This window comes from Bacillus sp. MAG717A (assembly GCF_036884855.1).
In the GTDB taxonomy this organism is placed as follows: domain Bacteria; phylum Bacillota; class Bacilli; order Bacillales; family Bacillaceae; genus Bacillus; species Bacillus safensis.
This window is the reverse complement of sequence record NZ_CP145733.1, coordinates 917,835-1,033,177: the sequence shown is the minus strand read 5'-3', so window position 1 is coordinate 1,033,177 and position 115,343 is coordinate 917,835. Positions and strand designations below refer to the sequence as shown.

Here is a 115,343-nt window from a genome sequence, read left to right as displayed (position 1 = left end):
AGTACCTCTTGTCTTTTTTGGATCGGTCAATGGCTTTTTTGGCGGCACGACATTTGGGGCATACTCTGCGGCCAACAGCTTTTTAGATGGACTCGCGCACGCTCTCACCTTTCAAGAAGGAAGAAGAGCAATCTCTTTGAACTTCAGTATGTGGGATAATCTCGGTTTGTCTAAGGGGCATACCGGAGCAGCTCTCACCGTTCGCAAGGGATTTCAATTGATTGGAAAGAAGCAAGGTCTCCATTCATTATGTCTAGGTGTTCGGCTGAATGAAGCGCATCTATTTATCGGACTGGACGGAGCAAACCCAGACATCGCCGGGTATCTTCAGCCAGCTCCAATACCGGTCTTTGAAAAAAAGCTTTTTTACACTGTTCAGCCTGGCAAAGAAGTGCATGTTGAAGAGATCACGAGCGTCGCAGCAGGCAAATGGGACATTCAGCAAGTACAGGAAATACCGAAAAAGAAAGATGGCTCTATTGATCATGAAGCCCTCAAATTGAATCATGACAAAAATGCACAAAGCCTTGAAAAACAATTGCCAGAAACGAAGACAGAGCAGGTTCTTGCCGCCATCTGGGAGGATATTTTAGATGTAGATCGCGTGTACAAAGAGGATCAATTCTTCGACCTTGGCGGACATTCACTAAAGGCGACTCAAACCATTTCTCGGATCAATCATGAATTTTCAATGAAGGCACCTTTAAAAATATTATTTGAAAGCAAACATCTGGCACATCTGGCGCAAATGATTGATGACATCAAAGGGGCGCCAGCCGTTCAGGAAGCTAAAATTCCAAAGCTTGAAAAGCAAACAAGCTATGAGCTGTCACATGCCCAGAAGCGCATTTGGTTCTTATCCACGTTAGAAAAGAGCCATCATTACAATATATTAGGTGCTTGGAAGCTGACAGGACCATTACACATTCAAGCATTAACAAAAGCGATTGGCCTTTTAACAAATCGGCATGAAGCGCTTCGGGCAACATTTGAATCACTTGGCGGCAAGCCGGTCCAACTCATTCGAGAAGACCTTCCGCCATCTGTGACAGTGGCAAATTTCTCGTTATTTAATGAAAAAACAAGAGCGAGAAGACTGAAGCAGCTCATTCAGCAAGAGGCAGAACGCGTCTATGATTTAAAAAGAGGCCCTCTTGCGCAGTGGACGATAGTAGATATGGGCAAGGAGGAGTATTATCTTCTTTGCGCGCAGCATCACATCATTTCAGATGCATGGTCACTCAGCCTGCTTATTCAGGAATTAGAAGTGGTATATGACGCGCTGCTTGCAGATGAAACGCCGCAGCTCCCAGCCTTAGAAATCGAATGGACAGATTATGTACATTGGGAAAATGAACAATTAAAGCATCATCAAGCAGACAAAACCTATTGGCTCAGTACGTTACAAGGTGAACTTCCAGTGCTGGATCTGCCGTTTGACCGCCCTCGTCCGCCGGTTCAAACATTTAACGGTGCTACAGAGCAAATCGTATTGGATGAACCGCTTATCCGCCGCTTGCAGGCTTTGTCTAAGCAGCAGGGCACGACACTGTTCATGACGATGCTGTCTGCGTACTACGTCCTGCTTCACAAGCTGTCCGGACAGACAGATATCATTGTTGGATCGCCTATTGCAGGCCGAGATGCCAAGCAATCAGAGCAGCTCGTTGGGATGTTTGTGAATACACTTGCGCTGAGACAGGACGTCTCAACAGCAGAGACGTTCGCCGATCTCTTGGAAAATGTGAAAGAGATGACGTTAAAAGCGTTTGAGCATCAGCATTATCCATTTGATAAGCTTGTCGATGACCTTTCGTTAGATCGAGATTTAAGCCGGTCACCTATTTTTCAGGCAGCCATGGGGTATGTCACCGATTCGCTTGATGTAAGCCTTAAAGGGCTGACAAGTGAACATGTGATGGTCCATCATACAGTATCTAAATTTGATCTCACCCTGCATCTATTTGAACAGGAAGAGCAGCTCTCGATTCATGTGGAATACAATACGGATTTATTTGATCAAGAGACCATCCATCGTTATATGAACTATTATCTCCATGTGCTAGACGGCATGACGGCTCAGCCTGAGCGTACATTTGCTGATTATTGCTTAATGGACAAAGCGGAACAGGCGGCCATGATTATAGGAAAAAATCAAACGGAAACGCCTTATCCAAAGCGTACGCTTCAAGAATTGTTTGAAGAACAGGTGAAGCGTGATCCGCATCGTATTGCCTTGTCCTATATGGATGAGCATATGACGTATGAAGCCTTAGATAAGAAGGCGACAAAGCTTGCTGCTTACTTGCAGTCAAAAGGAATTGGACCAGGCTCCCTTGTCCCGATGCTTTTTGATCGCTCCTTTGACATGATTGTTTCGGTACTAGGAATCATCAAATCTGGTGCTGCATATGTTCCGATGTCACCTGAATATCCTGATGCACGCATCCGTCTCATCGTTCGTGATACGCAAAGCGATGTGATCATCACCCAGTCTCATTTTGCAGACCGTCTAGTAGACTTTACATGTACAAAGATCGTCATGGACAAGCCAATACCAGAAACAAATGCAGTGTATCAAAGAGAATCATCGATCATAGGTGAAGACCAGATAGCCTATGTTAATTACACATCAGGCTCAACAGGTACACCAAAAGGCGTAATGCTTCCTCATGCAGGAGTTGTCCGCTTGGTTAGAGAAACAAATTATATAGAGCTCGGTCCAGATGACAAAATGCTTCAGCTCTCAAACTATGCTTTTGATGCCTTTACATTTGAATTATGGGGAATGCTGCTGAATGGCGGTCAGCTGATTCTGCTCCCAAAATATGCAGCACTGAATATGGACGAATTAACACAGTTCATCAAAACACATCAAGTAACAGCCAACTGTCTGCCAACCGCTTTATTTAATCGATTGGTGGAGCATGATCCAAAAAGTGTGGCAGGCTACCGCACATTACTCGTTGGCGGGGAAGCCATGTCTAGTGAGCATGCACGAAAGGCACTGCCGCATATGGAAGGTGTGCTCATCAATGCTTACGGTCCAACAGAAAACACGACCTTAGCCACAACACATCAAGTCACACACGTGCCAGCAGGCGCAAAATCAGTTCCAATTGGTGTGCCGGTGTCGAACTCAACTGTTGTCATACTGGACGATGCGCTCAACCCAGTACCAGCAGGCGTCAAAGGAGAACTTTATATCGGTGGAACTGGCCTTGCTAAAGGCTACCTTCATGATCCAGAGCGGACAAAGGAGCGGTTTATTGACAATCCTTTTCCTGAACTAAAGGGAAACAAGCTGTATCGTTCAGGCGACCTTGGTACATGGCGGTCAGATGGCACCATTGAATACCTCGGCCGAAAAGATCATCTAGTGAAAATTAGAGGCTACCGAATTGAATGCGGGGAAATTGAGACAGCACTGCTCAAGCATCCACAAGTCAAAGAATGTACAGTCATCGCCAAAACGTATGGCAGCTCAAAACGACTGGCAGCCTACCTAGTGACAAACGGAGAAAATCCTGTTCCTGGCTGGAAAGCCTTTTTGCAGGAAAGCCTGCCAGGCTATATGATTCCAAGTTACTTTGTCGTACTGGATGAAATGCCGGTGACAACGAACGGGAAGGTTGATCAAAAAGCACTGCCAGAGCCAACAGAAACAATCTCACTTTCCCATGATGACGACAAACCGGTCACCGAGACGGAGGAGCGGATTGTCGCAGCTTTCAAGGAGGTGCTTGGTGTGAAGCAAGTAGGTATGCATGACTCTTTCTTTGATCTGGGCGGCGATTCCATCATGAGTATTCAGGCTGTCGCCAAATTAAAAGAAAAAGGTGTTCGTGTTGATCCAAAATGGATTTTTATGCACCCTGCGCCTGCGCAATTAGCCGCACATTTGGACGCAGTACCTGAAGCCGCTGAGAACGTCGAAAGGTCTCCGAAGGACTATGTGATCGAGTTGAAAAAAGGCGATTCAGCCGAACCAAGAATATTCTTTGCACCGCCTGCTGGTGGAACGGTGATGGGCTATATTGATGTTGCTAAGCTCATGACACATCAAGGTGCTGTGTACGCCTTGCAGTCTCCTGGCCTATATGAGGATGAAGAGCCGCAATTTCTCCATTACACGGAGCTTGTGACCCTTTTTATTGAAGCTATTGAAAAGTACTACCGTCCGGGCATTGACTATCTTGCAGGGCATTCAATGGGCGGGCATCTTGCCTACGGAATGAATCAGCGGCTCTCTCATGCAGGAAAAGCACCGAAAGGACTCATCATTTTAGATACGGTGCCAGTGCTAAGAGATGAGGCAGATCAGGCACTTCATGCCGATATGAACGAAGAAGAAGTGAAAATGCTCGCACTTGTCCTTGGAATGGGGAATCTGGTCGGCATTCAGCCAGAAGCTTTACAAGGATTGAGCTTCCAGGAAGTGAAGCAGAAAATACTCAAAGAGGCAGAAAAGGATGAAGTTGTTCATCAATTCATGAATGATCAATATTTAGATAAATATTTGCAAATGCAAACGCATAATACGATCATGTCACAAGCCATTGAATTAGAAAAAGAACCATTCCCTGTGCCATTTTATATTGTCCAAAGTAGTGATCATGCAAGCGATTTCCAGAAGAAGTTCGCAGACTGGGAGGCTTATACGAAAGGATCGTGCTCGTATTACCACATCAAAGGCGACCATGTCACCATGATGAAAAGACCGCAGGCAGATGAACTGGCACGGATTCTTCAAACGATTATAAAGGGGTAAAGACGTATGAATCAGTTATTTAAAACCTTTGAAAAAAAATCAGATCTCATTCAGCTTATATGTTTTCCTTTTGCCGGCGGATATTCCGCCTCATACCGTCCACTCTTTGAACAGCTAAAAGACATGGCCGAAGTCACAGCAGCAGAGCCTCCAGGGCACGGCACCAATCTCATGCCGCTTGAATCAAGCATTGACAGGCTGGCAGAGTTGTATAAAGAAGGGCTCACGAACAAATTGAACCGTCCATTTATTCTGTTCGGACATTCAATGGGCGGACTTGTGGTATACAGACTAACTCAGCTGCTAGAAAAAGAAGGGGCTTATCCCGCAGCAGTGGTGATCTCAGCCATTCAGCCCCCGCAAACAAAACGGCAGATGCTGACGCATTTATCCAATGAAGAATTTGTACAGCATATTGCCGAAATGGGAGGGATTCCAAAGGAATTATTAGAGAACAAACCAATGATGGATTACTTTACACCATCATTGCGTGCAGACTATCGGGCGCTGGAAACCTTTCAGCACACAGATCAATCGATCATCGACACACCTGTTTATTTATTCAATGGAAAGCAAGATGAGAAATGCATGAAGGATGCAAGCGGCTGGCTAAAATGGGCAAAAACCATCGAACGCACCGATTTCGATGGAGGCCACATGTACATCAACACACATCCCGAGCCATTTGCAGAGCAGATGAGACATGTGATTGAGCTTGCAGCCAGGCAACAATTGATCAAGAATTAAGAAAAAACGACCCATCAATAGGGTCGTTTTTTACTGAGGAATAATACTTGAAAACGCTGATATAGCTAATGAAAATAAGAATAATAAAACGAATGGGATGTAAAATTTATAACTTCTATTTTCTTGATCTTTTAAGTGAGAATAGCACCACACACTAAATGCGACTATAACGAAAATGTTGATGTTCCATAAAAATGGAAGTGTAATCGTGCGTTCAGCATTAGATACCTTTAATAGGTATAAAATAATAACAATCAAGTTGCCTAATAAAATGTAATAGTAAGCTAATATCCCTTTTTTAAAAATATTTTTATAGGAATCTTTTATTCCGAAAATAATAAAACTTAAAAAAATGACTAATGAAAAAAATAAAACTTCAATCATTGGCTTGAATATTTCTCCAATCACAGCAAGTGAAATACCTATCCACTTACTAACTTCAATTACATCTTGATTCCCATCAATTTGTAGCTCTAGTAGATTTTTATTTATTTCATCCATTTTTAATATAGAAAGGATGAAAGCTATTATACCAGAAAGCATACATACTAATAAAATGTGTTTTTTCATAATAGCACCCTTTAACAATATCAAATTTTTATAAAATAAAATTCAATCATCGAAGCAATAAATAATAAGAAAACACCGGTTATAAGCTGACTAGCATAGATTTTTCCTTTTGTTTTAAATGAAATTTTGTTTTTAGATATGATATATCCTATAATCTGTCTTGATATATCAAAAGAGACAAAATAAAAAAGAAACAAACCGAAAATTTCAATCGGAGCGTGGAAAATAATATAGTATAATGCTATATCAATTCCATATATATATGTATACGATATAAAAAATGCACCTAAGAAAAAACCATTTAGAAAAATAATAATGCTAGATAACAAACCTAAACTAACAATGCCAGATATTAATATTAGGAGTGACACAAAAAGGTTATTAAAAAAAATTTCTAGATAGCTATGAATCTCAATGTTGTTTTTCAAATCTATACTATCTATAAATGTTGAAGCAAAAATACTTAAACTAAAACCTCCTAAAAATATGATAAAAACTGAAAAATTTTTAAGATAATTTTTCAAAAAATTTCTTTTCGAGTTGATCTTCATGAAAAGTCACTCCTGAAGATTTTTTTTCTGAGTGAATGATACTACCATTATCAATAAAAAGGATTTCATCACATAAGTCTGCAGCAAATTGAATGATATGTGTGGAGAGCAAAATGATTTTGTTGGCATCTCTGAAACTTCTTAAATGTTTTTTCATGTCAGCCATGTTTGTAGGATCTAGACCTGTAAATGGCTCATCTAATAAAATAATGTTTGGATGATGTAATATTGTTAAAATAAAAGACATTCTTTGTCTCATACCTCTTGAAAGAGAAGAGGAACGGCGGTGAATTTGTTCTTCTAATCCATATTTGCTCAATAAATCCTTGATTTGTTCATTTTCTAAAGGTTGTTCTACAAGCATAGATTGATATTTTACAAGTTCAAAACAGGTTAAGTTCTCAAATAGAGTTGGATCGTCTTCCATATATCCGACAGAAGAAAAATTTTGCTTACTATGATTTATTAATATTTGACCTTCATCAGGGTTTATCAATCCAGCTACCATTTCTAAAATAGTCGTTTTTCCAGCACCATTTTTACCTAATAGTCCGATAATTCTACCCTCTTGGAAATGCATCTCAGGGATCATAACTTTAAAGTTAGACTCTTTGTACTCTTTTATTAGACCATGAATTGATAACATACAATCCCTCACTCAAATAATGTTTTAAATGATTTATAATTTTTGTTGATTGTTCTATCCCACAATTTAATCATTAAAAATAAAATGATGAATGAACAAGCAGCCATAACAGAATTTGTTAAAATAAAATATACTGTGCTATATGAGGAAATCACGGATAAAGCTAGAATGAAACCATAACAAATATTTAAAGTCAATTTACTAAGAGAACTTGGAACTTGATAAACAAATTCCCAATTAAAATAAGGAAATACAACAGTAGAACCGACAGTACAAATACCGACGAGAATGCAAGTGTTTATTAAAGTAATCATCACGTAAAAAGGCTGATCTAGTTTTAATACAAAGCTTGAAAAAATGATATATAAAATACAAAAAAACAAGTGTAATATAATAGATAAAATAATCTTGTTTTTAATTTTATTTTTCACTAAGTTAGGTAGATTCTGTTTTAAAGGAAGAATGGGGCCATCAATATCAAAAGAGACATATGGTTGTATTGCGTTCGATATAATAATCATTGGAAAAATCACACTAAAAATAAATAAAAAATCATTTTCTATATTCAATGTTTCAAGTTGATTTGTATTAACACCATAAAGAATTAGACCAAATAACCCCCCAGATATTGTTAATATAAATAATAATACTGACCATTGAATAGGAGGATTTCTCATGAGAAGTGTAATTTCATAAAACAAAATATGATTAAACTCTCTAGATGTTCTTTTTCGTTTTTCTTTTAATTCTTTTTGGGAATTAAAAATTGGTACATTACGAACATTTTTCTTCCAATTCATCAATAACAATAAGCTAATAAATGTGAAGGTTAAAATAAAATATATTGAATAACTAGATAAAGAATTTGTTAATAAATTGAATCTAAATACAGTGAAAACCCACAGTGCAATAAGGCCAGTAGTTATATAACCAATACTCGATGAAATTGAGAAAAACTTTGGGTTAGAAAGTAGCAACAAGACATGTAATCTAAGTAAGTAACCTAAAATAAAAGACGAGGCTGCCAAAGCAGCGATTGTAAAAGCTCCCTCATACCCATTTATAATTAAATTTGCTAAGTAAGACCCTAAAATGAAGAATAATACACCCACAATAGTACTGAAAAACTTACTCATATCTTTGCCGAAGATATATTGATCTAGATGAACTTTTAAAATAGCCATCTGTTTTTTATCAGTAGAGAAAAGTATTCTCATCAAACTTTTATCAATATTAACTGTAAACATAAATATAAACAGCGATAAATAGATTATTGTTAAATCCTTAACGAAAAAAGGAGTTAATATACCTAGTAATAGCGGTGTTATTATGTATAAGAAAGCAAAAAACACAAAAATGAGAGCATTATTTCGTTGGTGTCTTCTTAGATCATTGATTAACAACATTTTTGTATATGTTAAATATTTATGCATTTACAACACTTCCATTTTAAAGGTGTATAGAGAAGGCTGTTACACCTTCTCTATTAAATCTTTTTTAGAAAGAAATAGCGTATTTCACTCCGTATTTTCTAGCATAACTAATGACCAGAGAAGCAATAGCACCAAGTCCAAAAGTACCTAAGACAGCAGCAACAGCACCCACTGTACCTGCTGCATTTAGAATTGCACTAACAGAAGTTATAGCCCAGCCAGGTATTTGAGGATAGTTTGCTACTAGATTTGCAAAAGGTGTAACTGGTTCAAGAGTCAATAAAATCATAGTTGTTAAAGTTAGAGTGAAAATAAGACTCAAGCCTACAAGTGCAAAAAATCTATTTTTTAAACTCAAATCCCTAATTAACACCTCCTCTCTTGCTTATATACCCATATTATACAAAAAAAGGATATTAAATAAATGGGTTTTTGATAAAATGTGAGGAAAGATAATGAATTTACTAGAGAATTATTAGCATATAAATCGTTTTTTTAATTGATAATGACATTTCTTCAGTAACTAGCTATGAAATACAAGGTGAAAACACTAAATATATTTATTGAAATTTAATTCGGACGAAAAAAGAAGCTTTTTAGGATAATACAAGACAAGCAACAATTGATCAGACATTAAAAAAGAAAGCGGCTCTCTTTAAAGAGGCCGCTTTTTCTTATGAATTCGGTTTCTTTACCACATTCCCGCCAATCACCCCGCCAATGACCAGCACCCCTCCGAGGAAATGATACCAATCAATCGTTTCGTGTAAAATGAGAACCCCGGCGGCGACCGTGATAAACGCGGATAAATTGTTAAAGATGCTGACCTTTGCCGCTTCTAGATGCGAGAGTGCATAGTTTGATAAATACGCCGTGAGAAGCGATGAAAGAATACCTAAAAAGAGCATCGACCATACAAAGGACGCTTCTGTAAATGGGCTGAAAAACTCCGGCAATGAGCCATTGATCGAATGCCGGATAAGCGCAGCGGCATTGAAAAAGACAAAGCCAAAGAAGGTCATCACAAAGGTGAGTTCGATCACATGGAATCGTTTTGTAATCACTCTAGCAAACACACTATATGCACTGGATGACAAGGCTGAAAGTAAAATCAGCACATAGCCGATGAAGTGAGAATGCTGGACATCAATTCCCTTCATGACAAAGAGAAGCATCACCCCGCACACAGAAAGAAGGGTAAACAGCACTTGTATCCATGTCGCACGTTCCTTTAAAAACCAGGCTGCCAGCAGCATCGTTAAAATGGGAATCGTTGCTTGAATGATGCCAGCCTCTGAAGAAGATGTATACATCAATCCCCACACTTGAAAAGCAAAGAACAAAACAGGATAAAGCAAGGAAAACGGTACGATATAAATGAGATCACGCCATTGAATGGATATGCGATTCTTCTTTCGTAGAAACGGATACAGCAATAGAGCGGCTGCAAAGGAAACTGTAAAGCGGTGTGCCAATAAATCTATTGGATTTGCAGATTCTAATGCTATTTTGACAAACAAAAAGGAAAAACCAATGATAGAGGCGTATGCGATCGCGGCAGCATACGCTTTTTGTTTTGAAATATTCATAACGTGACTCCTTACATGAGCATGCATGCTTCAAATGAATTGACCGGTTCTGTTCTTCTATCGTAATCGGATCATCTAACGTGTACAATAAGAGAACATGATATCTGTACCGGTACAAGGAGGAAAAGGCGTGAGGAAATATGATCAGCTTGTCTTGAGTTTAAAAGAAAAAATGGATTCAGGGGAGTACAGCGCTGGAATGAAAATTCCCTCCATTCGCCACTTAGCGGCTCAATATGCAGTGAGTAAAAGCACTGTCATCAAAGCGCTAGACACATTGGAGCGTGAACATCTGCTGTATTCTGTAGAAAGAAGCGGCTATTATGTCGTGAAAACGAAGCAATCAGCAGGTAAGCAGGACGGCACATGGATTGATTTTGCTTCCTCTGCACCTGATCCCGTTGTGTTTCCGTATGTCGATTTTCAGCACTGCATCAACCAAGCGATCGATTTGTATCAAAACGACTTATTTATTTACGGCACAGCCAACGGTTTACCATCTCTGCTGCCAGTCATTTCAAAGCGATTAATGGATTATCAAGTGTTTGCTCAACCAGAACAGATCGTCATGACCTCTGGTATTCAGCTCGCGTTATCCATTTTAAGCACTATCCCTTTTCCGAATGGAAAACAAACCATACTAGTCGAACAGCCGGGTTATCACTTATATCTCCAATATTTAGAGAAAAATCAATTGCCTGTGCTCGGGATTCAGCGGACGGAAAAAGGGATCGATCTGATCGAATTAGAGCGTATCTTTCGAGAAGAGGAGATTCGTTTTTTCTATACGATGCCACGATTTCAAAACCCGCTTGGAACGAGTTTATCAAAGCGAGAAAAAAGAGCGATAGCAGCCCTTGCAGAGAAATATGATGTCTACATTGTTGAGGATGATTATTTAGCAGATTTAGAATTTGATACAAAAAGAGACCCTATTTATTCATATGATCAGGCAGGAAAGGTTATTTATTTGAAAAGTTTTTCGAAAATCATCTTTCCAGGGCTGCGAACAGGAGCGGTCGTCTTACCTGAAGAACTGATTACTCCTTTTAGCGAACACAAACGGCTCATTGATATCGATAGCTCCATGTTGTCTCAGGCAGCTTTAGAAATATATTTAAAAAGCGGGATGTTTGAGCGGCATAGAGACAGAATGCGGGCGAGCTATCGAAACCGCTCCAAGCAGCTCGTGGCAAGTTTAAAAAATGATCAGAGCGCTTATCAGCTGGGAGAACAGGAGCCAGCTACCCATACACATATACGTGTCGACCGGTCGATTCCAATGAACCAGCTCATTCAGCAGCTGAAAAAGGCATCTATTTCCATTCAACCAATTGACCGCCATTACTTGCAGACTTTTCAAAAGGACCCGATTCTTCAGCTCAACATCTGGCAGGTGAAAGAAGAGCAGATCACACGCGGAGTCGATCTATTAAAGACGGTATTTCAGCAAATCACGCGTTATTAAAGGCGGGACAGTACATCACTGCAAGTGAGTCTCTCAACGCTATCAGCCGCAGCAGACTTTCGTGTGCATACCGCCATTTGGTAGGTAGGATCAATTGAATATGTTTGAACAAAGCAAGGCGTTTCATGATCGGGTAATGTCAACGCAGCCTGTCCATTCTCTGAAAGACGGGCTGTAAAGGACGAAAGACCATAGGATAATCCTTTTCCAGTCAGTTTGATAAAAGCCTCCTTCATTGACCATAGATGAAAGAAATAGGCTTCCTGCCGCCCTGCCGGCTGTGAGAGTAAATCCTGATACTCATCCGCTGAAAAAAATCGCTTGGCAATCGCCAGATCAATAGGTTTGATTTCCTCAATATCAATGCCAACAGGTGCATCATCTACTGCGCAAACGACCCAATCGCCAGAATGAGATAGATTAAAATGAAAAGAAGGGAGCTGCCGGACGACAGGCTTGCCATTGCCCTCAGTTTCAAAAAGGATCTGATCCATAGGCAGATCGTACATATCATGAATCGTTTGACGAACCAGCACCTCACCTAACAAGGTTCTTCTGGCATCGATCAAAAAACGAAAGCGATCAGCCGCTGCACGCTTTTCAGATGACACAAAGAGCTTCAAACGTTCTATTTGTTGTTGTGCATTGATTTCATCTAAGTGTTGTAATTGGATAGCAAATATCTTCATAACGAACCTCTAATTTTTTACATTCATTGTACCATTGGAGAGTGACGTGCAAAAGGGTCCATTAATGTAAAAAAGACAGCGAGCCTCGCTGCTTTTATGACTGTTTCATAATGTGTACACCATTCGGATCAATTGTCTCCATTTTATCAATATCCGTCATGACCACGTCAAGCAGGGAAAGGCGTTCTCCTCTTTGCCAGTGAATGAGCTGATTCAAAGGTGATAGCAGCTGATCGACTTTAGGCGTCTGCGACAAATCAGCAGCAGCAATTGTCACAGTATGCAGCGCATCGCTTCCAGTTTCAATGACATCTGTACGCCGCTGTAATTCAAGCCTTAAACGAAGAGGTGTCGAAAGAAACGTTCTCCGTTCCCCTTCTTGGACAGGCCAGTTTAATTCTTTAGCTTGTGCAAGCAGCTGATCATATTCTTCGTTTGAGACAAGAAAGCCGATGTGATCAAACAAGACTTTTTTACTATATCCGAATGTGATATTGATCTGACCTTTTCTCATTTCGATGATTCGAAAGGTCGGCTGCTTATATCTAAAATCATCCCATGTGAGCGGGGGATGAAAGGAACCATCCTTTGTGAAACGTCCTTTTACCTCAAAGCCCAGCGAACGATACGCTTGTTCTGTCTCTTCAACAAATGGTGTCCAGTAATGATAGTGGAAAAGCTGCATGAGATCTCCAACTCCTATGTGTGAATATTCTGTTTTTTTATTTTAACACAAGAAAAGCCATTCTGATTATAGAATGGCTTGTTCTCATCTAGTAAGGGTTTGAACAGGTTTCTCTGCTGTTTTTGTAATGAGCAGCTGCAGGAGTCGTGTCGATTGCGGCAAGGAAAAACGAAGGACAAGACCTGTGAAGATCGCAGTCAAAATCGTTCCAATGCCAATCGGTCCGCCGAGCATCCATGCAAATAAAAGCACTGTTAACTCAATGCCATTTCGAACCCACTGTACGTTCAGTCCCGTTTTCGCTGAGATGAGCAGCATTAATGAATCCCTTGGCCCAGCGCCAAGATTGGCTGAGACATAAATGCCAACACCGTATCCAGAAACTACAACACCCGTAATAAATACATATAAAGCCGGTAAATACCCATGTGGTGCAGGTAATATCGCATTAAAGAAATCAATAAACACACCAATCAGCACCATATTCAGTAAAGCGCCGATCTTTGGAAATGATTTCGTGAAAATAGAAGTCAGTGTCACAATAAGTGCACCGATGATAATGGACCATTGCCCAATTGTGAGTCCAAAATGCTGAAACAGTCCGTAGTGGAAAGCGTCCCAAGGACCAATCCCAAGGATCTTCCCTTTCACTGTCAGCGATAGTCCAAAAGCTAGTACGATCAATCCAACAAAATAAAAAAACCAACGTAAAAGATGTTCCCGCTTCAAAAGCATTCCCTTCTTTCTTAAACACTCGATTTCCATCGTAACATACTCTCACACCCCTTTAAATGGCTTTGCTCAATTGTAATCGCTTACTTTTAAAAAGATGAAAAAAGGCTGTCCTCACCACGTGAGAACAGCCTTTTTTCATCATACTGGATTCAAAATCCGGTTTAAGAATTGTTTTGTCCGTTCTTCCTTTGGTCGTTTGAAGATTTCTTCCGGAGGACCTTGTTCGACGATGACGCCGCCATCAATAAAAATCACTTCGTCTGCTACTTCTTGGGCAAACTTGATTTCATGTGTGACAACCGCCATGGTCCAGCCTTCCTTCGCTAGATCCTTCATGACCTTTAAAACTTCCCCGACAAGCTCAGGGTCAAGCGCAGAGGTAGGTTCATCAAAAAGCATAAGCTCTGGCTGAATGGCAAGTGCACGGGCAATCCCGACACGCTGCTTTTGACCGCCTGAGAGCTGAAATGGATACAGGTCTTTTTTATCCTCAAGACCGACCTTTTGCAAGAGCTGAATGGCTTCTTTTCGAACCATTTCCTTTGGACGGCGCTGCACCTGGACAGGACCTTCCATTACATTTTCAAGCACTGTACGGTGAGGAAACAGGTGATAATCCTGAAACACCATTCCTGATTTACGGCGTAGCTTCAGCAGATCAGCTGATTTATTTTTTTTCGAAAAATCAATCGAGAAATCATCGAAGGTAAAGGAGCCGCCATTTGGTATTTCAAGTGCATTTAAACAGCGAAGCATCGTTGTTTTCCCAGAACCAGATGGACCGAGAATGGCCACAACCTGCCCTTTGTTGATCGAAAAATCAATCGACTTTAAAATCTCATTTTCACCAAAGGATTTCTTGAGACCTTTGACTGTTAGCATGTCGTTCCCTCCTTACCTTGCGACATATCGATCAAGTCGTTTTTCAATTTGATGCTGAACGAGCGATAGAATGAAGCAGAATACCCAATAGATGAGGGCTGCTTCCATATAAATAAACAAGATCTGATCCAAGTTCGCCGCAGCAATTTCCTGTGATTTACGGAACATCTCTGCCACGAGAATTTGGGAGGCAAGGGATGTATCCTTCACCAAACTAATGAATGAATTAGACAGCGGTGGAATCGATACACGCACAGCCTGCGGTAAAATCACGCGGACGAGCGTTTTGCGATGTGTCATTCCGATTGAATAACCAGCTTCCCATTGTCCTTTTGGAACAGACAGGACAGATGCACGGATAATTTCCGACGCATACGCACCTACGTTTAAGGAAAAAGCAATAATGGCACTTGGATATGGATCCAGTGTGATATTAAATGTCGGAAAGAAATAGAAAATAATAAACAATTGCACAAAAAGCGGCGTTCCGCGAACGGCCGACACATAGATGGAGAAAATCCATCTGAGGGCTTTAATTTTAGACATTCTCGCAAGAGCTGTCACAAGCGCGATAAAAATACCAATAATAAAGGCAATGATGGCGAGGGGAATTGTATAATAAATCCCCTGCATCACCATTGGCCAAAAAGATTGCTGAAGAAGATCCCAAGGAATGACGACTCCTAGGATGTTATTTTGTAACATCTTCACCAAACCATTTCTTAGAAATCTTAGCGAGTGTACCGTCTTTTTTCATTTCTTTTAATGCGCCATTCACTTTGTCAACGACTTCGCCGCTGCCTTTTCTGAATGCGAAATAAGTTTCTTGAGGATCTCCTGTTTCAAATGCAACTTTTAGGTTTTTGTTACCGCTTGTTTTCAAGTAATTCAATACAGCCAATTTGTCATTAAACGTCAGATCAGCACGTCCTTGCTGAATCAATTGAATGGATTGCGCAAGACCTTCGACGCCTTCGATCTTAGCACCAGCATCTGTTGCTAGTTTGTTGTAGTTACTTGTTAACGATTGTGCTGCTTTTTTACCTTTAACATCAGATAGTTTCTTGATGTCGTTGTTATCTGATTTTGTCACAACAATAGCTTGAGATGTTGTGTATTTATCAGAGAAATCGTATTGATTTTCACGGCCAGTTTTCCCAACTTGGTTCGCTACCACATCAAAACGTTTTGCATTCAGTCCAGCAAACATACTGTCCCATTGTGTTTCTTTGAATTCAGGTTTTAAGTCAAGGCGTTTTGCTACTTCAGTAATGACTTCTACATCGTAGCCAGTTAATTTATCTGTCTTTTTGTCATGGAAAGTGAAAGGAGCATAAGTACCCTCAGTTCCAATGGTTAATACACCTTTATCCTGAATGGATTTCCAAAGGTCTCCTGATTCCTTAGACCCAGATTGTTTATTCGCGTTGTCGCTTGCACCAGATCCACATGCCGTGATCAATGCAACACAAGCGCCTAAAATAATGGCAAAGAACATTTTTTTCATTTTATTCCCCACTTTTCTTGTTGGTATTTACAACATATGATCTTACAGAGAAGCAACCTAAAAGTAAAGCATTTGAAACTAGCTTGAGCGAATCTCACCAACTTTATGCCCGCAACCCATTTCTTTCAAACCTAAAAAGTCATTCAGTTTATTTGTGCGAACATTACTAAAATAAAGACTTTGAGACAGTGACCATAGGAGGAAGCATATTTATTATAAAAGATGTATAATTAGTAGGTTGTTTTGAAAATGGAATGAATCACATGGAGACATGTTTTGATAACAGAGCATCTTAGAAGAAGGAGGGCATCATTGTGGATGTTGGACAAAATCAGCCTGATCAATTGAAAAGGGCGATGACCTCCCGCCATTTATTTATGATTTCACTTGGCGGTGTCATTGGGACAGGCTTTTTCTTAGGAACGGGCTATACGATTGGACAAGCAGGGCCAGTCGGAGCCGTTCTTTCATATATTGTGGGCGGATTGATCATGTATTTAACCATGCTGTGTCTTGGGGAGCTGTCGGTTGCACTTCCTGTGTCGGGGTCGTTTCATACGTATGCGACGAAATTTGTCAGCCCGGCAGCGGGTTTTGCTGTCGGCTGGATTTATTGGCTCGGCTGGGCGGCAACGGTCGCCCTTGAGTTCTTATCAGCAGGACAGCTGATGAGGCGCTGGCTGCCGCAAGTAGATGTGTGGATTTGGTGTCTCATATTCGGACTCTGTCTTTTCTTATTAAATGCCCGGTCAGCAAAAGCGTTCGGGGAGTCGGAATTTTTCTTTTCTACCATTAAGATTATTGCCATTTTACTCTTTATTGGCGTAGGCGGAGCGGCGATGTTTGGGTTTATTGATACAACGAGCGGTGAACCCGCCCCTTACTTCAGCCATTTTGTGAATGATGGGCTGTTTCCAAATGGCCTGCTGGCCGTTGTGGTCACGATGATTACGGTGAATTTTTCGTTTCAGGGAACAGAGCTGATCGGTATTGCGGCAGGAGAAAGTGAAAACCCCGAGAAAACCGTTCCCCGTTCGATTCATCAAACCGTATGGCGTACACTTGTCTTTTTCGTCTTATCTATTTTCGTCTTAGCCGGTATGGTGCCTTGGAAGGAAGCCAGTGTGCTGCAAAGCCCATTTGTTACTGTGTTTGAGAGAACGGGCATTCCTTTTGCGGCAGACATCATGAACTTTGTCATTATCATTGCTTTATTATCTGTTGCGAACTCTGGCTTGTATGCATCGACGAGAATGCTGTATTCCTTATCGAAGGAAGGAATGGCAGGAAAAGCATTTAGACGCGTCAATCAGCGCGGCATACCGATGAATGCCTTACTGCTCACCTTCCTGTTTACAGGGATTTCGCTGTTATCTGGTTTTTTTGCAGAGAAAACGGTATTTGCCTGGATCGTGTCCATTGCCGGAATGAGTGCCCAGACAGGCTGGATCACGATTACATTATCACAGCTTCTTTTCCGTAGAAAATATTTGAAAGCAGGCGGAGAGCTGGAAAACTTAAAATTTAAAACGCCTCTTTATCCGGTGCTGCCAATCATTGCGATCACACTGAATACCATCGTGTTGGTCAGCCTTGCCTTTGATCAAGAGCAGCGCATCGGGCTATATGTCGGCGTACCGCTCATGATCATTGGATATGTTGTCTATCATCGCTATGTGAAAAAGCATCAGGCACAAAGTGAGCCGCTGAAGCTGCAAATCCATGGAGATGACGAGATCCGGTTTTAAAATCAAAAAACATTAAATTTAAGATATTTAAAAACACCTCTGATATCAATCTGAAGGTGTTTTTTTTGAAGTGATTCTGGAACTTCTCATATCAATAGAAGTACTATTTAACTGAGCTGTAGTTCTCAACTAACAACAAAAGTTAGTTCATATCCTGCTGTTTAAAATCTTGTTGTTCAAAATGTTGGAGCTTATTCTGATATCCTACGTTATTATTACCCCAAAGCTTCTCGTAATCCCATCCTGTTAGCGCTTTCAAAACACTTCTTGTTTCATCATCAGCCTGTTCCATTGAACCATTATTCTTTAACCTATTAATTTCATTAATCATAATGGAATGCGTTTTCTTAGATAATTTAAATTTAAATGAAATAACTAAACTAATCCCGACTAGCCCTACAGTTCCGAAAAACAGAATACCTACAATCCCATTTATTGCTGTCGTAGACTGTGTCGTCGCACTTGCAACGAATCCACTTTCCTGTAAAATAACTCCCACCAAGAATGTGGCTAAAGCTGTAGTACTCTTGCGTGTAAAAGTCATAATACCTGCAAATATTCCTTCTCTTCTTTTACGAGTGACCATTTCATCTACATCAGGAATGAAAGTGTAAATATTCCATGGTATATAATATAATCCACTCTTTCCGATGCCTAAGATAACAGAGAAAGCATACAGCGCTATAATCATATAAGCTGGTTGTGTGAAGTATAAAAATATATAACCACTGATACATGTAATAATAGCAGTATAAGATATTTTCAAAGATGGCGCAGGACCTATTTTAATCACGAGCCAACCAAACAATATGGTACATACCATTTGAAGTAATGAACCAATAGATAATAAATCGGCTGCAAGCACTGCATCTTTATTTAAAGAAAAAACAACAAAGTAGACAAAGACTGCGTTTAAAATATCCATGGCAGTAAACGAACAAATATACATCGTGAGGTGCTGACGGAAACTTCTAATTCTAAAAGTAGATGTTAAGTCAATGATGACTTTTTTTATGGATTCTATAGCAGGTGCTTTTTCTACACCATCAGGTTCTATCATGTCTTCTTCTATTTTACGTTCCCATGTCGTTCTATGTGTAATTAATAATGCAGCCATAAAAATAAAGGTGAAGATAATTCCATTGTAAAGAAAAACTTGAGGTGAATCTTTTCCGAATATTTCGAATAATCTGCCTGGAATAAAGGTAGCTAAAAATGTTCCTAGTCCTGAATAGATTAATCTTATTGTTGAGAGCTTGGTCCGTGCATTAAAATCATTCGTCATTTCAGCTCCAAGTGTTTCAAATGGAATTAATACCATTGCTGCAAGGAATTCTAACAAAATATAAACCGTTAAATAGTACCAGTAATTCATATCAGAAATCCAAAGAAGAGAATAAATAACCATCAAAGGGCTTCCAACTAGTAAAAAGAACCTGCGTCTTCCAAATTTTTTCCCAAGTTTTGTACGACCAAAATTGTCAGTAATATGGCCCATAATTGGGCTTGCTATCGCATCAATAATACGAGCAATTGCAATAATAGATCCTGCTTCAACAGGGGTAAGACCACAGTATGTAATGAAAAAATATAACATCCATGCGCCTATGATAGCGAATGCTCCCCCTCCAAATAAATCCATTGTTCCATAACCAATATAATTTTTGAGTGTTAGTTTCCTGTTCTCAGTCTGCATTCTTATTTCTCCTTTCCAAGCCTACTTATAAATTTAAAAAACATATAAAATAAAGATGTATGACAAGGAAAAAAATAATAATATTAAACACCTGAATACGCCATAAAACCTCCATCAACAGGAATTGTCACGCCGGTAACAAATGCTGACATATGATCATCAACAAGCCATAATAGGGTACCAAGAAGATCTTCCGGCGTACCAAACCTTCTCATTGGTGTGTTCGAAATAATCTTATGAGACCTCTCTGTATAATCTCCTTCTTCAGTTAGGAGAAGGTTTTTATTTTGTGAGGTTAAAAAGAAGCCCGGTGCAATGGCATTTACTCTAATTCCTGCCTCGGCCATATGAACAGCTAACCATTTGGTGAAATTTTCAATTGCTGCTTTTGCCGCGCTATAAGCAGGCACTTTGGTCATTGGAGAAGGGGCACTCATAGATGACATGTTGATGACAACTGCTCCCTTTCGATGAACCATATTTTTAGTGAAAATTTGTGTAGGAATGAAAGTCCCCATAAAATTTAAATCAAATACATTTTGTACACTATCTGTACTTAAATGAAAAAAAGTATTTACCTTAGGATTAGTAAGGTCGTCTGTTTGAAATATTTCATTGGTTGTATTTGCACTGGAGTGGTTACCACCAGCTCCATTGATCAATATTGTACAATTGCCTAATTCCTCTGTTACAATCTTCTCGGCTTGTTCAACACTCTCTTTATTCAGAACATCACATTTAATCGCAATCGCTTTCCCGCCCATAAGGTTAATTTCTTCGGCTACCTTTTCACCCTTTTCGACTGTTCTATTTAAAATGGCCACAGACACGCCATGTCTAGCAAGTTCCTTTGCCATGGCGCTGCAAAGTACGCCACTTCCTCCTGTTATGACAGCTACTTTACCAGCTAAATTTTTATTTTCTTGTATGTTTACCATGTAGCTTCCTCCTTTGCTTCTTTTCATACAGAATGTTTATTTTGTAAAGCATCCCAAGCTCCCCACAAATACATAATTCCAAGTGCTCTATCATAAAGACCATATCCAGGCCTGCATTGTTCATCCCATATGTGTCTTCCATGATCGGGTCTACAATAACCTTTGAATCCGCTTTCATAATAAGCGTGTATAATAGCTGAAACATCTACTGATCCATCTTTTGATCGATGCGATGTTTCAACAAAGTCCCCGTTATCATATACACGTACATTTCTTATATGAGTAAATGGGATTCTATCAATAAATTCGTGAATCATAGAAACTAAATCATTTTCTAAGTTTGCTCCTAAAGATCCTGTACAGAGCGTTATACAATGATGTGGGCTATTATTTAGTTGTAAAATTTTTCTGATGTTTTTTTGGTTAGTTACTATTCGCGGTAGACCAAAGACAGGCCAAGGTGGATCGTCAGGATGAATAGCCATTTTAATATCATGAAGTTCTGCAATTGGAATAACCTGATCTAAAAAATATTTCAAGTTGTCCCATAAATCATCGTCTGTTACATTTCTGTAGGCTTCAAAAAGGTGGTGGAGGTGATTTAACCGCTCTGGTTCCCAGCCTGGCATGGTTAAACTGGAGTTCTCACTAATTTTATTTACTAAGTCTTTCGGATCAATATCTTTAATTCGACTATGTTCATAAAATAGAGCTGTAGAGCCATCAGGAAGTGTTTTATTTAAGTCTGTACGGATCCAATCAAATACAGGCATAAAGTTATAACATATGACTTTAACACCGACCTTTGCTAGCTTCTGAATTGTTTTCTTATAATTTTCTATGTATCGATCTCTAGTTGGAAGTCCGAGCTTAATGTCTTCATGAACATTCACGCTTTCAACCACTTCAATATGAAGGTTATGTTTATCAGCTAATTTTTTCATTTCTACAATTCTTTCTAGTGGCCACTCTTCTCCTGCGGGCACATCATGCAGTGCCCAAACAATTCCTTCCACTCCTGGAATCTGCTTTATTTGTTCCAGTGTGATTGTGTCGTTTCCTTCGCCAAACCATCTAAATGTCATCCTCATCTACCATCACCCCTAAAATATAAGTAACAACCTATTTTTATTTAAAATAATTTGGATATTCTTTCTTCAATAATTCTTTATCAACAAGTGCAATTTTCAAATGCTCTTCCATGATTGTTTCAGCTTTATCAGCATCTTGATCTTGTATAGCTTTGAAGATATTTACATGTTGAGAAAAAATATTATCCCAATTATAATCTGTTACTAGCCTTAACATGCGACTCCTATTAAAGTGTACATTCATCTGTTGAATAACTAACCATGTTTTTTCTTTTTTACACCGTTTGAAAATAGTTCTATGAAACTCCTCATCTAATTCAAACATTTTTTTATAATCTTTTTTCTTAACGCAAATTTTTTGCATACTTAAATTCATATCTAAATCATTAATCAACTCTTCAGAAAATTCCTGACAGGCTAGTCTAATCACTGCCTTCTCGAGATGTTCTCGCATAAACCGTGCTTCCTCCACAAGGTTCAAATCAATTAAAGAAACAAATGTACCTCGTTGAGGGTAGATACTTAATAATCCTTCTTGAGATAATTTTAAAAAGCTTTCTCTTACAGGAGTTCGACTAACATTAAATTGAATGGATATTTCTTTTTCAGAAATATTTGTCCCAGGTGGAAGCTTCAGGCTTAATATTTGATCTTTTAGCATATTGTAAACTTGTTCCCTCGTAGAGAGGTTTTGGTTTTTAAAATCAATATTCATTATTTTAATCTCCTTTCTCTAACATACTACCATACAAGTGCATTAGAATGGTAGACACTAATTTAATTTTTCTGAATATTTATCCTGTGAGCATTTATATAACTCTTGATGAATCTAAACCATGATCAATCATAAAAGTGAGGGATATTAAAAAGAAAATTCAAAAAACTATACAAAATTCAAAAAGATTGAGTTATAATGTTTTTGATCTACCATACTAGTATAACTAGAATATTAATAGAACGAACGGTACTCTGATCTATCAGTTAGGTGAATCATTCAGTTTTTTGAAAGCGCTATCTCATTATTAGAAGTGAAAATTTATCTTCTTGCAGAAGGGAAAGATTGATATGACCAACATCGCAATTATAGGAACTGGATCTATTGCAACTGCCCATATCGAGGCTTATCTTGCAATGCCTGAAATCAGTAAAATTGTAGCTTTAGCTGATATTTATCCTGAAAAAGCAATGTCTGCAGCAACAAAATATAACTTAGAAGCACGAGTTGTCGCTAACTACCAAGAGTTATTGAATGATCCTACGATTGATGCCGTTTCCATTTGTACACCTCCTTATATGCACGCAACCATTGCCGTCGATTTTCTTAAAGCAGGCAAACATGTCTTAGTAGAAAAACCTATGGCTTCTTCTCTAAAAGAATGTGACGAAATGATAAAAGCATCTATTGAAAGCCAAAAGCTTTTATCCGTTGTTGCTCAAAACAGGTTTATGACGCCCATTATGAGATTAAAACATGTCCTTGATCAAAACCTCATTGGAAAAATCGCTCATACTCAAGTTGATTCTTTTTGGTGGCGTGGTCATAGTTACTATGATTTATGGTGGCGCGGTACATGGGAAAAAGAAGGTGGAGGTTGTACACTTAATCATGCTGTCCATCATATTGATATGTTGCAATGGATGTTAGGATTGCCGACTGACATTTTTGCAGCAACTAGTAATACCTTGCATGATAATGCAGAGGTTGAAGACCTTTCTATTGCGGTACTTCGCTATGGAAATGGCAGCTTAGCACAAGTAACCAGTTCTGTTGTTCATCATGGAGAAGAACAACAATTGATTTTTCAAGGTGAAAAAGCTAGAGTATCTGTCCCGTGGAAAGTAAATGCTCAAATAGCTAAAGAAAATGGGTTTCCTCAAGAGAAAAATGATGAGGATTTAGAAAATCGTATTCAGGAAGCTTTTAATCAGTATCCGGAATTGCTATTTGAAGGGCATAAAGGACAAATAAATAATTTTTTAATGGCTATCAAGGGTAACCAGAAGCTTTTAATTGATGGAACAGAAGGAAGAAATACACTAGAACTTATTACAGCCATCTATAAATCTGCAAACCTAGGTGTTCATGTGAAGCTTCCTCTTTTAGCAGACGATCCTTTTTACACACGTGAAGGCATGCTCGCGAACGTTAAGCATTTTTATGAAAAACAAAGCAGTGTAGAAAATTTTTCAGACGATACGATAACCGTTGGAGGAAATTACGAGAAACTATGAGTCTAACGTTATTAAATTATAAACTGGAAGCTAGCTAGAGGAGGAACAATCATGCAGAAAAGTGATGGAATGAATTATGCTCCTAAGGGAAAAAGTGCCCCTGTCGTTACAGAAGGACAATTCGTAATGGCAGCTATAGGTCTTGATCATGGACACATCTATGCAATGTGCAATGGATTAACTGAGGCTGGGGCTACATTAAAATGGGTGTATGATCATGATCAGAAAAAAGTACAAGAATTTTGTAAGGCTTATCCGGAGGTACAGGCAGCCAAAAGTGAGAAAGAAATTCTCGAAGATCCAGATGTAAGGCTCGTGGCAGGCGCAGCCATTACATCTAAACGCTGTGATTTAGGGCTGCGTGTTTTAGATCATGGTAAGCATTACTTTACGGATAAATCACCTTTTACAACGTTGGAACAATTGGAGCTTGCTCGTAAAAAAACAGCTGAAACGGGGCTTAAATGGGCTGTTTATTATAGTGAACGTTTGCACGTGGAAAGTGCCGTATTTGCTGGTCAATTGATTGAACAAGGAGCCATTGGAAAAGTGGTACAAGTTCTTGGAACTGGCCCACATCGTAGTAATGTAGAAAGCAGACCAAGCTGGTTTTTTGAAAAGGAGTATTATGGAGGTATTCTATGTGATATTGGTAGTCACCAAATTGAACAATTCCTTTACTATTCTGGCGCAAAAGATGCAAAAGTTGTACATAGTAAAGTGGGCAATTACAAACATCATCAGTATCCAGAATTGGAAGACTTCGGCGATGCTACTTTAATTGCGGATAATGGAGCTACAAACTACTTTAGAGTAGACTGGCTGACTCCTGATGGCCTTAGCACTTGGGGGGATGGGCGCACATTCATTCTTGGAACAGACGGGTATATTGAAATTCGTAAATACGTAGACATAGCAAGGGATAAAATAGGAGACCATTTATACTTAGTAAATCAACAGACAGAGCAACATTTTTCTCTAAATGGAGAAGTAGGATTCCCTTACTTTGGTGAACTTATTTTAGATTGTTTAAACGATACTGAAAATGCTATGACTCAAGAGCATACTTTTAAAGCCGCAGAACTATGTTTAATTGCACAACGAGACGCAATCTATGTAAATACGGAGTTTGAATTAAGTAAGATTTAAAAAAGTGAGGTGTTATTTTTGTTAATAACACCTTATTTCATTTAATTGAGATTTTCTAAACATAAGTATAGAGGTGACTATATTGTCTACATTCCTAAGCGAAGATATGATGCTTAATCACGAAAGTTCAAAAGTTCTTTATCATGATTACGCGAAAAATATGCCAATCTATGACTTTCATACGCATTTAATGGCTGATGACATTGCTGCTAACAAAAAATATGAAAATATGACTGATATTTGGCTGAATGGAGACCACTATAAATGGAGGGCTATGCGGTGGTTAGGTGTAGAAGAAAGATTGATCACGGGGAATGCAAGTGACAAGGAAAAATTCTTAGCTTGGGCCCAAACGGTTCCATATACAATAGGAAACCCTCTTTATCATTGGTCACATTTAGAATTAAGTCGTTATTTCAATATAAATGAGTTGTTCTCAGAAAAAAATGCACATAAAGTTTGGGATATCTGTAATGAGAGATTAAATGAAAGTAACATGTCCACAAATGGAATTTTAGAAAAATTTAATGTAAAAGTTGTATGTACGACTGATGATCCAATCGATACTTTAGAAATTCATCAAATCATACGTAAAGATGTAGGAATTACTACTAGGGTCCTACCTACATTTAGACCGGATCAAGCTTTAAATATTGAACAATCAAATTTTGTGAATTATATAGAAAAATTAGGTGAGTCAATCAACGGCGTTGTTTTAACATATGAAAACTTTATCGCTTCATTACATTCACGAATTGATTATTTTCACGCGAATGGATGCAGAATTTCTGATCATGGTTTTGAAATATTTCCTTTTTCACCAGCTACTGAACAAGAAGTGTCTTCTATATTTGTACGTGCGCTGCAAGGAAAAACACTATCCCAAGAGGATATAAATAAATTTAAAACAAACACTCTTCTTCACCTGAGTAAAAAATATCATTCTCTTCATTGGACCATGCAATTACACATAGGTGCTTTAAGGAATAATAACACACGAATGTTCAAGTTAACGGGAAAAGATAGTGGGTACGACTCTATGTCTGACTTCCACCTAGCAAGACATTTAAATGGTTTTTTGAATGAATTGGACAAAGATAACCTTTTACCTAAAACCATTATCTATAATTTAAATCCCGTTCATAATGCGATTGTGGCCTCTACTATAGGGAATTTTCAATCTTCTGATGCCAGAGCAAAAATTCAATTTGGATCCGGGTGGTGGTTTAATGATCAAAAAGACGGCATGCTAGATCAAATGAAAACATTATCTAATATAGGTTTGCTTAGCACTTTCGTAGGTATGCTTACAGACTCAAGGAGCTTTTTATCGTTCCCTCGTCATGAATATTTCAGAAGAATTTTATGCAATTTATTTGGGACTTGGATAGAAAATGGGGAGCTTCCAAGGGATTACGAATTTATAGGGAAAATAGTCAAAGATATTTGTTATCACAATGCCGTGAATTATTTTAATATTGAAATAAATGAGACAGTACCAATGAAAACGAATGAATCATGCAGTAAGATATAAAATTTCTATATGAAGGATGATTATCAATAAAGTGAAAAACTGGACATGATGTACTCATGTCCAGTTTTTTATTAATGAACGCCTTTCATCGCTTTCTTAATCACTGGTGTCAGTAATAGCATCACAACGCATAAAACGATGGCCAGCAATCCGATGATACCGAAATAGACGGTTTCTGGCACTTTATCAAACAGTTTGACTACTTGCGCATTGATCGCCTGTGCCATCGCATTTGAAAGGAACCAAAGGCTCATCGTTTGCGCTGAGAAGGCAGCAGGTGCGAGCTTTGTTGTCGCTGACAGTCCAACTGGTGATAGGCAGAGCTCTCCGATCACGACGAGGAAGAAGCTCAGAACGAGCCATAATGGGCTCACAAGTGTGTTCGGACCGGACATGTATGCAGGAATGATCATGATGATGAAGGATAACCCTGCAAACAGAAGGCCGAGTGAGAATTTAATCGGGGTAGACGGCTGTTTCTTCCCAAGTCTGACCCATAACCAAGCAAAGACTGGAGACAGCAGCACAATAAAGATTGGGTTCAATGATTGGAACCATGAAGACGCTAGTGTCATCCCAAGGAAATTCAAGTTTGTTCGTTGATCTGCATATGTCGCTAAAATGTTTGAGCCTTGTTCTTGAATCGCCCAGAACATCACGGCAGCAAGGAACAATGGAATATAAGCGAGAACCCTGGATTGCTCCACTGCACTCGTCTTTTTACTGAAATACATGACAATGAAATAAACAATCGGAATGAGTACACCAAGGGCACTGACAAACCAAGTGAATAGATTAATTGTGAGCGCGCCTGTTTGAATGCCAATGACAGCAAAAACTGCGAGCAAAATCACAACCAATGATCCGTAAATTTTGAAGTTCTTACGTTCGGCAGCTGATAATGGATTTGTCACATAAGTGCCGGCAAGACCAAGGTTCGGTTTTTTTGTGACTACAAATGTAATGAGTCCAACAAGCATCCCAACGGCAGCGAGTGAGAACCCGAGGTGGAAATTCACTTTTTGACCGAGTGTTCCGACAATTAATGGGGAGATAAAGCCACCCATGTTGATCCCCATGTAGAAAATACTAAATCCAGAGTCCCTACGTGGATCTGTTTTTGTATACAGGTCACCAACAATGTTTGAAACGTTTGGCTTAAGAAGACCTGTCCCAATAATAATCAGTCCCATACTAATAAAGAGCGCTGTTGCTCCGCTTGGCAAAGCCAAAATCACGTGGCCAAGCATAATGAAAACTCCGCCATAAAACACCGTACTGGACGAACCAAATACCCGGTCGGCGAGCCATCCGCCAATAACTCCTGACATATAGACAAGCGCACCGTAGACAGACATGATCGAATTGGCTGTCGTCTGGTCAAAGCCTAGACCGCCTTTTGTCACCTCTGTGTACATATAATAAATAAGCAGTGCGCGCATGCCATAATAGGAGAAACGCTCCCAAAATTCAGTGAAAAACAGTGTGTAAAGTCCTTTTGGATGTCCAAAAAACCCTTTTTGAGGAACACTTTTAACAATTTTATCATGGTCAATTGTAGACATGGCATAGATCCTTTCTTAAAAAAAGAGATATGAGAAAAATGATATTCTTGTATAGTTCTTGTGTCAATATAAAACTATTCTAAAACAGGAAAATGTTAGTTCAATAGGCTTAAAGACTCAAAAAGATGGAAAATTCATTGAAGTGAAAATTATCGGAAAGTTATTCCGGAAGAATTTATTTAAAATTTGAAGTAATGTACAAGCAAACCTTTAACACATGCATAGGATGACGAGAGAACATGTGTGAAAAGGAGTGATTTAGGTTGGGGGAATTGAATGAAGCTGATCTAAAAAAACCTGTTGTCAATGTACTAGATTTTGGCGTGATTGCTGACGGGAAAACGGATTGCACAGCCAAGCTCAATGAATGTTTAGAATGGACAAAAGCACAAGGGTATTCCCATGTCTGGCTGCCGAGCGGCACATATTTAATAGATGCGGTGTATAGAGGTGATTCATTTTTTCCTTTCCGAGGTGCAGGTATACGGGTGCCAAGTCATATATGCATTGAGATGGCGTCAGACGCTGTGATAAAGGTAAAACCAAATGATTCATGGGGGTATGCAGCCTTTTATATAGGAAAGGTTCAGAATGTGACCATCCGAGGCGGACGTATTGAAGGGGATCGTCATGAGCATGTATACAAGCCGCTCCCCTCTGAACGAAAAACCCATGAATGGGGCTTTGGGGTGTGCATTGAAGGTGCCTCCCATGTCGAGGTGAATCATGTCCACATAAAAAATTGTACGGGAGACGGCATTATTGTCAGTCCCCATGGTTTACTGACAGAGGGTGAACCATACTCGCCTGCTGCATCTATTGATATTTCTGGCTGCACCATCACAGATTCGAGACGCAACAATATTTCGATTACAGGCTGTGATGGGGTCATTGTGGAGGACTGTCTCTTGGAAAGAGCAGGAGTAAATGGGGTCGAGCCAAGAATGGGCATTGATATTGAAGGCTATGGAGAAAATGCCGTTAATATGGAAGAACCGCTGAATATTCAGATTCGAAACAACATCGTCAGAGGAGGTGCTGCGAGCTCCATCTATAACTTTAACGGTTATGGTGTGATCATTGAAGGCAATCATACAGATAGCAGTATCTCCTACGGCTTCTCCACCGAAACGATCATTGCCAACAATTTGATTCGTGCAGTAGGAGGAGGTGTTACAAAAGCAGGGATTACGAGCTTAGGTGTCTCACTTGGTCAAACGGAAAACAATGTGATTATTATTGGCAATATGATTGAGGGGTTTGAAAAAGGGATTGACGTGAGGGGAGACAGCGTACACATTACGGGTAATAAAATTAGTCTTTTTGAAGATGCGGCTGTGTCCGTTTATATGGCGAATCGTATTCTAATAGAAGGAAACCATATTGAATCAGGAACGAATACCGGAAAAAGGAGCGCCTCGCTGCGTATCTATCAATCGGATAGTGTCGTCTTTTCAAACAATACGGTCTATTCTGTTATCGATGCGGCCGTGGTGAGAGGAACGAATATCCTCATCCAGCACAATCAATTCAAAGAATTCAGCAGAGGAATCTGGGTGCAGGAAGGGGAAGCGGGGATCAACGGCAACCACTTTATTCAAGAAGGACACCCGGAGCTAGATTCTTCCTATACGATCAGTGTCACCGGAAATGCAAAGGCTTTCATCTGGCAGAATCGCTTTAAAAACTATCAAAACTACGCTGTATACAGCAGCACGACAGGGGCATTAGAAATTAAAGACAATTCCTTTGAAGAAACATCCTTATATGTGGTGATGTATATTAAAAATGGTTCACCACAAATTGGAGATAACCGCTTCTATTTGAATCGATCGATCGGACAGCCGACAGCGATCTTTATTGACCAGGCTTCGTCAGCTCGTGTGCTACGCAATAACATCATCAATCTATCTCCTCAAAAAGCGATTGCCGTCCGCACCGCAAATTCCACTCATTCTGTCATCGCTCACAACATGCTGGAACGCAGTCAATTGTTGACACATACCACAGACCGGCTCATCGGAAATATTGAGATTGATACACCGTCATGAGCGTTTGAAATCCCTTATTTTGGAGGTTCAGAAGGCGGTTGACAATCCTGTAAAAAGGGCATATAGTAATAATTATTTTTCATTTTTCGCAACATTTGCCCTTTTTTTATTAATAAAACCGATTAATTCAATCAGAAAAATGTATCTTCTAAGGACTTCAGTTTGATACATGTAGGATATAGAAAGGATGAAGAACAAGTGTCACAGCCGAAAAGGGAGCTCAAGCTAGGCGTATTCATCGCAGGAACTGGACATCACGTTGCCTCTTGGAGACATCCGAATGCAGTACCAGACGCAGCCATGAACCTAGATTATTTTAAACAATTAGCGAAAAAGGCAGAGGAAGGAAAGCTGGATTTGCTCTTTTTAGCTGACAGTTTATCCATTAATCAAACCTCTCATCCGAACGTATTAACGAGATTTGAACCGCTTACGCTGCTTTCATCGATTGCTGAGTCTACTTCAACCATTGGTTTAGCAGCAACAGCATCCACTACATACAGTGAGCCTTTCCATATTGCAAGACAGTTTGCCTCCCTTGATCATTTATCAGGCGGAAGAGCGGCATGGAATGTGGTCACATCTTCTATTGAAGAAACAGCGAAAAATTTTAGCGGAGAAGAGCATTTAGCACACCATAAACGTTATGAGCGGGCAGAGGAGTTCGTCGAAGTCGTCAAAGGTCTCTGGGATTCTTGGGAGGAAGACGCCCTTGTCAGAAACAAGGAAACAGGAGAATTCTTCGAATCTAGTAAGCTTCATGAGCTCCAGCATAAAGGTGAGTTCTTCTCAGTCAGGGGGCCTCTCAACGTATCACGCACGCCGCAAGGGCAGCCCGTGATCATTCAAGCAGGATCTTCCGAAGATGGTCAAAAGCTTGCAGCAAAAACAGCAGAGCTCATTTTCACTGCACAAAACGATCTCGAAAAAGCGAAGGAATTTTATCAAAGCTTGAAGGGGAAAGTAGAGGCTGCTGGCCGTGCTAGAGAGGACGTCAGCATCATGCCGGGTATCTTCCCGATCATTGCTGAGACAGAGGAAGAAGCCCGAGCGAAATATGAAGAATTACAGGAGCTGATTGTTCCTGAGATTGGACTGAGCATTCTGCAAAATTACTTAGGCGGGATTGATCTGTCTCAGTATCCGTTAGACGGACCGCTTCCAGAGATTGACCCGAGCACGTCAAATGCGGTAAAAAGCCGTTTTGATCTCGTGATGAATATGGCGAGAAAGGATAACCTGACCATTCGCCAGCTCTATCAATCAGTTGCCGGCTCACGCGGTCATAATATTTTCATTGGAACGCCGGAGCAGCTGGCAGATGTCATGGAAACATGGCTGGTTGAAGAAGCAGCAGACGGCTTTAATGTGATGCCGCCGCTCTTGCCAGAAGGGCTGGATGTGTTTGTAGACCGCGTCGTCCCAATCCTTCAGGAACGAGGCTTATTCAAAACCGATTACACAGGACAAACCTTACGAGAAAATCTCGGACTAACAGAGCCAAAAAATCGCTACACGACATAAGGTGAGGTGACTAACGTTGGGATACACGTTTCGTCTGGCAACAGAGGCAGATATAGAGGCGCTGCTTGAACTAACAACAAGAGCCTATGAGCCAATTCGTGAGCTCGGCATTCAGTTCCAAGCAGCACATGCCGATTTCGCTCTCGTTCAGAATAATGTACAAAAGAATCTTTGCTATGTGATGGAAGAGAACGGAGAGCTTCTATCCACCTTATCACTCCGTATGCCTTGGGGAGAGCAGCCAGGACCGTTCGGCGTCCCTCACATCTGGTGGTTTGCCTCAGAACCAGCCGCCAAAAAAGGGACAGGCTCTGCCTTGCTGGAATGGGTTGAAACCGAAGTGCTAAGGGATACACTAAAGGTACCGTACGTGTCACTCGGTACAGCTGATAAGCACCCGTGGCTCGTAGAAATGTATGAGCGCAAAGGCTATGTCAGAGCAGGAGAAAAGGATTTAGGCAAAGGTCATATCACGGTTTATTTAAAAAAACAATTAAGATCAGATATCACACAACCATAAGACGAAAGAAGGGTTTCGAACATGAAACACAAAAAGTGGCTAGTCGTTCTTTTTGCAGCAATGCTGGCAGTTTTAGCAGCTTGCGGCGGTAACAATCAAAGTGAAGGCAAAGACGAAAAAGTATTAAAAGTAGGCGCTACTGGACAAAGCTATCCATTTGCTTATAAAGACAATGGCAAGCTTGTCGGATTCGATGTTGAAGTAACAGAAGCCATTGCGAAAAAGCTTGGCTACAAACTAGACTGGCAGCTGAGTGAATTCAGCGGACTAATGGGACAGCTGACATCTGGTAAGCTCGATACGGTGTCAAACCAAGTTGCCATTACAGACGAGCGTAAACAAACATTTAACTTTACTGATACGTACGCATACGCAGGAACACAAATCATCGTGAAAAAAGACAACAACGACATCAAAGGTCTTGATGATTTAAAAGGAAAAACAGTGGCGGCGGTTCTTGGCTCTAACCATGCTAAAAACTTAGAGAGCAAAGACCCAGATAAGAAAATCAAGATTAAAACATATGAAACGCAAGACGGCGTATTAAATGAAGTGGCAAATGGCCGCGTAGATGCTTATGTCAATGGACGCAGTGTATTACTTGCTCAAATTAAAAAAACAGGTCTGCCTCTGAAAATCGTAGGCAACCCAATTGTGTATGAAGAAGTAGGCTACCCATTTGCGAAAGATAAAAAGCATGACAAACTAAGAGAAGAATTTAACAAAGCCATCAAAGAATTAAGAGAAGACGGGACACTTAAGAAATTGTCTGAGAAATATTTCAAAGACGATGTCACAGTGCCAATTAAAAAATAACAGCAGCGGCGGTGAAGAGCAGACATGAACAAAATTGATTGGCAGTATATGGTGACGGTTTTTCCGACACTGCTTCAATACTTGCCGATAACGATCTTCATGGCGATTGTCTCCATGGTATTTGCCATTATCATTGGTGTGGTATTCGCTCTTATTACGAAAAACCGGATACCTGTTTTATACCAATTTGCCAAGCTGTATATTTCTTTCTTCAGAGCGGTTCCAACCTTGGTTCAGCTCTTTCTCATTTATTTTGGTCTCCCGCAGCTATTCCCTGCGATGACCTCAATGGATGCTTTAACAGCGGTCATTATCGGATTAAGTATTAAAAACTCAGCATACTTAGCAGAAATTTTCAGAGCGGCTCTGAACTCAGTGGATGAAGGGCAGCTTGAGGCATGCTTATCTGTCGGCATGACAAGATGGCAGTCTTACGTCAGAATTATTTTCCCGCAGGCCATCAGAAATGCGATTCCAGCGACGGGGAATACCTTTATTGGTCTTTTAAAAGAAACATCTCTTGCCTTTACGATTGGCGTGGCAGAAATGTTTGCACAAGGGAAGATGATTGCATCGGCGAACTATAAATACTTTGAAACCTATTTAGCCGTAGGGATTGTGTATTGGGTGCTGACGATTATTTATAGCTTCCTGCAAGACCTGTTTGAACGAAAAATCAGCAAACCTTACCGGAATTAAGGAGGTGTGGACATGATCAAGCTCACCAATTTGAAGAAATCATTCGGCGACCTTGTCGTCTTAGACGGAATCAATCTCGACGTGCAAAAAGGGCAGGTTGTGGCCATTATCGGACCTTCTGGCTCCGGTAAATCCACCTTGCTGCGCTGCTTAAATTTATTAGAAACACCAGATGAAGGCACGATTGAAATTGGCGATGCGAAGCTCGATGCGTCTAAATATTCACGTAAAGAAGCCCATCACCTGCGTCAACAAACGGCTATGGTGTTTCAAAACTATAATTTATTTAAAAACAAGACAGCACTGCAAAACATTACAGAATCATTGCTTGTGACGAAAAAAATGACAAAGCAGCAGGCGAATGAAATCGGTATGAAACTGCTGAAGCAGGTAGGGCTAGAGCAAAAGGCTGACAGCTATCCAGTCACATTATCTGGCGGGCAGCAGCAGCGGATTGGGATTGCCCGCGCGTTAGCGGTTGATCCACATGCGATTTTGCTGGATGAACCAACGTCAGCGCTTGATCCAGAGCTTGTCTCAGGTGTGCTTCAAGTCATTAAATCCATTGCGATTCAAGAAACAACGATGATCATCGTTACACATGAAATGGCGTTTGCAAGAGAAGTGGCAGACCATGTGATTTTCATGGCAGATGGTCATATTATTGAGCAGGGGACGCCAACTGAGTTATTTGATGAAACGAAGAATGAACGGACGAAACGATTTATCCAAAAAGAAGCAGCGGCTGAAGAAGCATAAGCTGCTTTTTATTCTTTAGAGGGGTGATTGATAGTGAAATCAATAGGAAATGAAGCTTTAAACAAACGTTTAATCAACATTCGCCGAGCGCTTCATGAGCATCCAGAGCTGGCGTTTGAAGAATATGAAACGACAAAGAAACTGCGCCGCTGGTTAGAAGAGGAAGGGATCACTGTACTTGATTTCCCAGCCCTGCAAACAGGCGTTGTCTGTGAAATCAAAGGAGAACAAGAAGGACCGGCGATTGCTCTGAGAGCCGATATTGACGCACTTCCGATTGAAGAAGCATCTGGCGAACCATTTTCTTCAAAGGTACCGGGCAAAATGCATGCATGCGGTCATGATTTCCATACAGCTTCTATTTTTGGAGCGGCACTTTTATTAAAGGAGCGGAAACACGAAATCAAAGGAACGGTCCGTATTTTGTTCCAGCCGGCTGAGGAAGTTGCTCAAGGAGCGAAGCACGTCATAGAAGCAGGCGTTTTAGATGGAGTCGATGCGATTTTTGGTATGCACAACAAACCTGACCTGCCAGTTGGCACGATTGGCATTAGAGAAAAAGCATTGATGGCGAGTGTGGATCGGTTTGAAATCGATATTAAAGGAACGGGAGGTCATGCCGGAATTCCAAATCACACAGTGGACCCCATTGCCATCAGCGGGCAGATCACAAGTGCCCTTCAGCAAATCGTCAGCCGCCGCATCAGCTCCTTGCATCATGCGGTAGTCAGCATCACACGCATTCAGGGCGGTACATCATGGAATGTCATACCCGACCGTGTCGAGATGGAAGGAACGGTGCGGACGTTTGAGCCTGAAGTAAGAGCGATGATTCCAGAGCTTATGAAACAAATCGTTAGCGGGATTGCAGAGGGATTTGGAGCAGAGGCTGAAGTGAGATGGCATCCGTATTTGCCTTCTGTCATGAATGATGAGCGTCTGACAAAGATAGTAGAAGAAACGGCTGGCTCGCTTAACTTACATGTCGTGCAGGCAGAGCAGTCACCGGGCGGAGAAGATTTTGCCCTTTATCAAGAACGCATTCCAGGCTTTTTTGTATGGATGGGGACCAGTGGTACGAAGGAGTGGCATCACCCTGCGTTTACTTTAAATGAAGACGCACTTCCGGTTGCTGCTGCCTTCTTTGCTGAGCTTGCGGTTCGGGCGTTGGAGTCAAGATCATGGAACTAACGAAACAGCTCGCAGAGGCAGTGCTATCTGCTGATCCGCTGCAAGATCAACGAGCCGTTCAAATGGCTCGAAACGGTCTATTAGACGCTGCGGCGGCAGCGCTTGCTGCAAAAGAGGATGAAGGGATTCAGAAGCTGATGGCGCTTGTTGAAAAGGAAGGCGGAGCCGCTCAGATTCCTGTCATGGGAAAAGGGAGGGAGGTGAGCCGCCAATCCGCAGCAATGCTGAACGGCTACCTCATCCATGCCCTTGATTATGATGATGTGCACTCAGATGTGAGAGGACATCCAAGTGCGGTCATCATTCCGGCGCTGCTATCACAGCTGACAGACGGCAAAGGGTATGGCGAGCGGTTTTTAGCAGCCTACATTACAGGCGTTGAAGTGATGGCAAGACTTGGCGAATCCATCGGCAAAGCACATTATGAGCGGGGGTGGCATAATACGGGAACACTCGGTGCCATTGCGGCAGTGTGTGCGATTGGCTATTTGAAGCAGGTCACACGAGAAGAACTGATGAAAGCAATCGGCTTTGCCGGAGCGCAATCAGCCGGAATGCGAAAGCAATTTGGCTCTGATATGAAACCATTACAAGCCGGCTTAGCTGCTAAAACAGCCGTTTGGTCTATGGATTTAGCTTGTTCAGGTTTTGGCGGGAATGACTCGGTTCTTGATGGCGCACTTGGTTTCTTTTCACTCTATGGAGATCAGGAGCGTGCGGAAAGCCGTTTGCTAGAAGGCTATGGTTCTACATGGCGTATCGTTTCACCTGGGCTGTGGTTCAAAGTATATCCATTCTGCTCAGCAGCCCACCATGCGGCAGATGCGATCCAATCTTTAATGAAAGAGCGGTCTTTCTTGCCGGAGCAGGTAAAACAGGTCGATGTCATATTCCCGCCAGGCGGAGATGCAGCGCTTATTGAGCGGACACCTTTAACCGGGGAAGAAGGACGATTCAGTGTCGAATACGTCATCGCACTTTCAGTGTTTGGACAGACGCTTACGCTGGATGCCTTTACGAAAAAAAGCATTCCATCAGACATGCGGATATGGATGAAGCGGGTGAGCAGAGGATATGATCAAACGATAGAGCCCCATCCCGATGCTGTTCCAAAAGGACGCTTTACGATTGTGAAGCTCACCTTATCTGACGGCACCACCATCAGCAAACGAGTTGATGTACCTCAGGGAGCACCAGGCTGTGCGTTATCGAAAGAAGATATCATACAAAAGTTAAGCAGCGTCACAAGCGCATCACAAGCACAGCAGATTTTACAGGCGGTTGAAGAGGGAAACGACGCTGCGTATTTGAAGTTGCTTGCATGATAAAAAAGCTCATCGATAGAGATGAGCTTTCAGCGTGTAGACAAACCCTCGCATTCGGTGTCAGTTCTGCGCTCCGGTGCTCACGAATGTCAAATTCGCTCCGCTCCGGTACTCGCCCTTCCTAGAATGCAAAGGTTTTCTATCACGCTGAAAGGAAGACAAAGGGCTAAAATAAAGATCATTTTAGCCCTTTGTCAACAATCTGAAAGCTCATCAATAGAGATGAGCTTTTTAAATAGATCTATCATAAACTGTCAGGAAGTTCTTTATATAAATATATGAGACTTCCTCATGAGTTAAAGAACCATAAATGACACTGTCCTCATCTTGATATGTTGTAAAGTAATGTTGAATCATAACTCAACTAACATCTTGACCATCTTCTGCAATTCCATCATAAAAAAACTCAGGTGATTCACCGCAGTATTAGTTCTTTCAAAAAGTATGAATAAAAGATGACCAAACGATGATAAGTTCATGAAAACAGAGGAATCCAATTGAGATTTGAGAGGGAAGATGTAAAATAAAGCTACATAAAGAAAAACAATGGCAGCAGCGGAGGCTGATGATGAAAATATTAATGATTGAAGATAATCAGAGTGTTTGTACAATGACGGATATGTTTTTTCAACGAGAGGGATTTCAAGCTGAATTCGTTCATGATGGATTAGAAGGACTGAATCGCTTTCAGCAAGAGGAGGATTGGGATCTGCTCATCTTAGATGTCATGCTTCCTTCAATGGATGGTCTGACCATTTGTCAAAAGGTGCGCCAGATCAGTGATGTTCCGATTATCATGCTGACAGCAAAGGAAACCGAATCTGATCAGGTGCTTGGTTTTGATCTTGGGGCAGATGATTATGTGACCAAGCCCTTTAGCCCACTAACCTTGATGGCAAGAATTAGAGCGGTGAAACGACGCTTTGCTCATACAACGACTCAAGAAAAGGTGAAAGAGGGTGAACGGCTGGAGACAGCACATTTTCAGTTGGATAAGAAAACAAGGGAAGTTTTCCTGGATGGAGAGCGAATAGAGAACCTCACACCGAAGGAATACGATCTGCTGTGCTTTTTTATTCAGCATCCTCGGCAAGTATTTTCACGAGAACAATTGCTTGAGCATATTTGGGGATACCAATTTTATGGAGATGAACGAACGGTAGATGTTCATATTAAACGGCTGCGTCAAAAAATTGGGGACGGGCCTAAGCCCTTTTTGTATACAGTATGGGGCGTAGGGTATAAGTTCGATGAAGATTAAATATTTTTATCAGCTGCTGATCAGCCACCTTGGGTTATTGCTCATCGCCATTGTCATTATCAGCACCCTTTTATCTCATTTTGTAAAAGATATTGCCTATCAAAACAGAGTGAATGAAATGAGCTCCTATGGGAATGAAATCTTGCAAGATTATAAACGACTCCCTAAAAGCGAGATGACCTTTCGTCTGCGTCCATTTGAAGATATTCTTTCGACGAGGCAAATTCGTTTTTTCGTGTTTGATGAAAAAGGAGATATTCTCTCTCAGCAGCAAGAGATGCCGCCGCATGAAGTATTATTGACAAAGGATTTATGGGCAAAACTCTCAAAAGGAGAGCAAATCATTGTCAAGCGAAGTGATTCACGCCGTCTTGATCAAGAGGCATCACTTGTGGCACTCCCTGTCATGGAGGATGGTAAGCTAAAGGGCGGAGTCGTCCTTATTGCCCCGATTCAAGGCGCTGAACAGCTCATCGCCCAAATGAATCGTTATCTGTATATCATCGTATTTGTGGCACTGACGATCACCTTTATTCTCAGCCTGTTCTTGTCTAAATTTCATGTGAACCGCATCAAAAAGTTGAGAGAGGCGACTGAAAAGATTGCGCAAGGTGATTACAACATCAAGCTTGAAAACAAACACCTTGATGAAATTGGCACACTTGGTGAGGATTTTAATATGATGGCCAAGCGTCTTCAGCAATCAAGAGAGGAAATTGACCGGCTCGAAAAGCGCAGACGCCAATTCATCGCAGATGTGTCTCACGAATTGAAAACACCGCTGACCACCATTCGAGGACTGGTGGAATGGCTGAACACCGCGGATGTGTCAGCAGAAGAGAAAGAGAAATGCTATGCCTTAATCACTGACGAGACAAAACGTATGCTGCGCCTCGTCAATGAAAATATGGATTATGAGAAAATTAGATCGAATCAAATTACCCTTCAGAAATTTCACTATCCACTCATTGACACATTTGAAGTGATGAAAGAGCAGCTGAGCCGAATCGCCGAAGAGAAAAACAATCAGTTGATCGTGGACGTTGATCCCAAGCTAAAGGTTTATGCAGATTATGACAGGCTCATTCAAATGCTTGTCAATATCACAAAGAACGCGATTCAATTCACAGAAGGCGGCCGTATTTACTTAAGAGGAAAACAAGAAAATCAAGAGACGATCATTGAAGTGGAAGACACAGGCATTGGCATTGCGCCAGACGAAGTCAAACACATATGGGAACGTTTTTATAAAGCAGATATCTCAAGAACGAATACACCGTATGGAGAATACGGATTGGGCTTGTCCATCGTGAAGCAGCTTGTGGACCTGCATGAAGGGCATATTGATATGAAAAGTGAAAAAAACAATGGAACAACATTTACCATTCGACTGCCGTTTCCAGAACAAAAGGGCTAAAATGAAGTTCATTTTAGCCCTTTTTGGTGAATCACCACTTATTCATTTTTTGTAAACGTCAATCCAATATGAGCAAGTGCCTGCGGTAAATCTTTCCGGATGGTGATGTCTTTAAACGATATATTAGATTGAATCGCACTTAAAGCAAGGTCTTGTTTAATGCCTGTTAAAACTGCCGAAATTCCTAAAAGTCTCAGCGTTTGTGCGTAGCTGACCAAATATTGAATGCTCTGTTCATTCAGGCTTTTTGTTCCCGATACATCAATAACCAAATGAGAGAGCGACAGCCTGTAGCTTTCCTGTAAAATGGTTTCCAAAATATGCTGAGCACGTGTCTCTTCGATATCACCAAGCAGAGGAAGCACAGCTACCCCGTCAACAACTGGTACGATCGGTACAGACAATTGCTGAATCTGCCTGTTGGCACGGTCTAGCTCGAGAACGTAGCTTAATAAAGAAGCCATCGTTTCAAACATATATACATGCTCTTCTGTGAACTGCTTTGGCCTCAAATCAAGTCCGCAAATCGTTCCGTAGTTCGTCCCATCTGTGAAATCAATGGGAACTCCAATGAACGAGCCGCCTTGGAGATTTTTCGTGACCTCTAAGTATTTAAAACGGTCATCTTTCGAAATGTCAGGGATCACAAGTGTATTCCGATGATCGACCGCAAGCTTGCAAAATGTCTTTTCGTAAGGAAGTTCTTCTCCTTCTTCAAGAAGCTGCTCGTCATGATTTAGCACCTTTACAATTTGATTGGTGTTTTGATCATTTTTAGCAATAAACAGTGTATTCACATCAATGAATTGACTCATCATGTTTAAAATACTAGTAGAAGCATCATGAAAATTGCGAAACTGTTTTAATAGTTGTTGACGAGGCATTGTTTTAGGACTCCTTGTAGCTCCGAGCATAGGCCGGAACGGTTAGTTGATTTGTCTCTATCATACAAAATCAAACGAGAAATAGATACACTTTAATGCGCAAAGAACTCGAATCGGCGAGAGGAAAAAAGACTGCCGGATCTTAAGATCTGGCAGCCTGCTGATTAAAGGGAGACAGGAACAGTAGACATAGAGAAAAATTCCTCATATAAGGCTCGCACAGCTTCTTTTTCTTGAGCCGCTTTGACGCCAAACATCATGCTGACCTCTGAAGAACCTTGATTGATCATTTCGATATTGACCTTCGCTTTTGACAGCGCCTTTGCCGCTCTTGCTGTTGTGCCAACATTATGACGCATCGCTTCTCCTACGACCATAATAAGCGAGAGATTCCGCTCTAAAACGACCTCATCTGCATCAAGCACGAGCTTCAATCGGTCTAGCAGCTCCTCTTCAATATGCTGCTCCTCTAGCTGATCCTGCCGTAAAATAATGGTCATATCGTCAATGCCAGAAGGAACATGCTCATACGTAAGCCCATATTCCTCTAATGTTTGCAGCACCTTACGTCCAAAACCGACCTCTCTGTTCATTAAATATTTGCTAATGTAAATACTGCAAAATCCATTGTCTGAGGCGATTCCAACAACCGGTCCATTTGTATGATCCCGCTGATTCACGATTTTTGTACCCTTTGCCGACGGGTTATTGGTGTTTTTAATCTGAACTGGAATGCCTGCACGGAAGGCTGGAATGAGGGCTTCATCATGGAACACAGAAAAACCAGCATAAGACAGCTCGCGCATTTCCCGGTATGTCAGCTCTGTAATCTCTTTCGGTTCATGAACGATCGTTGGATTGACAGCATAGACAGCATCCACATCTGTAAAGTTTTCATACACATCTGCCTTTAGACCGTTCGCCAAAATGGAACCGGTAATATCGGAGCCGCTTCGCGAAAAGGTAACGATGTCTCCCGCTAGACTAAAGCCAAAAAAGCCAGGGAATATAATAATGCCAGAGCGCTCTCTTAATTTGTACAAATGATCATATGACTCCGGCAGGACTTGCGCTTGGCCAGGCTCATCGCTCACAAACAAACCAGCTTCCTTTGGATTCACATAATGAGCTTCAACACCCTGGTGGCGGAAATATGCAGCAATGAGCTTGGCGTTATTGTCTTCACCGCTTGCTTTAATGGCATCAAGATAGCACTCAGGGCGGGATGAATCAGCCTGTAATAATGTGTCTAGATCTTCCCTGATGGTATCGATAATGTCTTGACCTAATCCGAGTTCATCCGCTATTGAGGCATACCTCTCGATGACGGCTTCCTTTAAATCATGTGCTTCACCTAAACGTAAATATTGTTCACCGCAGCTAATTAATAGATCGGTGACCTTCGTATCCGTTGAATGCCGTTTTCCTGGTGCGGAAACAACGACTGCTTTTCGAGCTGGATCTGCTGTTACAATGTCAAATACCTTTTGCAGCTGCTTGCCAGATGCAAGTGAACTGCCACCAAATTTAACGACCTTCAATGCATACATCTCCTATAGTAAAAATTTTCTCACAAATTCAATAGTTCCTATTATCAACTCTTTTCCTTAAATTATCAAGGTTTTTCTTTTCTAGAAATACAAATGTATTTACAGAGAGGACGGTGCTGTATGATGATATAAAAAAAGAGCCGGCCATATGCCGAGCTCTTTTTCTTATGAAGAAGAGGAGGAGGAAGATATCTCCTGCTTCATCACTTTGTTATCACGTTTTGCCTTTAGAAAAAAGGAGAGAATGAGTCCAATGACCGCAATCAGACCAGAAATGAAAAATGACGTATTCATTCCATGAACGGCTGATTTTAATGGATTGGCCAATTCTGCATTTGCAGCAGAGCTGCTCATGATGGAAACAAGCACAGCCGTTCCAATGGAACCGCCTATTTGTCTCATCGTGTTATTCATCGCTGTCCCATGCGGGATCAAATGAGGCGGTAATGCGTTAATACCTGCCGTTGTCAGCGGCATCATGATCATCCCAACCCCGATTAAGCGAAGCGTATAGGCGACCGTAATGAGAGCGATCGATGAATCAAGGGTGAGCAGCATAAATGGCAGGGTGGTAACGGTGAGGATTGTAAATCCGCCTAATGCGAGCCCTCTTCCGCCGACTTTATCAAAAATCCGTCCGATAATTGGTGACAGGAGTCCCATAAAGAGAGCACCTGGCAATAAGATTAGCCCTGTATCAAGTGCAGACAGCCCTCTGACATTCTGCGTATAAAGCGGCAGAATTGTCTCTGTACCAATCAATAAAGCAAAGACAAGCATTCCAAGGAAGGTTGTTAAGCTAAAGATCGCAAATTTAAATACACCAAACTCAAGCATCGGTCTTGTTAAGTTCGACTGGCGCAGGATAAAGAAGAACAAGCTCACGGCGCCGACAATAAGTGAAATGAGGACAGTCGCACTCGTCCATCCATACGTGCCGACACTAGAAAATCCGTAAAGCAGCCCGCCGAAACCGAAGGACGACAAGATGACAGATAACACATCAATACGTGTCTCTCTTTGCTGCGTCACATTTTTCATTAAGAAGAAAGCAAGAATAAGGTCGATGATTCCGATTGGCAGTACAATATAGAACAGGGCCTTCCAGCTGAAGGAATCAACAATCCAGCCGCCTAGTGTTGGTCCAAGCGCTGGTGCGAACGAAATGACAAGTCCGACCATGCCCATCGCCTGCCCGCGTTTTTCTTTTGGGAAAATGGTTAAAAAGATCGTTTGCATCAGCGGCATTAAAATCCCTGCACCGGCTGCCTGTACGATACGCGCTGCAAGTAACACCGGGAAATTCGTCGCAAATGAAGCAAGAATTGTACCGGCTGTAAAGATGCTAAGTGCCGTTAAAACTAAAGAACGGCTCGAAAATTTCTCAATTAAGAAAGCCGTAATCGGGATGAGAATCCCGTTTGTCAGCATAAAGGCTGTTGTAAGCCACTGTCCTTTGCTGACCTCAATATTGAAGTCCTCCATGATATGTGGGATCGCTGGAATAAGAAGCGTTTGGTTTAATATCGCGACGAATGCCCCAACGAGAAAAATCCCAACAATCACAGATCGATTGTAAGATGTTGTTGATTGGTTCATGTTATCCCTTCTTTATCTATAAAATGATGCTTTTCAGCTGTGACACGTTTTGTGATAAAACGCTGTTTTTACCTAAATAATCGAGCAGTGAGCTGATTAAAAAGGTTCTCGGTTGGTCCTTTGATAATTCCTGATTGAGCAGCTCATACGCAGAGAGGAGATCATTTTTTTCTTCTCCGTTTGGCCATGAGTGAAGCTCTTGTTTGATTTTTGTTAAGTACGAATTGACAAGTTTTTCTTCGTCATATTCGTCCTGTGAGGAAAGCAAATAAGAGTTCATCAGCTCGTCTGTTAACACAGGTTCAATGGAACAAGGCTTTTTCGATACACGATCCATTACACCGATGATCATTTCGGCAGCAATTTCTAATTGGATGTTTTTTTGCTCAATCGCCAGCATTAAGATGAACTCTCTCATTAATCCATTGAGAACAATCACGAGATCCCAAACATAAGGAGCGACAGATTCACCATATGTGCTCAAAATAATGTCTCTGTGCCGCTGCATGATAATGGAGCGTGTCTCGCGTAAGTGTTTAATGACAATAGGCGAATGCTGAGAAAAAGCTTCAAAGGACAGCATGTTTAAAAATTTATGATTCTCTTTAAACTCTTCAAGCTCAAGCTTGATCTTCTTTGTGAATTTTTCCTTTTTGGACAGCGTCGTTTCTGAATGAATGATGCGGGAAATCTCTCTCATTTTGCGCTGATTGTATTTAATCAGTTCTAATAGAAGAGCTTCCTTTGAATCAAACAGTTTATAAATAGACGCTTTGGATATTTTACAGGCATCGGCAATTGACTGCATAGAGACACTCATATAGCCTTTTTGAGAAAACAATTTCTTCGAAACCCGCAAAATCTCTTCTTGCTTTTCGTTCATCTTCTTAATTCCTTTCCGAATCGGTAAAACCATATGGTCACAATGGAAACCGAGTGGTCACTTTTGCTATGATAACAAAACCAATGCCTTAAGACAAGAAAATGAACTTAAAAAAATACCCGTCTGTATGACAGGTATTTTATCCTTCCGCATGTGCGGCATATATTTTTGTTTTGCCGTGAAGTTCAACGACCAAAAGGTCTTCTCTCTCCTTCACAGAGTAAATAGCGGTCCCTTTTTGCAGCTTAGAAGCTGTACCATGTTCAAAATTTTTGGCGACTGTTTTCTGAATGACACCTACTTGCTGATGTTTTGTGACGTGTAAGGATGTCGTCCAATCTACATTTGTTTCATACACGGTTCCTTCCCATTGAAATAAATCTGCCTGCTGATCCATAGCTAATAACTCTTCCGCACTAGGTGGCTTTGACTGGTAATGATATTGGACTGACTGGCAGGCGCATAAGGAAAACGTGAGCAGCAAGAGCAATAAACTAAACCATATGTTACGTATCAAAATAGGTTCCTTCCCTTCAATACAGCGTTTCTTAAGTAATGGACGTGAATGAAGTTAAATCGTTACATGCCTAGTCAGTTCATGAGTTTTAGGTGAATGAGATTGTATGTTGGCAGAAAATACGATACATTTATCGTATGACAAATCCAAACCATCCAAACAAAGAAGATATGAGACTGATTTCTGTGCTGCACGCATTGGCTGATCCAATCCGGTTAGAAATTGTCCGCTGCTTGGCAGAAGCGGGGGAGAGGACATGCGGCACGTATGAAATGAATATTGCCAAATCCACGCTTTCCCATCACTTCAAAGTGCTGAGGGAGGCAGGCGTCGTGAAAGTGAGAATTGACGGGAAGCACCGTTACTATTCTTTAAGAAAAGAAGACATCGAGACCGCTTTTCCTGGACTCATGTCATCGATTCTAGCTGTAGATAAAAAGCGGTGGTAAGCCAGCTGTCTATGAAGAACAGCTGGCTGTTTTATTTCCCAAAAATGGCGTCATACAGCCGTTTCACTGCCGGCTGAATATCCTCTCGCCTCATATGCGAGAAGCCGAGGACGAGCGGAACAAAGCCTGGCTGATGCCCCGGCAATTGCTCATCAAGGGTAAAACGATCCATACCGTACATTTTCAGCTTCCTTTCTTTCGCTCGCTGTAAAATCTCATGCTGCGTCCGATTTGAGTGGAACTCTGCGATAAAATGAAGCCCGGCATTTTCTCCAATAATCCGTACATTGTCAGCAAAAACCATATTGAGTTCTTCAATGAGCTGCTTCCGTTTTTCCTCATATAAACCATTCATTCGTTTAATATGCCGTTGATACGCCCCATCTTTTATAAAATGAAGAAGGGTGTATTGTGTAAAAAGATTAGCAGTTTGAATGAAAAAATGCTGTTCTTCCTTATAGCGTCTCAATAAATGCTGAGGCAGCACCATATAGCTTAGCCGCAAGCCCGGCAGCAATGATTTTGAAAAGGTGCCCATATAAATGACTTTGTCATATCGATCGAGACTTTGCAGCGCTGGAATGCTGTCTGTGCCATATTTAAATTCACTGTCATAATCATCCTCAATGATGTAACGGTCTGGCTGATCAGCTGCCCAGTTTAACAGCTGAATGCGCCGGGAAATCGGCATAATCACCCCTGTTGGAAATTGATGTGAAGGGGTAATGATCAACACATTTGGCTGTTTCTTATGAATGTCGCTCATCCGCACACCTTTTTGATCAATACCAATCGTTTCAATTCGGTGATGATTGTTTTTCAGCATTTGATAGAGCCGGCGGTAGCCAGGGTTTTCTAACCCATATATTTGATCGGCCGGAAGAATGCTTGATAACGAATGGATCAGTGACTGTGTGCCTGCACTTAAAATGAGCTGTTCCGGATAGCATTTGACTCCTCTCGCAAGTCCGATCAGCCGGGCAATCGTTTCTCTGAGCTCATACACACCTTGTGGATGCGGAAGCTCACCGAAGGCATCTTGGTGGAGATGGATCGCCTTTTGTTCGCTTTTCAGCCAGCTTTTAAATGGAAAGTTCGCTGTATCGACGGAGATATGTGAAAAGGAATACCAGTCTTCTCGTGCAATCGGTTCTTCCTTTAAATCTACAGGAAGAGAAGAGGGTTTTAGCTGACCAGATTCATGAAACGTTTCTAGTGACTCCACGAAAAAACCTTTGCGCTCAACCGAGTATAAATACCCCTCGGCAAGCAGCTGCTGATAGGCGCCATTCACTGAATTAACGCTGACGTTTAATGTATCGGCTAACTCTCGTTTGGACGGTAATTGATCGTGTGGCTGTAGGTTGCGATTTAAGATTTCTTCTTTGATTTTCATATAAATTTGATGATAAATATATCCGTTTTGCCCTGTTTGATCTAGTTGAATTGTCAGCATCTCACCATTCCATCCTCTCTGGTACCATGAAAAAAATGATATTGGTACTTTCTATCATACCAAAAAATATTCAGAATAATAAAAAAGGATATAAAGGGGATGGATGACAATGAGTCAAACGACAACAAACCGTTTTTCAACTGAAGAATGGCAGGGGAAAAGAGATCAATACGTCGCAAGAGGCGTGAGTAATGGCAACCGTCATCTTGCAGCGAAGGGGAAAGGAGCCGAGCTGTTCGATATTGATGGGAAGCGATTTATCGATTTTGCAGGCGCCATTGGCACATTAAACGTAGGACATTCACATCCAAAGGTCGTGGAAGCGGTCAAAGCACAGGCGGAGAGCCTGATTCATCCAGGTTTTAACGTGATGATGTACGAATCGTATATCGAATTGGCAGAGAAGCTTTGCCGCCTCACACCAGGAGACCATGATAAGAAAGCCATTTTCCTTAATTCAGGTGCAGAAGCTGTTGAAAATGCCGTGAAAATTGCCCGTAAATATACGAAAAGACAGGCCGTTGTGTCGTTTACAAGAGGTTTTCACGGCAGAACGAATATGACAATGAGCATGACGAGCAAGGTCAAGCCATATAAATTTGGCTTCGGACCATTCGCATCTGAGGTGTACCAAGCACCGTACCCTTATTACTATCAAAAGCCTGAAGGATTAAGTGATGCCGCGTACGATGAGTACATCATTGATCAATTCAATCAATTCTTCGTCGCAGCCGTTGCACCAGAAACCGTTGCTTGTGTGGTCATGGAACCAGTCCAAGGGGAGGGCGGATTCATTGTGCCATCGAAGCGTTTCGTTCAGCATGTTGCATCATTCTGTCAGCAGCACGGGATTGTCTTTGTTGCAGATGAAATCCAAACCGGATTTGCGAGAACAGGGAAATACTTTGCGATTGAGCACTTTGATGTGGTGCCGGACTTAATTACTGTGTCAAAATCTCTTGCTGCGGGGTTGCCGCTTAGTGGTGTCGTTGGCAGAAAAGAAATGCTTGATGCGGCAGATCCAGGGGAGCTCGGGGGAACATATGCAGGAAGTCCGTTAGGTTGTGTAGCAGCAATGGCTGTTCTTGATATCATTGAAACAGAACAATTGAATCAACGATCTGAACACATTGGACAAGTCATTGAGGACAAAGCAAATGATTGGAGAACAAAGTATCCGTTCATTGGGGAAGTCCGCCGATTAGGGGCAATGGCGGCGATTGAAATTGTGGAAGATCAAACAACACGTACACCGGATAAGAAAACAGCCGCAGCGATTGCAGCATATGCAAATGAGCACGGGCTGCTTCTTTTAACGGCAGGGATTAATGGGAATATCATTCGCTTTTTAACACCACTTGTCATCACAGATGAGCTGCTTCACGAGGGACTAGGGATCATCGAGGAAGCCTTCAAAGCACGCTAAACAACAAAGGGGGATGGTTGTATGCAAAAACAACAAATGGCAAAAACGATGTCGCAGTCAGACGTGCTGTTTTTGTCCATTGGTGCAATGCTTGGCTGGGGCTGGGTTGTACTTTCGGGAGATTGGATTTTAACAGCTGGCTTTTTAGGCAGTGTGATTGCCTTTGTGATAGGAGGCATTCTCGTGATCTTTATTGGACTCACGTATGCCGAGCTTTCATCTGCGATTCCAGAGACAGGCGGAGGGCTCGTCTTTGTCCAACGGGCATTTGGGATGAAAGCAGCGTTCGTCTCAGCATGGGGCGTATTGTTTGGTTATGTGTCTGTGATTACGTTTGAAGCTGTCGCCTTGCCGACCGTCATTGATTATGTGATTCCAACACAGCATGCTGGCTTGCTATGGAATATTGGGGGATGGGACGTGTATTTCACGTGGGTATTGATTGGATCTGGCGGTGCATTGTTTTTAACAGCACTGAATTACATTGGGGCTAAGCCTGCCGCCATTTTTCAGTCCGTGTTCACTGTGGCAATTATTCTGACAGGTTTTCTCCTTTTAGGCGGCGCAACATTTAATGGAGATTTTGCAAACCTTGAGCCGATGTTTCAAGGCGGGGTTGGCGGTCTCATGGCGGTATTAGTCATGATTCCCTTTTTATTCGTTGGGTTTGATGTCATTCCGCAAGTAGCGGCGGAGATTAACGCACCAAAAAAAATCATTGGGAGAATCTTGATTATCTCCATCGTGAGCGCAGTCGTTTTTTATCTGCTTATTGTCTTTGGGGTAGCAGCTGGGCTGTCAAAAGGACAGCTTGAAGCCTCTTCATTAGCGACAGCAGATGCGATGGTACAGCTTCTCGGTCATCAAGCGTTTGGAACAGTGCTGGTTATTGGCGGTGTAGCAGGGATTGTGACGAGCTGGAATGCTTTTATTATCGGTGCAAGCCGTATTCTATATGCTATGGCGGAAAGAGGTATGATTACCAAATGGTTTGCGTATATTCATCCAAAGTATAAAACACCGACAAATGCCATTTTATTTCTTGGAGCTTTAGCTTTTTTCGCTCCATTATTAGGGCGTCCTGCCCTCGTATGGATTGTCAATGCGGGCGGTGTCGGAATCATCGTCGGGTACTTAATAGTGTCCATTGCCTTTATGAGACTTCGCAAAACAGAACCTGAGCTGGAGCGTCCATACAGCATTAAATATTGGCGGACGACAGGTGTTTTAGCCATCGGACTGAGTCTTCTTTTCCTTTCATTTTACTTTCCAGGAATGCCGGCTTCCTTATCGTGGCCAGCTGAATGGATATTGCTTTTAGGTTGGGTACTCATTGGGTATATACTATATGTAATGAATCCAAGAACGAAGGAGACGGTAGAGCATGACAAACGAACTCAAAGTGTATAATCCTGCAACAGGAGAAGAAATTGCTTCAGTTGCTCAGCATACAAAAGAACAGGTCGAAGGCGCAATTTCCCGCTCACACAAAGCATTCAAAGCATGGGCCAAAACGTCAGCGCATGAACGTGCCAATATCATTCGCAAGTGGTTTGATCTGATGATTGAACATAAAGAAAGACTTGCGAAAATCATCACAGAAGAAAACGGAAAGCCATATCAAGAAGCATTAGGGGAAATCGTCTATGCGGCTGGTTATATTGAATGGTACGCAGAAGAAGCAAAGCGAATCTACGGCAGAACCATCCCGTCGCATACGACAAGCAAACGCCTTTTCGTCACAAAACAGCCAGTTGGTCCGGTTGCTGCCATTACTCCGTGGAATTTCCCTGCGGCGATGATTACGAGAAAGGCAGCTCCAGCGCTTGCAGCAGGCTGTACGTTTATTGTAAAACCTGCTGAAGACACACCGCTGACAGCCATTGAACTAGTAAAATTAGGTCATGAAGCTGGCATTCCAGAGGATGCACTGCAATGGGTTGTCGGAGACGGAAAAGAAGTGGGTGAAATCTTCACAGATAGTCCATTGATTCGAAAAATTACGTTTACAGGCTCAACGCCCGTCGGAAAGCATTTGATCAAAAACAGTGCCAGCACAGTCAAACATGTATCAATGGAGCTTGGCGGTCATGCCCCGCTCATCGTAGACAAGGATGCAAATCTGGAGTTAGCTGTCAAACAAGCAGTGGCATCTAAGTTCCGGAATGCAGGACAAACCTGTGTCTGTGCCAACCGCTTAATTGTGCATGAAGACATTCATGAAGCATTTGCGCAAAGGTTCAGCAAAGAAGTAGAAAAGCTGAAAATGGGAAATGGTTTTGAAGAAGGCACATCTATCGGTCCAATTATCAATAAGCGCGGCTTTGATAAAATTGTTGGCCAAATTCAAGATGCAGTGGACAAAGGGGCGAAAGTTCTTGTCGGCGGCGATACGCATTTCGACGATGACAAGTCGTATTATTTTGTCCAGCCAACGGTTCTTACACATGTGGACCCTTCGATGAACATTATGCATGAAGAGACCTTTGGTCCAGTGGCTCCGATTACGACATTCAAAACGTTAGACGAGGCAATTGAATTAGCCAACGATACACCTTTTGGCCTTGCAGCTTATTTCTTTACAGAAAATTATCGGAACGGGCTCTACATTTCCGAACATCTCGATTATGGAATTATTGGCTGGAATGATGGCGGTCCATCAGCTGTCCAAGCACCGTTCGGCGGTATGAAAGAGAGCGGAATAGGGCGAGAAGGCGGAATCGAAGGAATCGAACCATATTTAGAAACAAAATATGTATCTATTGGTTTAGACGAATAAACGTGAAAAAGACTGTCAGAGGAATCTCGGCAGTCTTTTTTTGTTAAACAGCCGGTGGGAAAAGCTGATCCACCGTTTCTTTCGTTTCTTTCAGAATTTCATGTATGTAATCTGCAGATGCCTGCTCCATGCTGCTGAATAAAAGCCGTTCGACAGGCTGAACGCCAATAAAATTGAAGACTTCAGTATCAGTTGTCATGTGATGGGGAGAGGTGAAGCTCAAATTTGAATCAAGAAAAGTCCTCGGGGCATCGTGCGTGTTGATAATGACACCTTTTTTGTGCCGAAGCAGATTTTCAATCTCTCCATCCTCATTGATCTGATAAGCAAAACCCTCAGAAAAGACGCGCTCTACATATCCTTTTAGTATAGCCGGTAAGCCTGTCCACCAAATTGGAAAAATAAACGTCAGCACATCTGCTTGCTGAATCAGCTTCTGCTCTCTTTGAATGGCGATCGGCACATCACCGCATTTGATGGCAGCCTTTTCTGCAATGGTGAGCTCTGGCGAAAAACCTAGGGCATAGACATCACGAACAGTCACTTTATGACCATTGTTCAATAGAGTGCTCACAACAAGATCTAATAAGGTTTGATTTAAGCTTTGCTGGGGATGAGCAAATATGATTACATGGTTCATCTCATAGCCTCCTATGTGGTCATCTGTCTCATTATGTCACGGGGCTTTATCCTATTCAATCCTATATTGGTAATAATAAGTTGGGAAAATGGAAAATAATTGCTTCTTTATAGAAGAAAAAGCGATCGTTTCTAAGAAAACGATCGCTTATACAGCCTTTATTTCTTTCTAAAAGCAAGTCCAAGTGCAATCAGTGCCACGACTAGAGCAGCAATGGATAGACCAAGGACAAGTGGTGAGGAAGAAGCAGAGGCTGTTTCAGAGGCCTTTTCTTCTTTTGGTTTTTCTTGACCATGTGAATCCGTTACGGTATTAGAGGCGACAATGTTTGTGATGGAATGAGGTTTATCAGCATCTTTATCGCCAGTCCATTCAACGACCGTTCCATCCTTATAATATTGGTATGCATCCCATGCAGCTTCACCAGCTTTTTCAGGGTTTTTCGCTACAAAAACGAATTGCTGGAATTGTCCAGCAAGCACACCTTTACCTGTTGCTTCCCAAGTCACTCTTGTCACCTTGCCATCTTTCTCTTCAGTTGACGTTTTCCAGCCAGGTACGGGCTCATATTGCTGGAATTCTACGCCTTTAGGAATTGTCACGACAACCTTAGTCGTTGGACTGTCACTTTCAGAAGGAACTTTTAATGTATAGGTTTCCCAAGCATTTGTCGCAGACGTATCAGGTTTGACTGTTACGTGCGCACTCACAGGAATCGCCAATAAAAATGAAGCGAGAAGCATTGGTAATAAAGCTTTAACGTATTTTTTCATATGTGATAACTCCTTTTAGTTTCTTCTAATAAATGTGGTATCGATATTCTCAAAAGAACCAGTTAACGCATGGATTTCAATTTTCCATGTGCCTTTTTCATTTAATAACAGATTTTCAGCAGAGAAATGACCATTTTTTAATCGTTTCAGCTGAAATTCACTTGGTGTCTCATCACCGAATAAAGCCACCTTATGAATCTTGGCTGTCACAGATTGAATATCAGTGATCGTTTCGCCATTCTTCTTTGTAAATGCCACTTCGAATGAGTTTTTCCCCGGGGCATTCGGGGTAATGCTCAAGGACACAATGTCACGATGCTCGACCTGATTTGCGCCAAAGAAAGGCTCAGGTGCAGGCGGAGGAGGGCTCGGAATATTAGTAAAGACAGCCGTTAATAACAAAATGGCGATCCCGATCATCCATTCAGCTCGTAAGGAAACGCTGCGTTTCTGCTTTTTTTCCCATCTCAGCATCAAGTAATGCATAAGCCCAAGCAGGCCCATGGTGATAAATAAACCAAGCTTGATTAAAAAGGTGCGTCCGTATGATGATTGGAAAAGAGCATCAAACGATTGCAAAATAAAGATGGCATTCACAAATCCTGAAAACACAATGAGTCCAACAGAGAGCAGTGCCCAAGGATGAAATGCTGCTAGCGTATTCCGTATGAGCGGCTCATCTTTATTTGGCAGTTTCTTCATCAATAGAAGGACAATGGCTGTTAAACCACCAACCCAAATCGAAGCAGAGACGAGATGGATGAAATCAAGTGATGTTGTGAGTATTTTATTGTCTGTTGCGGCTGGATGTCCGATTTGTGCTTTCAACCAAAGCAGCACTGTGAAGAGAAGCAGTGGAAACAGCCACACACGAAAAGAAGAGAAGTCCCCTTTTCTCATCGCCACAATTGTCCAGATGGTGAGAAGTACAAATGACGCCATCAGCATCATCCACAGACTACCGCCAGAAGTGGACGCAATCGTTTCTTGTAAAAGCGAAGGCTGAAATGCCCCAAAAAAGGACACGTCTGCCGCTGATTTTGTCTGAATCGGCAGCTGGAACACAAGTGCTCCGCCCATCATGATCAATGACAATGTCAAAAGCCGCTTCATTCGTTTCGCCAATACAGGTGAAATCGCAGTCTTAAACCAAAGCAGTCCAAACAAAATGGTTCCAAGGAATAAGCTGAATGACGTATAAAGAAAGGCTTTATCAATAGTTGAGGCCACATCAATGGATTCATCCGTTTGACCTTGCTCTAATTGGTCAAAACCGCCAGCCGCTTTTCCAATACTAAACGGAATCATGCCAGAGACAGAGTGTCCGTCCGCTGATACCGCATTCCACTGGATGGTGTAAATTCCTTTTGGTAAATTCTTTTTCAAAGCCGCTTCCATGATCTTTTGATCTTTAATGACCGTATCTCCTTTATCCACACGATCACCTTTTGCATTTAGCACCTTAATGGCATGAAATCCGCTTTCAATCCCTTCACTAAATGTGATCGAGACTGAAGGAGGCTGCTGATCCAGCTCTTCATTTGCCGCTGGGTTCGAGCTCACGACGTATGCGTGAGCAAATGCTTCTTTTGGAATGAAAAAAGCGAACATGACCATAAGAAGCAGAAGCCACTGACTATTTTTAAACAAGGTGAATAACCGCCTTTCTACCTATGAAAATGTCTCATGTATCAGAAAGAAAGCGGCAGTAAACTGTGAGTCACAGAAAAAACCGCTCTTCCTATTGTACCGCCCTCTTTAAAAGGTAAACGAAACAAACAGCAAGATGGTTCACTTTTTCTGTGTCATGTCTGCGCAGACATTTCTTAATTGAATAGGTTTGATCAATTTAAGCCTATTCGATTTAAGAAGAGGAAACAAGAAGAGACCATTTGAAAGTTGTGAAATTCCCATGAATTTTGCTTCAAAACAACGGCAGTTCAACTTTTTCATCCTTTTTGTATTGGGATCTGAAGGTGATGTCACATCATTTTTCAATTTTGTCACACACTATGTGACAAAGTGCCATTTAGTTTCAATTGAAGAGAACGTGAAAGCGTTTTACGATAGGCATAAGGGCTTCACTGAATCTTGTTCTTATATCTTTTGACCTATAAAGCCCTAAATAAAGGGAGAGAAGAAAGGAGTTTTCATAGATGCAGGAAAAAAGCGGATTTCGCGTCAAAGTACAGCGCTTTGGAAGCTATTTAAGCGGTATGATCATGCCGAATATTGGAGCGTTTATCGCTTGGGGACTCATCACCGCATTGTTCATTCCAAGCGGTTATTTTCCAAATGAACAATTAAATACACTCGTTGGTCCAATGATCAACTACTTGCTGCCGCTCTTAATCGGTTACACAGGCGGGAAGCTCGTATATGACCATCGAGGCGGGGTACTCGGTGCAACCGCTACGATCGGGGTTATTGTCGGTTCGGACATCCCAATGTTTTTAGGTGCGATGATCATGGGACCGCTTGGCGGTTATCTCATTAAGAAAATCGACCAGCTGTTTAAAGACCGAATCAGATCAGGTTTTGAAATGCTGATTAATAATTTTAGTGCTGGTATTCTAGGTGCCATTTTAGTCGCCATTGCTTTCTACGCCATCGGCCCAGTGGTACTAGGTCTGAATAAAGCCCTTGCGGCAGGTGTAGATATCATTGTCAATGCACACTTACTTCCGCTGGCAAGTATCTTCATTGAACCAGCAAAAGTATTGTTCTTAAACAATGCAATTAACCAAGGGATTTTAGGTCCATTAGGAGTAGAGCAAGCGGCGAAGACAGGCCAGTCCGTTCTGTTCTTGCTTGAAACAAACCCAGGACCAGGTCTCGGTGTTCTTCTAGCCTACATGTTCTTTGGAAGAGGGACAGCAAAGCAGTCTGCACCGGGTGCGATTGTCATTCAATTCTTAGGGGGAATCCATGAGATTTACTTCCCATACATCTTAATGAAGCCAAAGCTCATTTTAGCGGTAATTGCTGGGGGAGCCAGCGGCGTTCTGACTTTTACACTGTTAAATGCAGGCTTAAAGGCTGTGCCGTCACCAGGAAGTATCATCGCTCTTATGCTCATGTCACCAAAAGGCGGCCACCTTGCCGTTCTAGCAGGTGTTGTCGTGGCAGCGGTCGTATCATTCCTTGTCGCTTCTGTCATTTTGAAAGCGTCTAAAGCAGTGGATGAAGATTTAACAGCAGCAACAGAAAAAATGCAAGACATGAAAGGTAAGAAAAGTGCAGCAGCAGCTGCTCTTACAGCACAAAAAGAAGGTGCTGAAGCAAACGAGCAAGCAGCATCTCCAGATGAGATCAATCCAGATGACGTGAACAAAATCATCTTTGCCTGTGATGCAGGAATGGGCTCAAGTGCGATGGGCGCATCCGTTTTAAAGAATAAAGTCAAAAAGGCAGAACTTGATATTGATGTGACAAATACATCCATCAGCAACATTCCAGATGATGCCGATGTAGTCTTTACTCATAAAGATTTAACAGATAGAGCGAAGGCAAAACTTCCAGGAGCTGTGCATATTTCAGTTGATAATTTCTTAAACAGCCCGAAATACGATGAGCTGATTGAGAAATTGAAAAAATAACATGACGAAACGGGTTGAGTCCAATTTTTCCTAATTGAACTCCCCGTTTTGGTTGTTTTCTGATTTTCTATTCTAAAAAAGGTGTGTGATCTTTCATGAAACAAGTACTTTCAAAAGACAATATTTTTCTAAACGAACAAGCGGGCTCTAAAGAAGAAGCCATTAAAAAAGCAGGCGAAGTCTTAGTGGCAAACGGCTATGTCACAAGTGATTATGTTGACAAAATGTTTGAAAGAGAAAATATTTCTTCTACATTTATGGGCAACGGAATTGCCATTCCTCATGGAACAGAGGATGCGAAAGCGGCTGTCCTTCATTCAGGGATTTCCATTATCCAAATTCCAGACGGCGTTGAATACGGCGAGGGGAATATTGCTAAAGTTGTATTTGGCATCGCTGGTAAAAACAATGAGCATCTCGATATTCTTTCTCAAATTGCGATTGTCTGTTCAGAAGAAGAAAACGTAGAGCGTATCATTCATGCAAAGGATCAGGATGAACTGATCGCCATCTTTAACGAGGTGAACTAACATGAAAGCACTTCATTTTGGAGCAGGAAATATTGGCAGAGGGTTTATCGGATCTTTGTTAAAAGCATCAGGCTTTGAGCTCGTTTTTACCGATGTAAATGAAGCGATCATCAACGAGCTGAATGAAAGAGGAGAATACACGGTAGAACTCGCAGCACCAGGGCAGCAGCAAGAAGTAGTCGGTCCTGTGTCAGCTATCAATTCCGCAAAAGATCCAGCCGCATTAACAGAGGCAGTTGCAACAGCTGACCTCATTACAACAGCTGTTGGACCAGCCGTTTTGAACATCATTGCTTCGTCGATTGCTGAAGGTTTAAAACAGAAAAAGCCTGATCATATCATCAACATTGTGGCATGTGAAAATATGATTGGCGGCAGCTCTCATTTAAAGAAAGCCGTTTTCTCTCATTTAACAGCTGATGAACAAGAAGCGCTGTCACACACAGTTGGTTTTCCAAACGCTGCGGTTGACCGCATTGTCCCAATTCAGCACCATGAGGACATATTGAAAGTATCAGTCGAGCCATTTTTCGAGTGGGTGATTGATGAGACAGGCTTTATTGGAGACGTTCCTCAAATTGACGGAGCGACCTTTGTACAAGATTTGACGCCATTTATTGAGCGTAAGCTCTTTACTGTCAACACAGGACATGCACTAGCTGCTTATGTCGGGTACGAGAAAGGCGTGCAAACGATTAAAGAAGCTGTCGATACACAAGAGATTCGTCAAGTGGTCGAAGGTGCACTTCACGAAACAGGCAGTTATTTAATCGACACATATGGCTTTCAAAAAGCAGAACATGATGCGTATATTCAAAAAATCATCAAACGATTTGAAAATGCCTTTATCTCTGATGAAGTCACGCGTGTTGCACGCTCTCCGCTTAGAAAGCTCGGAGCAGATGACCGTTTAATCGGTCCAGCGAAAAAGATCAGACAGCCACAGTATTTAATTAAAGGAATCGTGGCAGCTTTGGCTTACGACTTTACTGATGATGAAGAAGCTGTTCGTTTGCAGGCATTACGAAAAGAAAAAGGCATTGAAGGTGTGTTGGAAGAGGTATGTGGACTCTCGCCAACAGACGATCTTTATCAAGCCATTCTTAAAGAAGCAACTCGATAATTTGAAAATCCCTTTCCAACGTGCGAAAGGGATTTTTTTCTATGACTTTTTTAATACTTTTCCCAGCTTGACGATATATAAAGTAAGGGGGAATTTGTTTATGAAAAAGAAAGCGCTTGCTTCAAGAAGTGTATTTTTTCAATTAATGTCTGCCATTATCGTGATCACGATTTTAACGGGCGGACTTGTTGGAACTACGGGATATTTGTTAGCGAAACATGTATTAATTGATGCAGGGAAAGCAGATTTAAAGCACATCGTCAGCGGAGCGATGGCCACACTTGAACAGTTGAATGACCGTGTGGAGAAAAAAGAACTGACGCTTGAGCAGGCGCAAGAACAGGCCCGCCTTTACTTGAGCGGACCCAAAAATGACAACGGGAAGGGATACCAATCTCAAAAATCAGATTTTATCTATAAAAATAAAGGCTATCTGATCGCATATGGCACTGACTACTCAACCCAGGTCCATCCGGTCAACGACATCGGCGTCATTCCAGATAACACGACCAATCGTCAAAAAATGGTCGCTGGTGCCAATGCAAAAGATGAGGATGCACACTATGTGACCTATATGGATAAGGACGATGCAACCGGCGAAGAAAAGGAAAAGCTTGCCTATATGAGCCAGTTTACACCGTGGAATTGGAGTGTAGGCATCGCTGTCTTCCAGGACGAATTTTATAAAGAATTAGAGCAGATGAAGCTCTATATTATTCTCATTACAGCGGGTGTCGCCCTTCTGAGTTTAGGCGTCTTTTATTTAGCTGCCAGAGGAAAAGTCAGACTGCTCAAGCAAGTCACTGCTGCTTCAAAGGAAATTGCGGCGGGAAATATTGAGCGCACGAGCTTAAAGGAAACAACGGATGAAATCGGACAGCTGGCAAAAGGCTTTAACCATATGTCAGGCGAGCTCAGAACACTGGTGAGCGGTTTACAGGAAACAAGCAGTCAGCTTGTGGAATCAGCGACAGATTTATCGGCGATATCTGAAGAAACCTCAGCCAGCAGTGAAGAAATTGGACGAGCCATCGGAGACATTTCGACTGGAACACTTCATCAAGCATCTGATCTTGAAGTAGCCAATCAACAAATGACCCAGTTTAATCAATCTATTGAGAATGTGAAAGAACAGAGTGATCAAATTAAACGGATTTCCGATCAATCGAGTCAATCATCACAGCAGGGCCAGCAAATCGTACAGCAATTAAAACAATCGAATGAACAATCGATTCAGGCGTCTCAAGGCATTAGAGCAGGAATCGAGCAGTTAAGTACAAAAGTACAGGATATCTCTCAAATCACAGATACGATTGAAAGCATTTCAAATGAGACCAATTTACTGGCACTGAATGCCAGCATTGAAGCAGCACGTGCAGGAGAGCACGGCAAAGGCTTCTCAGTTGTGGCGAGTGAAGTGCGGAATTTAGCTGAGCAGACAAAACAATCAGCCGTCCAAATTCAGCAAATGATCCAAGGCATTAAAGAAGAAACGACGGCAACAGCCGGCATCATGTCAAGCACAATGGATCGTTTTGCCGAGCTGGATGAAGCGGTGCATGCAACAGAACACGAATTCAATGCCATCTCTACATTGATTTCACAAACCATCGTTGAAACAAACGCGATGGCAAAAGAGCTGAGTACACTGCTGGAGCAAAACGACCTTATCACAAAAGCCATGCAAGGCGCAGCCCATATTTCTCAAGAAAACGCAGCGGCGATCGAAGAAATCACTGCTTCCACAGATGAACAAGTAACAGCTATCTCTAATGTGGCAAAAGCAGCAGAAAGACTCAATGAACTTAGCATGCGATTGAATCAGGACATTGCGCGTTATCGACTATAATTCATTTTGACTATGTGGTACTATCAATTTAATTAAAACCTTGCTCACGCAAACAAAAGGAGTGTTTCAGTCATGAAAAAGAAGATATTGATGTTCTTGCCTTGTGGCTATGGATACTCCACTGCTGTTTTCTTTGAAGGTAGATAGAAATTGGTGAAGTCTGTCTACAAAACAAAGAAACTAGCAGAAAAATAAACGTGAGTGAGGGACATAACATGGAAAAAATCACGAGAAAAAACCCAGAAAGTATGCCGAAACCTGTTGGTAACTACAGTCATATCACAAGGGTGCCAAAGGGTGCAGGATTATTTGTTACATCGGGTCAGGTAGGGACAGATATAGATGGGCAGATCCCATCAAGCTTAAACGACCAAGTAACGAATACGTTTGAAAATATCAAAAAAATCCTTGAATCAGAGGGATTGAATGAAGAACATGTGATCAAGGTCAATATATGGGCAACAGAAGAAATCGACTGGGACCATCTATATCCTCAGTGGGATACGATTTTCAAAACAGCTTACCCATCAATGACGGTTGCTTATGTATCAGCTTTAGGATGGCCGGAGCTGAAAATTGAAATTGAACTATGGTGTGCGGATATATGATTCAAAAAAAGAACAGTGGAAACTGTTCTTTTTTACTTGAGCCGCTTTGTAATCCATCCAGCAAAGAATGTAAAGACGGTATAGACAATAACCCAAATGAGAAAAGATTCATTCCCGCCAATATAGGTGAACATGAAGATCATGCTCGCTAACAGCACAATCAAAGTAGGCATCCAAACATTCTTCAAAAAGAGCGTACCGAAAATGCCAATCAGCACAGAGATAATAGGAAAGCCAAATACAATGAATAGAATAAAGACAGCCATACAACTAACTCCTTTTAACAAGTGTTTACATCAAAACATATAAGACCGACGCAGCCATGTGTGGAAGTGCAAAAATGATCATAAGAAAAGCCGTATCAAGGCGCCACATGCGGAGTTCTTTTGTTTCAGAATGATAGGCTGCTCGTGTCTCTTCTCCACTTGTCCAAGCGCCCATTAGCACCCCAGATATCACGACCCCAATAATAGAGATTCCGCCGCTGACAAACCCAATCCATTCAAGGTGCTGCAACAGGATAGCGGCGCTGCAAATCACAATCATTGAGCAAACACCGACGAAAAAAGCATGTTTTTTTCTCATTTTGGTTCACTCCCTTCAAAGACAATTAGGAGATCGCATCACATATTTCAATGAAATGACCATCAGGATCAGACACATAAGCGACTGTTTGACCCCATGGTTTTTTTGCAGGTTCCTTGATGATGGGTACCCCTATTTCTTTCATTGATGCAATCGTTTGATCCACATCATCCACAACAAAGCCAATCTCAAACGTTTGAGACGCTTGATTTGCTTCTGGGACAGACAATCCGAGTGCCTCTTTGACATCCTGTCGTGAATTAATCGATAACGTCACGTCTCCAGTTTCAAACTCAACATAGGATTCAACCCTCAATTTTATTGGAAAACCAAGTACATGTTGATAGAAATGAATACTTGCCTCCACATCGTTTACATATAGAATGGTATATTTCATTTTCATGTGAAAAACTCCTCTCTTCATATACGTGTCAAAAACGGAAAGGTTTCCCACTCATTGTACCATATAGGATATAAGGTGTATTTCATACCAAAAAAATCAAAATAATTAGCTCAATAGTCTTGAAAAACAAAAAGTGGTGACATATGATAAAAATGTAAAATTAGAAAAAATAGGGGGATTTTACATGTTGAAAAAAATCATGGTAGCTGTCTTGTCTTTAGGTCTTTTACTAAGCTTTACACAAGTCGACTCCCACACAGCAGATGCAAAAACGGTCAAGTCTTACAAAAACTGCACAGCGCTGAACAAAGTATATAAAGGCGGCGTAGCAAAAAGCAAAAACACGAAAAACAAAGGCGGAAAAACAAAGTACAAGCCTTATGTATCAAAAGCACTTTATCAAAAAAATATGCGGCTTGACCGCGATAAAGACGGCATTGCGTGTGAACGCTAAGCACCTGTGAAAAGACCTGTCACAAGGTCTTTTTTCTATGTGATCAAACTCGTCCCTTTGTGCCAGCTTCATCTTTATATTAAAATAAAGATAGTTTCAAAAATCGATACAAAGTGGGGTACTCAATTTGTCAACACAAGCTCATAAGAAAGACATCCGATTGATTGCCATTGATATGGATGGCACGCTGTTAAACAGTGAGCACATCATTCCAGAGGAAAATAAACAAGCGATTAAAGAGGCTGAAGCAAAAGGGGTCCATGTGGTCATTAGCACAGGACGGACACTGATGACATGCCGAGAGCTGGTTGAGCCGCTCAAGTTATCGTCTTACCTTGTGACAGCAAACGGAAGCGAAATCTGGGATTCAAACTTCCAGCTGATCGAACGAGATTTGCTGCATCCTGATCACGTCCAAATGATGTGGGATTTAAAAAATAGGTACGAAACCGATTACTGGGCTTCGACTGTGGAAAAGGTGTGGAGAGGTGAATTCCCTGAACGAATTCATGACCATGAATGGCTGAAATTTGGCTTTGATATTCATGATGATGACGTTCGTGAGGAAGTACTCAATACATTGAAAACAAATAAGCATCTAGAGATCACAAACTCAAGTCCGACTAATATTGAAGTCAATGCAGCCGGCATTAACAAAGCGGCAGCTCTTGCAAAAGTAGCAGAACGCATTGGCTGTACGATGGACAACGTCATGTCACTTGGCGACAGCCTCAATGATATGGCCATGATTCAAGAAGCCGGATTAGGCATTGCCATGGGAAATGCGCAGGAAGTGGTGAAAGAGGCAGCTGATTGGATTACGGCTCCTAATACAGAACACGGCGTGGCAAAAGCCATCCAACATTGGGTGCTGTCTAAATAGGATGCATTTTCATTACAAGAAAAAGTGAGAGGACTTTGCCTCTCGCTTTTTTGTTTACTCCTAGTTCTATTGTTATGTTTTCTGCCAATTTCATGTGCAGTCTATCCAAAGTTGATATAATCAATATAAATTCGAATATTCGGACTTTATATTCCGTATTTCGGAACAACAAGGAGGGGTTCTATGTATCAAGTGGATATTAACTGTGATTTGGGAGAAAGCTTTGGTCAATACACAATCGGTGCAGACGAACAAATCTTAGAATATGTCACCTCAGCCAACATTGCTTGCGGTTTTCATGCAGGAGATCCAACGGTTATGAGAAAGACGGTCAGAATGGCATTGGGTAAAGGGGTCAAAATTGGTGCACATCCTGGTTTGCAAGATTTGGTCGGCTTTGGCAGACGTCCAATGGCTATCTCTGCAGAGGAAGCCTATGATCTTGTCATCTATCAAATTGGTGCTCTATCAGCCTTTCTCAAGGCTGAGGGTGGCACGATGCAGCATGTCAAACCACACGGCGCCCTCTACAACATGGCGGCTAAAAATACTGAATTATCTGAATCAATTGCGAAGGCTGTGTATGATGTGGATCCAAACCTTGTGTTATTTGGTCTGTCAGGGAGTGAACTTACGTTAGCAGGTGAACGGATAGGTCTGCAAGTGGCACATGAAGTTTTTTCTGATCGAACGTATCAAACAGACGGGACACTGACATCGCGCCGCGAACCACATGCACTCATTGAAGAGGATGAACGTGCCGTCCAGCAGGTCGTTCGTATGGTTCGAGAAGGCAAGGTTCGTACAGTTCAAGGGGAAGATATCGAGCTCAAAGCAGATACCGTCTGCATTCACGGAGACGGCAGCCATGCGCTTCAATTTGCAAAAACCATTACAGCGAAGCTAAAAGAAGCCGGCATTCATCTCAAGGCCTTTCAATAAAAATCGTCATCAAAGGGGGAAACAGCATGAAAAAAGAGAAAGTCAAACACATGAAGGCACCAAAGGGGAATCGGACTATGCTGATGGGCGCTGCCTTTTTAATGGCGACGTCTGCGATTGGACCGGGATTTTTAACACAAACAACCGTCTTCACACAGCAGCTTGCGGCTAGCTTTGGGTTTGTCATTTTAATCTCAATTTTATTAGATATTTTTGCACAAACAAATGTATGGCGCATCATTGCCGTGTCAGAAAAAAGAGGTCAGGATATTGCGAATATGGTGCTCCCGGGTCTCGGATATGTGCTGGCCTTTTTGATTGTCATTGGAGGACTTGCCTTTAACATCGGAAATATCGCTGGGGCTGGTCTTGGTTTTCAGGTGATCTTCGGTGTCGATCCGCGAATTGGCGCAGGGATCAGTGCTGTGATTGCCATTCTCATCTTTGTGATTAAAGAAGCTGGGAAAGCAATGGACCGTTTCACACAAATAGCAGGTTTTGTCATGATTGGTCTGATGCTGTACGTGGCGGTTTCAACAGCACCGCCCGTTGGAGAAGCAGCGCTCAGAACATTTGTCCCAGAAAAAATTGATATTTTATCAATAGTGACACTTGTCGGGGGGACAGTTGGCGGCTATATCGTTTTTGCTGGTGGGCATCGTCTATTGGATGCTGGCATTAAAGGGAAGGATGCACTTCCTCAAGTGACAAAAAGCTCTGTTTTCGGCATTCTTATTACATCTGTGATGCGTGTCGCTTTATTTTTAGCCGTTCTAGGAGTGGTCTCAAAGGGCTTGCAGATAGATCCAGCCAATCCGCCTGCTTCTGTATTCCAATTGGCGTCTGGAAATGTTGGATATAAAATGTTCGGCATCATTATGTGGGCTGCGGCGATTACATCTGTCATTGGAGCAGCATACACATCTGTTTCTTTCTTCAAAACCTTCTCGCCAAAAATTGAGCAAAACCAGCGTGGCATTATCATTGGTTTTATTGCCCTCTCGACCCTTTGTTTTATCACGATCGGAAGACCTGTGAACATCTTGATATTAGTTGGAGCGATCAATGCATTGATTTTGCCGCTCGCCCTTGGCACATTGCTTGTTGCGGCTTATAAGAAAGACATTGTCGGAGATTATCGTCATCCATTCTTTTTGACAGTGTCTGGTGCATTTGTTGTGGTCATCATGGCGATGATGGGCGGCTATACCATCATCAATGAAATCCCGAAACTATGGAGTTGATTCAGATGAATACTTACCAAACATATGAACCTTCACAAATTAGAGAATTGATTCGCGAAAAAAAGATCACAGGACCAACGGCTGGCTTTGCTGAGGGGTTTGCTCAAGCCAATTTAATGATTGTCAAAAAGGAACTTGCCTTTGATTTTCTTTTATTTTGTCAGCGGAATCCGGCTGCATGTCCCTTGCTTGATGTACTGGACCCGGGTGATCCAGTGCCAAGACGGTCGGCGCCTCAAGCGGATATTCGTACGGACTTTCCTAAGTACCGTATTTACCGAAAAGGGATTCTTGAAGAAGAGGTTACAGATATCTCTGCTTATTGGGAGGATGATATGGTTGCCTTTCTCATTGGATGCAGTTTTACGTTTGAGCACGCGCTTATGCTGAATGACATCCCTGTCCGCCATATTGAAGACAGTCATAACGTACCCATGTATCAAACGAATATAGCTTGTGAAAAAGCAGGAGACTTTCATGGCCCAATGGTGGTCAGCATGAGACCCATTCCGGCGCATCAGGTCACAAGAAGTGTTCAAGTGACGTCTCGATTTCCATCAGTCCATGGCGGTCCAATTCATATAGGGGACCCAGCGGTGATTGGTATTTCCGATGTGAACCAGCCTGACTTTGGAGAACCATCTGTGATCAAAGAAGGAGAAGTCCCGGTGTTTTGGGCATGTGGTGTGACGCCGCAAGCCATTGTCATGCATACAAAACCCGACATTGCGATCACTCATGCACCTGGGCATATGTTCATCACAGATCGAAGAGATCAAAAGCTCGGTGTACTGTAGAAAGAGAGGTGTCCTCAAGTGGCTTTTTCAACGATAAAAGATTCCATCACCTACCACCCGCTGGGAGATGCAGCGATCGTCATCCAAGCTGGAGCTGACATACATGAGGAGATTCATGCACGTGTTGAGCAGCTGTTTGCATGTATTGAACAGCACCCATTTGAAGGTTATATTGAAGCGGTTCAAGCCTTTACAAACGTGACTGTTTTTTACGAGCCTTATACCGTTCATCAATCGGCCCAGCTTCAAAAACATGACCTGTCTCCGTACGAATGGGTCAAAGGCTATATTGAACAACTTCTTGAAGACAAATGGCAGGAGGGAGTTCAGGTAAAGCGCCGCATTGTTGACATTCCAGTTTGTTACGGGGGAGCGCTGGGCCCTGATTTGGAAGAGGTTGCCCGTATCAATGGTTTAACGCCAGAGGAAGTCGTGCGTATTCACACTGCCGGGACGTATCTTGTCTATATGATTGGATTTGCCCCCGGTTTTCCGTTTTTAGGCGGGCTGTCTGAAAAGATTGCAGCACCACGCAGAGAAACACCAAGGATGTCCATTCCAAAAGGCTCTGTTGGTATTGCGGGAAAGCAGACAGGCGTTTATCCAATATCCACACCAGGGGGCTGGCAGCTCATTGGACAAACCCCGCTGCCACTTTTTCGCCCAGACGAGGAAATTCCGAGTCTATTGAAAGCAGGGGACGAGGTCAGATTTGTCCAAATGTCTGAAAAGGAATTTTTCAGCATGAAGGAGGCAGAGCGTTGAGTATTCATGTCATCAAACCAGGGATGTACACAACCATTCAAGATAAAGGGCGGCAAGGCTATCAAAAGTATGGCGTCTTAACGAGCGGCGGCATGGACCCGCTCTCACTTAGAATCGCCAACATTCTCACTGGCAACCAAGAAAACGAAGCCGTGCTGGAAGTCACCTTGATGGGGCCGGGTCCTGTGCTCACATGTGAGAAGGATCAGCTCATTGCAGTTACTGGTGCTGATGTAGAGATTGATATTGACGGAGAGCGGGCACCTTTATGGAAGCCGCTCTTTGTCCGATCAGGAAGCACGATCACCTTTGGTCTTTGTAAGAGAGGCTGCCGCGTTTACCTTGCTGTGGCAGGGGGATTTGATGTAGAGCCAGTCATGCAGAGCAAAAGCACTTATGTAAGAGCAGGGATCGGTGGACTGAATGGGCGTCCTCTTGAAAAAGGCGACGTTCTGCCCATTGGAGAGCCGTCTATCGTAGCGGATCATTTGTTTGATAGGCTAAAAAATAAAGTGAATCAGGCGGGATACGGCGCACCAGATTGGACAGTGAGTCACGATTATTTTTTGCCACTGCGGAAATCGCCAGTGATTCGTGTGCTGGCAGGGAGGCATTTTTCTCATTTTCAAGAAACATCTCAAACCGCATTTTTTGAGCAGCCTTATCAGGTCACACCTCAATCAGATCGTATGGGCTGCCGGCTGAAGGGGGAGCCGGTTCATTTAAAAGAAAAGCTGGAATTGATCTCAGAAGCGGTCGCCTTTGGATCTATTCAAATCCCACCCGATGGCCAGCCGATTATTCTGCTGGCAGATCGGCAAACGACAGGCGGATACCCGCGTATTGGAGAAGTAGCGACTGTAGATTTGCCGCTTATTGCACAGGCGATGCCTGGAGCAAAGCTGTATTTTGAACAAATAGATCATCGGGATGCAGAGCAGGCGTTATTTAAGCAAGAAGCAGAACTGAGGGAGCTTACCGCAAGAATCAAGCTGGAAGCATTCTCGTTTAGAAAAGGTGAAGAAGATGCAAAACACAAATAAAACGGTTGTGAAATCAATGGAGATTTTGCGGCTGTTTATCGCTCACGATCAATTAACATTAAATGAAATGATCGAGCTATCTGGTATGCCGAAAACATCTGTCCATCGCATGGCGACCTCTTTAGTCGATATGGGGCTGTTAGAAAAGCGAGAAACAGGTGTTTATCGATTAGGCTTAATGTTCCTTGAATACGGTCAGCTTGTGGCGGACCGCCTTGATATTCGGAGGATTGCGAGGCCATTTATGGAAAGCCTACGTGATGAAGTGGGAGAAGCTGTACAGCTCATTGTTCGTGAGGGTGACGAAGCCATTTACGTCGAAAAGATAGAAGGTACGCAGCCTGTTCGTCTCTACACCGCCGTCGGTAGACGCTCCCCCCTATATGCAGGTGCCTGTGCGAGAAGTATTCTTTCCTTTTTACCAGAGAGCGAAAGACTTGCCTATATTGACTCAATTGAGCTGGGGAAGATCGGAATTGGGACTATTACAGATAAAGAGGTTCTAAGAAACATGCTGGAAGAATCAAATGCGCGGGGATATACGTTAAGCTATTCTGAGCTTGAAAACTATACAGCGGCCATTGGAGCTCCTATTTTCAATCATCTGGGGGAAGTGGTAGCAGGTATTAGCATTGCAGGATTTGAAGCAGGCTATCAAAAAGAACGCCTGCCTTACTTAATTCAACAGGTGAAAAAAGCCGCCAGTGATATTTCGAGAGAATTAGGCTTTTCATCCGAACAAATAAAAAGCCAATGACCGTCAAGATCATTGGCTTTTTTGGGTGCAGTTATTAGAAAGTTTTTCCTAAAGCTTTTGCACGTTCGATTGCATCTGCTTTAATTTGCTCTGCTTTCGCAGGCTCAGCATTGTGACCTTCAACGATAAGACCTTCGAAAGAAGGAATTCCGAAGAAGTTCGCAATTGTACCAAGGTAACGGTGACCTGCTTCAAGTTCAGCAGCAGGACCTTCAGTGTAGTATCCACCACGTGCTTGGATGTGAAGAGCTTTTTTGTCTGTTAATAAACCAACAGGACCTTGCTCAGTGTATTTGAATGTTTTACCAGCTACAGCAACAGAGTCGATGTATGCTTTAAGAACTGGTGGGAATGAGAAGTTCCAAAGTGGTGAAACAAATACATATTTGTCAGCAGAAACGAATTGATCGCTTAATTCGTTTAGGCGAGCAACTTTTGCTTGCTCTTCAGCTGAAAGTGTATCGAAGCCAGCACCAGATTGAAGTTTGCCCCAGCCAGCAAATACATCTGCATCAATGTGAGGAATGTTTTCTTTGTACAAATCGATATGTACAACCTCGTCACTTGGGTTTGCTTCCTTATAAGATTCGATAAATGCCTTAGCAGTAGCCATACTGTAAGAAACTGTTTCATCATGCGGATGTGCAGTGATGTATAAAACTTTTGCCATGTTCATTCAATCCTTTCTGTTTCGGTTATTTTTTTAGCGTATCCCAAAGGTACGCTGAATATGTGGCATCTTTAATCATATTGGAATGCTATGAAAAAGATGTAACAAGCACAGTTACATAAAAACTGATATTTTCATTGTAATCACATTGTAGTTTGAAGTCAAGATATAAAGTCTCGAAATCAAGATAAAAAGTTTGTAAATTTTTCTGGAACACTTAAACACGCAGATTTCAGCGCAAAAAACCTACTCTTATTGAACAAAAAATCGTTCAATACCGCAAGTAAAGAGTTTGTAAATGCGCCGCAGCTCAAAAAAAGATGGATGCCCCTAAGTCATCTGCTACAAGCATCTGTTCTCCAAATTCGTATATATAAGAGAAGGCAGGAGAGAGTGAGGGATTAGAGTGGGACGATCCTATGTTGCGATTGGGGATTCCTTAACAGTTGGGGTGGGGGCACGTTTATTTGGTGGAGGATTTACTCAGCGGTTTCGATGGCTGCTTGAAAAAAAGACGCATGCACCGGTCGAGCTGTCTGTATTTGCAAAGTCAGGGTTAACGACCGATGAGATTTTACAGCTCTTCAAACGGTCTGAGGTGAGACGTTCCATTGCAGCTGCTGACATCATCACCATCACAGGCTGCGCGAATGACCTTGTTCAAGCTGTTCAGCAGGATGAAGAAGGTGAAGATGAAAAGAAACTGCTGCAAGCGGTCATGCATTGTCAGGCGAATTTTAGCAAGATGATTCAAGAAATTGCTCAGATCAAAAGAGGGCAGCATGAGCCCTATTGCGTATATCTCATGAATTTATATAATCCTTTTCCACAAATACCAATAGCCGGGCGGTGGCTTCAGCAATATAATCAACAACTACGTTTGCTTACTGCGAATCCGCATGTAGAAGTTGTGGATGTTTACAAAGGGTTTGAAGGGCATGAAAGAGCTTACTTATCGATTGATCAATTTCACCCGAATCCTAAGGGGTATGATGCAATGGCAGAAGCATTGTATCAACAATACTGTAAACAGCTGTAATCCGGTGGGATTGCAGTTTTTTTCATCCTTTTCAATAAATGACGGTTTCGATATGATAAAAGAAACGAAGGCGAAAGAGGTGTGCAGGCATGGAGGAGATCAATGCGTTTTTTCAAAAGATGACAGGAACGGCTTATGAAGTAGGAAAACAGCAGGCTCTCTGGCTGAAGGAGAACCCGCTGCTGCAGACACAATATATTCGAACAGAACCGGTAACACAACAGGCTGTGAAGGAAACGAAGCAGCTGATCCGTCCTTTTCTTCCTCAATTAGATGAAGAGATTGCTGGGTTTTGTGATGAAATGCAATTAGATGAGCGTTATTTGACCTTTTTCTATTCATCGCATCTTCAGCCAGGCTGTTCCCATTGTGTGAGGGAGGGGAATAAGGCAGCTGATCAACAAACGGTCATGCTTCGTAACTATGATTTCTCCCCGATTTTTGATGATATGCGTCTTGTGACGACACATGTAAAAGAATCGGCATGTCATACAGGTTCGTCGCTGCTCTTGTTTGGCAGATCTGATGGAATGAATGAGCATGGTCTTGCTGTGACTTTCTCCGCTTGCGGTCCGCCGGTTGGCAATGAACCCGGTTTAAAGACTCCAGCAGTCGCCGGTTTACAGGTGTATCATGTGATTCGCTCTGTTCTTGAATCTTGTCAAATGGTCGAGGAAGCCATTCGCTCTATCCAGAAAATGCCCGTTGCCTCAAATGTTCATATCATGCTTGCGGATCGAAAAGGAGAGGCGGCTGTGATTGAAATCATTGATGGTCAAAAAAGGGTGAGAAGACCGGAGACAGGTTATATTGCCGCAACGAATCATCCGGTAGCTGATCAAACAGCAAAAGGGATGACCAAACATCATTCTATTGTCAGATACGATATGTTAATGGAGGCTTTAAAAGAACAACGATCAAATGATTCTCTTGTGAAGCTGTTCCAGACAGAATATCCTGATGGTCTAACTGTGCACAATTATGAAGAGCTGTTTGGAACGATGCGAACCGTCATGTTCCGTCCAGAAGAAGGCACGATCGATTATTGTTTTGGCTCTCCAGTTTACAATCCGACTTATTCTTTAAAAGCCGGGGGTTCACTGCCTTTCCATGAACAAAAGGTACAATTTCATCAAAAGGATTATGGACCGTCATTTTGGAGGAGTGTCTAATGATCCCTTGTTTATATTTTGTCACAGCCGCTGTGCCAAATTCAGATCAACTTAAGATTGCATCGCTCGTTGAAAGCGTTTTATATTAAGGTGTGACAATAGACCTATTTATACAGAAGGAGGCATTTCATGTACATAACGGCACGAGAACAGAAAGTCATTAAATACATCATTCAGCAAAATCGTTATGTCACCATTCGTGAGATAGCCGATTCTGTTCAGGTGAGTACAAGAACGATCCATAGAGAACTAAAATCTATTAAACCAATTTTGAAAGATTATCATCTTTCATTAGATAAACAGCCGGGAAAAGGCTTAAAGGCAGTTGGCGAACAGGAGGATAAACAGCGGCTTCTTGCTCATATGTCAAATGAGGATCAAATTGAATACAGCTCGGACGAACGAAAGCTCTTAATCCTATGTGCGCTGCTTGAAGCGAAGGAACCGGTGAAATTATACACCCTCGCAGCTGACTTGCAGGTAACAAATGCGACGATTAGCTATGATTTAGATGAACTGACGGAGTGGATTGCTCCATACGGTTTGCAGCTTATCCGCAAGCGCGGGTACGGCATTGAATTAAAAGGGCCGGAGGAAGCAAAACGGAAAATTGTTGGCAATCTCATTGTCGACCGGCTCGACATTCAATTGTTTTTAGAAACGATTGAAATGAATATCAAACATCGAACGAAAGCAACGGAAAAGGTGTTTGGCGTTGTCAGCAGAGGTCAGCTGCTCAAGGTAGAAAGACTGCTCTTTCATTTGAAAGATCGACTGTCACTTTCCTTATCTGATAGTGCCTATATTGCACTTGTTGTTCACTTAACCTATGCCATCGAACGTATTCAGCTTGGGGAAACCATTCGAATGGAAGAGGAAGAGCTGCTGGAATTAAAGCGGACGAAGGAATTTGAATCATCACTCCGAATGGCAAGAGCGCTTGAACGCATGTTTAATGTGGAGATTCCTGAAGCGGAGGTCGGATATATGACCATCCATCTTCGCAGTGCAAATCGTAGCTTTGGGGCAGAATATCGTATTGATGAAATCGAGCTGGATATCGCGCTGAGAACGAAAAAGCTCATTGATTTTATTTCAAATAAAACCGGCTATCATCTCAATGAAAATGATTCATTGTATGAGGGGCTCGTGTCTCATCTTGAGCCTGCCATGAACCGTCTAAAGGAAAAGATGAGAATCTATAATCCGCTCACACAACAAATTAAAAAAGACTACTTTTTGCTGTTCATGGCGATTGAAGAAGGAGTCGAGCGCTTCTTTCCTGAGATTGAATTTCCAGAGGATGAAATCGCCTTTATTGTGCTTCACTTTGGTTCAGTGCTTGAAATCAAAAAAGAAGAAACAAAAATTCATGCGCTGGTTGTTTGCTCAAGCGGAATCGGTTCCTCGAAAATGCTCGCCTCCCGGTTGAAAAAAGAATTGCCCGAGATCGCCAAATTCGATCTATCCTCCTTGATGGAGCTAAAGGAAATCGATGCATCGAGCTATGACATGATTGTCTCAACCGTTCCAATCCCATATGAGCATATCGATTACATTATGGTCAGCCCCCTCCTAAACGAGGATGATGCCATGCGTGTGAAGTCTCATATTAAACGGAAGATTCCTTATATCATCGAGAAAAAAAGAACAAAAGAATCTCCCAAAGAACTGGTGAAAGAAACCGTTAATATGATGACGATTGCAGAACAGGTGACGAATTATATGTTTGTAATTCGCAGCATCCTGTCCCGTTTTACCATTGAAAAAAGAAAGACGATGCCGAAGCATGATGAAACCATCAGGCAGCTGCTTCGTCAGCTTGAAGAGGAAGGGCTTATCATACATGCGGATGATGTGGTGAGCGGCCTTTTGGATCGTGAACAGCAAGGCGGCTTAGGCATACCTGGTACTGAATTTGCTCTTTATCATTTAAAGCATGCATTCATCAAGGAACCAATCTTTCATATTTATGATCTTGATCAGGCATACGAGGTTAAAAGCATGGATGGCGGGCAGCAGCAGATGTCACGAATGCTCATGATGCTGGCGCCGCAAGAGCTTGGCAAGGAAGGGTCAGAAATGTTTAGTCTGATCAGTTCATCCATCATTGAAAGTGAAGAAAGCATGGCGCTTTATGGACAAGGCACAAAGGAAGACATTGAACAGAAATTACATCAGCTTTTCTATCAATTTGTCAAAGAGGCAAAATGGTAAGAAAAAGGCCGAGAGCTTATTCGCTTCTCGGCTTTTTTGCTGTGACACAGACAGCAAGGGTAGGGCGAATTTCTTCATACTCAATAGAAAATTGGTCAAACCCTGCAAACTGCATGTCATTTAATATGTTTTCACCCATCTCTTTTGTCCGATTGGCGTCAGCTCCTTTTTCTCTTGGCTGCATGACAATAACGAGTGTTCCGCCTGGTTTCAACGTGTGATAAAGATTGAGTAAGCCCGTCTTTGGATCATCCCAAATCGTAAAATTGTTAACAGACAGCACTTTGTCATACTGCTCTCCGGGAAGGCGTGTTTTCTCGATTTTTCCGACATACAATCGGACCTGTTTGTCTTTTGCTCGTTTGCTGACGCGGGATTGTGCTTGCTCCTGCATGGTCGAAGAAGCATCCAGTCCATCAATGTGAAGGTTTTGATAATGCTTGAGCATATGTTTAATGCTGTAGCCAGGTCCATAGCCAATTTCCAAAATGTTTTCACCATCTGTCAAATCTAAGTGGCAGATGGCCCACTGATTCAATGCTTTATTTTCATTTGCCATAATGAGTCCAGCAATGCTTCCGAGCCAGCCTTTTGGTCTGCTAAAGGTTTTCGAAATGGTAGACAGCATGTGAGAACGCTCCTTTTTGATGATCATGTAACCGATTTTTCTTCTCTTCAAACATGCTGATTTTCGGGAACACATCTACACAGCTTCATGATGTTTGAGTGGAAAAATGAGGTGGTAATGAAAGGATACATCAACAAATCAAGGAGGAGCTTACACATGGATTTACGTGAATATTTAACAAATGGCATTCCGCGCCAAACGCAGGATCAGCAGCCAGGCAGTGAAAGAGAAATGAATCCAGCGCCGATCTTTGAGGATGAATCATATCAAGGTTCTGGCAAGCTAAAAGGAAAAGTGGCACTGATTACAGGCGGAGATAGTGGAATCGGGCGGGCAGTATCTGTTGCCTATGCAAAAGAAGGTGCACATGTCGCCATTGTGTATTTAAATGAACATGAGGATGCAGAAGATACGCAAAAACGTCTAGAACAGGAAGGCGTCAAATGCTTAACGATTGCAGGAGATGTCGGTGACGAAGCTTTTTGTGAGAAAGCCGTAGAAAAAACAGTTGAAGCCTTTGGTCAATTAGATATTTTAGTGAATAATGCGGCTGAACAGCATCCGCAAGAACGTATTCAAGATATTTCTAGTGAACAGCTTCACCAAACCTTTAGAACCAATTTCTATTCCTATTTCTATTTTACGAAAAAGGCACTGGATTATTTAAAACCGGGAAGCTCCATCATTAACACAACATCAATTAACCCATATCGAGGTAACCCAGTGCTGATTGATTATACGGCGACAAAAGGAGCCATTAACGGCTTTACGCGTTCTATGGCACAATCGCTTGTGAAAGATGGGATTCGGGTGAACGGTGTAGCGCCAGGTCCAATTTGGACGCCGCTCATTCCATCTACATTTGATGAAGACAGTGTGGAAAACTTCGGGGCAGAAACCCCAATGGGAAGACCAGGACAGCCTGTTGAGCATGTCGGCTGCTTTGTGCTGCTGGCTTCTGACGAATCGTCTTATATGACAGGACAGACACTTCATGTCAATGGAGGTTCCTTTATGAATACATGATCTACCGCGGCACCGCCCAGCTTTGATTGGGCGGTGTTTTTAGTATTTCTTGCGATTTTTCTGCACAGATATGACAGACCATACGATAATGCCTACAACAACTGCCGCAATGACAAGTGAACTCAAATGGAACATCGTTTCATGATGCATGTTCAACTTCTCCCTTCATTGAACCTGTTTTCTATAGCATCAGCTAGAAAGTATCTTTTTATGAAAAACACATTTCTTTGTTTAATGAATGGGCTGTCGTGGAAACCTACGAATACGGATGAAATTTTGAAGGAGTGAAACGATATGTCTCAAGAAGAATTAAAACAAAAGGTATTAAACCTGTTAGATGAACAAAAGGTCGGAACACTAGCGACCGTTGAACAAAATCAGCCGCATACTCGCTACATGACTTTTTTTCATGAAGGTCTGACGTTATATACACCAACGAGTAAAGAAACACATAAAGCAGATGAAATTGAAAAAAATCCGAATGTGCATATTCTCATTGGATATTCAGGCGAAGGATTCGGTGATACTTATGCAGAAATTGCAGGCACCGCAACATTAACCGATGATCCGGAATTGATCGACCGCCTTTGGTCTGATGAGATGGAGAAATGGTTTAAAGGAAAAGATGACCCGAATCTAGTGATTCTGAAAATTGATCCAACCTCCATTCGTTATATGAATGAAGGAAGCCGTACACCAGCAGAATTATCACTTTAACACTTGCATAAGCAGGGGGAATGTGTTAAAGTTTGATATTAAGTGTTGAAATAAGCAAATAAATAAAGAAAGTAAACTTTCTTTTTTCTATGACACAATGAGAAGCAATAGAGCTTCTACTTGATAAGAACGAGACGCTGTCAAAGCGAACAAACTTATTCTTTTCCTTCTGCACCCGCCCCCCTATATAAGCGGAAGAATGGAAAAAAGACGTTTTGATTTACAATTCACACTGGCACGGCTTCGGAGCCGTAAGGACGAATGAGAGGTAGGGCTTTCGTTGTCTTGTTATCCAGAACTTCCATGGCGTTTACTTTCAAACGTAGGTTCACTCGGAACACATATGACACACTGATATGATCGAATCTTAATTCATACACTCCGTAACGGAGATTAAACATTGATTATTTATTTGCATGAAAAGAGTAAGTAACAGGCTGCCATCTATTTGGCAGCCTTTTTCATTTGGTCAAACAAGAAGACCCCAAAACCAATGAGCCCAAGAAAAGGGAAGATGAAGATACAAACCAATCGCATAGCGTCCGCACCAAAAGGGTTCGATACTAGCAGCAGACCGATGAATGCACAGATGATCAGAGTGAATAAGGCGGGCTTCATGATCATTTCCTTTGCCCTTTCTTCTGATACCGCCAAATCCGTTCAATAAAAAAGAACATCACTGCAAACAAAATAGAAAACATGAACATATCCAGCAGTGTCACGCCTCTATTTGGGTGCACAAGACCAAACCAAACGAATTGCAGAACAAAAGAGATCGCAAAATATAGAATCAATTTTTTCATCATTTTCCTCTTCTCACTTATTTTTTTGACCCTTAAGCCATATCAGCCAAATGATGAAGGAACCAATCACACATGAGAGCAAAGTGACAGGCGGCAAGGTGTACCAGCTAGTCAGCCCCTTTACAAAACACATATAAAAAAAGAAAATGGAAATGGATACGAGTACCCATTGCTTGAACCAGCGAGGGACACGCAGCCACGCCGCTAGAATGATTGATGATAGCTTATCCAATGAGAGAACTCCTTTTTTGAATCTGATTGGATTTTATCGTAAACAACAAAGTTTGTAAAATATGGATTTCAGAGGCTTTGATGGTATTCTTCTAGCGTGAAACATTTTCGCTGTACTGACGTATAAGTGAAAGGAACCTCATGAAAGGAAGCGATCAAGTGAAAAGAATACCAGTCATCTTCCTCAGATATATTATCTTCTTTATTCCAGCAATCATTCTCAGTGTCTTGGTGTGGAACCATTATCAAGATGATTTGTCAGATGGGAAAGTAACAGAGAATAACGTCAAAGGAATGTTCACATTTGATGAAGGCAAACGAGTGGTGAGTGCGGTATCAAAAGACCAGCAGCTCCATTTTGCAATGGTTGATCCTCAATCAGGAAAAAGAATGAGTGAATGGACCACAGAAAGTGATTCGTTTAATGAAATGCTGCCATCCATTCAAGGAAACAATCTCTTACTGGCTTTAAAAAATAAAGACGGGCAGCTGTTGATTGAGAAATTAACACCAAGCGGAGAAAAGAAAGAGCTCGTTCAAAATAACCTGCAGATTCCTTCATTTTTAAAAACGAATACATACCAATGGAATGGACGGCTCGTATTTACAGGAGAAATGGACGGTGCCGCTGCAGTCATCGGTGAGCTTAAGAATGGTCAATTTTATGCGCACAATCTCAATAAGCTAAAACTACCGGCAAGGCCTGTCTCCATGGATGTTGTCATGAATTCCTTTAGAGGGCAGACCCCTATTCCTATATTTGAAGTAGCCTTGAAAAATGATCAAAAGGCATATGTCAGCGGCATTTCAAACGAGAAGCATCAGCTTGGCCTCTATGTCTCAAAAAATGCTGAACCGTTTAGCCTTGTAGAAGATATAGTTGAGCAGCGGCTGCAAAAAACGATCGGATCATCACAAAACTTTGCTGTCGCCGTGGAATCGGAATATCCAAAAAGGGCAAGGAAAGTGAATGCAGAAGGAAGACTTGGAGAAGTCGTTCCAACACCAAAACCAATTTACCAAACGTATGTGTACCAGCTTAATGAGGAAGAAGTGTTGATTGCAGGCTCTACAGCAAAGGACGAAGCAAAAGGCAAACTGACTGGTTATATCTATAACCATCGCACGAATAAGGCGACGTCTGCCAGCAAGCTTTTGCAGTCGTTTTCATATGAATCTTTACAAAGAGAAGGGCTCTCTTTCAATAAAAATGTGAAGAGTGACTGGCTCTATTATTCTTTTGACAATCAATTAACGGGTGCATTTGAGACGAAAAGCAAAGAGCTAAAGGAATTTCCTTTGCAAAAGGTCATCTCGATTGAAAACGCCAGTCCAGCCCACCAAACATCTGTTGATACCTTTATGCAATATGTAATGAAGGGCGGACCGCTCATTCTCAACTGGGCGATATGGATCTTGATCCCGCTGTTATTATTTGTACTAGCCATCTTCCTGCCGCCGATTTTGAGACTGGTGAGAAGGAACAAGATAAAGGACAGTGTCACATTACAAGCCTATATTGTGTCTGTTAAAGAAACGGGCACTTACATCAACGAACAGCCAGTTGTCAGCATGCGGCTTCAATTTGAATATGAAGGGCAAAGTATAGAAAAGACGGTTAAAACGGTTGTATCCTACACCCAGATACCACAGCCAGGCCAGCCTATTGCCATTCACTATGATCCGAAGAAGCAAAAGGCAATGCTTTTAAAAGAGGGTGACTTCTCGCAGCCAAGTGAGCCAAAGTTCATCAAAGGCGCTGTTTTAAGAAATATAGAATCATATGGAACCGTAGGACGAGGCACCGTCTTATCACTCACATTTGAATTAGATCAGAAAACGTATATCATTCCAATGATTCAAGCCGCTGGTTTTGAATTTAGAACAGGAGAAAAAGCCGATCTCGTCGACATCAATGGCCAGCTGAAAATGGCTGCCTATGGCTATGAAGTTCGAAATCGATCGGGGAAAGATGTGACGTTAACAGGAACCATCCAGCGTGTGAAGCAATATTCAATTGCCATCCATGAACAAAAGCCTATTCAGCTGGATGTGACAGTGTCAAACGGAGATCAGTCCATCACCAAAACGGTCAGCCAGTTCATCCCTGATCATATGCAGGTCGCAGTGGGCACTCAAATCACGATCCAGACAAAGAAAGAAGAGCTGGATAGAGAAATGAGCCTCATGCAAGAGAAACAAGGAAGTGCAAAAGTGACCAATGTCGAATTTGCTGGCGTCATCGGCAATCTGCCGTTAGCGATCATTCAAGTTGAGAGAAATGGCATGATGTATGAAGTGAAACAGCCAATCGATCCAATCACCAGCGTCTTGCCTGGTGATGAATTATGGGTGGCATATCACGATATGACGCGTCAAGCAGCCATTGTGAAATATGCATCAATATAAAAAAGCGTTCCTTTTAGGAACGCTTCAGCGTGTAGACAAACCCTCGCATTCGGTGTCAGGTCTGCGCTTCGGTGCTCACGAATGTCAAATTCGCTCCGCTTCGGTGCTCGTCCTTCCTAGACTGCAAAGGTTTTCTATCACGCTGAAAAGAAGACAAAGGGCTAAAATCAAAATCATTTTAGCCCTTTGTCAACAATCTGAAGCGTTCCTTTTAGGAACGCTTTTTCTATTAAGCTTTTGTATCATATTGGCGGAGCACCTTATCGTAGGCGAAATTGCCGAAAGGAATGAATGCCGCAAAAAAACCGGCGATGGACCATTTCAAATGCCAGCGAACTTTAAATGTCACATATGCCAAAATGAGCATATAGATGACAAACAATGCGCCGTGAAGAGAGCCTACAATGGTGACTGCCATCGGAATATCCGCAAAATATTTTAGAGGCATGGCAATTAAAAGAAGGGTTAAAAGAGACATACCCTCAATAAAACCCGCCTGTCGCAGACGGCTAATACTTGTATGCATATACAAATCCTCCTGTATAAAAGCTAGTTTCTCATCTTCTAATATAAACGAAAGATCGTCTGGACATGCTGAAATCTACGAAAAATTCAAAATATGTTCATGGATTGCTTAAAAAATGGGAAAAGTCCTTTACTGTTTGTTTGTTTCAGAGAGTACTTGCTTTAAGTGCATCACATCATGTAATAAATGCTCAGTCATTGCTTGAACCGCTTCTGTGGAGCGGCGCTTTTTTATTTCAGAATAGATCGCTGCATGCTCTCTTTGAATGGTTTCAGCACGAGCCCCGCCGCTAAAATGGAAAATGCGGCAATAGTGAATGAGTGCATTCACGTGATTCAATTGTTTGGATAAACGGTCATTGTGACTCGCCAAAATGATTTTTTGATGAAAGGATTCATGTAACTGGACGATCTCTTTAGATGGCAGCTCCTGCTTGATCGCTTCGTCCGCCTCCGTGAGAACCTGCTCAATTTCATCCATTTCTCTTTGCGTGGCTTCCTTACAGGCAAGCTCAACAGCAAGTGTTTCTAAGGCCACCCGAATTTGATAGAGCTCCTCGACATCTTTTTCTGTTAACGTATAGACGGAATAGCCTGATCGATGATCCGCGATTAAAAGCTCGTCTTTTTCTAACAGCCTCATCGCCTCTCTTACAGGTGAACGGCTTACGCCAAATTGCTTGGCAAGCTGTGTTTCATTGATGCGCTCTCCTGGCTGAAACTGGCCATCAAAAATCATTTGCTTCAGCTGTGCATAAAATTGCATGTGATACGGTGTTGGTCTTTCCATCTCGAATGAATTCATCCCATCATTCCCTCTTTTGTACATCATCTTTTGTCTCATGTTATCCAAGTTTTTCCCTCTAGGCAAGCCTGCATCGAAAAGTCAATATCGTACAATCCAAGAGAAAAAGGGTGTGCTACACTAATGATGAGTTCAGTGAAAAGAGGGGATCGACATGAGAACATTAGAGGAACGAACAGTCCATTTTGACCAGGACTTGCAAATAGAGGCGTATCGCTTTCATGCCATCATCAAAAAGTTCCCAAAACATTTTCATACATACTATGTGATTGGATTTATTGAAGGCGGTCAAAGACGTATGTTCTGCCAAAATCAAGAATACATCATTGGAAAAGGAGATATCCTTCTTTTCAATCCGTACGATAATCACGGATGTGAACAATTTGATCACAAGCCGCTAGATTATCGCAGCTTAAATATTGAACCAGAGTTGCTGGAGAAGATCTTTCAGCACAAGCCGCATTTTAAAGCCCCTGTGGTTTCACAAAGTGAACTAGCAAAGCAATTATATGATCTTCATCAAATGATCACAGAAGAAGCTCCTGCTTTGAATAAACAGGAAGCCTTTTACTTTTTGATGAAGCAGTTGATCGAAACCTATTCTGATACACCAGAGGAAAAAGCATCAGCAGCCAATGCCAATGCCAATGAACAAAAAGTCCAAGACGTACAGCAATATATTGAAACACATCTCACGGAAAATATATCGTTAGATGACTTAGGTGAGCTCGTGTCCATGAACAAATATTCATTGCTGCGTGCTTTTACAAAGTTCAGAGGAATTACGCCGTATCGTTATTTACAGACAATCAGGGTGAACTATGCGAAGGAGCTTCTCGCCCAAGGAATGAAGCCAATAGATGTAGCTGCTGCCGCTGGATTTTCTGATCAAAGTCATTTGACTCATTTCTTTTCGGAATTTATTGGGCTTACGCCAGGGCAGTATCAGCAAATTTTTGAAAAGCAGGTAACAGCAAAATGAAAAATAAACAGCTTCTTGGTCATCTAGCAGCCATGTTCACCATTTTTTTATGGGGATCTACTTTTATATCAACCAAAATATTATTAACGGCTTTTTCTCCAACAGAGATTTTATTTTTTCGTTTTTTCCTTGGGTACCTTACCCTGATGATCATTTATCCAGTCACCATGAAGGTGCAGCGTAGAAAGCATGAAGGGATGTTTGCGCTCGCAGGGTTATGCGGTGTGGTCTTATACTATTTTTTAGAAAATGTTGCACTTACCTATACGTTCGCTTCGAATGCAGGTGTCATCAGCTCCGTTGTCCCATTTTTCTCTTTTCTATTGTCTTATTTTTTATTAAAAGATGAGCCGCTGCACAGCCGCTTTTTTATAGGCTTTTTCATCGCGATGATGGGAATTGTACTGATTAGCTTTAATGGGATGACGACGTTCCAATTGAATCCGCTCGGTGATGCTTTAGCATTTATGGCTACCATCGTCTGGGCATTTTATTCCATTTTATCGAAAATGATCAATCAATATGGCTACCATATTATTCAGGTGACAAGACGTGTCTTCTTTTACGGGCTGCTATGGATGATTCCGCTAATCTGGCATTTTAAGATTCGTTTAGACTGGGAGCGGTTCACGAATCCATCGTTTGCCTTCCACTTGCTGTTTTTAGGCGTCTTTGCATCTGCTATTTGTTTTCTGACATGGAGCTTTTCCGTGAAGACGATCGGTGTGGTGAAATCAAGTGTGTATATTTATGGAGTGCCCATTATCACGATGATCATTTCAATGATCGTACTTCACGAGAGTCTGACCTTCATGTCGGCACTAGGAACGGTACTGACCTTAGGAGGTTTGCTGCTTTCAGATAAAAAAGGTGCGGGAAGAAAGAAACAGAAGTCCCCGATACTGGTGCAGGATAAAAAGGCGCTTTGATCAAAAAGCGTCTTTTGTCCATTGTAAGAACAGGCACTCTTTAGTAAACTCAAATTAAACGGTCGACGGTCGACCGATGACAAAGGGGGAAAAATCAATGAAGCATGTTTCAATTGCAGCGATACCAGGAGACGGAGTTGGAAAGGAAGTTGTGCCTGAAGCCATCCGAGTTTTGAAAGCGATATCAGAGGTGCATGGCGGTCTATCTTTCACCTTTCAGGATTTTCCGTGGAGCTGTGAATATTATTTAGAGCATGGCGAAATGATGCCAAAGGATGGATTGGAACAACTAAAAGCCTTTGACAGCATTTTCTTAGGGGCCGTCGGAGATGCCAATTTAGTGCCGGATCATGTATCACTTTGGGGATTGCTCATTAAAATTAGACGTGAATTTGAGCAGGTGATCAACGTTAGACCTGCAAAACAGCTGAGCGGCATTCGCTCACCGCTTGCTCAGCCAAAGGATTTCGATCTTCTTGTTGTAAGAGAAAACGGTGAAGGTGAATATAGTGAAATTGGGGGCCGTATCTATCAAGGAGAAGATCAGCTTGCCATTCAAAATGCTGTTTTCTCCAGAAAAGGGACAGAGCGAGCCATGCGTTTTGCCTTTCAATTAGCAAAAAAGAGAAGAAAGCATGTGACAAGTGCAACCAAATCGAATGGAATAGTTCATACAATGCCATTTTGGGATGAAGTGTTTCAAGACGTAGCAAAGGATTATCCAGAGGTGACAGCAGACTCACAGCACATTGATGCACTCTCAGCCTTCTTTGTAACAAGACCTGAGAAATTCGATGTGATTGTAGCCAGTAATTTATTTGGCGATATTTTGACTGATCTTGGAGCTGCCATTATGGGAAGTATTGGCGTGGCGCCTGCCGCCAACATCAATGTGAATGGCAAATATCCGTCTATGTTTGAGCCTGTACACGGATCAGCCCCAGACATTGCAGGAAAAGGGATTGCCAACCCAATCGGTCAAATTTGGACAGCTAAACTCATGCTTGATCATTTCGGAGAGGAAGAACTGGGCACACACCTGCTCGAAATCATCGAGTCAGTCACAGCAGACGGCTTTTTAACAGCAGACATCGGCGGAGCCTATCAAACACAAGAAATCACCAACGAAATCATCGAGCGCTTGAAGAAATAATCCGTCATTAGAACCGCATCTCCACGTCTGCTATAATAAAAGGATGGATAGAAGAAAGAGATGTGAAATCTAGTGTCAAAAACAGTTGTATTAGCAGAGAAACCTTCAGTAGGACGTGACTTAGCGCGTGTGCTGAAGTGTCATAAAAAAGGAAATGGTTTTTTAGAAGGAGATCAATACATTGTGACGTGGGCGCTTGGTCATTTGGTCACACTGGCTGATCCAGAAGGCTACGGAAAAGAATTTCAATCCTGGCGTTTAGAGGATTTGCCGATCATTCCAGAGCCGCTCAAGCTTGTCGTCATGAAAAAGACAGGAAAGCAATTCCAAGCAGTAAAAGCACAGCTTGCAAGAAAAGATGTAAAAGATATTGTCATCGCAACAGATGCTGGACGTGAAGGGGAGCTAGTCGCAAGATGGATTCTTGAAAAAGCGCATGTGAAAAAGCCGCTAAAACGACTATGGATCTCATCTGTTACGGACAAAGCCATTCAAGAAGGCTTCAAACGATTAAAAGATGGCAGAGAATATGATAATCTGTATCGCTCGGCGGTTGCACGTGCAGAGGCAGACTGGATTGTAGGGATCAACGCAACAAGAGCGCTGACGACCAAGTTCAATGCACAGCTTTCCTGCGGACGGGTACAAACACCAACGATTGCCATGATCGCCAAACGAGAAGAAGACATTCAGCAATTCCAGCCGAAGCCGTTCTATGGAATGACTGCACAAGTAGATGGGCTTACCTTGACATGGCAGGATGCCAAAACAAAGCAAAACCGCACATTCCAAGAGAATGTCATAAAAGAGCGTTTGGCAGGATGCAAAGGAAAACCAGCGGTGATCGATGCATTGAAAAAAACAGCGAAAAAAGCTTTTGCTCCAGGGCTGTATGACCTGACTGAATTGCAGCGTGATGCACATAAACGCTACGGCTTCTCAGCAAAAGAAACCTTGTCTACGCTTCAGCGATTGTATGAGCAGCATAAGCTTGTGACATATCCACGTACTGATTCACGATTTATTTCAGCGGATATCGTTCCTACATTAAAAGATCGTTTAAAAGGAATGAACGTCAGACCGTACGCACAGCATGTGAACCGCATTTTACAATCAGGCGTGAAAGCGCACAAAGGCTTCGTCAACGATGCAAAAGTGTCAGATCACCATGCGATCATTCCAACCGAGGAAGAGCTGTATCCTGGTGCACTAAGTGATAAAGAGCGTAAATTATATGATCTTATTGCCAAACGATTCCTTGCTGTACTCATGAATCCTTTTGAATACGAGGAAACAACGGTGTTTGCCAAGATAGGCAGTGAAACCTTCACGGCAAAAGGAAAAACCGTACAATCAGCCGGCTGGAAAGCCGTGTATGATGATTCCTATGAAGACGAGGAATCAGCCGAAGCAGATCAGCATCTGCCGCTGCTCTCAGAAGGGCAGTCACTTGAAGTACGCCAGCTGAAAGAAACAAATGGAGAAACGAAACCTCCTGCCCGTTTTAATGAAGCAACTCTGCTATCTGCTATGGAGAACCCAGCGGCATTTATGCAAAATCAGGAAAAGGACTTAGTGAAAACCCTCGGTGAAACAGGCGGACTAGGAACAGTGGCCACAAGAGCCGATATCATTGAAAAACTGTTCAACAGCTTCTTAATCGAGAAAAAGGGCAAAGACATTTTCATCACATCGAAAGGGAAACAGCTGCTTTCCTTAGTGCCTGAAGACTTAAAGTCTCCTGCATTAACAGCGGAATGGGAACAAAAGCTTTCTAAAATAGCAAAAGGACAGCTGAAGGCTTCTCAATTCATGAGTGAAATGAAGTCCTATGCAAAACAAGCCGTATCTGAAATCAAACAGACTAATCAAACCTTTAAGCATGACAATGTCACTGGCACCCATTGTCCTGACTGCGGAAAACTTATGCTGAAAGTGAACGGAAAACATGGCACAATGCTCGTGTGCCAGGACCGAGAATGCGGCCACCGTAAAAATGTAGCGAAGAAAACAAACGCACGCTGCCCGAACTGTCATAAAAAGCTCGAGCTGCGTGGAGAAGGCGATGGTAAAATCTTTGCTTGTGTGTGCGGCCATAGAGAAAAACTGTCGGTTTTCGAAAAACGCAAATCTCAATCCAATCAAAAGAGAGCCAGTAAGCACGATGTGTCTAAATATATGAAGAAACAAAAGAAAGTGGAAGAACCAATCAATAACGCACTGGCTGAGCAATTAAAGAAATTAAAATTAGATCAATAGTAGTGTATAAACCCATGCGGAAACGCATGGGTTTTTCAGTGCAATCAAGTATATCGGCATATGGTTTTTCTGAAAATGGGAATACGTATGCGAAAAGACTCGTAATTTGGTATGAAATATTTATTTAAATTTTAACAAAAACACTCTATAATAAATCGTTGGATGCTAAGAGAACAGGAGTTGAAAGGGGACACGAATGGTTACAGCCATACATCGCACGGCTATTGTTTTACTCATTGTTTTTTTATTAGGCGGATGTACCTGGAAACAGCAGAGTGAATCAGCTGATCCAGTATCTCCACAGCCTGTATTGCCTGGAGAATATTTTATCACTCATCACCTCATGACAGATCAAGGCATGATTCGCACTTCATTAGCAGAGCAGCACATCTACTTATCTGAGTCGCTTGGACTTTGGATGGATTATCTTGTTCGAAAAAAAGACCAAAATTCTTTTGACCAACAATTTGGTGTCCTGCAAGATGAATTTTTACTAGATGATCATCTTCTCAGCTGGCAAATCGAATCTGATCAAAAAAGTAAAGCCAATGCTCTAGTTGATGACTTACGGGTAGTGGCGGCACTTCAAAAGGCAGATCGTTTATGGAAGAATGCAGCGTATCAAACCACAGCAAAAGAAATCGCACAAGCGTTAAAAGACAAGAATATGTATAGAGGCATCTTGTCCGATTATTATGATGCATCAACAAACCGAACTTCACACACAATCACACTCTCATATTTAGACCCAAAAGCAATCAAAGAATTGGAATCCCTCAAAATATTCACGAAACAAATGACGAGTAACCAATTGACCATTCTAAAACAAGCACCGAGAAAAAAAGGATTCTTTCCTAAATCCTATGACATAAAGAAAAAAGCCTATTCATTTGATCGAGAAATCAATATGATTGATCAACTCTATACGGCTCTACATGCTGATCGTGCAAAGGTGAGTACGTCCGCGATCATGAAATGGCTGAAAACGACTTTTAAAAAAGAAGGAAAACTGTACGGTAGATATAAACTGAGCACATTGCAGCCATCGGTGACGTATGAATCGCCTTCTGTATATGCACTGGTCATCTTGTATGCTCTTAAACGAAACGAACCGGAATTCGCAAAAGAGGTCTATGACCGCATGAAAGAATTACAAATTCAAGATCCTCTCAAGGATTATTATGGAGGATACATGAACGAAAAAGACACACACTCATTTGACAACTTATTGCCTCTCATTGCAGAAAGGGAGCTTTTTAATGAATCGGTTATTCAGTAATACGTATCGTTTATATTATTCTCTGCTCCTCACGTTTGCAGGTCTTATTTTGTTTATGGGCTACCTTGGCTTACATGATGCAGAGAGCTTTTTGATGATCACACTGACTTTTGTCGTGTTAGGATGCGGGATTTTATTTGGCATCTTACCAGCATTAATTTTTACCTTGCTGATGTTGTTCTTTATAGGAAGTGCTATGTTCTTTACAGAGCTTGGCCACACAAATCCTTTCTTTTCCAATCGAACATTGCAGGATGTGGTGGTTTGGGGCGTAGCCCTACTCTTTTTCGCGATTTCAGCAGGAAGCTTGCATGAGCGGATCAAGACGATGCGTCACACCATTGAACAACAAAAGCAGGCGATGAAACAATTTGTGGCGATTGACTCGACAACTGGATTTGACAATGCAGATCGGATGAAGCTGGAATTATCCGAGGAAATGAAACGGGCAGAACGTTACAAACAGCCATTCGTTTTTATCCTTCTTCATATCCATTATGCAGCGGAATTCAAATCGTTATATGGAGAAAAAGAAATGCAGCACCTATTTCAGCAGTTAAGTATCAAGATTCGCGAAAGTGTCAGAGAAACGGATAAGAAATTTCGATTATCCGAAGAACGAATAGGCTTGCTGCTTACTCACACACCAGAAGAGAATGTCTCTGTCGTCCTTGAGAAGCTAAAAGATAAATTGCAAAAGCATGTGCTGTTAAACGGTCGTGAAGTCACCCTGACTTTTCATGTCTGTCATTTAACAAGCAGTTCGGATTATCGTACGCCAGAGCAATTTTTAGAAGAACTAGAAAAAGAGATGATGATGAATGAACTTTAATTCTTTGATGAAATGCTGTTTGCTGCTTGCTCTTTTTTTGATTCTTTCTTTTAAATACATGGCTTCAGCCGACGCACTTGCCAAGTCAGATACCCTGATCGTTTATTCGACAGAATCGGGGGAAGCGACTCCAGCAGTGCATATGCTGGATCTACTCGCCGGACATTTTTCAACAAAGACGACGATTGTATCTGATGAACATTTGGCTGAAAAGAAGATCAGTGAATTTCAGCAAGTCATCTACCTAGGAGAAATAAAGAGAACCTTACCGAAACAGACCATTCGTATGATGAATGAAGCACAGAAGGTAATAGCCATTGGATACAATGCGGAACAGCTTCGCCCATTCTCCAAGCTTACTTTTCACAAACAAGATCACACGAGTCAAATCAAATATACAGATGATCAAACTTACCGTCAGCTAGAGAAAAGTATTAGTGCGTTAACGGTTCAAGGGGCAGACTTGCAAAGTGAATTTTTATTGAAGAAGCATGAAGCTGATCTTCCATTTGTGATTCAAACAAAGAAAGGTGCCGACTATATTGGAATCTTAAATGTCGTGCAGCAGATCGAGCTACTTGCAGAAGTGCTAGAAAAACGTCTGCCTTCTTCTCATCAACTGACCACAAAGTACTTAAGGCTTGGGAACATCAGCCCTGTCACTGACGAGAAGAAGCTGCTTGAGCTTGGACAATACGTATCGACTCGGCATATTCCGTTTCTGATAGCGGTAACCCCTGTATGGGTGGATCGAACAACAGGTGATGAAGTGACACTGAGTGACCGCCCGCAGCTCGTAAAAGTGTTAAAACAATTGCAAAGCGATGGAGCTAGCATCATTCTTCATGGATTTAGCCGTACGTACCGAACGGAGGATTCTGGTCAGGACTTTGAGTTCTGGGATGCAAAGAATGATCAGGCCATTACGTCAAATGACCCAAAAAAAGCCGAGAAAAAGCAAAGTGAAAGCCATTTTTCGAATGAAAAAGACTTCCATGCTTATACGAGATCGAATCAGCAGCAAGAAATCATCTATACAGAAGAAAAAATCACAAAGGGTATTGAGCTTCTTGCGCAGCAAGGTCTATATCCACTGGCATTCGAGGTGCCGCATGATGCCATATCCCAACAAGGCTACGATGTGATATCAAGGCATATGTCCAGCCTGTTTGGACAGGTACAGTTGTCGGATCATACGTGGAAAACAGCCGGTGCTCCGCCGCTGGTGACGAAACCCGCCATGCTTCACGGCATGACCTTATATCCTCAGCAATCAGTAGAACCAGCGTCTGACCAAGAAGGTTCAAATATTTTAATAGAACAAAAGATTCAATCCATCCAGCATCTTCAATCTGCCGCAATCGGGCTGTCCTATGATGTGGAATCCAGAATAGATGGACTACAGAATCTGGTGATGCAGATGGATGCAATTCCTTCTAGTGAATGGCTGGATTTAAAGAAAACAAAACAGACGGTCCAAACATCACATGTGCAGATCAAAACATCAGGGAATGGACATATTCAAGTAGAACAATCCAATAGAGCAGAAACCAAAACAGTCAAACGAAGCGGTATGGAAAATATGCTGCGCATTCTCACAGTCGTGGTGATGCTGTTTATTGTGGCATTTGCTTTTTACACATTGTATTTAAGACTGACAATGAAAAAACGAATTTTTAAGGAGAGAAAATCAGGTGGCTGATGTCTTATTTTATCTTTCATTAATATTGATTTGGATCATGCTCCTATACCACATGTTTCTCATGCAGGGCGGTTTTCAGCACTACCTGACCTACGAAAAAGTGCTGCCTGAATGGACGAAACAGGGGAAAGAGCTGCCGACTGTCAGCATCCTGATTCCTGCTCATAATGAAGAAGTTGTCATCCGGCAAACGCTAAAAGCAATGGTCCAGCTATCCTACCCTAAACATCTCCTTGAAATCATTGTGATTAATGACAATTCCTCCGATGGCACAGGGGACATCGTGCAGTCATTCAGTGAGCAATATGATCATGTCCATATGATTGAAACGAAGCCGCCATTTGCAGGAAAGGGAAAATCAACTGCACTGAATGAAGGCTTAAAGGCTTCAACAGGAGAAGTCATCTGCGTATACGATGCAGATAACATGCCTGAACAAAAGGCTGTCTATCACTTGGTTCTCGGTTTATTGAACGACCCAAAGGCAGGCGCTGTTGTCGGGAAATTCAGGGTCATTAATGCAGCCAAAAATCTCCTGACCAAATTTATTAATATTGAGACCATCTGCTTCCAATGGATGGCGCAGGGCGGAAGATGGAAGTGGTTTGGCATTGCGACAATACCAGGCACCAACTTCGCCATCCGCCGCCACATTTTAGAAGAACTTGGCGGCTGGGATGTTCATGCGCTGGCTGAGGACACCGAATTAACGATTCGTGTCTATAACCTTGGCTATGTCATTCGATTTTTCCCGGCAGCGATCACTTGGGAACAAGAGCCTGAGACGTGGAAAGTCTGGTGGCGGCAAAGAACGCGCTGGGCTCGAGGTAATCAATATGTTGTACTCAAATTTTTAAAGCAGTTTATGAAGCTGAAACGAAAACGAATGATTTTCGATTTGTTTTATTTCTTCTTTACGTATTTCTTATTTTTCTTCGGTGTCCTGCTCTCAAATGGGATCTTTATCGTGAACCTATTTGTTGACCTTCACTTATCTGTAGGTGCTGTTGCACTGATCCTATGGGGATTGGCCTTCTTCCTCTTTCTAACAGAAGTGATGATTACATTAAGCATTGAGAAAACAGAGCTCACCAAACAAAATATACTCATTGTGGCGCTCATGTACTTCACTTATTCTCAAGTATGGATTGCGCTAGTCGTATACTCCTTATGTGTAGAGGCAAAGAGCCGTCTATTCAAACAAGAAGTAAAATGGTACAAAACCGAGCGCTACGATCAACAACAAAAGAAAAGTGGGTGACAAATTGAAATCGGTAAAATGGATGATTTTTATATTGATGATATCCCTTGCCATTCAGCCTTTTTTCATGGCGGGGCAAGCACTGGCGCAATCAAATCGAGTACAAGTGAAAGATGACTGGATTCGCTCATCAAAAGGAAGCCAAACAGAAACGCAAGCATTATCAGAAGATGTAGTGACCTTGTATGGACAAGAAGACCGCACTGAATTTTCCTATCAAATAGAGAAAGGAAAAATAGAGTCTAGCACCCTTACATTGAATATAGAGGCATCACCATTACTCATTTCGCCATCATCGTTCACAGTCATGATTGATGGAGAGATTGAAAAGACCATTCCAGTATCAGGGAAAAACCAAAAGAAGTCGATTCAAATCAAATTGAACAAAGAGCAATTGAAAAAAGGTTCTCATCTAATTCAGCTCGCATTTTATGGCGTGTTAAAAGAAGGTGTGTGTATCAACCAAGAGACACCTGCCAATTGGCTGAAAGTATATCCTGAAAGTGAGCTGGCTTTCAAAGGAACTCAAACGACAGACGTGACGTTAGACAGCTTCCCTTCACCTTTCATTCAAACAGGTGATCAGAAGGAACAAACAGATATTGTGATTCCAAATTCACCGGAAGCAGCTGAATTAGAAGCGGCTATGAAAGTATACCGTACGTTGAAAAACAAAGACCGCCAAGCAGACCTCAAAATCGTCCAAGAAAAGGACCTCAAGCAAATCGCGCATCCAACGATTGCTGTTGGAGCGAAAGGAAACTGGGAGGGACGAGTGAAATCGATCGAGCAAGCTGCGAAAATGAAAACAGCAAGCAACCAGCTCACGTTAGCAGTGAGAACACTGACTGGGAAGAAAAAAGAACAGCCCATTTTATTTGTCACTGCTGAACAGCCAAAGATAATTGCTGAAAAAATCAATGTCCTGACTCAACCAGAACTGACCGATCAGCTCACTGGGACAGATTTGCTGCTTCAAAAGGTTACTGCTAAAGCATCAAAACCATCTCATCAAATTCGTTTAAAAGATTTTGGTGGTGATGATGTAACGGTTGGAACCAAAAAGACGGCATCGGATCATTACTATTATCCGAAGGCATTGATCTCTAATCAAAAATCTGGTGCAAAGTTAAATCTATCATTTAAAAAAACTGATACAGCGAACAAAGCGGAACGCTTAACAGTCATGATTAATAATGAACCACACGATGTACCGTTAACAAAACTAGGAAACAAAGATGAGAATGGATTCTATCATGTGTCAATTCCAGTAGATTCACAAGTGCTCCAGAAGAATGAATATATTGATTTGCAATTTGTTACTACAGGCTTTAAAAACATGGAATCCTGTAGACATACAGATGAAGAAGGCTGGATTTACATTGATAAGAATAGCTCTCTTCAAATACCAGAAGGGACGACTAGTGATACACCGGATTTAGCCGCATGGCCGCTTCCTTTCACATCAAAAACGCAGCAAGGAAAAACATTGATCATCATGCCAAATCAAATCAAGCAAGAAACGATCAATCAAATGGCGATGCTGACAGAATCATTTAGTCAGCCGGAAGCTGCTCAATATCAATTAATCAAAGCATCAAATGTGACAAATGATCAATTGAAAAATCACTCTATTATTTTCATCGGGGGCATTCAAACGTTCTCTCTTTTAAAAGAAAAGGCAGAGGATCTCATCGTTCCTGTGACAAAGGATCAGTATGATGTATCCTCCTTTGGCATGATCAACGAAACGACTGCTCGTATTGTATGGACACAGCCATCTGTATGGAACAAAGAGCAAACAATGACCGTCTTTTCAGGAATGAATGCAGCTGACGCTGATCTTTCACATGAAGTGCTTCATTTCCTGCAAACAAATACGGAAATGGCAACAGTTGCCATCGAGAGCAAAAACAAAGACATGTTCTCTAATCATCAAACGGTCAGCACAACAAATGATCTCAAAAAAGGTGAAAAGCAAGGCGTCGGTGATTCTTGGATTTATTTTGCATGTATCGCTGTGCTGATTATTTTTGTGGTCGGAATGATTATTTATTTTGTGCGAAAAAACCGCAAAAAGACTGATTGATAAACGATCAAAAGACCTTGAAAAAATATCTTTACTTTGGTGTCAAACGGGAGTATGATCTCTTTTATAAAAGACCAATCGCTGAATCATTTCGATGAGCGGGGGAACCATTTGTGGTGCAGGACACCACTTGGGGTGAATCCTTTTTAGGTAGGGCAAAGTCTCATGCGCCCGAATCCGTCAGCTAACCTCGTAAGCGTTAAAGAGAGCAAAGACCAACCTGTGATCTAAACAATAGACGCAGGGGCATTCTATTGCCTCTGTGTCTTTTTGGCGATCCATCTTTTGTAACTTAAATCGTTTGACACTAAAGGAGCGGGCATCACATGTACAGTTTGATGAAGCGTATTTTAATTGGGAAACCATTAAAATCACAGGCAGCAGGAGAACAAAAACTATCAAAAATCAAAGCGTTGGCATTATTGTCATCAGACGCATTATCATCCGTTGCATACGGTACAGAACAAATCTTGATTGTTCTTTCAGTCGTTAGTGCAGCAGCATTTTGGTACTCACTCCCGATTGCAGGTTGTGTATTAATTCTTTTAATGGCGTTAATTCTATCTTACCGCCAGATTATTTATGCTTATCCAGAAGGCGGCGGGGCCTATGTCGTCTCTAGCCGAAACTTAGGTGAAAAGCCAGGACTGATCGCTGGCGGATCATTGCTTGTAGATTATATTTTGACTGTAGCAGTGAGCATATCAGCGGGTACCGATGCCATCACATCAGCTTTTCCAACACTATATCCATATCATGTGCTGATTTCAATTGTATTGGTCATCTTGATTATGGTGCTCAACCTTCGTGGATTGACAGAATCAGCATCTATTTTGGCTTATCCCGTATACTTGTTTGTCATATCACTCCTTATATTAATTGGAGTCGGCGGCTTTAAATTATTAACAGGAGGCGTTCCTCCAGCACCTGAGCATACTGCAATAGCTACACACGTACCTGGCATTACATTATTTCTTTTATTAAAAGCATTTTCGTCTGGCTGTTCTGCACTGACTGGAGTAGAAGCCATTTCAAATACCATTCCATCCTTTAAAAAACCAGCTGCACAAAATGCAGCGAGAACATTATTGATGATGGGTGGATTACTAGCTGTATTATTTGTTGGCGTGACATTGCTTGCGTTTGGTTTTGGTATCTCACCAAAGCCAGAAGAAACAGTTGTATCACAAATTGCATCAGATACATTTGGACGTACATTTTTCTATTATGTCATTCAGGCTGTCACAGCTTTAATCTTGATATTAGCGGCAAACACCGGCTTCTCCGCCTTTCCTTTATTGGCGGTCAACTTAGCAAAGGATAAATATATGCCGCGCATGTTTACTGTAAGAGGGGATCGTCTCGGTTACTCTAATGGCATTATCTTTTTAGGTGTAGCTTCCATGCTACTCATTTGGTTGTTTGATGGGAAAACGGAACACCTTATCCCGCTATATGCTGTCGGTGTATTTATTCCATTTACGTTGTCACAGACCGGTATGTGTGTGAAGTGGATTCGTGAAAAACCGCAGGGCTGGAAAACGAAAATGCCTATCAATATAGTGGGAGCGCTGATTTCTTTCACGGTTCTCATGATTCTTATTTTGACCAAGTTCCATCTTGTATGGCCAGTATTTGTTTTCATGCCAATTGTGCTATTGATCTTTCATTCTATTAAAAAGCATTATCTGTCTGTCGGAGAACAACTGCGTTTAATGAATGAAACAGAGCCAGTTGAGATTAAAGGAAATGTGGTCATCGTGCCAATAGCAGGAGTAACACGTGTCGTCGAGCAATCTGTTCAATATGCAAAATCCTTATCAGAGCAAGTCATAGCAGTTCATGTATCCTTTGATAAAGAAAAAGATAAGAAAATTGAAGCGGATTGGGAAAAACTGAACAGCGGTGTGCGGCTTGTGATGTTGCATTCGTCTTATCGAAGTCTTATTCATCCGCTTGATAAATTTCTTGAAACGGTTGAGGCAAAAGCAAATGCGCATCAATATAAAGTGATGGTGCTCGTTCCTCAATTTATCCCGAAAAAAAGATGGCACACCATCTTGCATAACCAATCTGCCTTTTTATTAAGATTCCGTCTATTATGGAAACGGGATATTGTGGTCGCCACCCTTCCATATCATTTTAAAAAGTAGCAGCAAGTTGAAACGTTTGATCAAAAGGGTGCGGTGGTATGGAAGTAAGAAAAAAGGAGTTTTCTCACATGCCGCAAAGAACCGCAGGAAAAGAAGTAACAGCGCTACTGGAAGAGTGGGGCGTAAAACATATTTATGGAATGCCCGGCGACAGCATAAACGAATTGATTGAAGAGCTTAGGCACGAATCAAGCGAAATACAATTTATACAAACGAGACATGAAGAAGTGGCGGCACTCTCAGCGGCGGCTGATGCCAAACTAACAGGTAAGCTCGGTGTCTGCTTATCCATCGCTGGACCGGGTGCTGTCCACTTATTAAATGGACTATACGATGCAAAAGCAGATGGCGCACCCGTTTTAGCAATTGCAGGGCAGGTTGCGTCGAATGAAGTAGGAAGAGACACATTTCAAGAAATCAAATTAGAGCGGATGTTTGACGACGTCGCAGTCTTTAATCAGCAGGTACAAACAGCAGAAGCTCTGCCTGATTTATTGAATCAAGCCATTAAAGCAGCTTATACCCATAAAGGGGTGGCAGTTCTCACCGTATCGGATGACTTATTTTCTCAAAAAATTAAGCGTAAGCCTGTTTATACATCTCCTCTTTATGTTGAAGGAGAAGTACGGCCAAAGAAAGATCAACTGCTAAAGGCAGCACAGCTAATTAAAAATGCGAAGAAGCCAGTCATCTTAGCAGGTAAAGGATTACGAAATGCAAAAGAAGAGCTTCTTTCATTTGCAGAAAAGGCTGCTGCACCTATCGTCATCACCCTTCCTGCAAAAGGTGTTGTGCCAGACAGGCATCCATACTTTTTAGGAAACCTAGGTCAAATTGGAACGAAGCCAGCTTATGAAGCGATGGAAGAGTGTGATCTCTTAATTATGCTTGGAACTTCCTTTCCCTATAGAGACTACTTACCAGAGGACACACCTGCCATTCAACTGGATATTAAACCAGATCAAATCGGTAAAAGATATCCGGTAGACGTAGGAATCGTGAGTGACAGCAAGAGTGGTTTGCATGAACTGACCTCCTACATTGAATATAAAGAACAGCGTGGTTTCCTTGAAGCTTGTACTGAGCATATGATGAAATGGCGAGAAGAAATGGATAAGGAAAAATCCGTTGCTACATCACCGCTTAAACCTCAGCAAGTCATTGCTAGATTAGAAGAAGCAGTCGAAGACGACGCCATTCTTTCTGTTGATGTAGGGAATGTGACCGTATGGATGGCACGCCATTTTGAAATGAAACAGCAAGATTTCATCATCTCCAGCTGGCTTGCCACAATGGGCTGTGGTTTGCCTGGTGCTATCTCTGCTAAGTTAAATGAACCGAATCGCCAAGCGATTGCTGTCTGTGGCGATGGTGGCTTCACAATGGTCATGCAAGACTTTGTGACAGCGGTAAAATATAAACTGCCAATCGTTGTTGTGATTTTAAACAACAATAACCTTGGAATGATTGAATATGAACAACAAGTAAAAGGAAACATCAATTATGGTATAGAGCTGGAAGATATTGATTTTGCTAAGTTTGCAGAAGCATGTGGCGGCAAAGGAATCTCCGTGTCATCACATGAAGAACTAGCTCCAGCCTTTGATACAGCCCTTCAATCAGATAAACCTGTCATTATTGATGTTGCTGTCACCAATGAACCGCCGTTACCTGGGAAAATTACGTACACACAAGCAGCTGGTTTTAGTAAGTACTTACTGAAAAAATTCTTTGAAAAAGGCGAGCTGGATATCCCTCCACTCAAGAAAAGTTTAAAACGCTTTTTCTAAACAAAATGTAGTCGGTCCTCTCAAAAGAGGACTGACTTTTTTGTGATGAAAGGAAAAATATTTCAATTATCACTTGTTTTATTTCATCTGGAAATATATGGAAATTATTTTTGTAACTTAAAGCCTATTTTTCCAATTCGCTGAGAAAGGTAAAATAGACTTTATGATCAATAATGGAGGGAGTGACTTCTTCTGGGCAAGATACTTGATGCAAAAGCACTAACAAGTGCCATGGACACAAGGGCAAAACACTATCAGGAACTCCGCGAACAAATGGTAGATTTAAAACAGGCATTACAAAGTGTTGCCAATCTTGGTGATGATTTTACTGGAAAAGGTGCCGATAACATTAAAAGCTTTTATAAAGAACTAGCGGGTAATGTTGATATGTTTATCAATTTCATTGATAAGCAAAAAGCCTTTCATGAAGGTGTTTCTGGGACACTTGATGATACGAGCTTTGGCGGCGATACCTTTGTAGAAGAACACTTTTTAGACAACGCAGTACATATGGGCATCAAGAATGCCAAAAGTATTGTAAAGGATCAAAAAAAGGCACTCAAAACGATTTTTCAAGACATTGATGATCTGATTTCTCTAGAAGTATTTGATAGTCAAACCTTTGATGAAAAAATAGAAGATGCGGAAGATGAACGAAAAAAGACAGTCAAAGATTTAAGAGAGCTTGATCAAAATTTAAAAGATGAATATGCTTTGTCAGAGACAGAGCAGCAAGCTACAATGGCATTGTACGCTGAAATGATGAATGCGACAAATGACGGAAAAGCGATTTCGCCTATGAATTTTGACAAGAAAGCGTATCAAAATAGCGAAATCTACAAGGCAAAAAGCGATATTGAAAAGCAAACTTCTGAATATCTGAAAATCAAAAAAGAACAAGAAGAAGCCCGAAAGATTGCAAAGGAACAAGAAGCCCTCGCCAACCGCCCTTGGTATGAAAAAGCACTCGATTATGGCGGAAACATCGTCAATGAACTGACTGGTGTGAACGATGCAAAACGTGCCGCAACAGGTGTTGATCCGATCACAGGCGAGGAACTCACCGCAGGTCAGCGAGTCGCGGCAGGCGGCATGGCAGCCGCAGGCTACATCCCAATCGTCGGCTGGGCAGGCCGCATTTTTAAAGGCGGAAAGGCGGTCTATAAAACGACTCAAGCCACATCAGCCGCAGTGAGAGCGGTTGACGTTTACAAAACATCACAAAAATCCTTTGACGCCCTAAAAACATCTCAAAAAGGCTTATACGGCCTCACCGCCACAAACGGTTTCAGCGAAGCAATCACAGGCCGAGACATGTTTGGAAACAAGATCTCAAAAGAACAGCAGGAAGCAAGTATGAATGCGGCGCTTGGAATGCTTTTGCCGTTTGGGGCGAAAGGGTTTCATGGGAAGATGGGGGTTAAAGAGAACACGAAAAGTCGAATTGATTATTTGAGAAATAAATATGGAAAGATCGATTCAAAAGAATTAAATGAAAGAATTAATTTACGCGGAGAAACGGTGAAAGAACTAAATAAATTAAAAGAAACTGGCATTAGCAAGAAGAAAATGGGTCCTGCCTTTGCTGGAGTTTATGATAAGCAGACTGGAAAATATTCGTATGCAATAAATGATTATGATGGAAAGTTACCAGATTTCCATCCCTTAATAAATGCCAAATATGATAGAATGCCAAAAGAGGTTATAGATTCATATACATTTACAAAAGGTGCGGGGTCACATGCAGAAGTGATCGCCTTGAATAAGGCCTTAAAGGCTAATCCAGGTGCTAGTTTGGATAATTTTATTTTGAATGTTGTTAGGACAGGTCAGAGTAGAGTGAAACCGGCTGGAATGATGTTTCCAAGGTGTCCTCATTGTGCTTATCTTACAGATGGATCTAAAATTATCACGGAGGTTCCTAAAAATGTTAAATGATATATTGCAAAAAGATTTTATTTTAGAGAATGGCACTGAGTTTGAAGAATGTTTAGAATATGGAGGCCCTTACGAACTAGCAATAGTGGAAATTACCGAGGGTGGTAAAGAAGAGCTGTTTACGGGATTAGCATATGATATATATGAAAATGGGAATATTGAGAGTTATTTCTATGTTGAACAAGGGGTTAAACAAGGTAAGTATGTTGAATTCTATTCAAATGGAAATGTTAAGAAAATAGGTCATATGAGTAAAAATGCAGCCGACGGCTATCAAGTTGAGTTTTTTGAAAATGGAAATAAAAAGTATGAATCTGAATGTGTTGCTGGTCGAGAGATGACTTTTATAAAGTATGATGAAAGTGGAAATATTGTAGAGAAAAAGGCAGAACCTAATGAATCCGATTTGAAATATGCCGAAAAATTCAACAGCTAATCGTGTGGATCTTATGAATAATGATGAAATAAATGATTTATTAGAAAAATTTAAAAGTGAACAAAAAGTGCTCTTGCCTAAAGTGCAATTGAAAAATAATTTTCAACTTGAGAACATAAGGTTTATTGCAGGTGTAGATGTAGCTTATTTTGATATGCATGGAAAAACGAGCGGTGTTTGTTGTATCGTCGTCTATGATTTGATAGAAAAAAAAATCATAGAAAAAGTGCATAGCCATGGAGAAATAAGGATTCCTTATATAGCAGGTTTTCTTGCTTTTCGTGAAATGCCATTAATTAAAGATGCAGTAAAAAAACTGACGAAACAAGTAGACGTCTATATGTTTGATGGAAATGGTTATTTACATTATAGACACATGGGCATTGCTACTCAGGCGTCTTTCTTCTTAAATAAACCTACCATTGGAGTCGCAAAAAGTTATTTGAAAATTAATGGTATAGATTTTACCATGCCCCAAAATAAAACAAATGCATACACAGATATTATTATAAATAACGAAATATATGGAAGAGCCCTCAGAACCAGAGTGAATGTTAAGCCTATTTTTATTTCATGTGGGAATTGGATTGATTTAGATACAACTACAAAAATTATTATGAAACTTATTGATAAAAACAGTAGATTACCAATACCCGTAAGGTTTGCAGATATTGAGACACATGCTATTCGAAAAGAGTTATTAACAAAAGAATAGGGGAAGTGTAACATAGCACATTTTTTAGCTGTATTGAAAAGGGCTAACGACATCCAATCAAACAATAAAAGGAGTTAAAACCATGCTATGGATTTTCACACAAAACCAGCAAAGTTTCGTTCATGTCCACGAAGTCACAGTAACCGGCAAAAAGATTGAAGGGATGATCGCAGGAAGCGATACTTGGGTCAAGACGCTTGGCAAGTATGACTCAAACGATCGTGCAGCAGAGATCCTTCAAGACATTGTGAAAGTAATTGAAGCCAATCAAGATGCCACCGTGACTTACAGAATGCCAAATCAATAAAAAAGAAACCACCTTTCCATTGAAAAAGGTGGTTTTTGTTTATGATGGTGTTTTTGTAAAGGCTAAAAATAAAGGAATGCCTGTGCCGACAAGGGTTGTGGCAAATAGAAACATACCGCAAATGAATAGAAAATGGCTGGCTGAAAAGACAAGTGCCAGAATGAGAAAAACGATGCTGAGTCCTGCCATGCTATATGATGGAACAAAGCGGCGTTTGTAGGTGGCTTTCTTTGTTAAGAATGAGAAGAAAATGCCAAATAATAAAGGGACTATCCATAAGTAAAATAAAATAATAAGAGACATACTTCATACCTCGATTTTTCCTTCTATTTTATCAGATGCTGATCGCAACCGAAACTACAAAGCTTCACTTTGTAAAATAATTCATTCAATCGACACAATTAAGTGGGCTGATTCATGGAATGTGTTTTTTCTTTCATATATTCAGGCTGCAAAAGGGCGTATACACAATGATCCGTAAAGCGGTCGCCCAGCCATTCACATTGTCTCAAAATGCCTTCAAGCGAAAAGGATAATCGCTCTGCGATGCGTCTGCTCTTCTGGTTATCGACAGCAGCCCTGATTTCAATGCGGTGCAGTCCACATTCTTCAAATAAATATTGAATGACTGCTTTGCATGCTTTTGTCATGATGCCTTTTCCTTGATAGCCTTCTCCGAGCCAATAGCCAATTGAAACAGTTCTGTTGATCCAATGAATTTGGTGGGTGCCAATGATCCCGACAAGCTCTCCATGTGACCAGATGCCCGCTTGAAAACCGTTGTTCTGCAAGGCTTGCTGCATCGCGCCTTGAATGAACGCCATGCTGTCTTCTTCTGTCTGCGTTGAATCCACCCAAAGCATCCATTCACGTAAATGCTCTCTTGACCGCTGGATGAGCAAATATAGACTTCTTGCGTCTCTTGGCTCAAGCAGCCGCATGGATATCTCTTGATCTTGATAAAAAAACATGTGCCCACATCCTCTCAGGGGAATTTTACCATAACCATATGAAAAGAAAAAGACAGCATCACGACTGTCTTTTACATAAACGTATCCACAATTAAAAAGAGATTGAGTGCGACAACAAGAGCTGCTATCACCCAAGATATTCCTGTCACCCAGCGGGCATTCGTCAATTCGCCCATAATTCGTTTTTTACTTGTAAATAAAATGAGCGGAATTAAAGCAAAGGCAATACCAAAGGATAAGACCACCTGACTCATCACAAGTGCAGATGTCGGATTCACCCCAGATGCAATGATCACAATAGGGGGAATCATGGTAATCAGCCGGCGGACATACAGTGGAATGCGGTATTGAATAAAACCCTGCATAATGATATCGCCTGACAATGTACCGACAGAAGAGCTGGATAGTCCGGCTACAAGCAGGCCTACACCAAATAAGATAGCTGATACAGGACCTGCGAGTGTGCCAAAATGCTGGAACGCAACATCTAGATCTTCAACAAAGAGACCATTTTTATAAAATAGAGCGGCTGCCACAATCAACATACTGGCATTGATGGCTCCGGCAACTAGCATCGCAATGAGGATATCGAAAAACTCAAAGCGGAAAATCTGTTTTTTCTCCTTTTCTGTTCTGCCGACGACTCTTCTTTGGGTTAATGCTGAATGTAAATAGATCGCATGCGGCATCACAGTGGCACCTAAAATTCCAGCTGCAAGTAGCACACTATCTGCGCCATCAAATTTTGGAATGAAAAGCCCGCCTGCGACACTTGCCATATCAGGCTTGGCAACAAAGGTTTGCACAGCGAAAGCAATCACGACAACGAAGAGCATGCCGGTAATGCCAGCTTCTAATGCTCGATATCCCCGTCTTTGCAATTCTAAAATCGCAAATGATCCGATGGCTGCAATAATGGATGCTTCAAGCAGCGGGATCCGAAAGAGCAAGTATAAACCAAGTGCTGCTCCAATAAACTCAGCTAAATCTGTGGCAATAATGACGAGTTCGCCCTGAATCCATAAACCGATGGAGACGGGTTTTGGAAACTCTTCACGTGCAATTTCAGGTAAGTTTTTACCTGTTGCTATTCCAAGCTTTGCGGACAAGGATTGGATGAGCAAAGCCATGAGATTTGATATAAGAATGACCCATAAGAGGAGATATCCATATTTGGAGCCAGCGGCAATGTTGGTGGCAAAATTCCCTGGATCAATATATGCAATGGCAGCGATAAAAGCAGGGCCCAGAAAAGGAAGAAGCCTTCTAAATCCTTTGACTTTTCCTTCAAGTGCACGCTCAGCTGCTGCTGACATGTGTGCTTGTGCCTCGATGTATTTGTTTGTCATATGTCATCACCTAGATTCTACAAAGTTTTGCTTGGGCACAAAAAGTTTCCTTCATGCAATTTTTAATCATCATATGCCCATCTTCATGAAAAGTCAACTATCTGAACTAATAGGTTTGTTTATCATATGTAAGTGAAAAAAATAGATACCTTGTCAACGCGCAACATAAAAAACACCGCCCCTTAGACGGTGTCCCTACTGCTTCCTCTGTTATTTGTTTTTTTAAGATACCCTTGATCCTACGCTGCGGAAGATCAGGCTTAAAATAATGACAAAGATTGCTGCTCCTAAGATCGCTGGAATGATCGCAAAGCCTGCCAGACTAGGACCCCACGTTCCAAGTAATCCATGACCAATCCAAGCGCCTGCAAGCCCGGCAATCATTGAACCGATCCATCCTCCTGGTACACTGCCTCCAGCGAGTGCACTCCCAATGAGCCCGATGACAATCGCCACAACCAATGAAATTAGAAATCCTAACATGTTGATCACTCCTCTTTTGTTTGTTTATTAAGCAATAACCGTTTTGAAAAAGATTAAAACCTTTCGGAACCGCTTCAATGTTCTATACGTATGATGGACAAGGATTGTGTATAATAACAGACAAATACTTCAGCGGCATCTAAGGAGGCATATGACTGACATGGAGGAAAGAGAATGGCTAAAAGCACAGTTAAAGGAGATTGAAAAGTGGGAGAAAGACCAGCAAAAGGTATGGTTTTGGGAGAAACTCAGCCGTCTTCCATTTCAAATGCTGGACAAGCTGACGCCTGCTTTTATTCAGAAAAAAATCGGTGTACTGCTAGACGAAATGGGCCATTACATTCAATCCGGCGGTGCCTATTTGACATCGGAAAAAGGCATCATTCATCAATTTCAAAAGAAGTGTGCCGATGAATCCATTCAGCGTATAGAGGATATTGGAAAGGCTCCGATCGAAATGATGGATGCCATTAGTGAGCATATGGGGAAAAACAGAACGAATCTCGCGACAGTGCAAGGGGCGACAACTGGTGTTGGCGGAATGTTTACACTAGCCGCTGATATTCCTGCTGTACTCGGTCTCTCTCTGAAAACATTACAGGATATTGCCGTCACCTATGGCTATGATCCTAAAAACAAAGAGGAGCGGGTCTTCATCATTAAATGCTTGCAGTTGAACTCTGCGGATGTCGTTGGAAAGAAATCGATTCTAAAAGAGCTGAAAAGCTATCATGCATCTGAAGGGAAGCATGAAAACATGATTTCCCAAATCCAAGGGTGGCGTGAGGTCGTCTATAATTATCGGGATTCGTTTGGCTGGAAGAAACTGTTTCAGCTTGTGCCCATCGCTGGGATTTTGTTTGGTGCCGTTTCGAACCGCTCCCAATTAAAAGGAATTGCCGAAACAGGCATGATGCAATACCGAAAGCGAAGAATTTTAACAAGATTAGAAGAGTTCACCGAGCAAGAACAGAGTGAGTCCGGCGCATAAAAAGATCCCTTATCAAAGGGATTTTTTTATTTGCTCTCATCCTCTTCCTGAAAAGCATGAATAGGTGAGTGTTCATAACGTGCACGAAGTTCGCGGATCTGCTTGATTAGGGTGGAGCCAATCGTTTTTTCGGCTTCGTCATACAAAGGATCAAGAGCTTTCATCCATTTTTGTCTTTCAGCTAGCGTCAATTCATGAATGGCAATGGGCGATTCACGTTTAATGTCCTCCAGCTGATCTTTGTTCATCTGTTCTGCATGCTTTTCATTCCAAGCCGTTGTTTCCTCCATGGCTTCGAGTAAAATTCGTTTCGTTTCGGGTGTCTGGCGGTCAAAGAAGGATTGATCTGTTAAGACCACATAGCCTAAATACCCGTGATTGCTGATCGTCATATAGTCTTGTATATGATAGAATTTTTTTGAATAAATATTTGAAATGGTATTTTCTTCACCGTCTACTTTTTTGGTTTCTAATAGCTGAAACGTTGAATTAAATGATTCCTGATAGGGCTTTGCACCAAGAAGTTTGAATTGTTTTTCAATCATGTCGCTTTGCATTATGCGGAGAGACTGGTTTTTTAAATCAGCAGGCTGTTTGATGGGCCCATTATTTGAGGTAATTTGCTTAAAGCCATTTGTCCAATAAGCCATTCCCTTTAATCCATCTTTTTGCAGCGTGCCAAACAACCTTTGTCCAATTGCACCGTGCAGGCCTTCTTGAACTGCGCTGTAATTTGAAAAAGCAAAGGGGAGATCAAGTGCCAGCCACTCAGGGGACAGCATGCCGAGCTTTGAGGTAGATGGAGCGATAAATTGAACTTGATTCTCTTTGAGTGCATTAATTTCTTCAATATCAGAATAAAGGCTTCCGTTGGAGAAAATTTGAATGCTGATCTTTCCATCGGATTTTTCGTGCACGAGTTCAGCAAATTTTTTTGCGGCAAGTCCTTTAGGTGTATTGTCTGCCACGACATGACTGAATTTGAATACAAGCTGATCCTTCAGTCCGGTCTGTTCATCATCAAAGGTTGTCGCTGATTTTGGCATCATATGATAAAAGCCAAAGTATAAAGCGGTTACAAAACCGATCATGAGCAATAGTGTATAAGCGAGTAAATTCTTCATGCGTCAAATCCCCCTTATGTCAAGCATACTTGACAGAGGAAGAATTCGTAAAGATACAGGTGAAAAAATGATGAGAAATCGATTGAAATTACAACAATTATCTATTAGATGGAAGCTTACCATCCTCACATATTTCGTTGTCATTTTCGCCCTTTTAATCGGAGGAATTGTCCTTGTCGGGGGAATTCAGCAAACAGAGGAACGGGAGCTTCGAAAAAGACTCATGAACACGGCGAGAACCGTCGCTGAGATGAATGAGGTGAAGCAGGCGTTAGCTGATCAGACAAAGGAACGTGATCGATTACAGCATGCAATCGAAGAAATTCGCATTATTCAAGACGCTGACTACATTGTCGTGATGGATATGGATCATGTGAGATTAACGCATCCAGTAAAAACAAGAATTGGTCAGCGTTCAGAAGGAACAGATGAAGAGCCGGCTTTTGCAGAGCATATTTATTTCTCAGAAGCAGAGGGAGAGCTTGGAACAGCCATCAGAGCTTTTTATCCAGTGAAGGATGATCAATTTAATCAAACAGGGGTTGTGCTTGTAGGAAGAACCCTGCCAAGTATGGCAGATATATTAGGAGAAATGAAGCGGGATATCCTCATGATCCTCCTGCTGACGCTGAGCTTTGGGCTTGTGGGTTCATTTTTGCTCGCCCGCCATATTAAACAGCAAATGTTTAAGCTGGAGCCGCATGAGATTGTTAGAATGTTAGAGGAACGTACTGCAACCTTTCACTCTATTAATGAAGGGGTCATCGCCATTGATAATCAGCACATAATCACCATTTTTAATGAGAAGGCGAAACAGATTTTTGGCGTGACGGGTGATGTCGTGGGCCAGAATATTTGGGGTGTGCTCTCTGATACACGACTTCCTGAGATCATCGATCGCGCAGAACCCGTCTACAATGAAGAAATTCATATGAGCGGAAAGCGGATCATGAGCAGCCGGATTCCGATTGTGATGAAAAAGAAGATCATCGGAGCGGTCGCCATTTTTCAGGACCGGACGGAAGCGGCAAAATTGGCGGAGGAGCTCACAGGGGTTAAAAACTTTGTGGACGGTTTGCGGGTGCAAAACCATGAGCATATGAATAAGCTTCATACGATTGCCGGGCTGATTCAGCTTGGTAAAGCCGATCAGGCGCTCGATCTAGCCTTTCAAACGACAGAGGAGCAGGAACATGTGACGGACTTTCTTCATCGCGTCATTCAGCATGATGCTGTCGCAGGGTTAATGATGAGCAAAATCAGAAGGGGCAAGGAGCTTGGCATCAAGGTCGAAGTAGATGAACATAGCAGTCTCCGTCATTTCCCTGAGCGGCTTGATCAGCATGATATGACAAAGCTGCTCGGAAATCTCATCGAAAACGCCTTTGCTTCGTATGATACTGTAGAAAGAGATACAAAAGTCATTTCCATTAGCATCGATCAAACGGAGGATGTCCTCGCGATTTTAATTGAAGACAATGGCTCCGGAATCGAAGAGGAACTAATTCCTTATATTTTCGATAAAGGCTTCACACACGGCAAAGAGGGCGGAACAGGCTATGGCCTGTATATTGTAAAAACGATTATCGACAAAGGGATGGGAAATGTAGAGGTCACATCAAGCATCGGCATTGGTACCACCTTCTCAATCGAATTCCCAATGACCATAGAGGAGAGAGAAAGATGACTCAGATTAAGGTGCTGTTAATTGAAGATGACCCGATGGTGCAAGAAGTGAATAAAGAGTTTATTATGAGTGTTCCTGGTTTTCAAGTAGCAGCTGTCGCTGGAAATGGGGAGCAGGGCATCCAGCTGATTAAAGAGATTCGTCCAGATCTCGTGGTACTTGATGTCTATATGCCAAAAAAGGATGGCGTCAAAACGCTGCAAGACATCAGAAAACAGAAGATGAAAGTGGACGTGATTGTCATTTCAGCAGCGAAGGACAAAGAGACCATCGGCATCATGCTTCAAAATGGTGCGCGGGATTATATTATTAAACCATTCAAATTTGAACGAATGAAAGAATCACTTGAAAACTATAAGGCGTTTAAATCAAAAATTCGAACCGCAACAGAATTTTCTCAGGAGATGCTCGATGATATCATACGAAAGCCTGCTGTTAAGCAGGAAGAAATTTGGCTTCCTAAAGGGCTGAATGTGCATACGATGAACGAAATTAAAGCTTATATGGGCTTGCAGGAAGACCCTCAGTCTGCAGAGGAAGTCGCCAATGCACTTGGCATTGCCCGTGTCACGGCACGCCGGTATTTAGACTTCCTCGTAAAAGAAGGCGAGCTGAAATTAGATATGCAATATGGAGGGGTAGGACGGCCTGTGAATAAATATATCGTACATTCTGACTAAGAGACCAAAAAGACCAAAATGTACGATATGTCCATAAGCTTCACAGCCTTTGATGAAATCGCTATCATTTATCTACAGATAATAGTTAAGCGTTTACATCAAAGGGTGAGGGAGTTGATTTTTTATGAAAAGGCTTTTGAAGAACCTGACATTTCAGGTGATTGCAGCTGTCATCATCGGGATCATTGTCGGGATGGTGTGGCCAAACGTCGGAAAAGAAATGAAGCCACTTGGTGACACCTTTATCAATGCCGTTAAAATGGTGATCGCACCAATTATTTTCTTAACTATTGTTCTTGGTATTGCCAAGATGGGGGATATGAAAAAGGTTGGAAAAGTTGGGGGAAAAGCATTTATTTATTTTGAAGTCGTCACGACACTTGCTCTCGTCATCGGTCTTTTTGTTGTAAATATCATGAAGCCAGGTGCAGGTCTTGACTATAGCAAGCTTGAAAAAGGGGATGTCTCACAGTATACACAAAATGGGGGACAGGGCATCGACTGGATGGAATTTGTTACACACATCGTGCCATCTAACATGGTTGATGCTTTCGCAAAGGGTGATATTTTACAGGTCTTATTCTTCTCTATTTTATTCGGTGTTGCGCTCGCTGCACTTGGCGAGAAGGGGAAAGGCATCATCGAATGGCTTGATAAGCTTTCACTCGTTTTCTTTAAAATCATTGGATATATCATGCGTGCAGCGCCGCTTGGTGCATTTGGAGCAATGGCTTATACAATTGGACACTTTGGGCTGGCATCGATTAAACCGCTGGCAAGTCTGATGCTCTCGGTTTATATGACGATGTTCCTGTTCATCTTCGTTGTACTGAACATTATTTGTAAAATGTATGGCTTCAGCCTGTTCAGCTATCTGCGATTTATCAAGGATGAAATTTTGATTGTTCTTGGCACAAGCTCTTCAGAATCTGTGCTGCCAAGAATGATGGATAAAATGGAACGCTACGGTTGCTCTAAATCTGTTGTTGGTCTTGTTATTCCAACAGGTTATTCCTTTAATCTAGATGGAACTTCAATCTATTTATCGATGGCCGTCGTCTTCTTGGCGCAAGTGTTTGGTGTAGACCTGTCCATCGGTCAGCAGATCACGATTATCCTTGTTCTGATGCTGACATCAAAGGGAGCTGCTGGGGTGACAGGAAGTGGATTTATCGTGCTTGCATCTACACTTGCAGCACTTCAGGTCATTCCGCTAGAGGGGCTTGCACTGCTGCTTGGGGTTGACCGGTTCATGAGTGAAGGAAGAGCCATTACAAACCTCATTGGAAATGGAATCGCAACAATTGTTGTCGCGAAGAGTGAAGGTGAATTTGACGAAGCGAAGAGCAAAACAGCACTTCAGGAAATGCGGAATATGAAGCAGGCTGTTTAGTATAAAAACAACCAAAAACCGAAACCTTATGTTCTACATAGGTTCGGTTTTTTCTTGTGTAAAAAGAAAATCAATAAAATTTACTACGAATCGTAAGACCTCATTGACCTTTTATTATATAATTTACAGAAAGATCCGATATAATGTATATCAGATACGATGAAAAATAGACTTTAGTCCTGGCAGGTGTGTAACGTAATGGCGGCATTTTTAAAATTGTTCGAAAAACCCGGTGTTAAGCGGTTTTTAGTATTTGTAGTATTAGCCACAGCATTATATCTATTAAGGGGAATGATGAATTTAATTCTTCTGACCTTCATTTTCACCTTTTTGATGAATCGGTTAGAAGAGGTCATTAGAGGCTTTTTAAATCGCTTCTTGAAAATAGGACAGAAATCGGTCATTACTATTTTGTATATTCTTCTGGCTGGTGGATTGACATTTGGCGGATTCGTTTTTGTACCAATTATCGCCAAACAGGTAGAGCAGCTATTTCATTTAGGAAAGAAAATTGCGGATCATCCACAAGATTTACCCTTCTTTGACGTCATCACGAACGTATTCGGTGATTTCAAAATATCAGCTTTCTTTGAGAAAGGGTTTAATTTCCTCTATACATACTTAACCGATTTCAGCACGTTCAGTATCCAGGTCATTATGTCCTTAATATTAAGCATGTTTTTCCTGTTCGAAAAGGAACGCCTCATTCAATTCATGAACAAGTTCAAAACGAGTAAAATCTCCGTGTTCTATCATGAAATTGCCTTCTTTGGACGTAAATTTTCCCGAACGTTTGGAAAAGTACTCGAAGCACAGTTTATTATTGCAACCGTTAACTGTGTGCTAACGACAATTGCGCTAGGCATTATGGGTTTCCCGCAGTTATTTGGCTTAGCGGTCATGGTCTTTTTGCTAGGCTTAATCCCAGTAGCGGGTGTAGTTATCTCTCTTATTCCACTCAGCATCATTGCTTATACACTCGGAGGCGGAATGTATGTCCTGTATATTGTGCTGGTGATCGTGATTATCCATGCCATTGAAGCATACTTCTTGAATCCGAAGCTCATGTCAGCTAAAACGGAACTCCCTATTTTCTTCACGTTTATTGTGCTGATCTTTTCTGAACACTATATTGGCATTTGGGGACTTATTATTGGTATCCCAATCTTTGTGTTTATTTTAGATATTCTGGAGGTCACAAATAGGGAAGAAAGTAATTAAAAAGTTCATATGAACCTGTTTACAATTTTCTAAAAATAAGGTATAAATGGTATGAAAATATCATATTACCACACGCTTAATCCTTCTAAAGGAATGGGGGACCCATGTTTTTGGGGTGAATTTTTCTTAATTGAGAAAAAAGGACATCTCTTCGTCCTAACCCGTCAGCTAACCTCATCAGCGTGAAGAGAGTAGACAGTGGTACACGTATGGACACGTAGGCCCACGAGAAGACTCTCTCGTGGGTCTTTTTGACGAGGAAGGGGAGATTTTATTGAAGCTGGCTACAAAAATTATTATTGCCCTTATTGTAGGTGCAATCACGGGACTTTTGCTTAACATTTTCGCTCCAAATGTATTCAAAACGTTAGACCCTTATCTATTCACACCTCTAGGTCAAATCTTTTTAAATCTAATCAAAATGCTAGTTGTACCTATCGTCTTCTTTTCCATTACACTTGGTGTGGCAGGCCTCGGCGATCCAAAGAAGCTAGGCCGAATTGGCGCAAAAAGCATCTTATATTTTCTACTGACCACAACATTCGCTATTATCATTGCGATGTCTTTGGCATTATTGATCAAACCAGGTTCCTTTGGTACATTCGATACGAAAGGGGCAGAATACAAACCTCAAGAAGCACCATCTACCACCGACACTTTATTAAACATCATTCCATCAAATCCAGTTCAATCTTTAGTCGAAGGAAATATGCTACAAATCATTGTATTCTGTGTTTTCTTAGGACTAGGAATTGCAGTGTTAGGTAAAAAGACAGAAGGATTACTCAAAATATTAGAACAAGGCAATGAACTCATGATGTACCTTGTAGGTGTGGTCATGAAATTTGCTCCATACGGAACATTCGGCTTAATTGTGACGGCGATTGGGAGTCAAGGTCTTGATGCCATTAAAGCCATGGGACTGTATTTTACAGTGGTGTTAGTAGCGCTATTGGTGCATTTCTTTCTCACTTACGGCTCAACGTTGGCTATATTTGCAAAAAGAAATCCATTTACATTCTTTAAAGACTTTTCACCTGCCATGGTCGTAGCCTTTAGTACGTCCAGCAGTAGTGCAGTTCTCCCTGTATCAATGGAAACCGCTCAAAAGAAATTGAAAGTACCTGAGCCGATCTCTAGTTTCGTACAGCCGTTAGGCGCTACGATCAATATGGATGGAACAGCGATTATGCAAGGGGTTGCAACCATTTTTATTGCTCAAGTGTTTGGTGTGGAGCTAACGCTGATGCAAATGCTCACAGTTGTATTAACGGCAGTATTAGCCAGTATTGGGACAGCCGGTGTACCAGGCGTTGGCTTGATCATGCTTGCGATGGTATTGAATTCAGTTGGACTTCCTGTCGAAGGCATTGCGCTTATTCTTGGAATCGACCGCCTACTAGATATGGCAAGAACTGTTGTCAATATTACAGGTGACGCAGCATGTGCGGTGATCGTGACAGAAACCGAGAAAAAACATGAGAAAGATACAGCTTCACCGAATCTATCCATGTAATGTGAAAGAAGGGCTGACTTGACCAGCCCTTTTTTTCATGGAGTCCCTTGTCCTGCGTGATATACTTTTAACAGAATGAGCGGCCATACGCCGTCATAGGCTTTACATCAGAAGGAGGAACCACTTTGCAGTCTGCTGTTTTAAAAGTAGAGAAAGTCGATAAACAAATCGGCCGTAAAATGATCTTGCAGGATATTTCTATAGACATTGGGCGGGGAGAAATTGTGGGATTACTTGGTCCCAATGGGTCTGGAAAAACAACCTTGATTCGATTGATCGTTGGCTTGATGAAAAAAAACAATGGCCGCATCATGATCAATGGATATTCACAAGATGAGGATTTTCTCCAGGCGATGTCATCTGTTGGTGCGATCATAGAAAACCCAGAATTTTATTCATATTTAACAGGCTTTGAAAACCTTGAAATGTATGCAGCGATGCACGACGGGGTGACGGATGAACGCATTCAGGAAGTAGTGGAAAGAGTTCGTCTGGAGGAATTCATTCATCAGAAGGTCAAGACGTATTCACTAGGGATGAAACAAAGGCTTGGCATTGCACAAGCTATTTTGCATCGGCCGAACCTGCTCATTTTAGACGAACCGACAAATGGACTAGACCCTGCAGGAATGAAGGAATTCCGGGAGCACTTGCAAATGCTCGTAAAGGACGAAGGAACCTCGGTGTTATTTGCGACGCATTTATTGCATGAGGTAGAGGAGCTATGTGACCGCATGATCATCATTCAAAAGGGTCAGATCAAAGCTAGTACTCATCTCCGGGATATGGAGGGGAAAGAGCAGGTGCTGATGAATATTCAGCCAGTAGAAAAGGCGGTTTCATGGCTTGACGCACAGGAGTATACATATGAACGAGACGGAGCGCGTGTACTGCTTCAACTGAACAAAGAACGTGTGCCAGAACTGAACAAACAGCTTGTGCTGGCGGGGTTTGATGTACTTGAAATGACGCCTCAAAAGCAATCAATTGAAGAGGCGTTTATGAAATGGACGGAAGGCGGGAAGACAGATGCTGAACCTCATCAAGAATGAGCATAAGAAAATTATGAGGAAAAAAATCACATTCATTGCTCTTGGGTTGATCGTTGTATTTCAACTAGCAATGGCTCTCACTTTGAAACGAGTCATATCAAGCTTTGGTGGACAAGACACTGTCGCAAACTATTTTGCTTATTCTACGAATGTCGTGTTTATTTTACAGGTGCTTGCTGTCGTTATTGGCGCAACCTTGATCTCAACAGAGTTTCAGAAAAGGACGATCAAGTTTTTATTGATCAGGCCAAAAACAAGACTGCACATTTTTCTGTCAAAATACATCACACTTCTGCTGACAGTCATTTATTTATTTGTTTTTTATTATGTGTTAGCTTTTCTATTTGGTCTTATATTCTTCGGTACTGATTTTGATGAAAGAACGGGGCGATTATTTCAGCATACGTTTGCCGTCATTGGATCTCAGTGGGTGGAAGTGGTCATGATGGCAAGCTTTGCTTTTATGTGTTCCAGTTTGTTTAGAAACAGTCTTGTTGCACTTGTGACCTCGTTTTTTGTTTTATATGCGGCGAAATCACTTGTACCGATCATGTCGCTCTTAGAAAATCAGTGGGGGAAAATCCTCCTTTTTGCGAATACGGACTTTACTCAGTACAGCTTTCAAGGACCGCCGCCTTTTCATGGGATGAGCCTTTTGTTTTCTCTATTTATAGTAGGGGCGCATTTTGTTTTCTTTGTTGGATCGGCTTGGATTCTTTTTTGGAAACGTGATGTAAATGTGTAAAAATTGTGTCAAATAACAAGAAAAATTCGTGACATCTTTGTGAAAACGAGTCTGTATTTCACGATAACCGGCTGATTTTGTCTTATAATAAGATGGAGTCATGGAGGTGGCACTATCGTGAAAAATTTCATTACGGCTTTACCAATTTTGTTGCTGCTGTCGTTTTCGTTTGTGTCTTTTGCCTTCCAGTTTGATCATCTTGTTTATTTCAGACTAGCGCTGGGGATCTTTTCGTTAGCGGGTCTTTTCTTTCTGTATACACTTAAAAGAAACATGAAATGGTTCATGGTTTATTTATATGCGAGCTGGATCATTCTTGCTGCCGTCACAACATTTGAGGAACCAGTCTTTTCTCAATTTTTCTTCGGTGGTTTAACGATGACAATGGGTTATCTCACATATATGCTCATTTATTTAGGAATGAAGCAGGACCGTGTAGCGAAATCACATTAAAACAAAAGCCGATAAAATCGAATAACAGATTTTATCGGCTTTTTTATTTTGTTGAAGCAGACGATGCCTGCTCCTCTTGTGCTTATGATTCACGCCCAGCAGCTGCAAGCTGCTTCTGATGTTTTTTGTCGATGGTTTCGTATATATTTTCCATCATTTGAGGATCACGCATGATCGCCTTTTTGTTCTCTTCAATCAATTGCTGATAGGTTTTGATCTTCTTCTTAGACATGTGACTCATCGCTCCTTTATTAGAATGGACGTCTATAGGATTTCACATAGATGAAATTGATAATCATTTTCAATTAGCAACTCCATTATACAAAGACAAATGTCAGAAGTAAAGATTCAATTCAGAAAATTCACGTAACCGACATATTCCAATCTGGTTCGACGCTGCATTCTTTCCCAGGAAATAATTTTGTCATGACTAGTCGTAAGTGAAACATCAATTTGAAACGTTTTGGCTGCGAAGCTCGTCTTATGTAGAGATTTAAAAAGAAAAAAGACATCAGCAAGAGTTTGCTGATGTCCTTCGTTTCATCAATTAAGAAACGTGCTCTTGAAGAAACTCTGTCACTTCTTCAGGCGATTTTGCGTTTGCACTGTGTAAATGACCTGTTTTTTCACCATTTTTGAAAATTAACAGGCTTGGAATACCCATAACCTGATACGTTTCAGCTAATTCAGGGAAATCATCTTTATTTATTTCAAACCATTCATGGTGAGCATAAGCTTCTAGGATGTCTGGAATGAACATGTCCATTCTTGTGCAGTCAGGACACCATGTTGCAAAGAATTTAACGATGACTTCTTTGTCTGATTGAATAATTTCATTGAATTGTTCAGTACTTGTGATTTTTTTCAATTTGTCACAACTCCTTTTCAATGTCATTTTAATATAAAATAAAGGCGAATAACATACAAATGCTCGGGAGGCGCTTACAACCTTTACAAATCATTTCAATTACGTAACAACAAAAATTAATTAGAGCATTTTTGCTTGAAAGTGATAAGATAGTAAAGATGAATTTTAGTGGGGGGAGTATCCATTGAAAATAAGTTTAGGATTGATTTACGGCGGAAAGTCAGCCGAACATAATGTATCACTGCAAACAGCCCTTGCAGTTACAAAAGCACTTAACACTGAGAAGTTCGATATACATCCAATTTATATTACAGAAGAGGGTGAATGGTTAAGAGGGGAAAAACTCACTGAACCAGTATCAAACGTCAAAATGCTTCAATTTGAACAGAACGCAAAGACGTTTTTACCAACTTCTT

Annotated in this window: 108 protein-coding genes and 2 riboswitches (2 of these 110 cut by a window edge); of the genes, 65 read left to right on the top strand and 43 right to left on the bottom strand. The window is 41.7% G+C overall.

Features of this window, described 5'->3' with window-relative positions; translation table 11 throughout:
• Positions 1–4,771, top strand: partial view of an amino acid adenylation domain-containing protein gene (locus tag V6Z54_RS05420; RefSeq protein ID WP_338527789.1) — the 3' portion only. It extends 3,425 nt beyond the left edge of the window; only the last 4,771 of its 8,196 coding nucleotides appear in the window; its start codon lies off the left edge, out of view; the stop codon is at positions 4,769–4,771.
• A 6-nt stretch (positions 4,772–4,777) separates the two neighbouring features.
• Complete coding sequence (locus V6Z54_RS05415) at positions 4,778–5,518, top strand: alpha/beta fold hydrolase (protein WP_338527788.1); 741 nt, start codon at positions 4,778–4,780, stop codon at positions 5,516–5,518.
• A gap of 30 nt (positions 5,519–5,548) precedes the next feature.
• On the opposite strand, the gene V6Z54_RS05410 is transcribed toward V6Z54_RS05415, so the two are convergent.
• The 6 genes from V6Z54_RS05410 to V6Z54_RS05385 all read right to left on the bottom strand — a co-directional run bounded on the left by V6Z54_RS05410 (position 5,549) and on the right by V6Z54_RS05385 (position 10,307).
• Complete coding sequence (locus V6Z54_RS05410; RefSeq protein WP_075610865.1) at positions 5,549–6,088, bottom strand: hypothetical protein; 540 nt, start codon at positions 6,086–6,088, stop codon at positions 5,549–5,551.
• Positions 6,089–6,108: 20 nt separating this feature from the next.
• The gene (locus tag V6Z54_RS05405) at positions 6,109–6,639 is read right to left on the bottom strand and encodes a stage II sporulation protein M (protein ID WP_338527787.1); all 531 of its coding nucleotides are present in this window, start codon (positions 6,637–6,639) and stop codon (positions 6,109–6,111) included.
• Positions 6,596–7,285, bottom strand: coding sequence for an ABC transporter ATP-binding protein (locus V6Z54_RS05400; RefSeq protein ID WP_073979275.1), 690 nt, complete (start codon positions 7,283–7,285; stop codon positions 6,596–6,598). Before V6Z54_RS05400 ends, V6Z54_RS05405 begins: the two co-directional genes overlap by 44 nt.
• A gap of 8 nt (positions 7,286–7,293) precedes the next feature.
• Complete coding sequence (locus V6Z54_RS05395; protein ID WP_041089039.1) at positions 7,294–8,718, bottom strand: hypothetical protein; 1,425 nt, start codon at positions 8,716–8,718, stop codon at positions 7,294–7,296.
• A 64-nt stretch (positions 8,719–8,782) separates the two neighbouring features.
• The gene (locus V6Z54_RS05390; RefSeq protein ID WP_269103829.1) at positions 8,783–9,076 is read right to left on the bottom strand and encodes a hypothetical protein; all 294 of its coding nucleotides are present in this window, start codon (positions 9,074–9,076) and stop codon (positions 8,783–8,785) included.
• Positions 9,077–9,392: 316 nt separating this feature from the next.
• Positions 9,393–10,307, bottom strand: a complete 915-nt coding sequence (locus tag V6Z54_RS05385) for a DMT family transporter (protein WP_269103828.1) — start codon at positions 10,305–10,307, stop codon at positions 9,393–9,395.
• A gap of 130 nt (positions 10,308–10,437) precedes the next feature.
• Between V6Z54_RS05385 and V6Z54_RS05380 the strand changes: the two genes are divergently transcribed.
• Positions 10,438–11,775 carry a PLP-dependent aminotransferase family protein gene (locus tag V6Z54_RS05380; protein WP_338527786.1) on the top strand — a complete coding sequence of 446 codons (1,338 nt, stop codon included), beginning with the start codon at positions 10,438–10,440 and terminating at the stop codon, positions 11,773–11,775.
• Here the strand turns inward: V6Z54_RS05380 and V6Z54_RS05375 are convergent.
• The 6 genes from V6Z54_RS05375 to tcyA all read right to left on the bottom strand — a co-directional run bounded on the left by V6Z54_RS05375 (position 11,772) and on the right by tcyA (position 16,273).
• Positions 11,772–12,464 carry a 4'-phosphopantetheinyl transferase superfamily protein gene (locus tag V6Z54_RS05375; RefSeq protein WP_269103826.1) on the bottom strand — a complete coding sequence of 231 codons (693 nt, stop codon included), beginning with the start codon at positions 12,462–12,464 and terminating at the stop codon, positions 11,772–11,774. The genes V6Z54_RS05380 and V6Z54_RS05375 overlap by 4 nt on opposite strands.
• Before the next feature lie 94 nt (positions 12,465–12,558).
• Positions 12,559–13,149 (bottom strand): hypothetical protein, encoded by a 591-nt coding sequence (locus V6Z54_RS05370; RefSeq protein ID WP_126682196.1) that lies wholly within the window; start codon positions 13,147–13,149, stop codon positions 12,559–12,561.
• Positions 13,150–13,233: 84 nt separating this feature from the next.
• Positions 13,234–13,878 carry a YitT family protein gene (locus tag V6Z54_RS05365; RefSeq protein ID WP_041089049.1) on the bottom strand — a complete coding sequence of 215 codons (645 nt, stop codon included), beginning with the start codon at positions 13,876–13,878 and terminating at the stop codon, positions 13,234–13,236.
• A gap of 144 nt (positions 13,879–14,022) precedes the next feature.
• On the bottom strand, positions 14,023–14,766 hold the full coding sequence (locus V6Z54_RS05360; protein ID WP_041089051.1) for an amino acid ABC transporter ATP-binding protein: 744 nt from the start codon (positions 14,764–14,766) through the stop codon (positions 14,023–14,025).
• Positions 14,767–14,778: 12 nt separating this feature from the next.
• Positions 14,779–15,471, bottom strand: coding sequence for an amino acid ABC transporter permease (locus V6Z54_RS05355; RefSeq protein WP_024424286.1), 693 nt, complete (start codon positions 15,469–15,471; stop codon positions 14,779–14,781).
• A complete protein-coding gene (gene tcyA, locus V6Z54_RS05350) occupies positions 15,458–16,273 on the bottom strand; it encodes a cystine ABC transporter substrate-binding lipoprotein TcyA (protein WP_039176473.1) in 816 nt (271 codons plus the stop codon). Before tcyA ends, V6Z54_RS05355 begins: the two co-directional genes overlap by 14 nt.
• Before the next feature lie 314 nt (positions 16,274–16,587).
• On the opposite strand from tcyA, the gene V6Z54_RS05345 reads away from it, so the two are divergent.
• A complete protein-coding gene (locus tag V6Z54_RS05345) occupies positions 16,588–18,021 on the top strand; it encodes an amino acid permease (RefSeq protein WP_269103825.1) in 1,434 nt (477 codons plus the stop codon).
• 142 nt (positions 18,022–18,163) lie between these two features.
• Here the strand turns inward: V6Z54_RS05345 and V6Z54_RS05340 are convergent, their stop codons facing one another.
• The 4 genes from V6Z54_RS05340 to V6Z54_RS05325 form a co-directional block, all read right to left on the bottom strand.
• Positions 18,164–19,717, bottom strand: coding sequence for an MFS transporter (locus V6Z54_RS05340; protein ID WP_269103824.1), 1,554 nt, complete (start codon positions 19,715–19,717; stop codon positions 18,164–18,166).
• Positions 19,718–19,800: 83 nt separating this feature from the next.
• The gene (locus tag V6Z54_RS05335; RefSeq protein ID WP_039176481.1) at positions 19,801–20,655 is read right to left on the bottom strand and encodes an SDR family oxidoreductase; all 855 of its coding nucleotides are present in this window, start codon (positions 20,653–20,655) and stop codon (positions 19,801–19,803) included.
• Positions 20,656–20,678: 23 nt separating this feature from the next.
• Positions 20,679–21,746, bottom strand: a complete 1,068-nt coding sequence (gene uxuA / locus V6Z54_RS05330) for a mannonate dehydratase (protein ID WP_039176484.1) — start codon at positions 21,744–21,746, stop codon at positions 20,679–20,681.
• Between the two features lie 37 nt (positions 21,747–21,783).
• Complete coding sequence (locus V6Z54_RS05325; RefSeq protein ID WP_269103823.1) at positions 21,784–22,461, bottom strand: GntR family transcriptional regulator; 678 nt, start codon at positions 22,459–22,461, stop codon at positions 21,784–21,786.
• Positions 22,462–22,811: 350 nt separating this feature from the next.
• Between V6Z54_RS05325 and V6Z54_RS05320 the strand changes: the two genes are divergently transcribed.
• The 3 genes from V6Z54_RS05320 to uxaC all read left to right on the top strand — a co-directional run bounded on the left by V6Z54_RS05320 (position 22,812) and on the right by uxaC (position 26,661).
• Complete coding sequence (locus tag V6Z54_RS05320) at positions 22,812–23,978, top strand: Gfo/Idh/MocA family oxidoreductase (RefSeq protein ID WP_269103822.1); 1,167 nt, start codon at positions 22,812–22,814, stop codon at positions 23,976–23,978.
• A gap of 51 nt (positions 23,979–24,029) precedes the next feature.
• Entirely contained in the window at positions 24,030–25,127 is a 1,098-nt protein-coding gene (locus tag V6Z54_RS05315) for a Gfo/Idh/MocA family oxidoreductase (RefSeq protein WP_041089064.1), read from the top strand.
• 82 nt (positions 25,128–25,209) lie between these two features.
• Positions 25,210–26,661: a glucuronate isomerase gene (uxaC, locus tag V6Z54_RS05310; protein ID WP_075610878.1), complete on the top strand. Its 1,452-nt coding sequence runs from the start codon at positions 25,210–25,212 to the stop codon at positions 26,659–26,661.
• Positions 26,662–26,732: 71 nt separating this feature from the next.
• Here the strand turns inward: uxaC and V6Z54_RS05305 are convergent, their stop codons facing one another.
• On the bottom strand, positions 26,733–28,226 hold the full coding sequence (locus tag V6Z54_RS05305) for a peptide MFS transporter (RefSeq protein ID WP_024425520.1): 1,494 nt from the start codon (positions 28,224–28,226) through the stop codon (positions 26,733–26,735).
• 263 nt (positions 28,227–28,489) lie between these two features.
• On the opposite strand from V6Z54_RS05305, the gene V6Z54_RS05300 reads away from it, so the two are divergent.
• The 10 genes from V6Z54_RS05300 to V6Z54_RS05255 all read left to right on the top strand — a co-directional run bounded on the left by V6Z54_RS05300 (position 28,490) and on the right by V6Z54_RS05255 (position 39,789).
• Complete coding sequence (locus V6Z54_RS05300; protein WP_075610879.1) at positions 28,490–30,277, top strand: right-handed parallel beta-helix repeat-containing protein; 1,788 nt, start codon at positions 28,490–28,492, stop codon at positions 30,275–30,277.
• A gap of 198 nt (positions 30,278–30,475) precedes the next feature.
• Positions 30,476–31,801 carry an LLM class flavin-dependent oxidoreductase gene (locus V6Z54_RS05295; RefSeq protein WP_218676949.1) on the top strand — a complete coding sequence of 442 codons (1,326 nt, stop codon included), beginning with the start codon at positions 30,476–30,478 and terminating at the stop codon, positions 31,799–31,801.
• Positions 31,802–31,817: 16 nt separating this feature from the next.
• Positions 31,818–32,321 (top strand): GNAT family N-acetyltransferase, encoded by a 504-nt coding sequence (locus V6Z54_RS05290; protein WP_039176502.1) that lies wholly within the window; start codon positions 31,818–31,820, stop codon positions 32,319–32,321.
• Between the two features lie 21 nt (positions 32,322–32,342).
• Positions 32,343–33,137 carry an amino acid ABC transporter substrate-binding protein gene (locus V6Z54_RS05285; RefSeq protein ID WP_338527785.1) on the top strand — a complete coding sequence of 265 codons (795 nt, stop codon included), beginning with the start codon at positions 32,343–32,345 and terminating at the stop codon, positions 33,135–33,137.
• Positions 33,138–33,161: 24 nt separating this feature from the next.
• Positions 33,162–33,836: an amino acid ABC transporter permease gene (locus V6Z54_RS05280; protein ID WP_041089072.1), complete on the top strand. Its 675-nt coding sequence runs from the start codon at positions 33,162–33,164 to the stop codon at positions 33,834–33,836.
• Positions 33,837–33,848: 12 nt separating this feature from the next.
• On the top strand, positions 33,849–34,595 hold the full coding sequence (locus V6Z54_RS05275) for an amino acid ABC transporter ATP-binding protein (protein ID WP_039176505.1): 747 nt from the start codon (positions 33,849–33,851) through the stop codon (positions 34,593–34,595).
• 33 nt (positions 34,596–34,628) lie between these two features.
• Complete coding sequence (locus V6Z54_RS05270) at positions 34,629–35,786, top strand: amidohydrolase (RefSeq protein WP_305960818.1); 1,158 nt, start codon at positions 34,629–34,631, stop codon at positions 35,784–35,786.
• On the top strand, positions 35,777–37,111 hold the full coding sequence (locus tag V6Z54_RS05265; RefSeq protein WP_338527784.1) for an MmgE/PrpD family protein: 1,335 nt from the start codon (positions 35,777–35,779) through the stop codon (positions 37,109–37,111). Before V6Z54_RS05270 ends, V6Z54_RS05265 begins: the two co-directional genes overlap by 10 nt.
• 568 nt (positions 37,112–37,679) lie before the next feature.
• The gene (locus tag V6Z54_RS05260) at positions 37,680–38,372 is read left to right on the top strand and encodes a response regulator transcription factor (protein ID WP_041089078.1); all 693 of its coding nucleotides are present in this window, start codon (positions 37,680–37,682) and stop codon (positions 38,370–38,372) included.
• A complete protein-coding gene (locus tag V6Z54_RS05255) occupies positions 38,362–39,789 on the top strand; it encodes a HAMP domain-containing sensor histidine kinase (protein WP_269103815.1) in 1,428 nt (475 codons plus the stop codon). Before V6Z54_RS05260 ends, V6Z54_RS05255 begins: the two co-directional genes overlap by 11 nt.
• A gap of 38 nt (positions 39,790–39,827) precedes the next feature.
• Here V6Z54_RS05255 and V6Z54_RS05250 read toward each other — a convergent pair whose 3' ends face one another.
• The 5 genes from V6Z54_RS05250 to V6Z54_RS05230 all read right to left on the bottom strand — a co-directional run bounded on the left by V6Z54_RS05250 (position 39,828) and on the right by V6Z54_RS05230 (position 45,222).
• Positions 39,828–40,673, bottom strand: coding sequence for a GAF domain-containing protein (locus tag V6Z54_RS05250; protein ID WP_041089082.1), 846 nt, complete (start codon positions 40,671–40,673; stop codon positions 39,828–39,830).
• Positions 40,674–40,837: 164 nt separating this feature from the next.
• A complete protein-coding gene (locus V6Z54_RS05245) occupies positions 40,838–42,214 on the bottom strand; it encodes an aspartate kinase (protein WP_041089084.1) in 1,377 nt (458 codons plus the stop codon).
• Positions 42,215–42,388: 174 nt separating this feature from the next.
• Positions 42,389–43,822, bottom strand: coding sequence for an MDR family MFS transporter (locus V6Z54_RS05240; RefSeq protein WP_041089086.1), 1,434 nt, complete (start codon positions 43,820–43,822; stop codon positions 42,389–42,391).
• 16 nt (positions 43,823–43,838) lie between these two features.
• Positions 43,839–44,705 carry a TetR/AcrR family transcriptional regulator gene (locus tag V6Z54_RS05235; protein WP_228280305.1) on the bottom strand — a complete coding sequence of 289 codons (867 nt, stop codon included), beginning with the start codon at positions 44,703–44,705 and terminating at the stop codon, positions 43,839–43,841.
• Between the two features lie 139 nt (positions 44,706–44,844).
• Positions 44,845–45,222: a hypothetical protein gene (locus tag V6Z54_RS05230; RefSeq protein ID WP_269103812.1), complete on the bottom strand. Its 378-nt coding sequence runs from the start codon at positions 45,220–45,222 to the stop codon at positions 44,845–44,847.
• Between the two features lie 137 nt (positions 45,223–45,359).
• On the opposite strand from V6Z54_RS05230, the gene V6Z54_RS05225 reads away from it, so the two are divergent.
• Positions 45,360–45,671, top strand: a complete 312-nt coding sequence (locus V6Z54_RS05225) for a metalloregulator ArsR/SmtB family transcription factor (protein WP_039182979.1) — start codon at positions 45,360–45,362, stop codon at positions 45,669–45,671.
• A 31-nt stretch (positions 45,672–45,702) separates the two neighbouring features.
• Here the strand turns inward: V6Z54_RS05225 and V6Z54_RS05220 are convergent, their stop codons facing one another.
• Positions 45,703–47,127, bottom strand: a complete 1,425-nt coding sequence (locus V6Z54_RS05220) for a PLP-dependent aminotransferase family protein (protein WP_269103811.1) — start codon at positions 47,125–47,127, stop codon at positions 45,703–45,705.
• Between the two features lie 109 nt (positions 47,128–47,236).
• On the opposite strand from V6Z54_RS05220, the gene gabT reads away from it, so the two are divergent.
• From gabT to V6Z54_RS05205, 3 genes are read left to right on the top strand one after another with little or no spacing between them, the layout of a single operon-like run.
• Positions 47,237–48,553: a 4-aminobutyrate--2-oxoglutarate transaminase gene (gene gabT / locus V6Z54_RS05215; protein ID WP_338527783.1), complete on the top strand. Its 1,317-nt coding sequence runs from the start codon at positions 47,237–47,239 to the stop codon at positions 48,551–48,553.
• 21 nt (positions 48,554–48,574) lie between these two features.
• Complete coding sequence (locus V6Z54_RS05210) at positions 48,575–49,963, top strand: APC family permease (RefSeq protein WP_041089095.1); 1,389 nt, start codon at positions 48,575–48,577, stop codon at positions 49,961–49,963.
• Positions 49,938–51,332, top strand: coding sequence for an NAD-dependent succinate-semialdehyde dehydrogenase (locus tag V6Z54_RS05205; RefSeq protein WP_041089096.1), 1,395 nt, complete (start codon positions 49,938–49,940; stop codon positions 51,330–51,332). The genes V6Z54_RS05210 and V6Z54_RS05205 overlap by 26 nt, the downstream gene beginning before the upstream one ends.
• A 43-nt stretch (positions 51,333–51,375) precedes the next feature.
• Here the strand turns inward: V6Z54_RS05205 and V6Z54_RS05200 are convergent, their stop codons facing one another.
• From V6Z54_RS05200 to V6Z54_RS05190, 3 genes are all read right to left on the bottom strand, one after another.
• Entirely contained in the window at positions 51,376–51,972 is a 597-nt protein-coding gene (locus V6Z54_RS05200) for an NAD(P)H-dependent oxidoreductase (RefSeq protein ID WP_041089098.1), read from the bottom strand.
• 158 nt (positions 51,973–52,130) lie between these two features.
• Positions 52,131–52,745, bottom strand: coding sequence for a DUF1775 domain-containing protein (locus V6Z54_RS05195; protein WP_041089100.1), 615 nt, complete (start codon positions 52,743–52,745; stop codon positions 52,131–52,133).
• A 15-nt stretch (positions 52,746–52,760) separates the two neighbouring features.
• Positions 52,761–54,395, bottom strand: a complete 1,635-nt coding sequence (locus V6Z54_RS05190) for a copper resistance CopC/CopD family protein (RefSeq protein ID WP_338527782.1) — start codon at positions 54,393–54,395, stop codon at positions 52,761–52,763.
• 506 nt (positions 54,396–54,901) lie between these two features.
• On the opposite strand from V6Z54_RS05190, the gene V6Z54_RS05185 reads away from it, so the two are divergent.
• The 5 genes from V6Z54_RS05185 (at position 54,902) to V6Z54_RS05165 (ending at position 60,454) form a co-directional block, all read left to right on the top strand.
• Complete coding sequence (locus V6Z54_RS05185) at positions 54,902–56,344, top strand: PTS mannitol transporter subunit IICB (protein WP_059375998.1); 1,443 nt, start codon at positions 54,902–54,904, stop codon at positions 56,342–56,344.
• Between the two features lie 95 nt (positions 56,345–56,439).
• The gene (locus tag V6Z54_RS05180) at positions 56,440–56,874 is read left to right on the top strand and encodes a PTS sugar transporter subunit IIA (RefSeq protein ID WP_012008933.1); all 435 of its coding nucleotides are present in this window, start codon (positions 56,440–56,442) and stop codon (positions 56,872–56,874) included.
• A gap of 1 nt (position 56,875) precedes the next feature.
• Positions 56,876–57,997 carry a mannitol-1-phosphate 5-dehydrogenase gene (locus V6Z54_RS05175; protein ID WP_041089106.1) on the top strand — a complete coding sequence of 374 codons (1,122 nt, stop codon included), beginning with the start codon at positions 56,876–56,878 and terminating at the stop codon, positions 57,995–57,997.
• Positions 57,998–58,097: 100 nt separating this feature from the next.
• On the top strand, positions 58,098–59,846 hold the full coding sequence (locus tag V6Z54_RS05170) for a methyl-accepting chemotaxis protein (RefSeq protein WP_338527781.1): 1,749 nt from the start codon (positions 58,098–58,100) through the stop codon (positions 59,844–59,846).
• Between the two features lie 215 nt (positions 59,847–60,061).
• On the top strand, positions 60,062–60,454 hold the full coding sequence (locus V6Z54_RS05165; RefSeq protein ID WP_039176565.1) for a RidA family protein: 393 nt from the start codon (positions 60,062–60,064) through the stop codon (positions 60,452–60,454).
• Between the two features lie 32 nt (positions 60,455–60,486).
• On the opposite strand, the gene V6Z54_RS05160 is transcribed toward V6Z54_RS05165, so the two are convergent.
• Genes V6Z54_RS05160 through V6Z54_RS05150 form a run of 3 tightly spaced genes read right to left on the bottom strand, consistent with a single transcriptional unit; the run spans position 60,487 to position 61,442 of the window.
• Positions 60,487–60,720 carry a DUF2651 family protein gene (locus V6Z54_RS05160; RefSeq protein ID WP_041089110.1) on the bottom strand — a complete coding sequence of 78 codons (234 nt, stop codon included), beginning with the start codon at positions 60,718–60,720 and terminating at the stop codon, positions 60,487–60,489.
• Between the two features lie 25 nt (positions 60,721–60,745).
• Positions 60,746–61,039 (bottom strand): DUF5316 family protein, encoded by a 294-nt coding sequence (locus tag V6Z54_RS05155; RefSeq protein WP_338527780.1) that lies wholly within the window; start codon positions 61,037–61,039, stop codon positions 60,746–60,748.
• A 25-nt stretch (positions 61,040–61,064) separates the two neighbouring features.
• The gene (locus V6Z54_RS05150) at positions 61,065–61,442 is read right to left on the bottom strand and encodes a VOC family protein (protein WP_305960825.1); all 378 of its coding nucleotides are present in this window, start codon (positions 61,440–61,442) and stop codon (positions 61,065–61,067) included.
• Between the two features lie 184 nt (positions 61,443–61,626).
• Here V6Z54_RS05150 and V6Z54_RS05145 point away from each other — a divergent pair, with 184 nt between their 5' ends.
• The 8 genes from V6Z54_RS05145 to V6Z54_RS05110 all read left to right on the top strand — a co-directional run bounded on the left by V6Z54_RS05145 (position 61,627) and on the right by V6Z54_RS05110 (position 68,327).
• The gene (locus V6Z54_RS05145; protein ID WP_080772302.1) at positions 61,627–61,896 is read left to right on the top strand and encodes an excalibur calcium-binding domain-containing protein; all 270 of its coding nucleotides are present in this window, start codon (positions 61,627–61,629) and stop codon (positions 61,894–61,896) included.
• Positions 61,897–62,023: 127 nt separating this feature from the next.
• A complete protein-coding gene (locus V6Z54_RS05140; protein WP_041089116.1) occupies positions 62,024–62,779 on the top strand; it encodes a Cof-type HAD-IIB family hydrolase in 756 nt (251 codons plus the stop codon).
• Positions 62,780–62,962: 183 nt separating this feature from the next.
• The gene (locus V6Z54_RS05135) at positions 62,963–63,721 is read left to right on the top strand and encodes a 5-oxoprolinase subunit PxpA (RefSeq protein ID WP_338527779.1); all 759 of its coding nucleotides are present in this window, start codon (positions 62,963–62,965) and stop codon (positions 63,719–63,721) included.
• Between the two features lie 26 nt (positions 63,722–63,747).
• On the top strand, positions 63,748–64,965 hold the full coding sequence (locus V6Z54_RS05130) for an NRAMP family divalent metal transporter (RefSeq protein ID WP_073979577.1): 1,218 nt from the start codon (positions 63,748–63,750) through the stop codon (positions 64,963–64,965).
• Between the two features lie 5 nt (positions 64,966–64,970).
• Positions 64,971–65,762, top strand: a complete 792-nt coding sequence (locus V6Z54_RS05125; protein ID WP_041089122.1) for a putative hydro-lyase — start codon at positions 64,971–64,973, stop codon at positions 65,760–65,762.
• Positions 65,763–65,780: 18 nt separating this feature from the next.
• Positions 65,781–66,527 (top strand): 5-oxoprolinase subunit PxpB, encoded by a 747-nt coding sequence (pxpB, locus tag V6Z54_RS05120; RefSeq protein WP_073979578.1) that lies wholly within the window; start codon positions 65,781–65,783, stop codon positions 66,525–66,527.
• On the top strand, positions 66,524–67,570 hold the full coding sequence (locus V6Z54_RS05115) for a biotin-dependent carboxyltransferase family protein (protein WP_338527778.1): 1,047 nt from the start codon (positions 66,524–66,526) through the stop codon (positions 67,568–67,570). The genes pxpB and V6Z54_RS05115 overlap by 4 nt, the downstream gene beginning before the upstream one ends.
• Positions 67,554–68,327, top strand: coding sequence for an IclR family transcriptional regulator (locus V6Z54_RS05110; RefSeq protein WP_041089128.1), 774 nt, complete (start codon positions 67,554–67,556; stop codon positions 68,325–68,327). The genes V6Z54_RS05115 and V6Z54_RS05110 overlap by 17 nt, the downstream gene beginning before the upstream one ends.
• Before the next feature lie 34 nt (positions 68,328–68,361).
• Here the strand turns inward: V6Z54_RS05110 and V6Z54_RS05105 are convergent, their stop codons facing one another.
• Positions 68,362–68,997, bottom strand: coding sequence for an FMN-dependent NADH-azoreductase (locus tag V6Z54_RS05105; RefSeq protein WP_024720223.1), 636 nt, complete (start codon positions 68,995–68,997; stop codon positions 68,362–68,364).
• 406 nt (positions 68,998–69,403) lie between these two features.
• On the opposite strand from V6Z54_RS05105, the gene V6Z54_RS05100 reads away from it, so the two are divergent.
• The 3 genes from V6Z54_RS05100 (at position 69,404) to V6Z54_RS05090 (ending at position 73,425) form a co-directional block, all read left to right on the top strand.
• Positions 69,404–70,036, top strand: a complete 633-nt coding sequence (locus V6Z54_RS05100) for a GDSL-type esterase/lipase family protein (protein ID WP_338527777.1) — start codon at positions 69,404–69,406, stop codon at positions 70,034–70,036.
• Positions 70,037–70,125: 89 nt separating this feature from the next.
• Positions 70,126–71,208 carry a C45 family peptidase gene (locus tag V6Z54_RS05095; protein ID WP_338527776.1) on the top strand — a complete coding sequence of 361 codons (1,083 nt, stop codon included), beginning with the start codon at positions 70,126–70,128 and terminating at the stop codon, positions 71,206–71,208.
• Positions 71,209–71,337: 129 nt separating this feature from the next.
• On the top strand, positions 71,338–73,425 hold the full coding sequence (locus tag V6Z54_RS05090) for a transcription antiterminator (protein WP_041089136.1): 2,088 nt from the start codon (positions 71,338–71,340) through the stop codon (positions 73,423–73,425).
• Between the two features lie 16 nt (positions 73,426–73,441).
• Here the strand turns inward: V6Z54_RS05090 and V6Z54_RS05085 are convergent, their stop codons facing one another.
• Complete coding sequence (locus tag V6Z54_RS05085; RefSeq protein WP_041089138.1) at positions 73,442–74,053, bottom strand: class I SAM-dependent methyltransferase; 612 nt, start codon at positions 74,051–74,053, stop codon at positions 73,442–73,444.
• A gap of 156 nt (positions 74,054–74,209) precedes the next feature.
• Here V6Z54_RS05085 and V6Z54_RS05080 point away from each other — a divergent pair, with 156 nt between their 5' ends.
• Both V6Z54_RS05080 and V6Z54_RS05075 read left to right on the top strand, forming a co-directional pair.
• Complete coding sequence (locus V6Z54_RS05080; RefSeq protein ID WP_338527775.1) at positions 74,210–75,079, top strand: SDR family oxidoreductase; 870 nt, start codon at positions 74,210–74,212, stop codon at positions 75,077–75,079.
• Between the two features lie 294 nt (positions 75,080–75,373).
• Positions 75,374–75,796, top strand: coding sequence for a pyridoxamine 5'-phosphate oxidase family protein (locus V6Z54_RS05075; RefSeq protein ID WP_041089142.1), 423 nt, complete (start codon positions 75,374–75,376; stop codon positions 75,794–75,796).
• Positions 75,797–76,240: 444 nt separating this feature from the next.
• Here V6Z54_RS05075 and V6Z54_RS05070 read toward each other — a convergent pair whose 3' ends face one another.
• From V6Z54_RS05070 to V6Z54_RS05060, 3 genes are read right to left on the bottom strand one after another with little or no spacing between them, the layout of a single operon-like run.
• Positions 76,241–76,420 (bottom strand): hypothetical protein, encoded by a 180-nt coding sequence (locus V6Z54_RS05070; protein ID WP_041089144.1) that lies wholly within the window; start codon positions 76,418–76,420, stop codon positions 76,241–76,243.
• Complete coding sequence (locus V6Z54_RS05065) at positions 76,417–76,599, bottom strand: hypothetical protein (RefSeq protein WP_041089145.1); 183 nt, start codon at positions 76,597–76,599, stop codon at positions 76,417–76,419. The genes V6Z54_RS05070 and V6Z54_RS05065 overlap by 4 nt, the downstream gene beginning before the upstream one ends.
• Before the next feature lie 13 nt (positions 76,600–76,612).
• On the bottom strand, positions 76,613–76,831 hold the full coding sequence (locus V6Z54_RS05060) for a hypothetical protein (RefSeq protein ID WP_041089147.1): 219 nt from the start codon (positions 76,829–76,831) through the stop codon (positions 76,613–76,615).
• 158 nt (positions 76,832–76,989) lie between these two features.
• On the opposite strand from V6Z54_RS05060, the gene V6Z54_RS05055 reads away from it, so the two are divergent.
• Positions 76,990–79,239 (top strand): hypothetical protein, encoded by a 2,250-nt coding sequence (locus tag V6Z54_RS05055; RefSeq protein ID WP_338527774.1) that lies wholly within the window; start codon positions 76,990–76,992, stop codon positions 79,237–79,239.
• A 229-nt stretch (positions 79,240–79,468) separates the two neighbouring features.
• Here the strand turns inward: V6Z54_RS05055 and V6Z54_RS05050 are convergent, their stop codons facing one another.
• Complete coding sequence (locus V6Z54_RS05050) at positions 79,469–79,765, bottom strand: DUF3817 domain-containing protein (protein ID WP_008347156.1); 297 nt, start codon at positions 79,763–79,765, stop codon at positions 79,469–79,471.
• A gap of 129 nt (positions 79,766–79,894) precedes the next feature.
• Positions 79,895–80,569: a GntR family transcriptional regulator gene (locus V6Z54_RS05045; protein WP_338527773.1), complete on the bottom strand. Its 675-nt coding sequence runs from the start codon at positions 80,567–80,569 to the stop codon at positions 79,895–79,897.
• A 154-nt stretch (positions 80,570–80,723) separates the two neighbouring features.
• On the opposite strand from V6Z54_RS05045, the gene V6Z54_RS05040 reads away from it, so the two are divergent.
• The 15 genes from V6Z54_RS05040 (at position 80,724) to V6Z54_RS04970 (ending at position 100,394) form a co-directional block, all read left to right on the top strand.
• Positions 80,724–81,551, top strand: a complete 828-nt coding sequence (locus V6Z54_RS05040; RefSeq protein WP_041089152.1) for an AraC family transcriptional regulator — start codon at positions 80,724–80,726, stop codon at positions 81,549–81,551.
• A complete protein-coding gene (locus V6Z54_RS05035) occupies positions 81,548–82,480 on the top strand; it encodes a DMT family transporter (protein ID WP_039176645.1) in 933 nt (310 codons plus the stop codon). The genes V6Z54_RS05040 and V6Z54_RS05035 overlap by 4 nt, the downstream gene beginning before the upstream one ends.
• Positions 82,481–82,577: 97 nt before the next feature.
• A complete protein-coding gene (locus tag V6Z54_RS05030) occupies positions 82,578–83,633 on the top strand; it encodes a tartrate dehydrogenase (RefSeq protein ID WP_338527772.1) in 1,056 nt (351 codons plus the stop codon).
• A 72-nt stretch (positions 83,634–83,705) separates the two neighbouring features.
• Positions 83,706–85,892: a DNA topoisomerase III gene (locus tag V6Z54_RS05025; RefSeq protein WP_073980025.1), complete on the top strand. Its 2,187-nt coding sequence runs from the start codon at positions 83,706–83,708 to the stop codon at positions 85,890–85,892.
• 196 nt (positions 85,893–86,088) lie between these two features.
• A complete protein-coding gene (locus tag V6Z54_RS05020) occupies positions 86,089–87,171 on the top strand; it encodes a glycosyl hydrolase family 8 (RefSeq protein ID WP_338527771.1) in 1,083 nt (360 codons plus the stop codon).
• On the top strand, positions 87,152–88,003 hold the full coding sequence (locus V6Z54_RS05015; RefSeq protein ID WP_075610909.1) for a GGDEF domain-containing protein: 852 nt from the start codon (positions 87,152–87,154) through the stop codon (positions 88,001–88,003). Before V6Z54_RS05020 ends, V6Z54_RS05015 begins: the two co-directional genes overlap by 20 nt.
• Positions 87,993–89,705, top strand: a complete 1,713-nt coding sequence (locus V6Z54_RS05010; RefSeq protein ID WP_073980022.1) for a DUF2334 domain-containing protein — start codon at positions 87,993–87,995, stop codon at positions 89,703–89,705. Before V6Z54_RS05015 ends, V6Z54_RS05010 begins: the two co-directional genes overlap by 11 nt.
• Positions 89,698–90,966 carry a glycosyltransferase gene (locus V6Z54_RS05005; RefSeq protein WP_024427352.1) on the top strand — a complete coding sequence of 423 codons (1,269 nt, stop codon included), beginning with the start codon at positions 89,698–89,700 and terminating at the stop codon, positions 90,964–90,966. Before V6Z54_RS05010 ends, V6Z54_RS05005 begins: the two co-directional genes overlap by 8 nt.
• Before the next feature lie 4 nt (positions 90,967–90,970).
• Entirely contained in the window at positions 90,971–93,055 is a 2,085-nt protein-coding gene (locus V6Z54_RS05000) for a cellulose biosynthesis cyclic di-GMP-binding regulatory protein BcsB (RefSeq protein WP_338527770.1), read from the top strand.
• A 69-nt stretch (positions 93,056–93,124) separates the two neighbouring features.
• Positions 93,125–93,269, top strand: a riboswitch (cyclic di-AMP (ydaO/yuaA leader).
• A gap of 112 nt (positions 93,270–93,381) precedes the next feature.
• The gene (locus V6Z54_RS04995; RefSeq protein ID WP_338527769.1) at positions 93,382–95,208 is read left to right on the top strand and encodes an APC family permease; all 1,827 of its coding nucleotides are present in this window, start codon (positions 93,382–93,384) and stop codon (positions 95,206–95,208) included.
• 68 nt (positions 95,209–95,276) lie between these two features.
• Positions 95,277–96,998, top strand: a complete 1,722-nt coding sequence (locus V6Z54_RS04990) for a pyruvate oxidase (protein ID WP_073980020.1) — start codon at positions 95,277–95,279, stop codon at positions 96,996–96,998.
• Positions 96,999–97,190: 192 nt separating this feature from the next.
• Positions 97,191–98,936 carry a T7SS effector LXG polymorphic toxin gene (locus tag V6Z54_RS04985; protein ID WP_338527960.1) on the top strand — a complete coding sequence of 582 codons (1,746 nt, stop codon included), beginning with the start codon at positions 97,191–97,193 and terminating at the stop codon, positions 98,934–98,936.
• Positions 98,926–99,372, top strand: a complete 447-nt coding sequence (locus tag V6Z54_RS04980) for a hypothetical protein (RefSeq protein ID WP_338527768.1) — start codon at positions 98,926–98,928, stop codon at positions 99,370–99,372. Before V6Z54_RS04985 ends, V6Z54_RS04980 begins: the two co-directional genes overlap by 11 nt.
• Positions 99,373–99,385: 13 nt before the next feature.
• A complete protein-coding gene (locus tag V6Z54_RS04975; RefSeq protein ID WP_338527767.1) occupies positions 99,386–100,087 on the top strand; it encodes an endonuclease V in 702 nt (233 codons plus the stop codon).
• 82 nt (positions 100,088–100,169) lie between these two features.
• Positions 100,170–100,394 carry a hypothetical protein gene (locus V6Z54_RS04970; RefSeq protein WP_073979350.1) on the top strand — a complete coding sequence of 75 codons (225 nt, stop codon included), beginning with the start codon at positions 100,170–100,172 and terminating at the stop codon, positions 100,392–100,394.
• Positions 100,395–100,433: 39 nt separating this feature from the next.
• Here the strand turns inward: V6Z54_RS04970 and V6Z54_RS04965 are convergent, their stop codons facing one another.
• The 4 genes from V6Z54_RS04965 to V6Z54_RS04950 all read right to left on the bottom strand — a co-directional run bounded on the left by V6Z54_RS04965 (position 100,434) and on the right by V6Z54_RS04950 (position 103,197).
• The gene (locus V6Z54_RS04965) at positions 100,434–100,697 is read right to left on the bottom strand and encodes a hypothetical protein (RefSeq protein WP_008346966.1); all 264 of its coding nucleotides are present in this window, start codon (positions 100,695–100,697) and stop codon (positions 100,434–100,436) included.
• A 98-nt stretch (positions 100,698–100,795) separates the two neighbouring features.
• The gene (locus V6Z54_RS04960; protein ID WP_039176679.1) at positions 100,796–101,365 is read right to left on the bottom strand and encodes a GNAT family protein; all 570 of its coding nucleotides are present in this window, start codon (positions 101,363–101,365) and stop codon (positions 100,796–100,798) included.
• 71 nt (positions 101,366–101,436) lie between these two features.
• On the bottom strand, positions 101,437–102,714 hold the full coding sequence (locus tag V6Z54_RS04955) for an Nramp family divalent metal transporter (RefSeq protein WP_041089177.1): 1,278 nt from the start codon (positions 102,712–102,714) through the stop codon (positions 101,437–101,439).
• A gap of 222 nt (positions 102,715–102,936) precedes the next feature.
• Positions 102,937–103,197 (bottom strand): GlsB/YeaQ/YmgE family stress response membrane protein, encoded by a 261-nt coding sequence (locus V6Z54_RS04950; protein ID WP_003214275.1) that lies wholly within the window; start codon positions 103,195–103,197, stop codon positions 102,937–102,939.
• Positions 103,198–103,357: 160 nt separating this feature from the next.
• Between V6Z54_RS04950 and V6Z54_RS04945 the strand changes: the two genes are divergently transcribed.
• Positions 103,358–104,188: an EcsC family protein gene (locus tag V6Z54_RS04945; protein WP_338527766.1), complete on the top strand. Its 831-nt coding sequence runs from the start codon at positions 103,358–103,360 to the stop codon at positions 104,186–104,188.
• 26 nt (positions 104,189–104,214) lie between these two features.
• On the opposite strand, the gene V6Z54_RS04940 is transcribed toward V6Z54_RS04945, so the two are convergent.
• The gene (locus tag V6Z54_RS04940) at positions 104,215–105,312 is read right to left on the bottom strand and encodes a DctP family TRAP transporter solute-binding subunit (RefSeq protein WP_041089181.1); all 1,098 of its coding nucleotides are present in this window, start codon (positions 105,310–105,312) and stop codon (positions 104,215–104,217) included.
• 82 nt (positions 105,313–105,394) lie between these two features.
• Here V6Z54_RS04940 and V6Z54_RS04935 point away from each other — a divergent pair, with 82 nt between their 5' ends.
• From V6Z54_RS04935 to V6Z54_RS04900, 8 genes are all read left to right on the top strand, one after another.
• Positions 105,395–106,999 carry a sensor histidine kinase gene (locus V6Z54_RS04935; RefSeq protein ID WP_198528264.1) on the top strand — a complete coding sequence of 535 codons (1,605 nt, stop codon included), beginning with the start codon at positions 105,395–105,397 and terminating at the stop codon, positions 106,997–106,999.
• Positions 106,996–107,679 (top strand): response regulator, encoded by a 684-nt coding sequence (locus V6Z54_RS04930; protein WP_041089182.1) that lies wholly within the window; start codon positions 106,996–106,998, stop codon positions 107,677–107,679. Before V6Z54_RS04935 ends, V6Z54_RS04930 begins: the two co-directional genes overlap by 4 nt.
• Before the next feature lie 124 nt (positions 107,680–107,803).
• A complete protein-coding gene (gene dctP / locus V6Z54_RS04925) occupies positions 107,804–109,072 on the top strand; it encodes a C4-dicarboxylate transporter DctP (protein ID WP_041089184.1) in 1,269 nt (422 codons plus the stop codon).
• 198 nt (positions 109,073–109,270) lie between these two features.
• On the top strand, positions 109,271–110,293 hold the full coding sequence (locus tag V6Z54_RS04920; RefSeq protein WP_039176691.1) for an AI-2E family transporter: 1,023 nt from the start codon (positions 109,271–109,273) through the stop codon (positions 110,291–110,293).
• Positions 110,294–110,356: 63 nt separating this feature from the next.
• Positions 110,357–110,490: riboswitch (cyclic di-AMP (ydaO/yuaA leader) on the top strand.
• Positions 110,491–110,567: 77 nt separating this feature from the next.
• Positions 110,568–111,809 carry a dicarboxylate/amino acid:cation symporter gene (locus V6Z54_RS04915; RefSeq protein WP_041089333.1) on the top strand — a complete coding sequence of 414 codons (1,242 nt, stop codon included), beginning with the start codon at positions 110,568–110,570 and terminating at the stop codon, positions 111,807–111,809.
• A gap of 125 nt (positions 111,810–111,934) precedes the next feature.
• Complete coding sequence (locus V6Z54_RS04910) at positions 111,935–112,861, top strand: ABC transporter ATP-binding protein (RefSeq protein ID WP_338527765.1); 927 nt, start codon at positions 111,935–111,937, stop codon at positions 112,859–112,861.
• Positions 112,839–113,606 (top strand): ABC transporter permease, encoded by a 768-nt coding sequence (locus V6Z54_RS04905; RefSeq protein WP_075610918.1) that lies wholly within the window; start codon positions 112,839–112,841, stop codon positions 113,604–113,606. Before V6Z54_RS04910 ends, V6Z54_RS04905 begins: the two co-directional genes overlap by 23 nt.
• A gap of 117 nt (positions 113,607–113,723) precedes the next feature.
• Entirely contained in the window at positions 113,724–114,059 is a 336-nt protein-coding gene (locus V6Z54_RS04900) for a hypothetical protein (RefSeq protein WP_008359528.1), read from the top strand.
• Positions 114,060–114,141: 82 nt separating this feature from the next.
• Here the strand turns inward: V6Z54_RS04900 and fbpB are convergent, their stop codons facing one another.
• Both fbpB and V6Z54_RS04890 read right to left on the bottom strand, forming a co-directional pair.
• Positions 114,142–114,291 (bottom strand): Fur-regulated basic protein FbpB, encoded by a 150-nt coding sequence (gene fbpB / locus V6Z54_RS04895; protein ID WP_080772306.1) that lies wholly within the window; start codon positions 114,289–114,291, stop codon positions 114,142–114,144.
• A gap of 315 nt (positions 114,292–114,606) precedes the next feature.
• Positions 114,607–114,927: a thioredoxin family protein gene (locus tag V6Z54_RS04890; protein WP_012008983.1), complete on the bottom strand. Its 321-nt coding sequence runs from the start codon at positions 114,925–114,927 to the stop codon at positions 114,607–114,609.
• Positions 114,928–115,111: 184 nt separating this feature from the next.
• Here V6Z54_RS04890 and V6Z54_RS04885 point away from each other — a divergent pair, with 184 nt between their 5' ends.
• Positions 115,112–115,343: the 5' portion of a D-alanine--D-alanine ligase gene (locus V6Z54_RS04885; RefSeq protein WP_041089190.1), read on the top strand. 851 nt of this gene lie beyond the right edge of the window; 232 of the gene's 1,083 nt are visible here — the first part of the coding sequence; it begins with the start codon at positions 115,112–115,114; its stop codon lies off the right edge, out of view.

What these genes read in the sequence shown, in the direction of transcription:
- V6Z54_RS05195 (WP_041089100.1), bottom strand. Translation starts at nt 52,745, where the DNA reads ATGAAAAAATACGTTAAAGCTTTATTACCAATGCTTCTCGCTTCATTT.
- V6Z54_RS05175 (WP_041089106.1), top strand. Translation starts at nt 56,876, where the DNA reads ATGAAAGCACTTCATTTTGGAGCAGGAAATATTGGCAGAGGGTTTATC.
- V6Z54_RS04945 (WP_338527766.1), top strand. Translation starts at nt 103,358, where the DNA reads ATGGAGGAAAGAGAATGGCTAAAAGCACAGTTAAAGGAGATTGAAAAG.
- V6Z54_RS04965 (WP_008346966.1), bottom strand. Translation starts at nt 100,697, where the DNA reads ATGTCTCTTATTATTTTATTTTACTTATGGATAGTCCCTTTATTATTT.
- tcyA (WP_039176473.1), bottom strand. Translation starts at nt 16,273, where the DNA reads ATGAAAAAAATGTTCTTTGCCATTATTTTAGGCGCTTGTGTTGCATTG.
- V6Z54_RS05405 (WP_338527787.1), bottom strand. Translation starts at nt 6,639, where the DNA reads ATGAAGATCAACTCGAAAAGAAATTTTTTGAAAAATTATCTTAAAAAT.
- V6Z54_RS04975 (WP_338527767.1), top strand. Translation starts at nt 99,386, where the DNA reads ATGAATAATGATGAAATAAATGATTTATTAGAAAAATTTAAAAGTGAA.
- V6Z54_RS05045 (WP_338527773.1), bottom strand. Translation starts at nt 80,569, where the DNA reads ATGAATTCATTCGAGATGGAAAGACCAACACCGTATCACATGCAATTT.
- V6Z54_RS05210 (WP_041089095.1), top strand. Translation starts at nt 48,575, where the DNA reads ATGCAAAAACAACAAATGGCAAAAACGATGTCGCAGTCAGACGTGCTG.
- V6Z54_RS05130 (WP_073979577.1), top strand. Translation starts at nt 63,748, where the DNA reads ATGAAAAAAGAGAAAGTCAAACACATGAAGGCACCAAAGGGGAATCGG.
- V6Z54_RS05095 (WP_338527776.1), top strand. Translation starts at nt 70,126, where the DNA reads ATGGAGGAGATCAATGCGTTTTTTCAAAAGATGACAGGAACGGCTTAT.
- V6Z54_RS05410 (WP_075610865.1), bottom strand. Translation starts at nt 6,088, where the DNA reads ATGAAAAAACACATTTTATTAGTATGTATGCTTTCTGGTATAATAGCT.
- V6Z54_RS05080 (WP_338527775.1), top strand. Translation starts at nt 74,210, where the DNA reads ATGGATTTACGTGAATATTTAACAAATGGCATTCCGCGCCAAACGCAG.
- V6Z54_RS05235 (WP_228280305.1), bottom strand. Translation starts at nt 44,705, where the DNA reads ATGAACGAAAAGCAAGAAGAGATTTTGCGGGTTTCGAAGAAATTGTTT.
- V6Z54_RS05415 (WP_338527788.1), top strand. Translation starts at nt 4,778, where the DNA reads ATGAATCAGTTATTTAAAACCTTTGAAAAAAAATCAGATCTCATTCAG.
- V6Z54_RS05010 (WP_073980022.1), top strand. Translation starts at nt 87,993, where the DNA reads ATGAACTTTAATTCTTTGATGAAATGCTGTTTGCTGCTTGCTCTTTTT.
- V6Z54_RS04950 (WP_003214275.1), bottom strand. Translation starts at nt 103,197, where the DNA reads ATGTTAGGATTTCTAATTTCATTGGTTGTGGCGATTGTCATCGGGCTC.
- V6Z54_RS05360 (WP_041089051.1), bottom strand. Translation starts at nt 14,766, where the DNA reads ATGCTAACAGTCAAAGGTCTCAAGAAATCCTTTGGTGAAAATGAGATT.
- V6Z54_RS05170 (WP_338527781.1), top strand. Translation starts at nt 58,098, where the DNA reads ATGAAAAAGAAAGCGCTTGCTTCAAGAAGTGTATTTTTTCAATTAATG.
- V6Z54_RS05030 (WP_338527772.1), top strand. Translation starts at nt 82,578, where the DNA reads ATGAAGCATGTTTCAATTGCAGCGATACCAGGAGACGGAGTTGGAAAG.
- V6Z54_RS05285 (WP_338527785.1), top strand. Translation starts at nt 32,343, where the DNA reads ATGAAACACAAAAAGTGGCTAGTCGTTCTTTTTGCAGCAATGCTGGCA.
- V6Z54_RS05180 (WP_012008933.1), top strand. Translation starts at nt 56,440, where the DNA reads ATGAAACAAGTACTTTCAAAAGACAATATTTTTCTAAACGAACAAGCG.
- V6Z54_RS05385 (WP_269103828.1), bottom strand. Translation starts at nt 10,307, where the DNA reads ATGAATATTTCAAAACAAAAAGCGTATGCTGCCGCGATCGCATACGCC.
- V6Z54_RS04990 (WP_073980020.1), top strand. Translation starts at nt 95,277, where the DNA reads ATGCCGCAAAGAACCGCAGGAAAAGAAGTAACAGCGCTACTGGAAGAG.
- V6Z54_RS04980 (WP_338527768.1), top strand. Translation starts at nt 98,926, where the DNA reads ATGTTAAATGATATATTGCAAAAAGATTTTATTTTAGAGAATGGCACT.
- V6Z54_RS05085 (WP_041089138.1), bottom strand. Translation starts at nt 74,053, where the DNA reads ATGCTGTCTACCATTTCGAAAACCTTTAGCAGACCAAAAGGCTGGCTC.
- dctP (WP_041089184.1), top strand. Translation starts at nt 107,804, where the DNA reads ATGAAAAGGCTTTTGAAGAACCTGACATTTCAGGTGATTGCAGCTGTC.
- V6Z54_RS05020 (WP_338527771.1), top strand. Translation starts at nt 86,089, where the DNA reads ATGGTTACAGCCATACATCGCACGGCTATTGTTTTACTCATTGTTTTT.
- uxuA (WP_039176484.1), bottom strand. Translation starts at nt 21,746, where the DNA reads ATGAGGATGACATTTAGATGGTTTGGCGAAGGAAACGACACAATCACA.
- V6Z54_RS05135 (WP_338527779.1), top strand. Translation starts at nt 62,963, where the DNA reads ATGTATCAAGTGGATATTAACTGTGATTTGGGAGAAAGCTTTGGTCAA.
- V6Z54_RS05280 (WP_041089072.1), top strand. Translation starts at nt 33,162, where the DNA reads ATGAACAAAATTGATTGGCAGTATATGGTGACGGTTTTTCCGACACTG.
- V6Z54_RS05325 (WP_269103823.1), bottom strand. Translation starts at nt 22,461, where the DNA reads ATGAATATTGATTTTAAAAACCAAAACCTCTCTACGAGGGAACAAGTT.
- V6Z54_RS05375 (WP_269103826.1), bottom strand. Translation starts at nt 12,464, where the DNA reads ATGAAGATATTTGCTATCCAATTACAACACTTAGATGAAATCAATGCA.
- V6Z54_RS05035 (WP_039176645.1), top strand. Translation starts at nt 81,548, where the DNA reads ATGAAAAATAAACAGCTTCTTGGTCATCTAGCAGCCATGTTCACCATT.
- gabT (WP_338527783.1), top strand. Translation starts at nt 47,237, where the DNA reads ATGAGTCAAACGACAACAAACCGTTTTTCAACTGAAGAATGGCAGGGG.
- V6Z54_RS05125 (WP_041089122.1), top strand. Translation starts at nt 64,971, where the DNA reads ATGAATACTTACCAAACATATGAACCTTCACAAATTAGAGAATTGATT.
- V6Z54_RS05225 (WP_039182979.1), top strand. Translation starts at nt 45,360, where the DNA reads ATGACAAATCCAAACCATCCAAACAAAGAAGATATGAGACTGATTTCT.
- V6Z54_RS04995 (WP_338527769.1), top strand. Translation starts at nt 93,382, where the DNA reads ATGTACAGTTTGATGAAGCGTATTTTAATTGGGAAACCATTAAAATCA.
- V6Z54_RS05155 (WP_338527780.1), bottom strand. Translation starts at nt 61,039, where the DNA reads ATGAGAAAAAAACATGCTTTTTTCGTCGGTGTTTGCTCAATGATTGTG.
- V6Z54_RS05355 (WP_024424286.1), bottom strand. Translation starts at nt 15,471, where the DNA reads ATGTTACAAAATAACATCCTAGGAGTCGTCATTCCTTGGGATCTTCTT.
- V6Z54_RS05050 (WP_008347156.1), bottom strand. Translation starts at nt 79,765, where the DNA reads ATGCATACAAGTATTAGCCGTCTGCGACAGGCGGGTTTTATTGAGGGT.
- V6Z54_RS05315 (WP_041089064.1), top strand. Translation starts at nt 24,030, where the DNA reads ATGCAGAAAAGTGATGGAATGAATTATGCTCCTAAGGGAAAAAGTGCC.
- V6Z54_RS04970 (WP_073979350.1), top strand. Translation starts at nt 100,170, where the DNA reads ATGCTATGGATTTTCACACAAAACCAGCAAAGTTTCGTTCATGTCCAC.
- V6Z54_RS05090 (WP_041089136.1), top strand. Translation starts at nt 71,338, where the DNA reads ATGTACATAACGGCACGAGAACAGAAAGTCATTAAATACATCATTCAG.
- V6Z54_RS05275 (WP_039176505.1), top strand. Translation starts at nt 33,849, where the DNA reads ATGATCAAGCTCACCAATTTGAAGAAATCATTCGGCGACCTTGTCGTC.
- V6Z54_RS05340 (WP_269103824.1), bottom strand. Translation starts at nt 19,717, where the DNA reads ATGCAGACTGAGAACAGGAAACTAACACTCAAAAATTATATTGGTTAT.
- V6Z54_RS05205 (WP_041089096.1), top strand. Translation starts at nt 49,938, where the DNA reads ATGACAAACGAACTCAAAGTGTATAATCCTGCAACAGGAGAAGAAATT.
- V6Z54_RS05250 (WP_041089082.1), bottom strand. Translation starts at nt 40,673, where the DNA reads ATGCCTCGTCAACAACTATTAAAACAGTTTCGCAATTTTCATGATGCT.
- V6Z54_RS04940 (WP_041089181.1), bottom strand. Translation starts at nt 105,312, where the DNA reads ATGAAGAATTTACTCGCTTATACACTATTGCTCATGATCGGTTTTGTA.
- V6Z54_RS05040 (WP_041089152.1), top strand. Translation starts at nt 80,724, where the DNA reads ATGAGAACATTAGAGGAACGAACAGTCCATTTTGACCAGGACTTGCAA.
- V6Z54_RS05105 (WP_024720223.1), bottom strand. Translation starts at nt 68,997, where the DNA reads ATGGCAAAAGTTTTATACATCACTGCACATCCGCATGATGAAACAGTT.
- V6Z54_RS04905 (WP_075610918.1), top strand. Translation starts at nt 112,839, where the DNA reads ATGCTGAACCTCATCAAGAATGAGCATAAGAAAATTATGAGGAAAAAA.
- V6Z54_RS05075 (WP_041089142.1), top strand. Translation starts at nt 75,374, where the DNA reads ATGTCTCAAGAAGAATTAAAACAAAAGGTATTAAACCTGTTAGATGAA.
- V6Z54_RS05015 (WP_075610909.1), top strand. Translation starts at nt 87,152, where the DNA reads ATGAATCGGTTATTCAGTAATACGTATCGTTTATATTATTCTCTGCTC.
- V6Z54_RS04920 (WP_039176691.1), top strand. Translation starts at nt 109,271, where the DNA reads ATGGCGGCATTTTTAAAATTGTTCGAAAAACCCGGTGTTAAGCGGTTT.
- V6Z54_RS05145 (WP_080772302.1), top strand. Translation starts at nt 61,627, where the DNA reads ATGTTGAAAAAAATCATGGTAGCTGTCTTGTCTTTAGGTCTTTTACTA.
- V6Z54_RS05165 (WP_039176565.1), top strand. Translation starts at nt 60,062, where the DNA reads ATGGAAAAAATCACGAGAAAAAACCCAGAAAGTATGCCGAAACCTGTT.
- V6Z54_RS04955 (WP_041089177.1), bottom strand. Translation starts at nt 102,714, where the DNA reads ATGACAAACAAATACATCGAGGCACAAGCACACATGTCAGCAGCAGCT.
- V6Z54_RS05395 (WP_041089039.1), bottom strand. Translation starts at nt 8,718, where the DNA reads ATGCATAAATATTTAACATATACAAAAATGTTGTTAATCAATGATCTA.
- V6Z54_RS05320 (WP_269103822.1), top strand. Translation starts at nt 22,812, where the DNA reads ATGACCAACATCGCAATTATAGGAACTGGATCTATTGCAACTGCCCAT.
- V6Z54_RS05305 (WP_024425520.1), bottom strand. Translation starts at nt 28,226, where the DNA reads ATGTCTACAATTGACCATGATAAAATTGTTAAAAGTGTTCCTCAAAAA.
- V6Z54_RS05185 (WP_059375998.1), top strand. Translation starts at nt 54,902, where the DNA reads ATGCAGGAAAAAAGCGGATTTCGCGTCAAAGTACAGCGCTTTGGAAGC.
- V6Z54_RS05065 (WP_041089145.1), bottom strand. Translation starts at nt 76,599, where the DNA reads ATGAAAAAATTGATTCTATATTTTGCGATCTCTTTTGTTCTGCAATTC.
- fbpB (WP_080772306.1), bottom strand. Translation starts at nt 114,291, where the DNA reads ATGTCTAAGAAGAAGATCAAAACCTATCAGCAATTGATTGAAGAGAAC.
- V6Z54_RS05255 (WP_269103815.1), top strand. Translation starts at nt 38,362, where the DNA reads ATGAAGATTAAATATTTTTATCAGCTGCTGATCAGCCACCTTGGGTTA.
- V6Z54_RS05220 (WP_269103811.1), bottom strand. Translation starts at nt 47,127, where the DNA reads ATGCTGACAATTCAACTAGATCAAACAGGGCAAAACGGATATATTTAT.
- V6Z54_RS05370 (WP_126682196.1), bottom strand. Translation starts at nt 13,149, where the DNA reads ATGCAGCTTTTCCACTATCATTACTGGACACCATTTGTTGAAGAGACA.
- V6Z54_RS05150 (WP_305960825.1), bottom strand. Translation starts at nt 61,442, where the DNA reads ATGAAAATGAAATATACCATTCTATATGTAAACGATGTGGAGGCAAGT.
- V6Z54_RS05265 (WP_338527784.1), top strand. Translation starts at nt 35,777, where the DNA reads ATGGAACTAACGAAACAGCTCGCAGAGGCAGTGCTATCTGCTGATCCG.
- V6Z54_RS05400 (WP_073979275.1), bottom strand. Translation starts at nt 7,285, where the DNA reads ATGTTATCAATTCATGGTCTAATAAAAGAGTACAAAGAGTCTAACTTT.
- V6Z54_RS05160 (WP_041089110.1), bottom strand. Translation starts at nt 60,720, where the DNA reads ATGGCTGTCTTTATTCTATTCATTGTATTTGGCTTTCCTATTATCTCT.
- V6Z54_RS05240 (WP_041089086.1), bottom strand. Translation starts at nt 43,822, where the DNA reads ATGAACCAATCAACAACATCTTACAATCGATCTGTGATTGTTGGGATT.
- V6Z54_RS05070 (WP_041089144.1), bottom strand. Translation starts at nt 76,420, where the DNA reads ATGATCATGAAGCCCGCCTTATTCACTCTGATCATCTGTGCATTCATC.
- V6Z54_RS05200 (WP_041089098.1), bottom strand. Translation starts at nt 51,972, where the DNA reads ATGAACCATGTAATCATATTTGCTCATCCCCAGCAAAGCTTAAATCAA.
- V6Z54_RS05110 (WP_041089128.1), top strand. Translation starts at nt 67,554, where the DNA reads ATGCAAAACACAAATAAAACGGTTGTGAAATCAATGGAGATTTTGCGG.
- V6Z54_RS04930 (WP_041089182.1), top strand. Translation starts at nt 106,996, where the DNA reads ATGACTCAGATTAAGGTGCTGTTAATTGAAGATGACCCGATGGTGCAA.
- V6Z54_RS05335 (WP_039176481.1), bottom strand. Translation starts at nt 20,655, where the DNA reads ATGGTAAACATACAAGAAAATAAAAATTTAGCTGGTAAAGTAGCTGTC.
- V6Z54_RS04960 (WP_039176679.1), bottom strand. Translation starts at nt 101,365, where the DNA reads ATGTTTTTTTATCAAGATCAAGAGATATCCATGCGGCTGCTTGAGCCA.
- V6Z54_RS05260 (WP_041089078.1), top strand. Translation starts at nt 37,680, where the DNA reads ATGAAAATATTAATGATTGAAGATAATCAGAGTGTTTGTACAATGACG.